96 protein-coding genes and 2 tRNA genes (2 of these 98 cut by a window edge) are annotated in these 115,343 nt (G+C 67.4%); 52 read left to right on the forward strand and 46 right to left on the reverse strand.

The features are described from left to right. Both G6032_RS04895 and G6032_RS04900 read left to right on the forward strand, forming a co-directional pair. Positions 1-604, forward strand: the 3' portion of a protein-coding gene (locus G6032_RS04895) for a DUF1365 domain-containing protein (RefSeq protein WP_165281017.1). The gene continues 185 nt to the left of window position 1, outside the view; the window shows 604 of its 789 coding nt (coding positions 186-789); the start codon falls outside the window, past its left edge; the stop codon is at positions 602-604. Then, positions 601-1,884, forward strand: coding sequence for a cyclopropane-fatty-acyl-phospholipid synthase family protein (locus tag G6032_RS04900; protein ID WP_165281018.1), 1,284 nt, complete (start codon positions 601-603; stop codon positions 1,882-1,884). The genes G6032_RS04895 and G6032_RS04900 overlap by 4 nt, the downstream gene beginning before the upstream one ends. Before the next feature lie 30 nt (positions 1,885-1,914). On the opposite strand, the gene G6032_RS04905 is transcribed toward G6032_RS04900, so the two are convergent. The 5 genes from G6032_RS04905 to G6032_RS04925 form a co-directional block, all read right to left on the reverse strand. Further along, entirely contained in the window at positions 1,915-6,573 is a 4,659-nt protein-coding gene (locus G6032_RS04905; protein WP_165281019.1) for a PAS domain S-box protein, read from the reverse strand. A 2-nt stretch (positions 6,574-6,575) separates the two neighbouring features. Continuing rightward, positions 6,576-7,442: a PhnD/SsuA/transferrin family substrate-binding protein gene (locus G6032_RS04910; protein ID WP_165281020.1), complete on the reverse strand. Its 867-nt coding sequence runs from the start codon at positions 7,440-7,442 to the stop codon at positions 6,576-6,578. Between the two features lie 70 nt (positions 7,443-7,512). Then, complete coding sequence (locus G6032_RS04915; protein ID WP_165281021.1) at positions 7,513-9,633, reverse strand: S9 family peptidase; 2,121 nt, start codon at positions 9,631-9,633, stop codon at positions 7,513-7,515. 38 nt (positions 9,634-9,671) lie between these two features. Next, the gene (locus G6032_RS04920; RefSeq protein WP_165281022.1) at positions 9,672-10,625 is read right to left on the reverse strand and encodes a universal stress protein; all 954 of its coding nucleotides are present in this window, start codon (positions 10,623-10,625) and stop codon (positions 9,672-9,674) included. Positions 10,626-10,631: 6 nt separating this feature from the next. Then, positions 10,632-11,405 (reverse strand): helix-turn-helix domain-containing protein, encoded by a 774-nt coding sequence (locus G6032_RS04925; RefSeq protein ID WP_165281023.1) that lies wholly within the window; start codon positions 11,403-11,405, stop codon positions 10,632-10,634. A 180-nt stretch (positions 11,406-11,585) separates the two neighbouring features. Between G6032_RS04925 and G6032_RS04930 the strand changes: the two genes are divergently transcribed. The 12 genes from G6032_RS04930 (at position 11,586) to fbaA (ending at position 22,418) form a co-directional block, all read left to right on the forward strand. Next, entirely contained in the window at positions 11,586-12,272 is a 687-nt protein-coding gene (locus G6032_RS04930; RefSeq protein WP_165281024.1) for an OmpW family outer membrane protein, read from the forward strand. Between the two features lie 179 nt (positions 12,273-12,451). Then, positions 12,452-13,870, forward strand: coding sequence for a cytochrome-c oxidase, cbb3-type subunit I (ccoN, locus tag G6032_RS04935; protein ID WP_165281025.1), 1,419 nt, complete (start codon positions 12,452-12,454; stop codon positions 13,868-13,870). Positions 13,871-13,882: 12 nt separating this feature from the next. Beyond that, positions 13,883-14,491 (forward strand): cytochrome-c oxidase, cbb3-type subunit II, encoded by a 609-nt coding sequence (gene ccoO, locus G6032_RS04940; protein ID WP_165281026.1) that lies wholly within the window; start codon positions 13,883-13,885, stop codon positions 14,489-14,491. Between the two features lie 2 nt (positions 14,492-14,493). After that, positions 14,494-14,676, forward strand: a complete 183-nt coding sequence (locus G6032_RS04945) for a cbb3-type cytochrome c oxidase subunit 3 (RefSeq protein ID WP_346763761.1) — start codon at positions 14,494-14,496, stop codon at positions 14,674-14,676. After that, the gene (ccoP, locus tag G6032_RS04950) at positions 14,673-15,566 is read left to right on the forward strand and encodes a cytochrome-c oxidase, cbb3-type subunit III (RefSeq protein ID WP_165281027.1); all 894 of its coding nucleotides are present in this window, start codon (positions 14,673-14,675) and stop codon (positions 15,564-15,566) included. The genes G6032_RS04945 and ccoP overlap by 4 nt, the downstream gene beginning before the upstream one ends. Positions 15,567-15,577: 11 nt before the next feature. Further along, complete coding sequence (locus tag G6032_RS04955; RefSeq protein WP_206211817.1) at positions 15,578-15,892, forward strand: hypothetical protein; 315 nt, start codon at positions 15,578-15,580, stop codon at positions 15,890-15,892. Beyond that, positions 15,889-17,313: a cytochrome c oxidase accessory protein CcoG gene (ccoG, locus tag G6032_RS04960; RefSeq protein WP_165281028.1), complete on the forward strand. Its 1,425-nt coding sequence runs from the start codon at positions 15,889-15,891 to the stop codon at positions 17,311-17,313. Before G6032_RS04955 ends, ccoG begins: the two co-directional genes overlap by 4 nt. Next, entirely contained in the window at positions 17,310-17,807 is a 498-nt protein-coding gene (locus G6032_RS04965) for a FixH family protein (protein WP_165281029.1), read from the forward strand. The genes ccoG and G6032_RS04965 overlap by 4 nt, the downstream gene beginning before the upstream one ends. A 6-nt stretch (positions 17,808-17,813) precedes the next feature. Then, the gene (locus tag G6032_RS04970) at positions 17,814-20,303 is read left to right on the forward strand and encodes a heavy metal translocating P-type ATPase (protein WP_165281030.1); all 2,490 of its coding nucleotides are present in this window, start codon (positions 17,814-17,816) and stop codon (positions 20,301-20,303) included. Further along, positions 20,300-20,503, forward strand: coding sequence for a cbb3-type cytochrome oxidase assembly protein CcoS (ccoS, locus tag G6032_RS04975; RefSeq protein ID WP_165281031.1), 204 nt, complete (start codon positions 20,300-20,302; stop codon positions 20,501-20,503). Before G6032_RS04970 ends, ccoS begins: the two co-directional genes overlap by 4 nt. Then, positions 20,500-21,279: a sulfite exporter TauE/SafE family protein gene (locus G6032_RS04980; protein ID WP_165281032.1), complete on the forward strand. Its 780-nt coding sequence runs from the start codon at positions 20,500-20,502 to the stop codon at positions 21,277-21,279. The genes ccoS and G6032_RS04980 overlap by 4 nt, the downstream gene beginning before the upstream one ends. Positions 21,280-21,311: 32 nt before the next feature. Next, a complete protein-coding gene (gene fbaA, locus G6032_RS04985; RefSeq protein ID WP_165281033.1) occupies positions 21,312-22,418 on the forward strand; it encodes a class II fructose-bisphosphate aldolase in 1,107 nt (368 codons plus the stop codon). A gap of 43 nt (positions 22,419-22,461) precedes the next feature. Here fbaA and G6032_RS04990 read toward each other — a convergent pair whose 3' ends face one another. Both G6032_RS04990 and G6032_RS04995 read right to left on the reverse strand, forming a co-directional pair. Next, a complete protein-coding gene (locus G6032_RS04990) occupies positions 22,462-22,935 on the reverse strand; it encodes an EexN family lipoprotein (protein WP_165281034.1) in 474 nt (157 codons plus the stop codon). 76 nt (positions 22,936-23,011) lie between these two features. Beyond that, positions 23,012-27,109: an AAA-like domain-containing protein gene (locus G6032_RS04995; protein WP_165281035.1), complete on the reverse strand. Its 4,098-nt coding sequence runs from the start codon at positions 27,107-27,109 to the stop codon at positions 23,012-23,014. Positions 27,110-27,190: 81 nt separating this feature from the next. On the opposite strand from G6032_RS04995, the gene G6032_RS05000 reads away from it, so the two are divergent. Both G6032_RS05000 and G6032_RS05005 read left to right on the forward strand, forming a co-directional pair. Next, positions 27,191-27,478, forward strand: coding sequence for a hypothetical protein (locus tag G6032_RS05000; RefSeq protein WP_165281036.1), 288 nt, complete (start codon positions 27,191-27,193; stop codon positions 27,476-27,478). Between the two features lie 3 nt (positions 27,479-27,481). Then, positions 27,482-29,563, forward strand: a complete 2,082-nt coding sequence (locus G6032_RS05005) for a TonB-dependent receptor (protein WP_165281037.1) — start codon at positions 27,482-27,484, stop codon at positions 29,561-29,563. Positions 29,564-29,624: 61 nt separating this feature from the next. Here G6032_RS05005 and G6032_RS05010 read toward each other — a convergent pair whose 3' ends face one another. Together G6032_RS05010 and G6032_RS05015 are read right to left on the reverse strand one after the other, a co-directional pair. Next, positions 29,625-29,804 carry a PLDc N-terminal domain-containing protein gene (locus G6032_RS05010; protein WP_165281234.1) on the reverse strand — a complete coding sequence of 60 codons (180 nt, stop codon included), beginning with the start codon at positions 29,802-29,804 and terminating at the stop codon, positions 29,625-29,627. Positions 29,805-29,826: 22 nt separating this feature from the next. Further along, entirely contained in the window at positions 29,827-30,258 is a 432-nt protein-coding gene (locus tag G6032_RS05015; protein ID WP_165281038.1) for a CBS domain-containing protein, read from the reverse strand. Between the two features lie 106 nt (positions 30,259-30,364). On the opposite strand from G6032_RS05015, the gene G6032_RS05020 reads away from it, so the two are divergent. The 5 genes from G6032_RS05020 to G6032_RS15900 all read left to right on the forward strand — a co-directional run bounded on the left by G6032_RS05020 (position 30,365) and on the right by G6032_RS15900 (position 37,818). After that, the gene (locus G6032_RS05020) at positions 30,365-32,491 is read left to right on the forward strand and encodes a S9 family peptidase (protein ID WP_206211819.1); all 2,127 of its coding nucleotides are present in this window, start codon (positions 30,365-30,367) and stop codon (positions 32,489-32,491) included. Between the two features lie 106 nt (positions 32,492-32,597). Beyond that, on the forward strand, positions 32,598-33,878 hold the full coding sequence (locus tag G6032_RS05025; RefSeq protein WP_165281236.1) for an MFS transporter: 1,281 nt from the start codon (positions 32,598-32,600) through the stop codon (positions 33,876-33,878). Positions 33,879-34,016: 138 nt separating this feature from the next. Further along, positions 34,017-35,318: an NADP-dependent isocitrate dehydrogenase gene (icd, locus tag G6032_RS05030; protein WP_165281039.1), complete on the forward strand. Its 1,302-nt coding sequence runs from the start codon at positions 34,017-34,019 to the stop codon at positions 35,316-35,318. A 24-nt stretch (positions 35,319-35,342) separates the two neighbouring features. Beyond that, entirely contained in the window at positions 35,343-37,070 is a 1,728-nt protein-coding gene (aceK, locus tag G6032_RS05035; protein WP_206211820.1) for a bifunctional isocitrate dehydrogenase kinase/phosphatase, read from the forward strand. Beyond that, positions 37,060-37,818 carry a DUF1461 domain-containing protein gene (locus tag G6032_RS15900; RefSeq protein ID WP_165281041.1) on the forward strand — a complete coding sequence of 253 codons (759 nt, stop codon included), beginning with the start codon at positions 37,060-37,062 and terminating at the stop codon, positions 37,816-37,818. The genes aceK and G6032_RS15900 overlap by 11 nt, the downstream gene beginning before the upstream one ends. Here the strand turns inward: G6032_RS15900 and G6032_RS05045 are convergent. From G6032_RS05045 to G6032_RS05085, 9 genes are all read right to left on the reverse strand, one after another. Continuing rightward, positions 37,815-39,200 carry a leucyl aminopeptidase family protein gene (locus G6032_RS05045; RefSeq protein WP_165281042.1) on the reverse strand — a complete coding sequence of 462 codons (1,386 nt, stop codon included), beginning with the start codon at positions 39,198-39,200 and terminating at the stop codon, positions 37,815-37,817. The genes G6032_RS15900 and G6032_RS05045 overlap by 4 nt on opposite strands. 87 nt (positions 39,201-39,287) lie before the next feature. Next, the gene (locus G6032_RS05050) at positions 39,288-39,947 is read right to left on the reverse strand and encodes an energy-coupling factor ABC transporter permease (protein ID WP_165281043.1); all 660 of its coding nucleotides are present in this window, start codon (positions 39,945-39,947) and stop codon (positions 39,288-39,290) included. A 142-nt stretch (positions 39,948-40,089) separates the two neighbouring features. After that, positions 40,090-40,830, reverse strand: a complete 741-nt coding sequence (locus tag G6032_RS05055; RefSeq protein WP_165281044.1) for an OmpA family protein — start codon at positions 40,828-40,830, stop codon at positions 40,090-40,092. A gap of 101 nt (positions 40,831-40,931) precedes the next feature. Then, on the reverse strand, positions 40,932-44,801 hold the full coding sequence (locus G6032_RS05060; RefSeq protein ID WP_165281045.1) for an efflux RND transporter permease subunit: 3,870 nt from the start codon (positions 44,799-44,801) through the stop codon (positions 40,932-40,934). Next, a complete protein-coding gene (locus tag G6032_RS05065) occupies positions 44,798-46,732 on the reverse strand; it encodes an efflux RND transporter periplasmic adaptor subunit (RefSeq protein WP_165281046.1) in 1,935 nt (644 codons plus the stop codon). The genes G6032_RS05060 and G6032_RS05065 overlap by 4 nt, the downstream gene beginning before the upstream one ends. Further along, positions 46,725-48,215, reverse strand: coding sequence for a TolC family protein (locus G6032_RS05070; RefSeq protein ID WP_165281047.1), 1,491 nt, complete (start codon positions 48,213-48,215; stop codon positions 46,725-46,727). Before G6032_RS05070 ends, G6032_RS05065 begins: the two co-directional genes overlap by 8 nt. 45 nt (positions 48,216-48,260) lie before the next feature. Further along, positions 48,261-48,647: a hypothetical protein gene (locus G6032_RS05075; RefSeq protein WP_165281048.1), complete on the reverse strand. Its 387-nt coding sequence runs from the start codon at positions 48,645-48,647 to the stop codon at positions 48,261-48,263. Positions 48,648-48,737: 90 nt separating this feature from the next. Continuing rightward, entirely contained in the window at positions 48,738-49,622 is an 885-nt protein-coding gene (htpX, locus tag G6032_RS05080) for a protease HtpX (RefSeq protein WP_165281049.1), read from the reverse strand. A gap of 101 nt (positions 49,623-49,723) precedes the next feature. Continuing rightward, positions 49,724-50,581, reverse strand: a complete 858-nt coding sequence (locus tag G6032_RS05085) for a 6-carboxytetrahydropterin synthase (protein WP_165281050.1) — start codon at positions 50,579-50,581, stop codon at positions 49,724-49,726. 114 nt (positions 50,582-50,695) lie between these two features. Here G6032_RS05085 and corA point away from each other — a divergent pair, with 114 nt between their 5' ends. The 5 genes from corA (at position 50,696) to G6032_RS05110 (ending at position 54,817) form a co-directional block, all read left to right on the forward strand. Then, complete coding sequence (gene corA, locus G6032_RS05090; RefSeq protein ID WP_165281051.1) at positions 50,696-51,781, forward strand: magnesium/cobalt transporter CorA; 1,086 nt, start codon at positions 50,696-50,698, stop codon at positions 51,779-51,781. Between the two features lie 3 nt (positions 51,782-51,784). Next, a complete protein-coding gene (locus tag G6032_RS05095) occupies positions 51,785-52,258 on the forward strand; it encodes an ATP-dependent zinc protease (protein ID WP_165281052.1) in 474 nt (157 codons plus the stop codon). Continuing rightward, on the forward strand, positions 52,258-53,163 hold the full coding sequence (gene rimK, locus G6032_RS05100; RefSeq protein WP_165281053.1) for a 30S ribosomal protein S6--L-glutamate ligase: 906 nt from the start codon (positions 52,258-52,260) through the stop codon (positions 53,161-53,163). Before G6032_RS05095 ends, rimK begins: the two co-directional genes overlap by 1 nt. 12 nt (positions 53,164-53,175) lie before the next feature. Beyond that, complete coding sequence (locus tag G6032_RS05105) at positions 53,176-54,213, forward strand: succinylglutamate desuccinylase/aspartoacylase family protein (RefSeq protein ID WP_165281054.1); 1,038 nt, start codon at positions 53,176-53,178, stop codon at positions 54,211-54,213. 70 nt (positions 54,214-54,283) lie between these two features. Further along, complete coding sequence (locus G6032_RS05110) at positions 54,284-54,817, forward strand: phosphatase PAP2 family protein (protein ID WP_165281055.1); 534 nt, start codon at positions 54,284-54,286, stop codon at positions 54,815-54,817. 7 nt (positions 54,818-54,824) lie between these two features. Here the strand turns inward: G6032_RS05110 and G6032_RS05115 are convergent, their stop codons facing one another. Genes G6032_RS05115 through G6032_RS05125 form a run of 3 tightly spaced genes read right to left on the reverse strand, consistent with a single transcriptional unit; the run spans position 54,825 to position 57,121 of the window. Continuing rightward, entirely contained in the window at positions 54,825-56,366 is a 1,542-nt protein-coding gene (locus G6032_RS05115) for a gamma-glutamyltransferase (RefSeq protein ID WP_165281056.1), read from the reverse strand. Positions 56,367-56,399: 33 nt separating this feature from the next. Beyond that, the gene (locus G6032_RS05120) at positions 56,400-56,867 is read right to left on the reverse strand and encodes a DUF4112 domain-containing protein (protein WP_165281057.1); all 468 of its coding nucleotides are present in this window, start codon (positions 56,865-56,867) and stop codon (positions 56,400-56,402) included. A gap of 14 nt (positions 56,868-56,881) precedes the next feature. Then, positions 56,882-57,121: a hypothetical protein gene (locus G6032_RS05125; protein WP_165281058.1), complete on the reverse strand. Its 240-nt coding sequence runs from the start codon at positions 57,119-57,121 to the stop codon at positions 56,882-56,884. Positions 57,122-57,297: 176 nt separating this feature from the next. On the opposite strand from G6032_RS05125, the gene G6032_RS05130 reads away from it, so the two are divergent. The 5 genes from G6032_RS05130 to G6032_RS05150 are packed head-to-tail and all read left to right on the forward strand — an operon-like array spanning position 57,298 to position 63,822. Beyond that, positions 57,298-59,862, forward strand: a complete 2,565-nt coding sequence (locus G6032_RS05130) for an MMPL family transporter (protein WP_165281059.1) — start codon at positions 57,298-57,300, stop codon at positions 59,860-59,862. A gap of 15 nt (positions 59,863-59,877) precedes the next feature. Beyond that, positions 59,878-60,684 carry an outer membrane lipoprotein-sorting protein gene (locus tag G6032_RS05135; protein WP_165281060.1) on the forward strand — a complete coding sequence of 269 codons (807 nt, stop codon included), beginning with the start codon at positions 59,878-59,880 and terminating at the stop codon, positions 60,682-60,684. Positions 60,685-60,689: 5 nt separating this feature from the next. After that, complete coding sequence (locus G6032_RS05140; RefSeq protein ID WP_165281061.1) at positions 60,690-62,012, forward strand: hypothetical protein; 1,323 nt, start codon at positions 60,690-60,692, stop codon at positions 62,010-62,012. A gap of 18 nt (positions 62,013-62,030) precedes the next feature. After that, entirely contained in the window at positions 62,031-62,267 is a 237-nt protein-coding gene (locus G6032_RS05145; RefSeq protein ID WP_165281062.1) for a DUF2892 domain-containing protein, read from the forward strand. Between the two features lie 25 nt (positions 62,268-62,292). Further along, entirely contained in the window at positions 62,293-63,822 is a 1,530-nt protein-coding gene (locus tag G6032_RS05150; protein WP_165281063.1) for a bifunctional aminoglycoside phosphotransferase/ATP-binding protein, read from the forward strand. Positions 63,823-63,832: 10 nt separating this feature from the next. Here G6032_RS05150 and G6032_RS05155 read toward each other — a convergent pair whose 3' ends face one another. Continuing rightward, positions 63,833-64,504 (reverse strand): hypothetical protein, encoded by a 672-nt coding sequence (locus tag G6032_RS05155; RefSeq protein WP_165281064.1) that lies wholly within the window; start codon positions 64,502-64,504, stop codon positions 63,833-63,835. 168 nt (positions 64,505-64,672) lie between these two features. Between G6032_RS05155 and G6032_RS05160 the strand changes: the two genes are divergently transcribed. The 3 genes from G6032_RS05160 to G6032_RS05170 are packed head-to-tail and all read left to right on the forward strand — an operon-like array spanning position 64,673 to position 69,404. Continuing rightward, complete coding sequence (locus tag G6032_RS05160; RefSeq protein ID WP_165281065.1) at positions 64,673-65,275, forward strand: TetR/AcrR family transcriptional regulator; 603 nt, start codon at positions 64,673-64,675, stop codon at positions 65,273-65,275. A gap of 11 nt (positions 65,276-65,286) precedes the next feature. Next, positions 65,287-66,381, forward strand: coding sequence for an efflux RND transporter periplasmic adaptor subunit (locus tag G6032_RS05165; protein ID WP_165281066.1), 1,095 nt, complete (start codon positions 65,287-65,289; stop codon positions 66,379-66,381). Between the two features lie 8 nt (positions 66,382-66,389). Continuing rightward, positions 66,390-69,404, forward strand: coding sequence for an efflux RND transporter permease subunit (locus tag G6032_RS05170; RefSeq protein ID WP_276610879.1), 3,015 nt, complete (start codon positions 66,390-66,392; stop codon positions 69,402-69,404). On the opposite strand, the gene G6032_RS05175 is transcribed toward G6032_RS05170, so the two are convergent. From G6032_RS05175 to G6032_RS05190, 4 genes are all read right to left on the reverse strand, one after another. Continuing rightward, positions 69,401-70,531 (reverse strand): HD domain-containing phosphohydrolase, encoded by a 1,131-nt coding sequence (locus G6032_RS05175; RefSeq protein ID WP_165281067.1) that lies wholly within the window; start codon positions 70,529-70,531, stop codon positions 69,401-69,403. The genes G6032_RS05170 and G6032_RS05175 overlap by 4 nt on opposite strands. Further along, positions 70,531-70,914 (reverse strand): response regulator, encoded by a 384-nt coding sequence (locus G6032_RS05180; protein ID WP_165281068.1) that lies wholly within the window; start codon positions 70,912-70,914, stop codon positions 70,531-70,533. Before G6032_RS05180 ends, G6032_RS05175 begins: the two co-directional genes overlap by 1 nt. A gap of 1 nt (position 70,915) precedes the next feature. Next, positions 70,916-74,599, reverse strand: a complete 3,684-nt coding sequence (locus G6032_RS05185; RefSeq protein WP_165281069.1) for a PAS domain S-box protein — start codon at positions 74,597-74,599, stop codon at positions 70,916-70,918. 207 nt (positions 74,600-74,806) lie between these two features. Beyond that, positions 74,807-74,883, reverse strand: a tRNA-Met gene (locus tag G6032_RS05190). A gap of 156 nt (positions 74,884-75,039) precedes the next feature. Here G6032_RS05190 and G6032_RS05195 point away from each other — a divergent pair. After that, the gene (locus tag G6032_RS05195; protein ID WP_165281070.1) at positions 75,040-75,474 is read left to right on the forward strand and encodes an Rrf2 family transcriptional regulator; all 435 of its coding nucleotides are present in this window, start codon (positions 75,040-75,042) and stop codon (positions 75,472-75,474) included. 36 nt (positions 75,475-75,510) lie between these two features. Here G6032_RS05195 and ychF read toward each other — a convergent pair whose 3' ends face one another. From ychF to G6032_RS05235, 8 genes are all read right to left on the reverse strand, one after another. After that, on the reverse strand, positions 75,511-76,602 hold the full coding sequence (ychF, locus tag G6032_RS05200; RefSeq protein WP_165281071.1) for a redox-regulated ATPase YchF: 1,092 nt from the start codon (positions 76,600-76,602) through the stop codon (positions 75,511-75,513). 3 nt (positions 76,603-76,605) lie between these two features. Continuing rightward, the gene (gene pth / locus G6032_RS05205; RefSeq protein ID WP_165281072.1) at positions 76,606-77,238 is read right to left on the reverse strand and encodes an aminoacyl-tRNA hydrolase; all 633 of its coding nucleotides are present in this window, start codon (positions 77,236-77,238) and stop codon (positions 76,606-76,608) included. A gap of 83 nt (positions 77,239-77,321) precedes the next feature. Beyond that, on the reverse strand, positions 77,322-77,966 hold the full coding sequence (locus G6032_RS05210; protein WP_165281073.1) for a 50S ribosomal protein L25/general stress protein Ctc: 645 nt from the start codon (positions 77,964-77,966) through the stop codon (positions 77,322-77,324). A 104-nt stretch (positions 77,967-78,070) separates the two neighbouring features. After that, positions 78,071-79,009 carry a ribose-phosphate diphosphokinase gene (locus tag G6032_RS05215; RefSeq protein ID WP_165281238.1) on the reverse strand — a complete coding sequence of 313 codons (939 nt, stop codon included), beginning with the start codon at positions 79,007-79,009 and terminating at the stop codon, positions 78,071-78,073. 83 nt (positions 79,010-79,092) lie between these two features. After that, positions 79,093-79,167: transfer RNA gene (locus G6032_RS05220), tRNA-Gln, on the reverse strand. 13 nt (positions 79,168-79,180) lie between these two features. Next, positions 79,181-80,041, reverse strand: a complete 861-nt coding sequence (gene ispE / locus G6032_RS05225; protein ID WP_165281074.1) for a 4-(cytidine 5'-diphospho)-2-C-methyl-D-erythritol kinase — start codon at positions 80,039-80,041, stop codon at positions 79,181-79,183. Continuing rightward, complete coding sequence (lolB, locus tag G6032_RS05230; RefSeq protein ID WP_276610859.1) at positions 80,038-80,694, reverse strand: lipoprotein insertase outer membrane protein LolB; 657 nt, start codon at positions 80,692-80,694, stop codon at positions 80,038-80,040. Before lolB ends, ispE begins: the two co-directional genes overlap by 4 nt. 2 nt (positions 80,695-80,696) lie before the next feature. Next, positions 80,697-82,373 (reverse strand): tetratricopeptide repeat protein, encoded by a 1,677-nt coding sequence (locus G6032_RS05235; protein WP_165281076.1) that lies wholly within the window; start codon positions 82,371-82,373, stop codon positions 80,697-80,699. 136 nt (positions 82,374-82,509) lie between these two features. Here G6032_RS05235 and hemA point away from each other — a divergent pair, with 136 nt between their 5' ends. The 3 genes from hemA to G6032_RS05250 are packed head-to-tail and all read left to right on the forward strand — an operon-like array spanning position 82,510 to position 85,872. Next, positions 82,510-83,766, forward strand: a complete 1,257-nt coding sequence (hemA, locus tag G6032_RS05240) for a glutamyl-tRNA reductase (protein WP_165281077.1) — start codon at positions 82,510-82,512, stop codon at positions 83,764-83,766. Further along, the gene (gene prfA, locus G6032_RS05245) at positions 83,767-84,855 is read left to right on the forward strand and encodes a peptide chain release factor 1 (protein WP_165281078.1); all 1,089 of its coding nucleotides are present in this window, start codon (positions 83,767-83,769) and stop codon (positions 84,853-84,855) included. It abuts the gene before it with no gap. Between the two features lie 12 nt (positions 84,856-84,867). Further along, positions 84,868-85,872: a cysteine synthase A gene (locus tag G6032_RS05250; RefSeq protein ID WP_165281079.1), complete on the forward strand. Its 1,005-nt coding sequence runs from the start codon at positions 84,868-84,870 to the stop codon at positions 85,870-85,872. A gap of 25 nt (positions 85,873-85,897) precedes the next feature. Here G6032_RS05250 and G6032_RS05255 read toward each other — a convergent pair whose 3' ends face one another. The 3 genes from G6032_RS05255 to G6032_RS05265 form a co-directional block, all read right to left on the reverse strand. After that, positions 85,898-86,290 carry a hypothetical protein gene (locus G6032_RS05255; RefSeq protein WP_165281080.1) on the reverse strand — a complete coding sequence of 131 codons (393 nt, stop codon included), beginning with the start codon at positions 86,288-86,290 and terminating at the stop codon, positions 85,898-85,900. A gap of 184 nt (positions 86,291-86,474) precedes the next feature. Next, positions 86,475-87,647, reverse strand: coding sequence for a PLP-dependent aspartate aminotransferase family protein (locus G6032_RS05260; RefSeq protein WP_165281081.1), 1,173 nt, complete (start codon positions 87,645-87,647; stop codon positions 86,475-86,477). Beyond that, positions 87,637-89,025 (reverse strand): cystathionine beta-synthase, encoded by a 1,389-nt coding sequence (locus tag G6032_RS05265; RefSeq protein ID WP_165281082.1) that lies wholly within the window; start codon positions 89,023-89,025, stop codon positions 87,637-87,639. Before G6032_RS05265 ends, G6032_RS05260 begins: the two co-directional genes overlap by 11 nt. A 92-nt stretch (positions 89,026-89,117) precedes the next feature. On the opposite strand from G6032_RS05265, the gene prmC reads away from it, so the two are divergent. The 3 genes from prmC to G6032_RS05280 are packed head-to-tail and all read left to right on the forward strand — an operon-like array spanning position 89,118 to position 92,828. Further along, positions 89,118-89,978: a peptide chain release factor N(5)-glutamine methyltransferase gene (prmC, locus tag G6032_RS05270; protein WP_165281083.1), complete on the forward strand. Its 861-nt coding sequence runs from the start codon at positions 89,118-89,120 to the stop codon at positions 89,976-89,978. 10 nt (positions 89,979-89,988) lie between these two features. Beyond that, entirely contained in the window at positions 89,989-90,738 is a 750-nt protein-coding gene (locus tag G6032_RS05275) for a HesA/MoeB/ThiF family protein (protein WP_165281084.1), read from the forward strand. Between the two features lie 53 nt (positions 90,739-90,791). Continuing rightward, the gene (locus G6032_RS05280; RefSeq protein WP_206211821.1) at positions 90,792-92,828 is read left to right on the forward strand and encodes a prolyl oligopeptidase family serine peptidase; all 2,037 of its coding nucleotides are present in this window, start codon (positions 90,792-90,794) and stop codon (positions 92,826-92,828) included. Between the two features lie 40 nt (positions 92,829-92,868). Here the strand turns inward: G6032_RS05280 and G6032_RS05285 are convergent, their stop codons facing one another. The 8 genes from G6032_RS05285 to gatC form a co-directional block, all read right to left on the reverse strand. Then, the gene (locus G6032_RS05285; RefSeq protein WP_165281086.1) at positions 92,869-94,119 is read right to left on the reverse strand and encodes an aminotransferase class I/II-fold pyridoxal phosphate-dependent enzyme; all 1,251 of its coding nucleotides are present in this window, start codon (positions 94,117-94,119) and stop codon (positions 92,869-92,871) included. A 60-nt stretch (positions 94,120-94,179) separates the two neighbouring features. After that, entirely contained in the window at positions 94,180-97,893 is a 3,714-nt protein-coding gene (metH, locus tag G6032_RS05290) for a methionine synthase (protein ID WP_165281087.1), read from the reverse strand. Further along, on the reverse strand, positions 97,886-98,758 hold the full coding sequence (metF, locus tag G6032_RS05295) for a methylenetetrahydrofolate reductase (RefSeq protein ID WP_240901997.1): 873 nt from the start codon (positions 98,756-98,758) through the stop codon (positions 97,886-97,888). The genes metH and metF overlap by 8 nt, the downstream gene beginning before the upstream one ends. 16 nt (positions 98,759-98,774) lie before the next feature. Then, positions 98,775-99,698: a metalloregulator ArsR/SmtB family transcription factor gene (locus G6032_RS05300; protein WP_165281088.1), complete on the reverse strand. Its 924-nt coding sequence runs from the start codon at positions 99,696-99,698 to the stop codon at positions 98,775-98,777. Between the two features lie 105 nt (positions 99,699-99,803). Further along, the gene (gene hslO, locus G6032_RS05305; RefSeq protein WP_165281089.1) at positions 99,804-100,724 is read right to left on the reverse strand and encodes an Hsp33 family molecular chaperone HslO; all 921 of its coding nucleotides are present in this window, start codon (positions 100,722-100,724) and stop codon (positions 99,804-99,806) included. Then, positions 100,724-102,157 carry an Asp-tRNA(Asn)/Glu-tRNA(Gln) amidotransferase subunit GatB gene (gene gatB, locus G6032_RS05310; protein ID WP_165281090.1) on the reverse strand — a complete coding sequence of 478 codons (1,434 nt, stop codon included), beginning with the start codon at positions 102,155-102,157 and terminating at the stop codon, positions 100,724-100,726. The genes hslO and gatB overlap by 1 nt, the downstream gene beginning before the upstream one ends. Before the next feature lie 9 nt (positions 102,158-102,166). Next, entirely contained in the window at positions 102,167-103,621 is a 1,455-nt protein-coding gene (gatA, locus tag G6032_RS05315) for an Asp-tRNA(Asn)/Glu-tRNA(Gln) amidotransferase subunit GatA (protein ID WP_165281091.1), read from the reverse strand. A 17-nt stretch (positions 103,622-103,638) separates the two neighbouring features. Next, complete coding sequence (gatC, locus tag G6032_RS05320; protein ID WP_165281092.1) at positions 103,639-103,926, reverse strand: Asp-tRNA(Asn)/Glu-tRNA(Gln) amidotransferase subunit GatC; 288 nt, start codon at positions 103,924-103,926, stop codon at positions 103,639-103,641. Between the two features lie 170 nt (positions 103,927-104,096). Between gatC and G6032_RS05325 the strand changes: the two genes are divergently transcribed. The 10 genes from G6032_RS05325 to lipB all read left to right on the forward strand — a co-directional run bounded on the left by G6032_RS05325 (position 104,097) and on the right by lipB (position 113,525). Then, positions 104,097-105,140 carry a rod shape-determining protein gene (locus G6032_RS05325; RefSeq protein WP_165281093.1) on the forward strand — a complete coding sequence of 348 codons (1,044 nt, stop codon included), beginning with the start codon at positions 104,097-104,099 and terminating at the stop codon, positions 105,138-105,140. A 61-nt stretch (positions 105,141-105,201) separates the two neighbouring features. After that, entirely contained in the window at positions 105,202-106,065 is an 864-nt protein-coding gene (mreC, locus tag G6032_RS05330) for a rod shape-determining protein MreC (protein ID WP_346763762.1), read from the forward strand. Beyond that, positions 106,062-106,553: a rod shape-determining protein MreD gene (mreD, locus tag G6032_RS05335; protein WP_165281094.1), complete on the forward strand. Its 492-nt coding sequence runs from the start codon at positions 106,062-106,064 to the stop codon at positions 106,551-106,553. The genes mreC and mreD overlap by 4 nt, the downstream gene beginning before the upstream one ends. Next, entirely contained in the window at positions 106,550-108,406 is a 1,857-nt protein-coding gene (mrdA, locus tag G6032_RS05340; protein WP_346763763.1) for a penicillin-binding protein 2, read from the forward strand. Before mreD ends, mrdA begins: the two co-directional genes overlap by 4 nt. 61 nt (positions 108,407-108,467) lie before the next feature. Further along, positions 108,468-109,541 carry a rod shape-determining protein RodA gene (gene rodA / locus G6032_RS05345; protein ID WP_165281242.1) on the forward strand — a complete coding sequence of 358 codons (1,074 nt, stop codon included), beginning with the start codon at positions 108,468-108,470 and terminating at the stop codon, positions 109,539-109,541. Further along, the gene (mltB, locus tag G6032_RS05350; RefSeq protein WP_165281095.1) at positions 109,538-110,560 is read left to right on the forward strand and encodes a lytic murein transglycosylase B; all 1,023 of its coding nucleotides are present in this window, start codon (positions 109,538-109,540) and stop codon (positions 110,558-110,560) included. The genes rodA and mltB overlap by 4 nt, the downstream gene beginning before the upstream one ends. Next, on the forward strand, positions 110,550-111,383 hold the full coding sequence (locus G6032_RS05355) for a septal ring lytic transglycosylase RlpA family protein (RefSeq protein ID WP_206211823.1): 834 nt from the start codon (positions 110,550-110,552) through the stop codon (positions 111,381-111,383). The genes mltB and G6032_RS05355 overlap by 11 nt, the downstream gene beginning before the upstream one ends. 89 nt (positions 111,384-111,472) lie before the next feature. Then, positions 111,473-112,630 (forward strand): D-alanyl-D-alanine carboxypeptidase family protein, encoded by a 1,158-nt coding sequence (locus G6032_RS05360; RefSeq protein ID WP_165281097.1) that lies wholly within the window; start codon positions 111,473-111,475, stop codon positions 112,628-112,630. Then, positions 112,627-112,887 (forward strand): DUF493 domain-containing protein, encoded by a 261-nt coding sequence (locus G6032_RS05365; RefSeq protein ID WP_165281098.1) that lies wholly within the window; start codon positions 112,627-112,629, stop codon positions 112,885-112,887. The genes G6032_RS05360 and G6032_RS05365 overlap by 4 nt, the downstream gene beginning before the upstream one ends. Then, positions 112,887-113,525 carry a lipoyl(octanoyl) transferase LipB gene (lipB, locus tag G6032_RS05370; protein WP_165281099.1) on the forward strand — a complete coding sequence of 213 codons (639 nt, stop codon included), beginning with the start codon at positions 112,887-112,889 and terminating at the stop codon, positions 113,523-113,525. The genes G6032_RS05365 and lipB overlap by 1 nt, the downstream gene beginning before the upstream one ends. Here lipB and murU read toward each other — a convergent pair. Beyond that, positions 113,492-114,157 (reverse strand): N-acetylmuramate alpha-1-phosphate uridylyltransferase MurU, encoded by a 666-nt coding sequence (gene murU / locus G6032_RS05375; RefSeq protein ID WP_165281100.1) that lies wholly within the window; start codon positions 114,155-114,157, stop codon positions 113,492-113,494. The two genes, lipB and murU, sit on opposite strands and share 34 nt — an antisense overlap. Positions 114,158-114,246: 89 nt before the next feature. Here murU and G6032_RS05380 point away from each other — a divergent pair, with 89 nt between their 5' ends. Then, positions 114,247-115,343 carry the 5' portion of an LPS-assembly protein LptD gene (locus tag G6032_RS05380; RefSeq protein WP_165281101.1) on the forward strand. It continues 1,078 nt past the right edge of the window, so 1,097 of the gene's 2,175 nt are visible here — the first part of the coding sequence; it begins with the start codon at positions 114,247-114,249; the stop codon falls past the right edge of the window.

The raw sequence follows: 115,343 nt of genomic DNA on the forward strand, positions 1-115,343 counted from the left end.
TGAGGACCATTTCGGCGACCCGGCGACATCCATGGCGCGGGCCGTGCGCGAACTCGTCGCCAGGCGCACGGGGCGCACACCGGCGGGTCCGATCCGCATGCTGGCGCACCTGCGCTATTTCGGGCACTGCTTCAACCCGGTCAGTTTCTTCTATTGCTATGACGAGAGCGGCACGCGCGTCGAGACGATCGTCGCCGAGGTCAGGAACACGCCCTGGGGCGAAACGCATTGCTACGTATTGCCGCGCAACGAGGCGCGCATGCGCGGTCCGCTGCAGGAATTCGAGCTGGAAAAGCAGTTTCACGTGTCGCCTTTCCTGCCGATGGAAACCCATTACCAGTGGCGTTTCTCCGAGCCTGGCGAGCGCCTGTCCGTACACCTGCGCAACGAGCAACAGGGCCGACACGCTTTCGACGCGACCCTGCGGCTGCGGCGCCGCGAGATCACGGGGCCCTCGCTCGCCGGCGCGTTGCTGCGCTTTCCCTTCATGACCTTGCGTGTCGTGACCTTGATTTACTGGCAGGCCCTGAAGCTGAAACTGAAGGGCGCCGCCTTTTATACGCATCCGGCCAAGCGTGATCCCGGCATGGAGAATCCAGGATGAGAGAAGACATCATTCCCGCCAATGAAGCACCCGTCGTGGAAGACACGCGCGTCCGTCCGACGCGCATGCAGCGCTTTGCACGCAGCCTGCTGCTGAAGAGGATGGCGCGCATCGAGCATGGCGTGCTCGAGATCCACGACGGGGAAGGCTCGCTGCGATTCGGCGGGGAGCCGGGACCCGAAGGCCTGCATGCACACATCGAGGTGCTGCACCCGCAATTCTGGGCGGACGCAGCATTCGGCGGTACCACCAGCGCCGGAGAGGCCTATATCCACGGCTTGTGGAAATGCGACGACCTGACGGCGCTCGTGCGCATGATGGTCGCCAACCGGCATGTCCTGGAAGACGTCGACGGCAGCGCCACGCGGCTGGCGGGGCTGGGTCGGCGCGTCGCCCACTGGCTGAACCGCAACAGTCGCCAGGGAAGCCGACGCAACATCTCCGCGCACTACGACCTGGGCAACGAATTCTTCGCCCTGTTCCTCGATCCGACCATGAACTATTCCTGCGGCATCTTCGAATCGCCAGAGGCCACGATGGAAGAGGCGTCGCTCGCCAAGATGGACGCGATCTGTCGCAAGCTCGAGCTCAAGCCCGGGGACCACCTGCTGGAAATCGGTACCGGCTGGGGCGGCCTCGCCCTCCACGCCGCGGGGCGCTACGGCTGCCGCGTGACCACGACCACGATCTCACGCGCGCAGCATGAACTGGCGGCCGAACGGATCCGCGCGGCCGGGCTCGAGGAGCGCGTGGAGCTGCTGCTCTGCGACTATCGTGACCTCGAGGGAAGCTACGACAAGCTCGTCTCGATCGAGATGATCGAGGCCGTCGGCCACGAATACCTGGACACCTACTTTCGCCGCTGTTCACGCCTGCTGAAGCCGGATGGCCTGATGCTCCTGCAGTCCATCACGATCCGCGACGAGCTGTACGCGCAGGCGCTGAAATCGGTCGACTTCATCCAGCGCTTCGTCTTTCCGGGCGGCTTCCTGCCTTCGGTGGCGGCGATGAGTGCCAGCCTCGCCCGCACCACCGACCTGCAGATGCTCCACCTGCAGGACATCGGCCTGCATTACGCCCGGACCCTCAACCGCTGGCGCGAGCGTTTCTTCGAAAACGTCGACGCGGTGCGCTCGCTGGGCTATCCGGACAGCTTCGTGCGGCTCTGGGAGTATTACCTCTGTTACTGTGAAGGGGCCTTCCTGGAGCGCAATATCGGCAACGTGCAGCTGCTGCTGGCCAAGCCGCGCAACCGGCGCGAATCGCTCGGGTACGCCTGACCGGGCAGCAACGCCTGTGCGGGCTGCGACTCAGTTCGGATAGGTCTGCAGCAGGGCGGCGACGCCCTCCTGCATGCGATCGATGGCGACATGCAGGACGGGCAACTGTTTCCTCGCCTCCTCCAGCCTGCCCTGGCCGTTGGCGTCCTTGAGGGCCTGGATGGCGAGCATGAACTGCATGTAATTCGCTTCCAGCGAATCGAAATCGGCCTGCCGGCGCTGCCTGCGATCGTGGTCCACGTTGTCCAGCCAGCGACGCAGTTTCCAGCCGTCCGCACGCGGCTCGGCGGGAAAACGTCCACCGGTGTTGAGAGATTCCTCGATGCGGCGAATCCATGCGCGCTGCTGGCTGATGCCGTGAATCACCGGCACGTCTTCGCGCCGGACGCGCCGCGCCTGGACCCAGCCCGGTGGCGGATGCCATGCGTCCAGCCACCGGGGAATGTCCTTGCCCGGCATGGGCCGGGCGATGCCGTAGCCCTGGGCGACGTTGCATCCCATCTGGATCAGCAACTCTCCAAGGGCCGGCGTCTCCACGCCTTCCGCCACGACCTCGCGACCGAAGGCCTTGGCGAGACCCAGCACCCCGTCGAGAATCGCGAGGTCGTCCGGGTTGTCCAGCAGGTCGCGGACGAAACTCTGGTCGATCTTCAGCGCCCGGGCCGGGAGGCGACGCAGGAACGTCAGCGATGAATAGCCCGTGCCGAAGTCGTCGAGCGCGAAACCGACGCCGATCTGGTCGCAGGCGTCGATCACCTCGGAGACGCGGCCGATATCCTCCAGTGCGCTGTCTTCGAGCACTTCGAGTTCCAGCCGGCCCGGCCGGACACCGGGGTGGGCGGCGAGAAAGTCCTGCAGGCGGCTGACGAATTCCGGGTGCTGCAGATGCAAGCCGCTGATATTGACGCTGACGGGGATGTCGAGGCCGACGGCCCGCCAGGTCTCGACCTGGCTGAGCGCCTCGTTGAGCACCCATTCTCCGATCTTGATCTCCAGGTCGTGGCCATGCACATCGGCGAACAGGACCACCGGCGGAATGTAGCCGCGCTCCGGGTGAAACCAGCGAATCAACGCCTCGACACTGCGCAGGTGGCCGGTCCTGAGATCGACCTGCGGCTGGTAGTGCAATTGGAACTCGTTCCTCTCCAGGGCCTGCTGAATGCGATCGAGCGACTCGTGCCGACCTCGAATGTCGCGATCCCTGGCGATATCGAAGACGTGGTAACGGTTCTTGCCCGCGATCTTCGCCTGGTACATCGCCTGGTCCGCCTGGCGCAGCAACTGGTCGGCGTCCACGCGCTCCGCCTGCGGATAGAAGGTCACGCCGATGCTGGCCGACACCTGGAGCACCCGGTTGTCCAGGAACACGGGCTGGCTCGCCGCCGTCAGCAGGCGGCCGATCATCTCGTCCGCCACGCCTTCGTCAGGCAGGTCGACGAAGACGGCCACGAACTCGTCGCCCCCGAGTCGCGAGATCGTGTCGCCCTCCCGGAGGTTGCGCTGCATGCGTTCGGCGACACAGGTCAACAGGCCGTCACCGACCTCGTGCCCGTTGAGATCGTTGATGTCCTTGAAACCGTCGAGATCGACGAAAGCCACGGCCAGTTTGCGATCGTGGCGTCGGGCCTGGGCCATGGCCTGGTCGAGACGATCGGAAAACAGGATCCGGTTGGGCAGGTTGGTCAATGCATCGTAATGCGCGATGTGCTCCAGCTTGCGCTGGTCTTCCTTCTGCAGGGTGATATCGGAGAACAGTCCGACATAGTTTCGCGGCAAGCCGTCTTCGTCCCAGATGACCGTGATGGTCAGCATCTCGACGTAGATCTCGCCGTTCTTGCGCCGATTCGACACTTCGCCCTGCCAGTAGCCGTCGTCCTGGAGGCTGCGCCACATTGCACTGTAGAAAGCCGCATCGTGACGACCCGAACTGAGAATGCTGGGGTTCTGGCCGATCACTTCCTCGCGGTCGTAGCCGGTGATGCGCGTGAACGCGTCGTTGACATCGACGATGTTGCCGTCCGGGTCGGTGATGGTGATGCCGTCCCGGGTATGCACGAAGACGCTGGCGGCGAGCTCCAGGCGCTGCTCGGTCCGCTTGCGTCGCGTGATGTCGTGGAAGATGACGATCCCGGCCATGATCTCGTCTTCGGGCCCGCGGATCGGCGCCGCGTTGACGCTCAGCCAGCGCTCGGTGCCGGTCTTGTCGCGCACGATGATTTCCTCGCCGACCGTCTGCTCGCCGGTGCGCAGCGCGCGCATCAGGGCCATGTCCCTGCCCGGGTAACGCATGCCGTCCGGACGAAGCACCTCGTAACCGGTCATGTGCTCCTTCCAGGCCGCATCGTCGAGGAACTGCTGCCGCTCGTCGCCGGCATGAAGTCCGAAGGCCGCGCGGTTCGCGAGCCGGATCGTACCGTCAGGGGCATCGGCGATCAGGATCCCGGAGGGCGAATTCGCCACGGCGGCCTCCATGAGCGCTTGTGACCTGAGCTTCTCCTCCTGGGCCGCCATGCGTTCCGTGATGTCGCGCAGCACAAACACGAAACTCGGTTTCCCGCCGTTCGCGGGCGGCTTCAGCGCGGCGCTGAGTTCGAAATAGCGCGATTCCGCCGCGGTCTCGATGGCGTATCGATGTCCGCCGGAGAATCCGGATTCCAGCGCCTCGGCCATGGCCCTGCGGGATTCCGCGGCGGCGGGCTGCGGCAACACGTCCTCGAGACTGTGACCGATGACCTGTTCCGGCGGCGGAAAGCAGGAGGTCGCTCCCGAGGCATGAAAATCGATGAAATACCCGTCGAGGTCGATGACGCAGAGCGTATCGGGAATCGCATCCAGGGTGGCGCTCAGCTGGCTGCGGGCTTCCTGCAACGCATCCATGGCCTGCTTCCGCTCGCTGATGTCGGCGAGGGTGCCGGAGATGCCCGAGGCTACCCGGTCCGGAGCAGGGACCCGCCGTGCCCTGAATTCCATCCAGCCCACATGCCCGGAGGAACGACGGTAGCGGAGTTCGACATGGCCGTAGTCCGAACGGCCGGCGACCAGGTCATGAAGAGTCGTCTCGAATCGGGGGCGGTCGGCGGGAAACACGAAGTCCGACAACGGGGCGCCGATGCAGTCGGTGACGGGGAAACCGGTGACGCGCACCCAGGCCTGGTTGAGGAAACTCAGCGTCCCGTCGGGGCCGGCCTGGAAGATGACGTCGCGTGCGTTCTCGACGACCGAGCGATAGCGCGCCTCGCTGGCGTCGAGCGCCTCGCGCACCCGCATTTCCTCGCTGATATCGGCAAAGGACGTCACGGAGCCGATAAAGCGCCCATCGAGAATGATGGGACGGCTGGTGAGCTGGGCGATGAACCGCGAACCGTCCGCCCTTTCTAACAGCTCGCGTCCCTGGTACTCCTCGCCGCGCTTCACGGCCATGAGGATCGGGCACTCGCTGTCCGGCGTGGCGTAGCCGTCGGCATGACGGTGGAACAACGGATGCGCGAACTTGCCCAGCAATCCGCGCACGCCATGGCCCAGGAGCTCTCCGGCCCGGCGGTTGGCATGCGTGATGTGACCCTGGGCATCCATGACATAGAGACCCTCGCCCATCGTATCGTTGATGGTCTGCAGGCGACGCCGCTCGAGCAGCTTGATGCTGTTCTCCCGCAACACCACATAGCCCGCGCCGGCCAGCAGCAGCAGCAGCAGCGTGGACATCGCCATGTTCAGCGTGAAGGTCCATTCGATGTCGGCGAGATCCGGCTCGGGCCCGTAGGACGCGACCTGCCCGATCTCGCGGCCGGATGCATCCTCGATCGGGGTCAGCACCGCCGAGAAATGCGCCGTGCCGAGGTGCGACACGGCCCGCCCGCGCTGCAGGAAATCATCGGCCTCGTGCAGCCTGGCGAGGTTCTCGATCACGTCATCGGCGAAGCGGGCCAGGGGTGGCCCTGCGTCCGGCAGCACCCGGCCCGGATCCTCCACGACGAAGCGTTCCGAGACCGGCCACGGGGCGTAAAGCATGAGCTGGTCGTCCAGCACCGCGCGCTCGACCACCGCGCGGCGCAACAACATCTGCAGTTCGCGCTCTGGCAGCAGGCGCGTCATCTCCTGTCGCAAGGCATCGAAGGACACGCCGAACTCGACACTCCCCAGGTGGCGGCCGGAAGCATCGACGACCGGGAATATATGGCGCAAGCCGGTCGCCGTGCGGCCGACTTCGAAACCGCTGACCGGCTCGAGCGAGCTGTTGGCCTGCCCGACCGCGGGCCGGACTTCGTCGAGCGCATCGTCGAAGCGGTCGGGCAGATGAAAGCGCAACAAGCTGCGACTGTCGGGAAGATGGAAATGCAACTCGCGCAGCCCGCGTCCCTGCAGGCGACTGTAGGTATCGTAGAGGTGACGGTAAAGCTGGATTCGCGCGCTGTCGCGCAGAGCGGGTTCCTGCGCCTGGCGCAACAAGTCCAGCGTGGTCGGCTCGAGCACGTATTCGTCGAAATAAGTCTGCACGCTGTCGCGGTACATCGACTGCGCCGCCGCCCATGCCAGCGCCTGGCTGGTGGAGGCCTGCGTCAGGAGATAGTCGGTGGCCTGGGCACGACGATGATTGAAATAGCCGAAGGTCACCAGCCACATGATCGCCAGTAACAGCAGGACGAATCCGATCAGGGAGGGCCGGTGGCGGTAGTTGCGCGTAAAACCCATGCTCAGTAACCAGGTCCGGCGGGAACACGGAATCCGGTTTCACGGATCATGCGCTCGATCGTCCCCAGGGATAGTTCGTCGACCGGAGCAAAACCGTGGCGACCGAGTTCCAGTCCGGACAGTATGTTTGCATCGGTGGCGAGCAAGCCCGCACGCAGTGTCTCGATCTGCTCGAGCGTCATGGTGCGCCCATTGGCGACGAGCACGAAACCCGGCAGGGGATCCGTCTCCGCGATGACACGGAGGCCCAGTTGGCTGTAGCGGTCGGCGATCTTCCGCTTGAGGCCGCCCAGGGCGTACTTGCCCCCCACCAGCGCCAGCGCCACCGCCTCGTGGCTGCCGAGATAGTCTGCGGACATCTCGTCGATGTCGGCGCCGCCCTGTTGCAACAACCAGCCGCTGGCCAGGTAGCCGCAGGTCGATATCGGCTGGGTGAGCGCGATCCGCGCGGGCGCCCGGGGCCCTTCGGACGACCCCGGCTCACCCGGCTCGGGCACGCTGTCGGTCGGTGAGGCGAGCGCGCAGGTGTACCGTGCCTCCCCGTCGCTCCCGAGAAGGGCGACCACGGCGACGGCATGGGGTGCCATGCGCTGCAACTCGTGCAACGGCAGCGGGCCAAGATGCAGCAAATCGATCTCGTCCGCCACGAAGGCGCGCAGGATCTCGTCGTAATCCGCAAGGTGCCGAACGGCCACCGGCCCGCCATGCAATCGCTGGAAGTGCGCCGCCAGCGCCTTGCTGTGCGCCACCGTGTTGCGCGGGTTTTCCATCGGCAGGGGCACGAAAACCAGCGACTCCGCCGGCATCGCGGCGGCGGGCGAGCACAAGAGCAGCGTCGCGATCCAGCCTTGGAACCTGTGCCCAACCATGAAAAAACCGCCCGAAAACTCCGTATCTGCCTGAGTTATCGGCAGATTGCGGGCGGAACTTGAGGATTAGCTAGCCTTCTCCCTCGAGCAGCCACCGCTGCAGCCAGGTGGCGATCTCCCCGTAGAAGTGCCGGCTGTTGTGGCCGTTCAGGATCCAGTGGTTCTCGTTCGGATAGACCAGCAGGCGGCTTTCCACCTGTTGGCGCTGCAACGCGGTCCAGTATTCGAGCACGTTATTGATCGGCACCCGGTAGTCGAGCTGCCCGATGGTCACCAGCACCGGCGTTGACCATTCGGCGGCGAAGCGGATCGGATTCTGCTCCTCCCACAGGGCAGGCACTTCCCATGGCGGCCCACCGATATTCATCTCGCGATGGTAGACCGCGTCGCTGGTGCCCCACTGGGTCATCAGGTTGACCAGGCCCGCATGACTGACCAGGCAGCGATACCGGTCGGTCGTGCCCTGCAGCCAGTTGGCAAGATGCCCTCCGTAACTGGCCCCGGCGGCACACTGCCGCTCGCCATCGATGAAAGCGAAGCGCTCGATAGCCACGTCCGCGGCCTGGTTGATCTCCTCGGCGGGTCCCCGCAACGGATCGCCCTGGATGGCCTGGGCGAAGGCCTCGCCGAAGCCCGTCGAACCCGTGTAGTTGGTCGCGAGCACCACGTAATCCGAGCCGGCCAGCAGGTGGTAGTTCCAGCGCAGGTGGAAATAGTCCCTGAACATCCCGTGCGGCCCCCCGTGGATAAGCACCAGCAGGGGGTAACGCCGCTCGGGGTCGAAGCCGGCCGGGCGCACCAGGAGGCTGTGGATGGGAGTGCCGCGCTCGCTGTCGAACCAGAAATGCTCCGGCGGCTGCAGGTCCAGCGGCGCCACATGCTCGGCGGTGAATGACGTCAGTGCCTCGTGCCCGCCGTGGCCCAAATCGATCCGGACGACTTCCCCCGGGCTCACCGAGCTTTCGAAGCGCGCCAGGAGCACCGGGCGTCGTCCGCGGCTGGAAATGGACAGGTCGCTGTAGATCCCCGCCTCCATGTCGAATGCCGGCCGCGCGCGCCCGTCCCGGACTTTCGCGCGGTAAAGCTGCACATGGCCGGCGTTTTCCGCAAGGATGAACACTTCCCGGCTGTTGGGCGCGACAGCGAAACGGAGCACCCGGCGCTTCTCCGGCATCTCGATCTCGCCGGCGACGGACGCGGTCGGCCAGTCGAGCCGCACCAGCCGCGCGGCGTTGAACACGCGATCGGTGCGCGGCGTGCGGGTGGCGTAAAGGCTGCGGCCGTCGGGACTGAAAGTCGGGGAACCCCAGTTGTCGCCTTCTGCGTCGATCGATCCGCCGGTCAGGCGGCGCGGCTCGCCGCCGGTTGCAGCGACGTGCCACAGGTCGGTGTGGGTGAAGGCGAACGCGGCACGGTGGCGATTGGTGCTCGCGACGAACACCAGCGACTCGCCGTCGGGCGTCCAGCGGGCGTCGAGCTCACTGCCGCCCGGAGTCGGCCGGCCGTCGTAACCGGGTAATGCGACCAGGTCACTGCCGGCGAGGAGATCCCGCGCCTCGCGCTCATCCAGCCCCTGCACCATCAGGCGTGGCTGGCGCTCGATGCGCCACCGATCCCAGTTGCGGATCGGGAAGCCGGTGTAGGTCAGGACCTCGTGCTTGCGGGCCTTCTCTTCCTCGCTGATGCGCTGGCTGTCCGCGTCGCTGCGACTGTCGGGGTGCACGTCGCTGACGAAGGCGATGCGCCGGCCATCGGGCGAGAAGACCGGCTGGCGCGCGCCGGTACTGATCGAAGTGATTCTCCGGGCTTCACCGCCCACCGCCAGGTCGAGCACGTAGACCTGGGGCGCCTCGTCACCTTCGCGCTGCGTGGTGAACGCGATGCGCTTGCTGTCGGGACTCCAGCTGGTACCGGACTCCCCGCCACGCGCGAAGGTCAGTTGCCGGGGCGACTCGCTGCCGTCGGTCGGCACCAGCCAGAGGTGGCTCGCCTGTTCGTCGCTGTCGTACGCAGGCCGGGTGACCGCCACGACGGCCCACCGGCCGTCGGGACTGACCTCGGGGGCGCCGACCCGCGGCATCAGCCACAGGTCCTCGTGCGTGATGGGCCGCTGCGGATCGGCGGCGACAGCCGGCGCGACGACGGCCAAAGCGCCGAGGAACAGGGCAAGCAGGCGAAACAGATTCAGCATCGGAAACTCCGTGAGCAGGGAAGCTGTGACGGGAAACGCTATTCGATGGGGCAGCGGAAGCCGGGGGGCTTGACGACCAGGAGATCGCAGGCGACGTGATCGAGCAGTCGCTCCGCCGTGCCGCCGATGAAGACCTGCTCGAGACGGCTGCGGGAAACCCCGCCCGTCACGAGGACATCGACGCCGAGCTCATCGACCAGGCGGGGCAGTTCCTTCTCCGGCCGACCCTCGACGATCCGCACGTGCGCCGCGGGGATGCCCCGTCCTTCCACGAGTCTCAGGATCGCGCCCCTGAGCTGCTGGACCAGGTTGCCGAAGTACTCTTCCGGTGGCGTGCCGAGCGCCTCGGGCATCAGTGCCAGGGCAGCCGTGGACTCGAGCGCGGCCATAGACAACACGCAATGCGCCACCCAGGTCTCTGCACCCATCGCCGCACCGAGTCGGTCGCTCAGTTCAAGAATGGCCTGGTCCAGCTCGGCATGCTGGTCGTCGCGATGACTCGGATCGACCGCGGCCAGCAGCGTCGGGCGAGCCGCCCATCGCCGCCCCTTGACGAGCAGCAACGGCGCCGGACAGGTGCGGATCAGTTGCCAGTCAGCGGCGCTCAGCGTGGCGCGCTTCAGCCACTCGTGGTGGTGCGTGCGCATCACGACAAGGCGCGCCTCGGTCGCCAGGGCATGGCGGGCGATGGCTTCGTCGCGCGGATTCGCGTAGATCGCCGTGGTGCGCACCTCCAGGCCCTTGTCCCGCCAGGGTGCCGCACAGGTCTCCAGCCATGCCCGCCGCGCCGCAACCCGGGCCGCCCGCGCCGCCTCGACGCGCTCGGTGACCCGGAAATGGCTGCCCTCCATGGCCTGGTCGAACTCGCAGGCGAACAGCTCGAGCGGGGCGTGCAGTGCCGCCGCCAGCGTAGCGGCCCGTTCGAGCGCGACGGCCCCATCATCACCGGGATCGACGGCAGCGAGCACGGGTGCGGCGGAGTCTCGGTTCATCGGCAATTACCTCAGGCGCGGGCTCCGTTGCTTGTCATCGCCATCCTCGAGATCGAAGGACGCCCCAAGCGCCTGCAAGGCCGCCATATCGAGGATCGTCACCTCCCGACGTCTCACGGCCACGATGCCATCGTCCTGGAAACGGGCAAACAGCCGGCTGACCGTCTCGGTCGCCAGGCGCAGGTGGCTCGCGATATCTCGCCGCGGCATCGGCAGGCTCAGGACGGCGGCCGACAGCCCACGACGGTGATATCGCCTCGACAGGCCCAGCAGGAATCCGGCCAGGCGCTCCTCCGCGCTGTGGTCGGTCGCCAGTTTCGCGCTGGCCGCGAGCTCGCGGCTCATGATGCGGAGCACCTGGGCCTGCAGACCCGGGACGTCGTGGATCAGCTGCTCGAGGCGCGCGAAAGGCAAAGCGCAGACCGAGGCCGTCTGCAGGGCCACTGCATTGCAGCGGTTGCGGCCTGAATGGATGCCGTCGAGGCCGGCCAGTTCGCCCGCGAGGTGGAATCCGAGCACATGCTCGCGGCCCTGGCTGTCGATCGTGTAGGTCTTGAGCGCACCTTTCTTGACGGCATACAGCGCATGGAAATCGTCGCCTTCGCGGAACAGGTGATCACCGGGGCGGATCGGCCCGCGGGTATGGACGATGGATTCGAGACGCTGCATGTCTTCGTTGTCCAGCCCCAGGGGCAGGCATAAGTCGCGAAGCGTGCAGCTGCGGCAACTCTGGCGGAGATGCGCGATGCTGATGATGTTCGAGTTCCCGTCCGCTGCCACCCCAACCCCAAAATATTAGCGTCTGTTCATTATAAACAAAGGGTTGCGCTACCAGCCTAGTGGAAACACTTATTTACCCTTCGGAAGACCGCAGTCCAGAATTGATCCAGATCAATTCCAGGCTGGCCAGCATGACTAGAATTCCATGTAAATTCAACAACAAAGCATGGGAGCTTCAAAATGCGTACGTTTGCTTCAACTCTCGCCCTCGCCGCCGCCCTCGGACTTGCCGCACCGGCCTATGCCCACGAGGCGGGCGACTGGCTGGTTCGCTTCGGCGGCAGCAATATCGACCCGAAGAGCGACAACGGCTCACTCGACCTGACAGCGGCCGGCCTCGAAGGCGTGGCCGTCCAGGATGTGAATGTCGACAGCCAGATCGGCGTGACCTTCAACATCACCTACATGTACACCGCCAACCTCGGCATCGAACTGCTCGCGGCGCTGCCCTACGAGCACGACATCGAAGTGGCGGGGCTGCCCGGCACGGCCGCGACGGTGACCCATCTGCCGCCCACGCTCAGCCTGCAGTACCACTTCATGCCCGATGCGGTGTTCCAGCCCTATGTCGGCGCCGGCCTGAACCTGACCTGGTTCCTGGACGACAGCAAGGAAGAAGGGCTCGTTGCAGCGGACGGACTGCTGGGGGCGACCACCGGCCTCGACGTGGACAGCACTTCGGTCGGCCTCGCCGCCCAGGTGGGCTTCGACTACATCGTCAACGACACCTGGTTCATCAACTTCGACGTGCGCTGGATCGACATCAGCACCGACGCGACCCTGACGGTCGACGGGGCCGACTTCAGCACGGCGAAAGTGGATATCGATCCGATCGTGTACGGCCTGCACATCGGCTATCGCTTCTGAACCCTGCGCGGGGTCGGATCCCCGCGGCCCGCGAAAAGTCCCGGGGCGAGACCGCCCCGGGCACCATGCAGAGAGCCGCGCGAGCGGCTCTCTGCATGTCGATGTCGCCTACAGATTCCCATATCCCCGGGCGCGCTTACCTGCCGCCCGTTTCATCCTCAGGCAGCCGGTAGAGGACTATGACGACAGCAAGCGCATATAACGACAAGGTCGTCCGCCAGTTCACAATCATGACCATCGTGTGGGGCGTGGTCGGAATGTTGGTGGGAGTGATCATCGCCGCCCAGCTCATGTGGCCGGCGCTCAACTTCGACGTGCCCTGGCTCAGCTACGGACGGCTCCGGCCGCTGCACACCAACGCGGTGATTTTCGCCTTCGGCGGCTCCGCACTGTTTGCCTGTTCCTACTACGTCGTGCAGCGCACCTGCCATGTGCGGCTGTTCGCCGACAAGCTGGCGGCCTTCACTTTCTGGGGCTGGCAGGTCGTCATCGTGCTGGCGGCCATCACCCTGCCGCTCGGCCTCACGCAGAGCAAGGAATATGCCGAGCTGATCTGGCCGATCGACATCCTGATCGCCGCGGTCTGGGTGTCCTATGCCGTCGTGTTCTTCGGCACCCTTGCGATCCGCAAGGTCAAGCACATCTACGTCGCCAACTGGTTCTTCGGCGCCTTTATCCTCACCGTGGCGGTGCTCCACATCGTCAACAGCCTGGCGCTGCCGACGAGCATGGTGCACTCCTACCCGATCTACTCCGGTGTCGTGGATGCCATGGTGCAGTGGTGGTATGGCCACAACGCCGTCGGCTTCTTTCTCACCGCCGGCTTCCTGGGAATGATGTACTACTTCGTGCCCAAGCAGGCCGGCCGCCCCATCTTTTCCTATCGACTGTCGGTCGTGCACTTCTGGGCGCTGATCTCGCTGTACATGTGGGCGGGGCCGCATCACCTCCATTACACGACCCTGCCCGACTGGGCACAGACGCTCGGCATGGTGTTCTCGCTGATGCTGCTGGCGCCCTCCTGGGGCGGGATGATCAACGGCATCATGACGCTCTCGGGCGCCTGGCATAAGCTGCGCACGGACCCGATCCTGAAGTTCCTCATCGTCTCGTTGTCGTTCTACGGCATGTCGACCTTCGAAGGACCGATGATGTCGATCAAGACGGTCAACGCCCTGTCGCACTACACCGACTGGACCATCGGCCATGTGCACTCCGGCGCGCTGGGCTGGGTGGCGATGATTTCCATCGGCTGCGTCTACATGCTGATCCCGCGGTTGTTCGGCAAGCAGGAGATGTACAGCGTCAAGGCCATCGACATTCATTTCTGGGTGTCCACGATCGGCGTGGTGCTGTACATCGCAGCCATGTGGATGGCCGGCGTGATGCAGGGCCTCATGTGGCGCGCGGTCAATGACGACGGCACGCTGACTTACACCTTCATCGAGAGCATCGCGCGCACCTATCCCTTCTACGGCGTGCGCCTGCTCGGCGGCCTGCTGTTCCTCAGCGGCATGCTGATCATGTGCTGGAACACGTGGCGCACGATCCGCGACGCGAAGATCGAAGATGTCCCGGTCTTGGCGCCGGCGCACTAGGGGGATGCTGGGATGAAACACGAACTCATCGAAAGAAAAGTCGGCCTGATGGCCGTGCTGGTGGTGCTGGTCATCAGCGTCGGCGGACTGGTCGAGATCGTCCCGCTGATCTTCGATTCGCAGGTGCGTGACCCGGCCGAGGGTGTAAGGCCGCATACGGCGATGGAACTCGCCGGGCGGGACGTGTACATCCGCGAGGGCTGCTATGGGTGCCACTCGCAGATGATCCGGCCGTTTCGGGCGGAAACCGAGCGCTACGGACACTATTCCCTCGCCGGAGAGTCGGTCTACGAGCGGCCGTTCCAGTTCGGCTCGAAGCGCACGGGGCCCGACCTCGCGCGCGTCGGCGGACTGTACAGCGACGAGTGGCACCGCCTGCATCTCAGGAACCCGCGCATGCTGGTTCCCGATTCGAACATGCCGGCCTACCCCTGGCTCGAGACGCGCGAACTCAACCCGCGCGCCGTCGAGAAGCGCATGCTCGCCCTGCGCCGGCTCGGGCATCCCTACTCCGACGAAGACATCGCCGCCGCGGCCAAGGCCGTCAGCGGCAAGACCGAGATGGATGCAATGATCGTCTACCTGCAAAGCCTGGGAACCAATCTCGGGCGGGGACGCTGATCGTGGGCGAAGGCACGTGGCACGTCGTCTGGACCGTGCTCATGATGACGGCCTTCATCGGCATCGTCGCCTGGGCCTGGAGCAGTCGCCGCCGCAAGGATTTTGAAGAAGCCGCAAGACTCCCGCTCGAAGAAGAAGAGCAACGCGGCCCCGAGAGCACTCCTGAGGACGAGGAATCGCGATGAGCAGTTTCTGGAGCGGATGGATCATTCTTTTGACCGTGGCCAACATCATCGGCGCCGTCTGGCTTTTGCGGGTGACGTCGAAAACCTCTCCCGGCGAAAAGGCCTCCGACACGACCGGCCACGTCTGGGACGGCGACCTCGAGGAATACAACAATCCCCTGCCCCGCTGGTGGCTGTGGTTGTTCTACCTGACGGTGGTGTTCTCCATCGTCTACCTGGTGCTTTACCCGGGCCTGGGCAACTTCCAGGGCGTCCTGGGATGGAGCCAGACGGGACAGTACCAGGAGGAAGTCGCGCGCATGGACGAACGGCAACAGCAGTTTTTCGCCCGCTTCGACGACATGTCGATCTCCGAAATGGCGGGCGATACGGAGGCGATGGCGGCGGCAGGAAACATCTTCGGCAACCGCTGCGCGCAGTGCCACGGCGCCGACGGCCGGGGCGCTCCCGGCTTCCCGAACCTCACGGACGACGCCTGGCTGTGGGGCGGCGACGAGAATGCGGTGCTCACGAGCATCAAGCAGGGGCGCAGCGGCGTCATGCCGCCGATGACGGACGCGGTGGGCGGCACCAGCGGTGTCAGCAACATGGTGGAATACGTCCGCAGCCTCTCGGGCCTTTCCCATGACGAAACCATGGCGGCGAAGGCGGCGCCGATGTGGGCCGTGTGCGGCGCCTGTCACGGCATGGACGGGACGGGGCAGACCGCGATGGGCGCCCCGGACCTGACTGACGAAAACTGGCTTTACAGCGCCGACCGCGCGACCATCGCGGAGTCCATCACCCAGGGGCGGCAGAACCACATGCCGGCGCAACTGCCGATCCTCGGCGAGCAGCAGTCCCGCGTGATGGCCGCGTATATCCTGCGGTTGTCCGGTCGGGCCGAATAACGAGGTACGACATGGCATCCGATTCCATCGGGCGGCCGCTCCACGGTGACGAAACACCCGGCCGCCCCTGGCGGCGCCGGCAACGCGACTTCGCCTACGTGGTGTGGTCCTCCTTCCTGATGGCCTGCGCAGCGTCCGCCGTGTTCTTCGCGATGGTGGACCCGGAAGTGCTTTCGGGCACCACGACGCCGGGCTGGGAGATCAGCCGCCAGGCCGGCTACGCCATCGGCTTCTTCGGCTTCTGGCTGCTGACCGCCGGTACCGCCGCCTTCGCGATCTGGCTCGTCCGCACGGAAACCCAGGCGGGCGGCGGGGAAGACGAATGAACGCCCAGGCGGAGGGCGGCAATAACCAGGCCGCCCCGGACTCTTTCTATGTCGCGCACAGCAAGATCTACCCACGGGAGGTCAAGGGGCGCTATGCCTCGCTGCGCAACCTCGCCGCATGGGTCCTGCTCGGCATCTATTACGTCCTGCCATGGATCCCATGGGACGACCGGCAGGCCGTGCTGTTCGACCTGCCGGCGCGCAAGTTCTACATCTTCGGCCTGACCTTCTGGCCGCAGGATTTCTTCCTCATGGCGTGGCTGCTCATCATCGCCGCGCTGACCCTGTTTTTCGTCACCGCCATCGCCGGCCGCCTGTGGTGCGGTTATGCCTGTCCGCAGACGGTGTGGACCGAGGCGTTCCTGTGGATGGAGCGCATCACGGAGGGAAATCACAGCCAGCGACGCAAGCTCGACCAGGGCCCATGGACCCGCGACAAGGTGCTGCGCAAGGGCGCAAAGCAGTTCCTCTGGATCGGCTTCGCTCTCTGGACGGGCTTCACCTTCGTCGCCTATTTCACGCCGGCCAGGGAACTGGGGCCCAAGCTCCTCAGTTTCTCGGCCGGCCCCTGGGAGACGTTCTGGGTCCTGTTCTACGGCTTCGCGACCTACGGCAATGCCGGGCTGCTGCGCGAGCAGGTCTGCAAGTACATGTGTCCTTATGCGCGCTTCCAGAGCGCCATGTTCGACAAGGACACGATGATTATTTCCTACGACGAGAAACGCGGGGAACCGCGCGGCCGCCGGAAGCGGTCGGTGGACCCGCGGGCCGCGGGCCTCGGTGACTGCATCGAGTGCAGCATGTGCGTGCAGGTCTGCCCGACGGGCATCGACATACGGGAAGGGCTGCAGATCGAGTGTATCGCCTGCGCGGCTTGCGTCGATGTGTGTAACGACGTCATGGACAAGATGGATTACCCGCGCGGCCTGATCCGCTACTCGACCCATCACGCGATGGAGGAACAGCAACCGGTGCGCGTCCTGCGACCGCGCGTGATGATCTACGGTGCGCTGCTGCTCGCCCTGTTGATCGGCTTCGGCGTGGCCGTGGCTAATCGGAGCACGCTGATCGTAGACGTGATCCGTGACCGCAACACCCTGTATCGCGAACTGCCCGGCGGGTTCATCGAGAATGTCTACACCGTCACTTTCGTCAACAAGACGGAGGCCGAGCGGCGCTATCAACTGTCCGCCAGCGGCCTCGAGGGGATCGAGCTTAGCCTCGATGCATCCCTGCCGCTGATCTCGGCGCCGGGCGAGGTGCGGCGCGTTCCGGTGCGGCTGCGGGTCCCTGCCGATGCGGTCCCGCCGGGTGGCGCGGAAGTGACCTTGTTCGTCGAGGCCGTCGGCGCCGTGCCGACCACCATCGAGCGCAACACGCCGTTCCTGGGCCCGGCCGATTCTCGCGGAGGCTCACGTTGAACGCCGCACCGCCTCCCGAGCCGTGGTACCGCCAGTTCTGGCCGTGGTTCCTCATCGCGTTGCCGGGTTCCGTCGTAATCGCCAGCCTGTTCACCTTCTGGCTGGCGATCAGCCACCCCAATCCTATGGTCGTGGATGATTACGCCCGCATCGCGCGCTCGACGGAACTGCGCATGGAGCGCGACCAGGCCGCTGCCGCGCTGGGGGTCACCGCCAGGATACGATTCATCGCGGGCGCGGACATCGTCGACGTGGTGCTCGAGCCGCCCGCCGTGTCGCCGGAATCGCTGCAGTTGCGCCTGTCCCACCCGCTCGTCGAGACACGCGACCAGGTCATCGATCTCGTTCGCATGCCGGGCGGATGGAGCGGCGAGGTGGCGCCGCCCGAGGGTCGCTGGTACCTGCAACTCTATCCCGGCGACGGCACGTGGCGCCTCTCGGGGGAGCTGCGGGACCAGGACGAGGTGGCCCTCGCGCCACCGCGGATTCCCTGAGCACCGGTGGCCGAGAGCACCTGCTTCCATTGCGGCGAGGCCCTCACCGGGACCGAACCCTGGTTCGTCAAGATCGAGGACGAGTCGCACCGCGTCTGCTGCCCCGGCTGCAAGGCGGTCGCCGAACTGATCGCCGAAACCGGCCTGGCGGATTTCTATCGATTCCGGACACTGCCGGCGAACCGGCCCAGGGGCGGCGTGGCGGCCGAGGCCCCGGAACTGCCATGGCGTCCCTTCGACCGGCCGGAGATGCTCGACGCCGTCAGTGCCCCGACCGAAGACGGCTTGCGCAGCTGCACCATGCTGGTCGAAGGGGTGCGCTGCGCCGCCTGCGGCTGGCTGATCGAGCGCAGCCTGGAGCAGATTCCGGGTGTGCGCGAGATCCGCGTCAATCCCGCGACCGCGCGCGCCCGCCTCGTCTGGGAGCCGGGCGTGTTGCCGCTGAGCGGCGCGCTGGGCGTGTTGTCCCGGCTCGGCTACCAGCCGCATCCCGGCAGCGCGGGCGCGGCGGACATGGCCTTGCGCGAGCGGCGTGGTGCCTTGCGCCGCCTCGGCGTCGCCGGCATCGGCATGATGCAGGTAATGATGTACGCCGTGGCGATGTACGTCGGCGCATTCCAGGACATGGACGCAGGGCTCGAGAACCTGTTCCGCTGGGTCAGCCTGCTGGTAGCCACGCCAGTGGCACTTTATTCCGGTCGGCCATTCTTCGCCGGCGCTTGGCGCGACATTCGCGCCGGCCAGCCCGGCATGGACGTGCCCGTGGCGCTGGCCGTCGGCGCCGCCTGGTGCGCGAGTGTCTTGCACACGGTATCCGGCCACGGCGAGGTGTATTTCGACTCCGTGACGATGTTCGTATTCTTTCTCTCCCTGGCGCGTTACCTCGAAATGAGCGCCCGCCACCGCGCGGGCGATACCCAGGAAGCGCTGGCACGACTGCTCCCCGAGGCGGCGCGGCGGCGCGGCGCCGACGGCGAATGGGAAACCGTGGCGCTGCGTGAACTGCGGCCCGGCGACCTCGTCTCCGTGCGACACGGCGAGACGTTGCCTGCGGATGGCCGGCTGTGCGCGGACGGGGCGCGTCTCGACGAATCCATGCTGACCGGCGAATCGCGTCCCCGACTGCGCCAGGCCGGCGACAGCGCGCTGGCGGGCAGCGTCAACCTGGGCGATCCCGTGGAGTTCCAGGTCGAACGCACCGGCGCGGACACGCTGGTTTCGGCTATCGGCCGACTGCTCGATCGGGCGCAGGCGGAGCGCACGCCGATCGCGGCGACGGCCGATCGTATCGCCCGCTGGTTCGTGGTGGGCGTGCTGAGTGCGGCCGCGCTGACCTGGTTCGTATGGAACGCCATCGATCCTTCGCGCGCCTTCGAAATTACCCTGGCGGTGCTCGTGGTGACATGTCCATGCGCACTCTCGATCGCGACGCCGGCCGCATTGACGGCCGCGACGGGCTACCTGGCGCGGCACGGCCTGCTCGTGACACGCGCCGGCGCCATCGAGCGACTCGCCCACGTGGAGCGGGTGATCTTCGACAAGACCGGCACGCTCACCCTGGGCCAACCGCGCATCACGGATGTCGAGACCCGGGGTGAACTGGACACCGACCGGGCCCTGGGGATCGCCGCGGCCCTGGAAGCGGAGTCGGAACATCCGATCGCCAGGGCTTTCGCCGTCGCACAGGCGCGTGGGGAGGCTACGGAGGTCCACGTGAGCCCGGGGCTGGGGATCGAGGGCCGCGTGGAAGGACGCCGCTGGCGGCTAGGGCGGCCCGACTGGGTGACTCGCCTCGCCGGTTCTTCCCTCTCAGAAGACCCCGATCCTTGCAGCGACAGGAACGATGCTAAGGAACAGACCGTGGTCTGGCTGGCCAGTGGAGACGGAGTGGCGGCCTGCTTCAGCCTGGCCGATCGCCTCCGCGCCGGGGCGCGCGCGGACGTGGCCGGACTGCTGGAACTCGGGATCGCCGCCGAGATCGCGAGCGGCGACCACGCCGACGCCGTGGCACCGATCGCCGCCGCGGTGGGGATCCGCCAGTGGCGCGCGGGGATGACGCCTGAGGACAAGCTGGGGCTGTTGCGCGAACGGCAGGGCGACGGCGACGGGGCCGTCGCGATGATCGGCGACGGTGTCAACGATGCGCCTGTGCTCGCGGGCGCCGACGTCTCCATCGCCATGGCCGGCGGCACTCCGCTGGCCCAGACCAGCGCCGACATGGTATTGCTCGGCGCCGCGCTCCACCCGCTCGGCGAAGGCATACATCATGCGCGTCGCACGCTGCGCATCGTGCGCCAGAATCTCGTCTGGGCGGCGGCCTACAACACGATCGCGCTGCCGCTCGCCGCGACGGGTTTCATCGCGCCGTGGATGGCCGCCATAGGCATGTCGGCCAGTTCCCTGCTGGTGGTACTCAATGCGCTGCGTCTCTCCCGCCCGCCGAAGCGCCCCGCCCTCGCCAGTCCGCCGGTGATCACGGAGAATGCGGGCGCATGAGCATCCTCTACCTCATGATTCCGATGGGCATCCTGATCGTGGTGGGGGCGCTGTGGGCGTTCTTCTGGGCGGTGGACAGCGGCCAGTTCGACGACCTCGAGAGCCCCAGCTGGCGAATCCTCCTGGATGACGACACCCAGCCGCCCGCGCCGCCCGGCCAGCCGGCCGACGCCGAGACACCGGAGGAGCGGCAGCCGTGAGCGGCCTCGAGACCAGCCTCCTCGCGGCGCTCGTCGCCGGTCTGGTGGGCAGCGTCCACTGTTTCGGCATGTGCGGCGGCATCGCGGGCGCGCTCGGCATGGCCGGTGGCGGGCGCGCGTCCCTCGCCGTGTCTTACAGCGCCGGCCGCATCGCCAGTTATGCGGTCGCGGGCGCCATGGCGGGCGCCATCGGCGCCGGCCTCGCCGGGGTGGCCGGACTCGGCCCGTGGCTGCGCCTCGTGATGGGCCTGCTGCTCGTGATTCTCGGGCTGCAGGTCGCCCTGAACCTCAAATTGCTCGCGCCGCTGGAAGCCGCAGGTGCCGGACTCTGGCGTCGCCTGGCCCCCCTGGCCCGGCGTTTCATTCCTCCGCGTCATGCGGGGCAGGGATTTGCGCTCGGCGCGCTGTGGGGCTGGCTGCCCTGCGGCCTCGTGTACGGCATGCTGGCGGCGGCCGCGGGCAGCGGCAGTGCGATCAACGGTGCAGCCTTCATGGCGGTCTTCGGGCTGGGCACGGCGCCTGCCATGATCGGGCTCACATGGGCCTCCGGTCGTGGCGGCACATGGCTTACCGCCGGACGGCGACGCGCATTGGGCTGGGTGCTGGTCGCGTTCGGGGCATGGACCGCGGCCACTCCGCTGATGCACATGACGGGCCACCAGGACCACGGCGATCACGGCAGCCCCCCGGCCGAACATTCCGGCCACGGGCACGACCACGGCCAGCATGAAGCCCGGCTGGAGCCCCCGGCAAAGTCCCCCCGAATAATCGGCTAGAATCTCGCCTCGTCCCGCAGGAGAACCGACCCATGTCCCGACCATCCACCAGCCCTTCCGCCTCCCGCCGCGTGTCCTCCGTCGCCTCGCCAGGCGTCGTCACCGGCGACGCCGTCATGGCGATTTTCCGCCTGGCTCAGGCCGAGGGCTTCGCCCTGCCCGCCGTCAATGTGGTGAATTCGAATTCGGTCAATGCCGTGCTGGAAGCAGCGCGCACGGCGAACTCGCCGGTCATCATCCAGTTCTCCAACGGCGGCGGCACTTTCTTTGCCGGGAAGTCCCTGCCCAACGACCAGCACCAGGCCGCCATTCTCGGCTCCATCGCCGGCGCACGCTACGTGCACGCCGTGGCCGCGGATTACGGCGTCCCCGTGATCCTGCATACCGACCACTGCGCGCGCAAACTGCTGCCCTGGATCGACGGGCTGCTGGACGCCGGCGAAAAGCATTTCGCGGAGACCGGGAAACCGCTCTATTCCTCCCATATGCTCGACCTTTCGGAGGAACCGCTGGAGGAGAACATCGGCACCTGCGCAGCCTACCTGGAGCGCATGGCGCCGCTGGGCATGACGCTGGAAATCGAGCTGGGCGTGACCGGCGGCGAGGAAGACGGCGTGGACAACACGGGGATCGACAACTCCGCGCTGTACACGCAGCCGGAAGAAGTCGAATACGCCTACCGCGTGCTGTCCGCCATCAGCCCGAACTTCACCGTGGCCGCCTCGTTCGGCAACGTCCATGGCGTCTACAAGCCGGGCAACGTGCTGCTGACGCCCGAGATCCTGAAGAACTCGCAGGCGCACGTCAGCGCGGTCCATGGCACGACTGACAAGCCGGTCAGCTTCGTCTTCCACGGCGGCTCCGGATCGGAGAAGGACAAGATCGCCGAGGCCATCTCCTACGGCGTCGTGAAGATGAATATCGACACCGACACGCAGTGGGCGACATGGGTGGGGGTGCGCGACTATTACGAGGCGAAGCGCGACTATCTCCAGGAGCAGATCGGCAATCCGGACGGGGAAGACAAGCCGAACAAGAAATACTACGACCCCCGCGTCTGGCTGCGCGAGGGCGAGAAGTCCATGGTGAACAGGCTGCACGAGGCTTTTGCGGACCTCAACTGCGTCGACCGCAACTGAGGCCCGATTGCAGGGGGTCCGCGCGGAACATCGCTCGGCAAGGTCAGCCTGGCGGGTCCTCCGCCGGCTGATCGTCGGGCTCGGGCGGCGCCACATCTGCGGGGGCCTGTGCATCCGTGGTCCCGCCCGCGCCGCCGTCCGCAGTCCCGACATCCGCCGGGCCTTCGCTCGACGTGGTCAGCGCTTCCAGCCGCGCAGCCTCTGCTTCTTCCTCCGCCCGGATGCGCAATTCACGTTCCTGTTCGAGCTGTTCCCGGTATTCGGCCCGCGCGCTCTCGAACGCCTGTTCGCGCGCCTCGCGCATGGTGCGTTCCTCGATGGCTGCGATGCGCTCTGCCGCCTGGCGCGCGTTCGAGCACTCCCGCGGATCCATTCCAGAGGGGTCTTCGTTGCAACGAGTCAGGGTGCCGTAGAGCACGGCCTCGTTCTCCAGGAAATCCACCACCGAAAGGGTCTTCTTTTCGGTACACCCGCCCAGCAACAGGGCGGTGCCCAGCACAAGCAACGCAGTTCTCATCTTCGGCCCTCGCGGTCGCCGCGAAATAATGATTCTAGCTTTCGCGCGTGACCCGGTGCCGCGTACCGCGTCACATTCATGGCGTGTCGCCGGACGATGGACCGGCGGCCGGCACAGCGGATGGTGATGCGATACCGGTACGCAGTTGGCCTTCCGCCGAGAAATACAGCTTCAGTTTCTGCTGCCACTGCGCCAGGTCCGGCTGCCATTCCTCGGGCGGCCGTTGGGCACGCTCCAGGTCGAACAGCATCATCTTGCCGCTGTCCGGTCCACCGACGAATACGATGCGGGAGCCGTCGGCCGCGCCGCTGCGCCATGCGGTGGGCGGCATGCTGGCAGACAGCAGTCGGCTCGTCGTGACCACCAGGCGGCCCTCGGCCGGCTCGAACCGATGGATCCAGGCATCCGTCTGTGCCAGCAACGCGGCGCCGTCGGGCGAATACTGCAGGTTTCGCACCGGCGTCGGGAGCGTCACGCTCGATACCCGTCCATCCGCGCCGAACCCCCAGGCACGAACCAGCCCCGCGGCCCCTGCCACCGCGATGCTCCGGCCGTCATGGCTGATCGCCAGCCGGGTGACCGGCTCGTCCACGGCATCGGACCAGAGCCGCTCGCCGCTCGCGACATCCCAGCTTTCCACATCGCCGGCGGGCGTCCCGGTGAAAGCCCTCAAGCCCGAAGGGTCGAAGGCGACCACGTTGACAGCACGTCCCGCACCCAGGGCCGCGCCGGGTTGACCGCTCTCTGCGTCCCAGCTGCGCGCGCCGAGTGCGCCCGCCGTCAACAGGCGGCGTCCGTCGGGACCCAGGTCGATGCTGTGCACCTCGCCGCTGCCATGCTGGAACAGAGCGCCGATCTGCGCCCCGCTGCCCGCATCCCATAGCAGCACGCTGCCGTCGGCGCCGACGCTGGCGATGCGATCGCCGTCCGGGGAAAACGCCATCGCGGTCACCGGGCCGCCATGACGCGCATCACCCCCGGTGACGATCGTCTGGCGCAGTTCCAGCGATGTCGGGTCGCGCGTTCGCAGCAGGACCCGGCCGTCCGGCAGCCCCGTACCCACGCGCAGACCCGATGCTGCCAGCGCCACGACGGGTGCCACGGGCGGTAACTCGGCCCCCGGAACCGCATCGCCCAGCGACCAGAGGCGCACGCTCCGCGACCCATGCCCGGTAAGCAGTTCGTCTTGTTCCGTGAACAGGCTCGCCTGCCACGGCGCCCGGTCCTTCGTGCCTTGGGCGGTAGCCCGCCCGGCATGGCTGCCCTGCGCGAGAAGCGGCTCGCCCGGCGCCCGCTCGGGAAGAGTCCAGACCTCGTAACCGCCAGCCGCCGCAGGCAGCGCTACGCGGCGCCCGCTGCGGTCGAAGCCAAACGGCGCCCGCGCGCCGCCGGGCCGCACGAGTACGAGTTCCGCCCGGGATGCGGCCAGGTCCCAGACGCGCCTCTCGCCCGCCTCGTCCACGCTCGCAAGATAACGGCCGGAAGGATCGAATCCCAGCGCGACAACAGGCGCGCCGGGCACGAGTTCGTCGAGCAGCATGCCGTCGGTGGCATGCCAGACGCGCACCACGTCACCGCGATCCGCGACTGCCAGCAACAGGGCGCCGGACGACACCGCGAGCGCGGAGACTTCCGCGGCGCCTCCCAGGCGGAATACCTCTCGGCCGGATTCGAGTTCGCGGATCGAGGCGCTGCGCTGGTCGGCCTCTGCTATCGCCAGGTAACGGCCGTCCGGTGACACCGCCGGCGCCGTGACGAAACCGCCCGGCGCCCGGTAGCCGAAGCGCTCGCTGCCATCGACCTCCAGCACGCGCAGGGCATCTCCCGCCGCCAGGCGCTCCACCAGCATCAAGGTCCGCTCGTCGGCGAAACCGACCCATCGCTCCGCGGCCGCCACGTCGAAACGTCCCAGCGATACCGACGCGTTGACATCCCATATGTGCAGTCGGCCGCTCGCCGCTACGTTGCGCGGTAATGCCGCCACCACCGAGCCGCGGGGAGCCAGCGCGGCCTGGACGGCGGAGGTCAGGCTCGGCGGCGGCAACAATAACGGGTTCTCCGGGAGATCCTCGGCACCGTGCCCCGGATCCGGCGACGCGCTCAGGCTCCAGCCGCGCAGGAAACCCGGCTCTCCACCCACGCGGTCGGTGATTTCGAGTTGCCAGGTGCCCAGCGTCGGCTCGCCGCGCAACGCACGCAACCCGGGCGCCTGCGCCTCGTCGATCAGCAGCACCCCGCCGGCCTCGGCAATCTCGCCCAGCGGCAGCGACGCGTTGCGTCCGGATGGCGCGACGAGCGAGGCCTGCAGGTCCTGCGGGCGCGGATGATCGAGGCGCAACTCGACCGAAAGCCCGGCAACCTGTCCCTCGGCTTCCAGGCTCACGCGGCGCCGCACGGTAACGAATTCTTCGGCGAGCAGCGGCAACGCCGCCGGTCCCGCGGGCAAACCGGTCGCCCGGTCCCAGCGCTCCACCATGTTCCCCGCAGACAGGGTCACGAGACTGCGTCCGTCCGCCGGCGCCACCGCCTCCACGACGCCGGCGGGACGAATCACGCTCTGGAGTTGCCGGTAGCCTCCCCCGGACAGTTCGATCGCGCGCCCGGCGTCAGCCGTCGGCCCGGCCACGTTGGCGCGCAGGCGATACAGGAGCGCCTCGTCACGCTCTTCGGCCGCCTCGGCGAGCGCGGCACGGCGTTCCCAGTAATCCACCAGGAGCGCATCGGCGCGGGCCTCGTAACCCGGCAAGGCACGCATACGCTCGTCGATCAGCACCATGTCCGGCCAGGCCGCCGCCTGGCGCCCCTGGCGAGTCAGCACGCGGGCGAGCAGTCGATCCGCGCGTTGCGCGAAGCCGGGAATCCTGCGCATCGCCGACCAGGCCTCCGTGGCCTCCTCCAGTTCGACCGAGGCGACGCGCAACGTCTGCTCGTAAGGCCGCGGCAGGACTTCGACATAAGCCCACACGCTGCCGAGAGCGAGCAGAACGAGCGCGGCCACCCGCCCGAACTTTCCCCATTCCGGCGGCAAGGCCTCGCGCGCCCAGCGATGGGAGAAAACTTCGGCGTAAATCCTGTTCCTGACCACCAGGCGACGTTCGTCGGTCACTTTGACCAGGCCACACACCCGCAGCAGTTCGTGTTTCGGATTGCCGGCCTCGTACTTGGGACGACGCTCCCTGCGGATGCGCTTGTACAGGCGTAGCGCAGGACGGGCCAGCTCGTGGGCCCGATCCAGGCTGTCCAGCACACGACTCGTGCTGGTCTCCCGGGTGATCGCGTTGCGCGTGAAGAACCGTGCCGCGACCAGCTTGTCCACAGCCGCGTCGGAACTGACCGGCACGGTGCTGCGCGCCACCGCCTGGCAGAGCTTCTGCGTCAGGTAAGGATGACCCGAGGTCCAGTAGAGGATCCGGTAGAGGGCGCGCTCGGCGTCACCCGCCGGCAGGCCGAGCCCGTCCGCCAGTGGCCGCGCCTCGTCGAAACGGAAGTCCGGCAGCTCGAGGCCCACCCCGATCTCGGCGGCCGCGAGGCCGGCCCGACGCGCCTTGCCGGCGGGCAGGGCCGCGCCGAGCAGGACGAACGACAGGCGATGATATTCCGGCTCGCCGGCTCGCGCGTCATGACAGCCCCGGACGATACCGAACAACTCGGTCGCATAGTCGAGCTGCTCGACGCTGTCGATTTCGTCGAGAAAGATGGTCACCGGCGCGCGGCTCGCCCCGAGCACGATCTCCCAGAAGAATTCGCCCAGGCGCTGGGCGGGCGACAGCGGCATGCGCTCCTGCCACCAGGCTTGCAGGTCGACGTTCAGGCGCAGGTCACGCAGCACCCGGTAGGCCAGGCCGTAATACCAGCGCCCCACGTCGGTGGAACCGTCGCGGCTGCCGAGCTGTGAAACATCGATGATGGCCGCCAGCTGCCCATCGGCGCGCAGGCGGCTCGCCGCACGCGCCACCAGGCTGCTCTTGCCCGAGAATCGTGGCGCGATGACATGGCAGTAGTCCCGCGCGGCCAGCCGCTCGAGCAGCTCGCGGTCGGTGGGCCGCGTGACGTAACAGGGGCGATCGGGCGCCACGGGCCCGCCCGCGACAAAAAAATCCTCCGCGCGGCGGCCACGGATCGCTCGTGCAGGCTCACGGGCCTCGCGCTTCGGGGTATCGCCGGATGACGTCATGGGATGCATTCTCCGCGAGGCGGGCCCGCGAAGCCAAGCTCGAGGCTGGCTTCCGCGTCCGTCGGCATCAATAATGGTGGCATGACAACCGCCAGAGTCCATGCCATGAACGACGCCTGCCACGAGCACAATCGCAGCCGACCCCTGCCGCAGGCGCCGAAAGCCTGGGGCGTGCGCCTGAGCCTGCCGGAAAACGACCCCATGCGCCCGATCCTCGGTGACGACTGGCACGAGTACCACTGGTTTGCCAGCGAAGCGGCCCGCGAGCAGAAAATCGACCAGCTGCGCCGACAGTTCACCTACTACCGGAAAGGCGACCAGCCCAGTTTCATCATCGAGCGGGTCGACCGCGAGACCGACGCTGACTGAACCATGCAGAAACGGCTTCACATGGGGCCCGGCGCCACGCGGGCCTTTGTCATGCTCGTCGCCGCCCTGCCCGGGATGCATGCCGCAGCTACGGAACTGGATCCCGTCACCGTCACGGCGACACGCTCCGCGGCTCCGATCGTGGCCACACCCGGAAACGCAGGGCTGATCGGCGCAGAGAGCATCGAGGCCGTCGCGCCCACCCATGCCTCGGAGCTGTTCTGGCGCGTGCCGGGCACCTGGATCACGCGCAACAGCGGCCAGGAAAGCCTCGTCGCGATCCGCTCGCCGGTGTTGTCGGGGCCGGGCGCCTGCGGTGCATTCCTGTTCCTGGAAGACGGCATCCCGTCTCGACCTGCCGGATTCTGCAACGTGAATCAACTCTTCGAACTCAACCTTGCCCAGGCACGGGCGGTCGAGGTGATTCGCGGCCCCGGGAGCTCGCTGTATGGTTCCAACGCACTGCACGGGATCGTCAACGTCCTGATGCCCGCTCCCGGAGACGGCCGCGATTACGTGTCCATCGACGGCGGACCCGCGGATTACGTGCGCGGGCGTTTCAGCGGCGGGCGCTGGGACGGCGCGCGTGGATTTCGTGTCACCGGCCAGCTCGCCCACGATGGCGGGTGGCGGGACGCGACGGGTTACGAGCAGGCCAAGGTCAATGGCATCTGGCGGGCTCGCGCAGGCGATACGGAGCGAGAGATCTCGCTGGCCGCCACGACCCTGGACCAGGAGACGGCCGGCTTCATCGAGGGATTTCGCGCGTATCGCGACGCCGCGGCACGCCAGAGCAACCCGAACCCAGAGGCCTTTCGCGAGGCCGACAGCCTCAGGATCGCCGGCGCCTGGCGGCGCGAGGACGGCGTGGCGCGACTCGAGATCCGGCCGTATCTGCGCGCCAGCGACATGCGTTTCCTGCAGCACTTCCTTCCCGGACAGCCGCTGGAGGAAAACGGCCAGGTGAGCGGAGGAGTCCAGGTCACTGCGCGCCGGGCCGCCGCGGGCGGCATGCTGCATTACGGCATCGATGCGGAGATCGTCACTGGCCGCCTCGAGCAGTCCCAGTCCGGCCCGACCACGGGGCTGCCGCCGCCTGTCGCCGCCCGGCGCCCGCCGGGCCAGCACTACGACTACGAGGTACGCGCGCACAGCCTGGCGCCCTGGCTGCACTGGGAGCGCCCGCTGGGAGATCGGTGGAGCCTCGGGCTGGGACTGCGGGGCGAAAGCCTCCGCTATGACTACGACAATCGCATGCTCGACGGCAACAGCCGTGACGACGGCAGCGAATGCCCCGGGGGCTGTCTCTACACGCGTCCGGCCGATCGTGACGACCGCTTCGACAACCTGGCGCCCAAGCTGACGCTCGGCTGGCGGCCGGCGGCGCGACAGCTGGCGTGGGTGGCGGCCCGGCGCGGCTTCCGTGCCCCCCAGGCGACCGAGCTGTACCGCCTGCAGAGCGGCCAGGTCGTGGCGGATCTCTCGAGCGAGACCATCGACAGCCTGGAGCTAGGCTGGCGTGGCTATGCGGGGACGCTGGCCTGGGAGCTGGCGGCTTACCGGATGGACAAGCGCAATTTCATCTTCCGCGACGGCGACGGCTTCAACGTCGCGGACGGACGCACCCGTCACGTCGGCATGGAAGTCTCGTTGCAGTGGCAGCTGAGCGCCCGGCTGCGGCTGGAGACGGACCTGAGCTTCGCGCGCCATACCTGGCGTTTCGATCGGGACGTCGGACGCGGCGAGATCATTGTCTCGGGCAATGACACCGATTCCGCGCCGCGCCGCTTCTCCAGCACGCGGCTCGGCTGGGAAGGACGGCGAGGCCTGCGTGCCGAGCTCGAGTGGATCTCCATGGGCCCCTACTGGCTGGATGCCGTGAACTCGGCGCGCTACGCGGGCCATGACCTGCTGCACCTGCGGCTCACGCAGCCCTTGCGCCAGGGCCTCTATGTCGCCCTGCGGCTGCACAACGTGGCGAATGCCGAATACGCGGAACGAGCCGACTTCGCCTTCGGGGAGTATCGCTATTTTCCCGGTCGCGACCGCAGCCTGTTCATCGAGCTCGGGTGGCGCGCGCATTGACCGCGCTGCCGATCGGGCACGGCATGTCTGGTGGTCCCGGGGCTGCGACCAGCCTCGAGATTCAGCCCTTCGGTCCGAACAGGAACCAGAGCAGCAGGCCGAGCACGGGGAGGAGCAGGATCACCACCACCCAGGCCACTTTCGCCCCGGTGGACGCGTTGCTCTGCACCGTCTTGACGATGGCGTAGACGTCGAGAATCAGAATGATGAGGCCCAGGAGGCCGGTGATTTCTACCATGATCGACTCCTTGCCGCGGCCGGGCTCAGCCGGTCACGTAGCGTTGCAACTCGTTGATGACCGCTTCCTGGTCCGCGATCACCATCTTGACGAGGTCGCCGATCGACACGAGCCCGACGACGCGCCCGTCCTCCACGACCGGCAGATGACGGAAATAGCCGCGCGTCATCATGCCGAGGCAGTGTTGCGCCGTCATGTCGCGGGTGGCCGTCATGACCTCGCGCGTCATGATTTCCTCGACACGCGTGTCGCGCGAGCGACGCCCCTGGAGAATGATCTTGCGGGCGTAATCCCGTTCCGACAGAATTCCCACGAGCTCTTCGCCCTCCATGACGAGCAGCGCGCCGATGCGCAGTTTCGCCATGAGCGTGATAGCCTCGAGCACGGTCTCGCCCGGGGCGACCGACCAGATCTCGTCGCTCTTCTTGTTCTTCAGGATCGTCCGGATGGTGTTCATCGCCTGTCCCCTCGCAAACCCTCCGGCCGACGGTACCTCAACATCTGACGCTGAGCAAAGCATAGTCGCCGTCAGCCCGTCCCGCCGCAGACCGGAGCGTCGCACCATGCCCGTGTCCCGACTCGCCAGTGCCGCGATTCTGGCCGCCGTGCTCGGCCTCGCCGCCTGCGCGCAGACCCGGGGCGTCATGCCGCCGGAGCCCGTGGCCGGGGAGCGGCCATTCACCGTGCTGTCACCGCAGGGCCAGCGCGACGATCCGTGGTACTGGTTGCGGGACGACACCCGCAGTGAACCCGATGTCATCGCCTACCTGGAGGCCGAAAACGCCTATTACGCGGCCTGGGAATCCGGTCGCAGGGAGACGGTGGACACGCTTTATGAAGAACTGGTCGGCCGCCTGAAACAGGACGATGCCACCGTGCCCGTGTTCGATCGCGGCTATTTTTATTACACCCGATTCGAGGAAGGCCAGGAACACCCGATCCACGCACGGCGCAAGGCCGGCGGGGAGGAGGAGATCCTGCTCGACGGCAACGCGATGGCGGCGGGCCATGACTACTTCGACATCGGCGACTACGCCGTCTCCGACGACAATCGCCTGCTCGCCTGGATGGAGGACACGGTCGGGCGGCGCCAGTACGTCGTCAAGGTAAGGGACCTGGAGACCGGCGAATTGCTGGTTGACGAGATCACCGGCGTCTCGAGCTTCGCCTGGGCCGCGGACAGCCGTCACCTGTTCTACGTCGAGAATCACCCTGTCACGCTGCTGTCCTATCGCGTGCGCCGCCATGAACTCGGGAGCACGGGCGCCGACCCGATCGTCTACGAGGAGCCCGACAACGAGTTCTACACCGGCATCGGTCGCAGCCGCTCGGGCGACTACGTCGCCATCTATCTGAATAGCACCGAAGCCACCGAGATGCGCATTCTCGAGGCCGATGATCCGCGTGGGGAGTTCAGGGTGTTCCTGCCGCGGGAGCGCGGGCACCTGTACAGTGCGGACCACGTGAGCGACCGCTGGATCGTCCGCAGCAACCGGGAGGCGCCCAACTACCGGCTGATGAGCGTGCCCGTGGGCGCGGAGAACGACTTCTCGCAGTGGACGGACATCATCCCTCACAGTGAGGACGTGTTCATCGAGGACCACCTGGTCTTCGACACCTTCATGGCCGTCGGCGAGCGCTCCGGGGGTTTGCAGCGCGTGCGGGTGCGCACCTGGTCCGGGGAGGAATTCTACGTCCCGGCCGACGAAGCCGCGGCGACGACCTGGGCCACCGGCAACGCGAATCCGCGCCTCGACACCACGACGCTGCGTTACGCCTACACCTCGATGACGACCCCCGTCTCGGTGTTCGATCTCGACATCACGACCGGCGAGCGGGAACTGCGCAAGCAACAACCCGTGCTCGGCACCTTCGACCCGGCCGACTACCGCAGCGAGCGCCTTTGGGCGCCGGCGCGCGACGGCGAGCTGATTCCCGTGTCTCTCGTCTACCACAAGAACACGCCGCTGGACGGCAGCGCGCCGCTCTACCAGTACGGCTACGGCGCCTATGGTTCGAGCCGCGACCCGGATTTCAGCGCGCACCGCCTGTCGCTCCTCGACCGGGGCTTCGTCTATGCGGTGGCACATATCCGTGGCGGCCAGGACATGGGCCGGCGCTGGTACGACGATGGGCGGCTGCTGAACAAGATGAACACCTTTACCGACTTCATCGACGTCACGCGCTTCCTCGTCGCAGAGGGCTACGCTGCGCCGGAGCGTGTCTACGCCATGGGCGGTTCGGCCGGCGGCCTGCTGGTCGGGGCGGTCGCCAACATGGCGCCGGAACTCTACGCAGGCATCGTGGCGCACGTGCCCTTCGTCGACGTCGTAACCACCATGCTCGACGAAACGATTCCGCTGACCACCAACGAGTTCGACGAGTGGGGCAATCCGCAGTTCGCGCCCTGGTACGAGACCATGCTGTCCTACAGTCCCTATGACAACGTCACGGCGCAGCAATACCCGCCCATGCTCGTCACGACCGGCCTGCACGACTCCCAGGTCCAGTACTGGGAACCCGCCAAGTGGGTCGCGAAGCTGCGCGCCACCCGCAGCAATGATGCGCTGTTGCTGTTTCGCACGACGATGACGGCAGGGCATGGCGGAAGCAGCGGCCGTTTCGAGTCCTTGCGCGAACTGGCGCAGGAATACGCGTTCGTGCTCTACCTCGACGGCCTCGAAAAATGAGGCCGGCGGGGCGAATCCAGGGCGACCGGCGCGCCGGAACCGGACCCGGCGCGTGAAAGTGATCCCTCGCACCCGGGCGTCACGTCGCGAGATTCTCGGCTGGGGAATGTTCGATTTCGCCAACCAGGCGTATACGCTGCTGATCATCACGGTGGTCTTCGGCGACCTGTTCACGCGGGTGATCGTCGGCAACGACGGCGATTATCGCCTGGGCAATTTCCTCTGGAGCGTGGCGCTCTCCACGAGTTACCTGCTCGTGGTCATATGCGCACCGATCGCCGGCGCCATCATGGACTACACCGCTTCGAAGAAGCGTTTCCTGTTCGCCAGTTACCTGCTCACGGTCGTCGCGACGGCCGCGCTGTACTTTGTCGCGCCCGGCTACGCCCTGCTCGGCGTGTTGCTGCTCATCGTCTCGAATTTCGGCTATTCCATCGGCGAGGCCTTCATCGCCAGTTTCCTGCCCGATCTCGGCCCGCCCGAGGACCTCGGCAAGATTTCCGGCTTCGGCTGGGCCCTCGGCTACATCGGCGGCATGGCGTCCGCGGTTTTCGTGCTCCTCGTGCTCGGCGAGGTCAGCGCCGAGAACTTCGAGCGGATCCGCTGGGTCGGGCCATGGGCCGCGGGGTTCTTCCTGGTCGCGGCCATCCCCACCTTCCTGTGGGTGAAGGAACGCGGCAAGCCCCGCAGGCGCCCCCCGGGAACCGGTTACTTCGCCATCGGCATCGCCCGCATCCGCTCCACCCTGGTCGATCTCGAGGGCCACAGGGATCTTGCCGTGCTCCTGCTCTCGACCTTCTTCGCCATGAGCGGCATCTACATCATCATCACCTACGCGTTCATTTACGGCGCGCAGGTGATCGGCTGGGAAAGCAGCGTGCGGACGCTCATGTTCGTGATCGTGCAGATCACCGCGGCGATCGGGGCGCTGGGTTTCGGCTTCATCCAGGATCATCTCGGCGGGAAGCGCACCTACCAGATCACGCTCCTCATGTGGATCGCCGCCATCGTGCTGATCTACCTGACGCCCGGCATTGCAACGTTTCTGAGCGCAGTGCTCGGGACACCCGTGCAGGCGCAATACGTGTTCCTCGTGGTGGGCATCATGGCGGGCCTCAGCCTCGGCTCCTGCCAGTCCGCGACCCGTACACTCGTCGGCCTGTTCTCGCCCTTGTCGCGCACCGCGGAATTCTTCGGCTTCTGGGGCCTGGCCCTCAAGCTCGCCGGCTTTTTCGGCCTTCTCGCCATCGGCCTGCTGCAGGCCCTTCTCGGGCTCCAGACGGCCGTGCTGTTCTGTGTACTCCTCGTCGCCGTGGCCCTGTTCGCCAGTCGCCGCATCGACGAAGCCCGCGGCCGATGGGTTGCGGAACACGCCCCGGCGGATTGAAGGGCGAAACAACTCCGGAAACCCCGGCCTGGCATGCCGCCGGCGGGGCCACATGGCGCGGCGAGCGCTCCAGCGAGTATCATCGAGGCTTCACGACGCGGCTCGCGGAAGGCCGCTCCCAGCGAAGGAGTTCCGAATATGTCAGTAGCGAACATCGTCGTTCCCGAGGGCGGCGCAAAGATCAGCATCGATAACGGCGTGCTGCGCGTCCCGGACAACCCGATCATCCCGTTCATCGAGGGCGACGGCACGGGCCCGGACATCTGGCGTGCCACGGTTCGCGTGCTCGACGCCGCAGTCGACAAGGCCTATGACGGCCAGAAGAAGATTCACTGGATGGAGATCTACGCGGGGCAGAAATCCAACGACCTGTTCAACTCCTGGCTGCCCGACGAAACCGTCCAGGCCTGCCGCGACTACCTGGTCTCCATCAAGGGCCCCCTCACCACGCCGATCGGCGGCGGCATCCGCAGCCTGAATGTGGCACTGCGGCAACTGCTGGACCTGTATGTCTGCCTGCGGCCCGTGCGCTGGTTCAAGGGCGTCCCTTCGCCGGTCAAGAAACCGCAGGACGTGGACATGGTCATCTTCCGCGAGAACACGGAGGACATCTACGCCGGCATCGAGTTCGAACAGGGCTCGGCCAAGGGCAAGCGTTTCCTCGACCTGCTGAGCGAGCATTTCCCGGACGAGTTCCGCAAGATCCGTTTCCCGGACACCACGGGCATCGGCATCAAGCCAGTGTCGCGCGAGGGGACCGAACGACTGGTGCGCGCGGCGATCGAATACGCGCTGGACAACGGCCGCAAGAGCGTGACCTTCGTCCACAAGGGCAACATCATGAAATTCACCGAGGGCGCGTTTCGCAAGTGGGGCTACGCGCTCGCGGAACGCGAGTTCGGTGATCGCACCTACACCTGGGACCAGTGGGAAAGAACCCGCGACGAGGAAGGGGAAGCCGCCGCCAATGCCGAGCAGAAAAAGGCGCTGGCCGACGGCAAGGTGCTGATCAAGGATGCGATCGCCGATATCACGCTGCAGCAGGTGCTGACGCGTCCCTCCGAATTCGACGTCATCGCGACCCTCAACCTGAACGGCGATTACCTCTCCGACGCGCTGGCGGCGCAGGTCGGGGGGATCGGCATCGCCCCGGGCGGCAACGTGAACTCGGTGACGGGACACGCGGTGTTCGAGGCCACCCACGGCACGGCGCCGAAATACGCGAACCTCGACAAGGTCAACCCGGGCAGCCTGATTCTCTCGGGAGAGATGATGCTGCGCCACCTCGGCTGGATCGAGGCAGCCGATCGCATCATCACGGCGATGGACAAGACCATCGGCGACAAGACGGTGACCTACGACTTCGCACGGTTGATGGAGGGCGCCAACGAGGTCAAGTGCAGCGAATTCGCCGATGCGCTGATCGGCAACCTCGACTGACGCCCGGCCGGGATGCCTGACCGGTTGGCTGATCCGGCCCTGGCACGCGAGTGCGCCAGGGCCATTTTCGACGCCTTCGGCGACTACAACGCCGAGTTCCGGGAGATCACCCGGCGGGCGCGACTGCGCTTCGAGAGCCGCGACTGGGCAGCGGGGCGTCGCGACGCCACCGAGCGCATCGATCTCTACGATCGCTATGTCGCCAGGACCACGGAAGCGCTCCGCGGCCGCCTCGCCGGCCACGCCAACAACCGCGCCCTGTGGGTCCAGATCAAGGCCTGTTTCGAGGACGAGATTCGCGATTTCATCGACCTGGAGTTCGAAAAGACCTTCTTCAGTTCGATCAGCCGACGCCTGTTCACCACGGTGGGCGTGGACCCCGAAGTCGAGTTCGTAGCCCTCGACCTGGACCCGCTGTCGAAGGTGCGCCCTCCCCAGGCGCTGAACGTCTACGAGCATACCGACACCGCGGCCGCGCTCGTGGAAGACGTCCTCGAGGACCACAGCTTCGAGTCACCGTGGGAAGACTTCAAGAACAGCGTGGATTTCGTGGTCGCGGAACTCGTCCGGGCGTGGGAGCCGCTCGGCGGCCTGGAACGCCTCACGCGCATCGAATTCATGCGGCCGATCTTCTACCAGAACACCCGCGCTTACGTCGTGGGCCGGGCGCTCGGCGTAGCGCAACCCCAGCCGGTCGTCATCGCGCTGAAAAACGGTCCGGACGGCATCAGCGTGGATGCCGTGCTCACATCCGTTCGCGACACCAGCATCCTGTTCGGCTTCACGCGCAGCTATTTCCACGCGGACCTGGAGACCGTGCATGACGCGGTCGTTTTCCTGCGCACGATCCTGCCGCGCAAGCCGCTGGCGGAACTGTTCACCGTGCTCGGCCGGGCACGCCAGGGCAAGACCGAGACCTATCGCACCTTCTTCCGCCACCTGCAGCATTCGCGTGACCAGTTCGTCGAAGCGCCGGGCGATCGCGGCATGGTCATGGCGGTTTTCACCCTGCCGTCCTTCGACGTGGTGTTCAAGGTGATTCGCGACCGCTTCGCCTACCCGAAGACCGTGGTCCGCAAGGACGTGCTGGACAAGTACTACCTCGTATTCCGGCATGACCGGGCCGGGCGGCTGGTGGACGCGCAGGAATTCAAGATGCTGCGCTTCCCGCGAACCCGCTTCGATCCGGCCTTGCTGGAACACTTGCTGGAATCGACCTCGCAGACCGTGTGCGTGGATGGCGACGACGTGGTCATCACGCACTGCTATGTCGAACGCCGCCTGCGGCCGCTGAACCTCTACCTCGCAGAAGCCTCGCCGCTGGCGGCCCGGCACGCGGTGCTCGATTACGGCCAGGCGATCCGCGACCTGGCCGCGACCAATATCTTCCCCGGCGACCTGCTGCTGAAGAACTTCGGCGTGACCCGCAACGGGCGGGTCATTTTCTATGACTACGACGAGCTGTGCCTGGTGACGGAATGCAACTTCCGGAAGCTGCCCAAGGCGCGCACCATGGAAGAGGAAATGCAGTCCGAGGCGTGGTTTTTCGTGGACGAGGACGATGTCTTTCCGGAGCAATTCGTCAGCTTCCTCGGTTTCGAGCCGCAACAGCTGGAGGTCTTCATGGAAAATCATGCGGACCTGCTGACGCCGGAATTCTGGCGGGAAATGAAACGGCGGCACGAGGCGGGCGAGGTGCTCGAGATCCTGCCGTACCGGCCCAGCCTTTCGGCCCAGGCCAGTGGCGGCTGACGGCGCGGTACGCGGCACAGGGCTGCATCTCTGGCTGCTGCTGCCGGCGGCGGCGCTCGGGGCCCTGTGGCTCGCCTGGCGGGTGCTGGCCGTGGGAGATTTTCTCTACCCGCTCTGGTACGACGTCATCGACGTGCACGGGCACATAGAACACTTCGGCCCGCAGAATCGCTACAAGGACGACTTCGAGACGACGACCCGGGCCGAGCGGGCGCGCCTCTTCGCCGAGATCGTCGATGCGATCCATGCCTCGGGCGCCGGACTGGCGGAACTGCGGTACCACGATCCCGACGGTCGACCCATCGATACCCTGCTGAGAACCCCTGAAATCGTTCACCTGGAGGACGTCGCCCGCCTCGTCGACCGGCTGGCGCCGGCGGGATGGCTCGCGCTCGCATGGCTGGTCATCCACCTCGGGCTGATCAGGACCCGCGGCTGGCGCGTGCCGCGGCTGCGGCGCCTGCTCGGCGCCAGCCTGCTCGCCGTCGGGGTGGGCGTCGCGCTGGTCTTCGCCATCGGGCCGCGCCGGGTTTTCTACCAGTTCCATGTGCTGGTCTTCCCGCCGGAAAACCCGTGGTTTTTCTATTACCAGGACTCGCTGATGTCCACGATGATGAAGGCCCCGTTCCTGTTCGGTGCGATCGCCATCGCCATCCTGGCGCTGGCGCTGGCCTGCTATGCGTTTTTCCTGTTCCTCGCAGCGCGGCTGGCGACCGACGCAGCGGCGGCCGCTCCACCGCGCGTCTAGGCCGGATAGCGACTCGCGAGCATCCCGAACGCCGCCCGCACGCCCTGGCTCATGCCGCCCTCGGGCCGTCCGGCGCGGTTGCGCGGATTCCAGGCGAAGGTGTCGACGTGGGCCCATGCACCCGCGCTGGAGACGAAACGCTGCAGGAACAGGCCGCCGTAGATGGCCCCGGCGAAGCCGTCGGTGGTCACGTTGTTCAGGTCCGCAATGCCGCCCGAGAGGTTAGCCGCATAAGGGGCCCAGAGCGGCATGTGCCAGAGCGGGTCGCCCGACGATGAACCGGCCTGGGCCCAGTCGCGCGCCAGCGCATCGTCGCTGGCGAACAAGGCCGGCAGGTCCGGTCCCAGTGCGACCCGCGCCGCGCCGGTGAGCGTGGCGAAATCCAGCAGCAGCTCCGGAGCCTCCTCGTCCGCGAGGGCCAGCGCATCGGCAAGCACGACCCGGCCCTCCGCATCGGTATTGCCGATTTCCACGCTCAGGCCCGCCCGTGTCGATACGACGTCGCCCGGGCGATAGGCATTGCCCGCGACGCTGTTCTCGACCGCAGGAACCAGCACGCGAAGCCGGATCGGCAACGCCGCGTCCATGATCATCTTGGCCAGGCCCAGCACGTGGGCGGCGCCGCCCATGTCTTTTTTCATGTTGCGCATGCCGCCAGGCTGCTTGAGATTGAGGCCGCCCGTGTCGAAACAGACCCCCTTGCCCACCAGCGTCACGCGTGGCCGGCCCGTATCGCCCCAGCGCAAGTCCAGCAGTCGCGGTGCGCGCACGCTGGCGCGGCCCACCGCGTGGATGGCGGGAAAATTCTCCACGAGCAGGGCGTCGCCGACGATCTCCCGGAACTCGGCGCCCGATGCGGCGGCCAGCGCTGCGGCCGCCTGCGACAGCTCCGCAGGACCCATGTCGGCGGCCGGCGTGTTGACCAGGTCGCGCACCAGGGCGTCCGCATCCACCGCCGAAATAACAGCCCGCGGATCGACGTCCCGCGGCCAGGCCAGCATGCGCGCCTGCACCGGGGGCGCCTTGGAACGGCGACTGAAGCCGTACTGGCCGATCCCCCAGGCGAGCGCGTGACGGGTGCCCTCCGCCGGATCAGGGTCGCCGGCGAGCACGTAGCTGCCCGGAGGAAGCTGTCCGGGTACGGAGGCGATCGCCCAGAAAGGCTCGTCGCCGCCCGCTCCGGCCACGACCGCCGCCACGCTGCCGTCGTTGCCGGGCAAGGCGAGCACGGCGCCTGGCTTGGGCTGCCAGGCGGTGCTGCGCACCCAGGCGCGATGCGCATCCGTCATTTTCCCGAGCAGGCCCTCGAGCCCGTCCGCGGCGACGAAATGAACCGGGCAAGCTCCCGCGGCACGGTCGGTATAGAACTGGGTGGCGGACATCGACGACCTCGGCTGCATGAGTACGGACGCGTCATTATGCCATCCGCGCGAGCCAGGCCCGCCGGCGGGCCGGTCGCCAGGCCCTGGCTAGGACCGGATATAGAAGCGCTCGTCGTACAGGCGGACCCAGTCGGGACGATAGACGATCAACATGCTCACGATCGCACCGTTGATGAAGCCCTCGGGAAAGATCACGAGCGGCAGGAAGGCCAGCAAGGAACCGTCGACGCCGCTGGGCGAGGCCTGGCCGGACCAGGCCAGGAGGGCCGTACTCAGCAGCCACGTCAGCAGGAGCGCCAGTCCCGAGGCGAAAAACGCGCAGACGAATATGAACACGAAGGGATTGCGCGGCAGGTGAAAGCGGGCGATCCAGGCCATCGCCGCCGCCACGGCGCCGGGGGCAGCGGCCGACAGCAGCCAGCCCGCCGGCGCGCTCGCCCAGGGCGTGTCGCCGAGGAGCACGAGCGCAAGCGAGGCCAGGGCGGCAGCCAGCATCGCCAGGCGCCAGCCGAGCAGCAGCACCGCAGCGGTGATCCCGAGCACATGGAGGCCGACACCGGGATCCACCGCGGCCCGCACGCTCCAGAGCAATGCCAGCGCGACGGCCGCGCCGGCCACCAGGTGCAGGCGATACGGTGCGCTCCGGACGACACCCAGCCCGGACAGGGCGGCCGGCAGCAGCAACCCGGCCAGCAGCCAGCAGAGCGAGACCAGCCCGGGCGAAAGGACTTCGGCGTCGAATTGCATGGGCGGCGACGATCTCCCGCAATGGACTTCCCCGGAGCTCACATTCTAGGCGGCTGCCGGGTACGACGCCGCGCCGAGAGCCCGCGAGACGGCGGCAGTACCGGGTCATTCCGGCACCGCCACCGTCACCGCCACACCATGCTCAGGGCCTGGACACCACGCGTCGCGCGGAATCGCTCTGCAGGCGTACGTCCACCCGGCGCTGCATGGCCCACTCGTCGGGATCGGCCTGGGCGGCGCCCTCGGCGAGCACGGCGCCATGCCCGGCGACCTGGATACGCTGCGGATCGACGCCCGCCGCGACGAGTCGCTCGCGCACCGCTTCAGCCCGTTGCATCGACAGCTTCGAGTTCAACGCCGCAGTGCCACGCGGATCCGCATAGCCGTCCAGCTGGATCGTGAGTTCCGGCACGGCGCCGACCAGTGTCGCCAGGGCCGCGAGGCTCTCTTCCAGGGTCTCGGGCGGCGCGGCGCTGTTGCTGCGGAAACCGATGCTGAACTCGAGTCCGTCCGTCAGCATGAGCGTCTCCGCGGCGCGCCCGGCCAAATCCCGCTGGCGTTCGAGGGCTTCGCCGAGCGTGGTCACGCGGGCCTGCAGGCCGTTGCGCTCGGTCTCGAGGTCACGCTGCTCGTCGCGCAGTTGTCCGGCCAGCGACTCCAGCGAATCGACGCGGGACCGGGCAAGCTGCTGGTCACTCGTGATGCCCCCCATGGCCATGCCGGCGATCAGTCCCGGGGGTCCGCCGATTACCGCGCCGAGAAGCCCCCCGGCGACGATCCCGATCGCATTGTGGCGGGCCTGGGTCGGCGAGCTCTCCGCGGCGAGGACGGGCGTCGCGGCCAACGACGTGATGACGGCGAGCGTAAGGATGCTGTTTTTCATGGCTGTTGCTCCGTTGACATGGCGAACGACATGTCCGCCTCAGGAGCCATTCCACCCGGTGCACGAGGCAGCCCGCGGGCAATCCGCGGGCGCCGTGCGGATCAATCGTGGCGAATCGTGGCAACCTCCCCGAGCCGGCGTTCCTCGAACCAGCAATACAGCACGGGGACCGTGAACATGGTCAACAACACGAAAGCCATGCCGCCGACACTGGGGATCGCCATCGGGATCATCAGGTCGGCGCCTCGGCCCGTCGACGTCAGCACGGGCAGCAGCGCGAGAATGGTCGTGGCGCTGGTCATCAGGCAGGGACGCACGCGACGCAGCCCGGCCTCTACCGTGGCCGCGCGAACCTCGGCCACCGAGGCCGCCTGCCGCCGTGCGAAATTCTGCTTGAGGTAGGTGGCCATGACGACACCGTCATCCACGGCGATGCCGAAAAGCGCGAGAAAGCCCACCCAGACGGCGACGCTCAGGTTGACCGGCTGCAGCTGGAACAGGTCACGCATATTGACGCCGAACAAGCTGAAGTCCGCGAACCAGCCCTGGCCATAGAGCCACAAAGTGATGAAGCCGCCGGCCCAGGCCACCGCGATGCCGGCGAACACGATCACGGACGTGGCCACCGAGCGAAACTGCAGGTACAAGATCATGAAGATCAGCGCCAGCGAGACCGGCACCACGACGCTGAGCGTGCGCATGGCGCGCAACTGGTGTTCGTAGTTTCCTGCGAAACGCCAGCTCACGCCCTGCGGCACGAGCAACTCGCCGCGCGCGACGGCGTCGTCGAGCGCTGCACGCACGGCATCGACCACGTCCACCTCGGCGCTTCCCGCGACGCCGCCGAACGTGACGTAAGCCGTCAGGAACGTGTCCTCGCTGCGGATCATCTGCGGGCCGCGGACGTAGCGGATGTCAGCCAGTTCGCCGAGCGGCACCTGGACCCCGCCGGCGCCCGCGACGAGAATGCTCTCCATGGCCGCAGGGTCGTCGCGCAATTCGCGGGGATAGCGCACCCGGACGGCATAGCGCTCGCGCCCCTCGATCGTGGTGGTGATCTGCTGCCCCCCGATGCCGGTCGCGATCACGGCCTGGACATCGGCGACATTCAGCCCGTAGCGGCCGATGGCGGCGCGATCGATCTCGATTTCCAGGTAGGGCTTGCCGATCACGCGATCGGCATTCACCGTGCCCGGGTTGACCTCCGGCACCTCTCTGACCCTGCGCTCGAGTTCCACCGCAACGCGGTCCAGCGTCTCGAGGTCCGGTGCCCGGAGCTTGATGCCCATGGCGGCGCGCATGCCCGTCTGCAGCATCACCAGGCGGGTCTCGATCGGCTGCAGCAACGGCGCCCCCGTCGTACCGGGAATTTCCGCCGCAGCGACGATTTCTTCCCAGATATCCTGCGGCGAACGGATATGCTCCCGCCACTGGCGGTAGGGCCGCCCCCGGGGGTCGGGGACCAGTTCTCCCGCCGCATCCCGCACGAACTCGCCACTGCGGCGATCGTAGCGGAACTCCAGGCGACGCCCCTGTGCGTCCGTGACGTATTCGCTGTGGTAATGGATCAGCGTCTCGATCATGGAAATCGGCGCCGGATCCAGCGCACTGTCGGCGCGACCGATTTTCCCCGTCACGCTCTTGACCTCGGGCACCGCGGCGATCGCCATGTCCTGGTGCTTGAGCACCGCCAGTGCCTCGCCCAGCGAAGCATGCGGCATGGTTGTCGGCATCCACAGGAAAGCGCCTTCGTCCAGCGGCGGCAGAAATTCGCGCCCGAGCCCGGGGAACGCGCGGCTGGCGAATCGCCATCCCCTGCTGTCGCGCACCGCGTCCTCGTCCAGGCCCACCTGCTGCGCGGCCGCCGGGATGAAGGCGAACACGCGATCGAAACCCAGCCAGGCATTTGCACCCAGCAGTACGAGCAGCAGCGGGAGGCACAGGAAGGCCGCCTTGTGATCGAGCAACGAGCCGAGTATGCGCGCGTAGAAGCGCTGGAAAAGGGCGAACAGGCCCAGCACGACGCCCAGCAGCAAGGCGATGAACAGGCCGTTGCGTAACAGGCCGCGCTCCGGGCCCAGCGGCTCCCAGACCACCGCCAGGACCCAACCCACCGCGATGATCGCCAGCACGTTGACGGCGGGTGACCCGATCCGCGCCCCGGTACGACGCAGCGGCTCCAGGCGCGCGGGCCATTGCCAGGAACGTGCGGGCGCCGGCCGCGACCTGCGTCGTGCCAGCAGCCAGTGCAACGCCGCCGGGATCACGGCAAGTGCGATCAGTGCGGAGGCCGCGAGCGCGAAGGTCTTGGTGAACGCAAGCGGGGTGAACATGCGGCCTTCGGCACCGCTCATGGTGAAAACCGGCAGGAAACTGATGATGGTCGTGCTGATAGCCGTCAGCACCGCGCCGCCCACCTCGCTCGTGGCGCGATAGACCGTCTCGAGGCGCGGCTCCTCCGGCGGCGCATCCGCCAGGTGCCGCAGGGTGTTCTCGGTCACGATGATACCGAGGTCCACGATCGTGCCGATGGCGATCGCGATGCCCGCCAGTGCCACGATGTTGCTATCGACGCCGAACAGCTTCATGAACAAGAAGGAACAAAGCACGGCGAGCGGCAACATGGCCCCCACCGCCAGCGCGCTGCGCAGGTGCCAGAGCAACACGAGCACGACGACCAGCGTCACCAGCACCTGTTGCAGCAGGGCGTCGTTCAGCGTGCCGAGGGTCTCGTGGATCAGTCCGGTGCGATCGTAAAAAGGGACGATCTGCAACTGGCTGGTGGTCACCCAGTCAGGCCAGGTTTCCCGATCGTTCGCGCGTAACCACTGCGTCCAGGCCTGGTGATCCAGGCCCGGCGCAGCCTCATCCGCAAAGGGGGTGATCCCGCGTGCCGCGGCGAAATCGCGCACCTCGGCGGGGCTGACGCGTGTCCAGTCGATCACCGCACGCACCGGCAGGCCGGGTGCGAGTTCGGCGATGCGCGTCTTGACGTTGTTGATGGCGTCGAGCGGGTTGAAGCCCTCGCGAACCACCACTACCCCGCCGACCGCCTCGGCGCCGGACTGGGTCAGCACGCCGCGCCGCTCCGCCGGACCGAGCGCCACGTGCGCCACGTCCGCCACCCGCACGGGAGTGTAATCCTCGCGCGTGGCGATGACGGCCGCCTCGATGTCGGCCACGTTCTCGACGAAACCGACACCCCGCAGCAGGTACTCGACGCTGTTGATCTCGATGTTGCCCGCCCCGACGTCCAGGTTGCTGGCCGCCACCGCGTCGTAGACCTGCTGCAGGGTCACGTCATAGGCGCGCAGCGCGTCCGGGTCGACGTCCACGTGGTATTCCTGGACGAAACCGCCGATCGACGCCACTTCGCTGATGCCCCGTGCCGCGAGGAGTCCGTAGCGCACATACCAGTCCTGCAGGCTGCGCAGTTCGTGGAGGTCCCAGCCGCCGACCGGCTCGCCGTCAGGCCCCCGGCCCTCCAGCGTGTACCAGAACACCTGGCCCAGCGCCGTCGCGTCCGGGCCGAGGGCGGGTTGCACGCCATCGGGCAGCCCGCCCGCCGGCAGGCTGTTGAGTTTCTCCAGGATGCGGGAGCGCGACCAGTAGAACTCGACGTCTTCCTCGAAAATCAGGAACACCGAGGAGAAGCCGAACATCGAGAGACTGCGGACTTCGCTGACACCGGGAATCCCGAGCAGCGCGACGCTGAGCGGATAGCTGACCTGGTCCTCGACGTCCTGCGGGGAGCGTCCCGGCCACTCCGTGTAGACGATCTGCTGGTTTTCGCCGAGGTTGGGGATGGCATCGACCGGCACGGGATCCCGAGGCCAGGCGCCGGTCTTCCAGTCGAACGGCGCCGTGGATATGCCGGCGCCGACGATCAGCGCCACGAGCAATACGGCGAAGAGCTTCTGCTCGAGAAAGAAGCGGACGACGGCGTCCAGCGGCGAGCGACGTTCGCTCATGGCCGTGGCTCCGCCTCGCGGTCACTGTCCACGAGCGTCTCGGCGATCCAGCCGCAGCGCAGCATCGAGGCGCCATGGTAAGGATTGGTGATGGTTTCCCCGTCCTGCAGCCAGTAGCCGTCGCGACCGTCCACCATCGGACAGATCGCCCGGTACACGGATGCCGTCCCGGACACGCCGAAAGCCTGCACCGCGGCGGTCAGCGCATTGCTGAATTCCTCGAAGTGTCGTCGCTGCAGGTCGAGACGGTCGGCGGCAGCCAGCTTGCCGATGCCCTCGTGCATCTGCTGCACCCACCGGTTCCAGTCCTGCCGGGCCGCCGTCCCCTCCAGTGAAGTTGCGTCGATCGCATGAATCACGCGGTCGACTGCCAGCGCGGCACGGGTCGCTGCCTGCGGATCGTCCGCGGCCAGCGCGCGCACGAGCTCGAACTGCGCATGCACCACCTCCCCCAGGGCGGCTTGGAACGCTTCAGGCGCCTCATGCGCCGCCGGCGCCTCGACCGGTTGCATGCCGTCGGCGGAATGATCCTGGCCGGCCTGAGGCTCAGCGGGGCCGTGGTGATGTTGCGGCGCCGCCCCCGCGGTCGGCTGCATCATGCTCGGCCGCCCGCGGATCTGCAGCTCGGAATCGATCTTGAAGGCGCCGTGGCTCACGACGAGCGCCCCCTCCTCCAGGCCCGACTCGACCACCGTCCATTCACCGGCCGACGGCCCGAGTACGACCTCGCGAGCTTCGAAAGTCGGCTGTTCGGTCTCGGGCAACTGCACATAGACGACGGCGCGACGACCCGTGCGCAACGGCGCCGAAGCCGGAATCACCAGCGGCGCCGAAACATCGCCGTTCGTTCGGGTCGCGACATCGCCCTGCACCAGCATGCCGGGCTTGAGTCGGCCCTCGGGGTTCTCCAGCACCACGCGCACCCGTGCCGTGCGGCTGCGGTCGTCGATCACGGGATCCACGAAATCGACGGTGCCGGAAAATTCGACGCCCGGCAGGCTGCGGGTGGTGAATGTCAACGTCTGCCCGGCGGACAGATGCTCCAGGTCGTCCTCGTAGACCTCGAACTGGGCCCACAGGCGCGACAGGTCGGCCATGCGATAGATCGGCTCCCCGGTCTCGACGTATTCTCCCGCGGTCGCCAGTCGCTCGATGACGATGCCGCTGACCGGTGCCGGGATCGTGATGTAGTCCTCCACGCTTCCCCGCTGTTCCATTGCCTCGATCTGCGCCGCGTCCAGGCCGAGCAGGCGCAGACGCTCGCGCGCCGCCTCGACAGTGAGGCCGGTCGTCTCGGCCACGATGCCGATGCCGTCTTCCTGCAACGCCTGCCACGCGCGCGACGCCTGCAACAGCTCCTCCTGGGCCGCGATCAGCTGCGGGCTGTAGAGCGTCACCAGCGCTTCGCCCTCACGCACCTGCGCGCCGGTGAAATCGAAGTGCAACCGCTCGAGCCGGCCCGGCGCCCATGCTGTTATCGTCCGCAGGCGGGTCTCGTCATAGTCGAGCTGCCCGTACAGGGACACGGGCACCTGCAGCTCGCGACGTTCGGCCGGCCAGACTTGCACCTGCATCAACGCGGCCGCGCGCGCCGTGACCCGGAGCCGAGGCGCGTCGCCGGCGGCCTCATCCTCGTCCGCATCCGTGGGCACCGGGATCAGCTGCATGCCGCAGATCGGGCACGGTTCATCCGGATCGGTGGAGCGCACCTGCGGATGCATCGAGCAGGTGTACACGGTCTCGGTGAAGACGGCAGCCGACCCATCGGCCCCGGCGTCACCCGCCTGCGACGCCGGCGCGTCTTGTCCGGCCGCGGGACCGCTGCCGTCACGGGACAGCAGGGCGCCGAGCAGCAGGCCCGCCAGCAAGCCGCCCACGACCAGGCCCGCCAACATCATGCCGCTCGTGCGGCCCATTGCTTGCTTATTCATCGACTGACTCCGTCTGCGGTGCCGCCAGGGCATCGAGATCTTCGAATGAAGCACCGACGAGGCTGCGTATGCCCGCAATGGCAAGGGCCCGGTCGGCGGCGGCACGTTCGTGCGCAAGGGAAAACTCGAGCACCACGCGGTGTGCTTCGATGAGATCGGAGAAACCGGCTTCTCCGGTGAGATAGGCGGCCTCCACCGAGGCGAGCGACTGGCGCGCCTTGGGCAGCAGGGTGCTGCCATAGAGTTGCATCCGGCGCGCGGTGTCGCGCTCGACGAACAGGGCCTGACGCAGCTCGGCCTCGAGGTCGAAGGTCTCGGCCTGCGCCCTGCGGGCGGCTGCGGTGGCCCGTGCCCGGGCTTCGCGCACCCCCGCCTCGATGCGCCCGCGGCGGATCGGCAGGCTGAAAGAAATCATCCCGGCCAGGGTATCGGCGCCGCCCCCGTCCATGCGAGCCATGCGCGCACTGGCATCCCGGCCGTACTCCAGGCCGAGGGTCACGTCCGGATAGTACTCGCGCCGTGCAAGGGCTTCCGCCCGGTTTTCCCGCGCTACCGCATGTTCCGCGGCGGCCAGGCCTGGATTGTAGGTCCTGGCAAGGGCCAGCCACTGTGCATCATCCAGCCCCGGAAGCTCAGGCACGGGCTGCGTCGAGGGCGCGCCGAAGTCACCCTGCAACGGTGCGTCTGCGGGCCGGCCGAGCAGCGCGTTCAACCGGGCTGCAGCCGGACCACGCAAATCCTCGAGCGAGCGCAACTGGTCGTCGATTCGCCCCAGCTCGACCTGCGCCCGGTTGACATCCGCCAAGGAGGCCTCACCGACGCGGTAGCGTGCCCGGGTCATGGACTCCAGGCTGAGGAGCAGCGCCCGGTTCTCCGTCGCGACGCCCGCGGCGGCATGCAACCATGCCAGCTCGAACCATGCGCCCGTCACCTGCTCTGCCAGCTGCAGGCGCTGTGCCTCGTATCGCCGTGCCGCGAGGCGGACGTCCTCGAGGGCGATATCGCCCTGCAGGCCGAGCTTGCCGAACCAGGGGAAGCGCTGCGAAATCGAATAGCGCTCGCCCATGTAGCTGGCGTCTCGCTCGACCTGGTCGAAAACCAGTCCGACGCCGAGCTGCGGGTCGGGCAGGCTGCGCGCCTGCGGAACACGCTCCGCAGCGGCGCGCCAGTCCTGGTAGGCAGCCGCCAGGGCCGGGCTATGGCGCAATGCATGCTCGACGTAGTCGGTGAGCACGGCCGTTTCCGGCAGGGAGTCGACGGTCTTCGCAACGCCATGGCGCGCACTGGGTCGCGCCGCGAGCACCGGGGGCGGCGTATCCAACGCAGCGGAGCCCATGGCCTGCACCCGGGCATCTTCGGGCAGTGCATAAGGCATCGTGCAGCCGGCCGCCCAAGACAGCAGCAAAGCCGCCGGCAATACGCGACGAGTGATGGAAACGAACTTGTGCAGTCGGCCCGACGGGGCCGCGAGGAAACGGGACATGAAAACACCTCCGTGAATCGAACAGGGCCGTTCGAAACGGAGGCGCTAGTTCAGGAAGACGGAGTTCCTGAGATGGATGCGGGGGCCGTGCGGATCAGGCGGGGCGCGGGCCTCGCGACCGGGCGGAACACTGCGCAGCGCCGGCAATGCCACGGCCTGCAACACCAGGGGCGGCGCCAGTACGAGCTCGACATCCACCTTCGGGGAAACCGGCGTACGGCCGTCGAAATCGTAACCGTCCACGTAGGTGCAGACGCCCGCCTCGCCGGGGTCATGACAGGGTGGCGGCTCCGGGCAATGCGGGCAGTCGCCGTCGAGGATCGCCTCGGCCGCCATCAGGCACGGTGCGATTGCCATGCTCGCCCATACCGAGACGAACAGGCTGGCGGCCAGTCCGGCTAGGCTGCGGCGATGTCGGCGAAGTGTCCTCATGACGTACTCGGACCCGGGGACCGATAGAGTAGTTCCTCGGCCGGCCGGATGACAAGCGCCGGCGTGGCCGCCGGATTGCCCGGCCTCCCCCTACCCGGCCATCCGGCGCAACGCCGCGATGCGCTCGTCGAGCGGCGGATGGGTCATGAACAGTCGCTTGAACCCGGACGCCCGATGCCCGGAGATCCCGTAGGCCGCCAGCTGGTCCGGCAAGGTCGCGTTGTGGCCCTGCTTCAGGCGCTCCAGGGCGGAAATCATGCGCTCCCGCCCGGCCAGGCGCGCCCCGCCGGCGTCCGCGCGAAATTCCCGCTGCCGGGAGAACCACATGACGATGATGCTCGCCAGGATGCCGAGGAAGATCTGCGCGACGATCGTCACGATCCAGAAACCGGGGCCATGCCCGCGCTCCGTGCGGAACACGAGTCGATCGACGAGATGACCGATGACGCGGGAGAAAAAGATCACGAAGGTGTTCACGACACCCTGGATCAACGTCAGGGTCACCATGTCCCCGTTCGCCACGTGACTGATCTCGTGGGCCAGGACCGCCTCGACCTCCTCCTTGCGCATGTTCCTCAGCAACCCGGTGCTCACCGCGACCAGCGAACTGTCACGCCGCGCGCCGGTAGCGAAGGCATTGGGTTGCTGTGCATCGAAAATCGCCACCTCGGGCATGCCGATACCCGCCTCACGGGCCTGGCGGCGCACGGTCTCGAGCAGCCAGCTTTCGACCGGGCTGGAGGGCTGCGTGATCACCTTGGCGCCGGTCATCCGCTTGGCGCTCCACTTGGAGATCGCGAGCGAGATGAAGGATCCGCCGAAGCCGAAGATCGCGGCGAACACCAGCAACTGACCGAGGTTCAGGTCGACGCCCTGTTCATCCAGGATGCCTTCGAAACCGATCAGGCTGAGGACGATGGACAGGACCACCAGCACCGCGATGTTGGTCGCGAGAAACAGTAACACGCGCTTCATCGAGAACTCTCCTTGCCGCCGAACAGGGGCGCTTCGCCTATCTTGGGGGCGAAGCCGCCCATTTCCAATAGCGGGGGCCGGCGCACCGGTTCGCGCCCCGGTCAGGTGAATCGATTTTCGGCCACGGCCCCCTTCTGGATGCCCTCGTAGGCGCGCACGCGGAACGCGGTGCCGGGTTCCAGGCGCGCCAGTTCCGCGGCGATATAGGCCGCAAGCTGCTCCACCGTGGTATCGCTGGGTACCAGTTCACAGCGCTCTCGCCAGATCTCGAGTTCGAACCGGCCCTGCCCGGCCCGGTAGGCGAAGCGACATGCGGGCCGATCGTCCAGCATGGTCTCCCCGACGAGGTCCTCGCGAGACGCGATGTAAATGTCGCGCCAGCGTTCGGCCCAGTAGCGCTCCCACTGGTCGTTGCGCAGGCCATCCGCCCGGATCTCGATGCGCGAGCGGTGGCCGTGCGCAATGCGCTGGCAGTCTCCGCCGTGACGCTTGAGGCCGTGGCTGTACTGGTAATAGGCGCCCGCGGCCGCTTCCTCGCGGAGCGCCACGCGCACGGTCCGGACCGTGGCCGGCATCACGGCGGCGACGCGTCGTTCCAGCGCTGCCTGCAGCAGCGGCATGGTGACCTCTTCCGCATCCAGGCGGCACACGGCGACCTCGGGCGAACACAGGCGCAGCCCCGCTGCGCGGACCTCGACCTGGGCTGCCGGGTCGCCAACCGGCGGCGACAGTTCGACCCAGTCGCTGGCCACCGGCACCACCAGCTTGTGGTCCGCGTACGTCTCCAGCGCATCCCGCGCCACCTGTTTCACGATGCCGAAATCCAGCACCATCGACTGCTCGTCGAGGGCCCCTTCCAGTTCGAGATCGACGATCCAGCTTTCGCCCACCAGGCCGCGCTCGCGATCGAGACGCGAGAAATCGAGCACCGTCAGTTGTTCGACGAACAGGCAGGCCATGCAAGCATGCTCCGGATTCGTGTGGCGGTAGCCGATTGTACTGCGACACGCGGCGCCGCTGCCCCTGCGCCCGCGACAGGCTATTATCCACAGGTGTTCGGCAAGAAGTCCGTGATGAGCAAGCGCCGCAAAAGAATCCCGCAGGGCAATCCGCCCGGCAGTCCGCCGGGGCACCCCATCGAGTCCGCAATGCCGGACGTGGCCGACACCACGGTGGCGTGGCACAGCTACAACGAGGCGACCATCCGCGAGCACCCCTCGATCGGCCTCGAGGAGGCCCTGCGCGGGCTGACCCCCGAAGTGATCGACTGGATACATTTTCCGGCTGCGCCCGACGTGACCGCGTTACGTTGGCTGCAGGAGCGGCTGGGGCTCGATCCGCTGGCGCTCGAGGACATCCACCACGGCCGGCAGAGAACCAAGCTGGAGCGCTACGAGGGACACAGCTTCATGGTCGTCTCGGTGCCCGTGCTGCACGACGGTGAACTGACCCTGGAACAGTTGAGCCTGCTCCTCGGACCGCACTGGGTGATCAGTTTCTGGAGCGGCGACCCCGGGCTGGTCGCCCCCATCCGGCATCGCCTGCACAACAGCGTCAGCGGCCGGCTGCGCAAGCGAGGCGCGGATTATCTTTTCTACTGCCTGTTGGACGCGGCCGTGGACTCGGCCTTTCCGGTCCTGGAGATCTTCAGCGAGCGCATCGAGAGCCTCGAGGACGAGTTGCTCGAGGATCCGCACGCGGCGACGATTCCCGAGATCCACGGCCTGCGGCGCAAGCTCGCCCTCATGCGGCGCATGGTGCTCCCCGGCGAGGAGGCGTTGGGCCAACTCCTGCGCGAGGACGACTCGCCGCTGGGCGCCGCGACCCGGCGCTACGTGCGCGATGTGCTGGACCACCACCTGCGGATCGGCGACACGATCGACACCCTTGCCGAGGCCACCCGGGGCCTGCATGAACTGCACCTGATGGGCGTCAGCCATCGCATGAACGAAGTCATGAAGCTGCTCACGATCATCGCCACGATTTTCATCCCCCTGACGTTCATCGCCGGGATCTACGGCATGAATTTCGATCCGGAGGCGAGCCCGTGGAACATGCCCGAACTGCGTGCCCGTTACGGCTATCCGCTGGTGATCCTGTTGTTCGTCGTCATCGGCGCGGGCATGGCGTGGATGTTTCGCCGCCGGGACTGGCTGTAAGCCATGGCGAGTACCCCGCTCAAGCCGGTGCTTGGCTGGCGCGAATGGGTCGGCCTGCCGGGCCTGGGCATCGAGCGCATCAAGGCGAAAGTGGACACCGGCGCACGCACGTCGGCACTGCACGCCTTCGAGGTCGTGCCCTTCGAGCGCGACGGCGGGCGCTGGGTGCGCTTCGGCGTTCACCCCGACCAGCGCGACCGGAGCACGGCGATCTTCTGCGAAGCGCCGGTACTCGATCGGCGCATCGTCTCGGATTCCGGCGGCCATCGCGAGCAGCGCTGGGTCATCGAGAGCGAGGTGCGCGTCGGGCCGTCATGCTGGCGCATCGAAATGACCCTGACGGACCGCGACCCGATGCGCTTTCGCATGCTGCTGGGTCGTACCGCACTGCGCGGGCGCTTTGTCGTGGACCCCGCCAGGTCTTATTGCCTGGGCCGCGCCCGCAAAGCGCGCGCCGCCCCCATGGAGAACGATTGATGCATATCGCCATCCTGTCGAGAAACCGACAGCTTTACTCGACCCGCCGCCTCATCGAAGCCGCCCAGCAACGCGAGCACGAAGTGACCGTCGTGGATCCGTTGAAGTGCGTCATGGACGTGACGTCGCACCGTCCTGCCGTCCACCACCGGGGCGACATCCTGCCGCGCTTCGACGCGGTCATTCCGCGCATCGGCGCCTCCGTGACCTTTTACGCCCTCGCGGTGCTGCGCCAGTTCGAGGTCATGGGCGTCTACCCGGTCAACGAATCCGTGGCCATCGGGCGGAGCCGGGACAAGCTGCGCTCGCTGCAGCTCTTGGCGCGGGCCGGCATCGGCTTGCCCGTCACCGCCTTCGCGCACTCGCCGGACGACACCAAGACCCTGGTGCGCCTCGTCGGCGGCGCGCCGCTGGTGCTCAAGCTGCTGCAAGGCACCCAGGGACGCGGCGTGGTGCTGGCCGAAACCACGAAGGCCGCGGAAAGCGTGATCGACGCGTTTCGTGAACTGGACGCCAATTTCCTCGTGCAGCAGTTCATCCGCGAGGCGGGCGGCGCGGACGTGCGCGCCTTCGTGGTCGGGGACCGGGTCGTCGCGGCGATGCTTCGCCAGGCGAAGGAAGGCGAGTTCCGCTCCAACCTGCATCGCGGCGGCTCAGCGTCGGTCGTGAAGCTGACCCCGCAGGAGCGTGCCACGGCGGTGCGGGCCGCCAAGACCGTGGGGCTGAATGTCGCCGGCGTCGATATCGTCCGCGGCAAGGAGGGCCCGCTGGTGCTCGAAGTGAACTCATCGCCGGGACTCGAAGGCATCGAGCGGGCCACGGGCAAGGACGTGGCGGCCATGGTGATCGATTTCATCGAGAAAAAGGCCCGCCCCCACGGCACCAAGACGCGCGGCAAGGGCTGAACGGAGGCTTCGATGGCCGGAGCGACCATCACGATCGGCGGCACCGTCATTGCCCCCGGGGAACGACGGGGACTTTCGCTGCCTGTCGGCATGCTGCACACGCATGTGCCGGTGGACATGCCGGTGTGGGTCATCAACGGACGACGGCCCGGTCCCCGGCTGTTCATCAGCGCGGCGATCCACGGCGACGAACTCAACGGGATCGAGATCATCCGCCGGATCCGCGCCCGTCCGCTGGCCGGGCTGCGCGGCACCCTCCTGCTGGTGCCGGTGGTGAACGTCTTCGGCCTCCTCCATCATGCGCGCTACCTGCCGGACCGGCGCGACCTGAACCGCAGCTTCCCCGGCTCGGAACGCGGCTCGCTCGCGGCGCGGCTCGCCCACCAGTTCATGACCGAGATCGTCGCCCGCTGCACCCACGGGATCGACCTGCATACGGGCGCGATTCACCGCAGCAACCTGCCACAGGTGCGCGCCCAGCTCGATGATCCGGAGACGCGGCGCCTCGCGCTGGCCTTCGGCGCGCCGGTGGTTCTCGACTCGCGGCTGCGCGACGGATCGCTGCGCGAGGCCGCCGCGGAAAGAGGTATTCCGACGCTGATCTACGAGGCGGGAGAAGCGTTACGCTTCGACGAGATGTCCATCCGCATCGGCGTAGCAGGGATCATCGAGGTGATGCGCAAGCTGGAGATGCTGCGTGCGAAACGCAAGCCGACGCGTCCCGTCAAGCCGGTGGTTGCCGACAGCAGCTACTGGGTGCGCGCGCCCGAAGGCGGGATCCTGCGCACGACGGTAAGACTGGGGCAAAGAGTATCGGCCGGGGAGACGCTCGGGCAGGTGTCGGACCCTTTCGGCGCCCACGACATCCCGGTGTCCGCCGTGCACGCAGGCATCGTGATCGGGTGCAACAGCCTGCCGCTGGTGAACGAAGGCGACGCCCTGATTCACGTGGCCCGCATGGAACGGCCCGGCGAGGCCTACGCCACCGTCGAGGCGATTTCCGAACCGTTCCGCGACCCGCCGGCCAATGGCGGCGTCATCACTTCGTAGCGCAGCGTTCATCCGCGTGTAGCGCAGCGCGACCACACTGCCCAGCCATCGAAGTCACCGGTGATGGCGCATGGCGGCAGCAGACTGGTTGGCCAGGCTCGAACTTGCGGAAGTCCGGTTCTGCCTGCGGGCCAATCGCTCCTGCGAATGGCCGCCGAATCTCATGCTGTTCTCGGCCGCCAGCCGCCTCGGTGACGGCATCTTCTGGTACGGCCTCATGGCGATCCTGCCGTTGCTCTACGGTACCGCCGGACTGGACACCAGCGTACGCATGGCCGTGGCCGGGCTGCTCGGCACGGCGGTCTACCGGCTGCTCAAGGATCGCCTCGCGCGGGAACGCCCCTACAATCTCCACCCGCGCATCCGCGCCGGGGCGCGCGCGCTGGATCGCTACAGCTTCCCTTCAGGCCACACGCTGCACGCGGTTTCGTTCACGCTCATCGTCGTGACGGCCCTGCCCGCCATGGCCTGGCTGCTCGTGCCGCTCGCAGTGCTGATCGCGATGTCGCGGGTGATCCTCGGCTTGCATTACCCGAGCGACGTCATTGCCGGCGCCCTGCTCGGCGCGCTGCTGGCACGACTGGTCCTGGCCGTCCTCGGCTGAATCCGGGTCAGCCTGCGTCTGCGCTGACGACCACCGCGCCACCCTGGCGCCGCGGATCCGCCGCCGCCACCAGGCTGCCGTCCGCATCGAGCAACACCGCGCCGGCCCCGCCGAAGAACATCGACAATTCGTCGAACCGCCTGCAGGGCATCGCCACCTCGTCGAGCGGCAGCCCCGGCTCGACGGCGGCCTGCCAGGTCTCGTCCACGCGTTCCACGTGCAGGCGCGGCGCGGCGAGTGCGTCCTCGAGCGAAACGCCGAGCCGCATGAAATTCAGGATCACCTGCAACAGGGCCGTGGTGATCCGCTCCGCCCCGGGACTGCCGAGCGACAGCATGGCTCCGCCGGGGCCGCGCGCCACGCAGGGCGACATGTTGGAAGCCATGCGCCGGCCGGGGGGCAAGGCGTGAAAACCCTGCGGGTTCAGTTCCATTTCCCCGAGACAATTGTTCAGCCAGATGCCCGTGCCCGGCACGAGCAGCCCGCAACCGTAGCCGGAGGACGCCGTGACGGCACACGCCAGCCCGCTGTCGTCGAGCGTCGAGACGTGGACCGTGGACGACGAACGACGCGCGCCCGGCATGCCGCCGGACGACGCCCAGGCCAGGAGTTCCTCCATGTAGCGATCGTCCCCGGCGGCGGGAGCGAAGTCGCGCAGTCGCTCGAACACGTCGCGCTGCGCCGCGGCCAGCGCAGCCACGGCAGCCGGCGTCCAATTGCGCTCGGGCAGGCCCGCCATGCGCGCCAACATCGCCGCCAGCGCCGCGCCGCCGATCGCAGGCGGCGGCGGCACGGCGATCGACCAGTCATCCACGTCGCAGCTGATCGGCGCGCACTCCACCGCACGGTAGGCACAGCGGTCCGCATGACCCATCAGCCCGCCGCCGGCATCGATGAACGCCGCGATCGCCGCGCCGATGCGCCCCGAATAAAAAACCTCCGGACCCTCGAGCGCCAGCGATTCGAGCGTGTCGGCAAGCCCGGGAACCCGGATCGTCGCGCCGGCCGGCAGAAGCTCTCCCCGGGCATCGTGAATGACGGCGGCGCTTTCGGCCTGGCGGCCGAAGATGGCTTCATGGCTGTACTCGAGCCAGGTGCGGGAGGCCCGCGACAAGGGGAAACCCTCCGCCACGCTGCGGGCCGCCGGCTCGATCAGCTGCGCCCACTCGAGCCGGCCCCAACCCGCAGACGCCCGGCCGAGCGCCGCTACGGCACCGCCGACGCCCACTGTGCCGTGCCCTACCAGGGTGTGCATGCCCCCGCCGTAGTCCAGCGTCACCGGAACACCCGCCGCGCCGAAACGTGCCGGGGGGCGATCCAGCCCGGGCATCGCAATCCCGCCGTCGATCACCACGGGGGGCTCGCCGGCGCGCCGCAAGGTGATATATGCCGCGGCATCCAGGCCGACGATCCCTACCTCGGTGCACAGCGCTGCGAGCGCCGCGGCCACCGCCGCGTCGACGGCGTTTCCACCGGTCCCGGCCACCGCCGTGCCCGCACGCACGGCGATGTCCGAGGGCCCGGCAATTCCGATCCCAGTCGCCGTCATTACCTGTCTCCCCGCCCCCGCCTGGCCGCCACCCTATCCCAACAGGCGCAGCAATGCCCAGATGCCGAAGGCGCAGGCCGCGACAGCAATGCTCACGAGCGCCGCCACCAGCAGCGCGAGCGCCGCCAGCAGGCGGACCTGGCGCGCCTCGACGGCGGCCGGTTGGCCGGCCCAGTCGGCGAGGAGCCGCGCATTGCGCTGATGCGCCTTGAACATGATGTCGAACACCGTGCCGAGGAGCGGCACGGCGCCCACGATGGCATCGATCGCCACGTTGCCCAGCATGCGTGCCACCACGGGGCCGGGCGCACCGGCGCGCACTGCTGTCCAGACGATGAATCCGCCGACGAGCGCGGCGATCGCGTCGCCCAGGCCGGGCAGCAGGCCGATGATGGGGTCGATCCCGACGCGGAGCCGCGTGCCGGGTATGCGGAATGCGGTGTCGAGCCACCCGGCGAGCCGCGTGGCCCGCGCGACCCGGGCCCGCTGTGCAACGTCCATGGCGTTCCCCCGGCCTACGCCGACAGATCGCCGGAGAGGTAGTCGAGGCAGGCGGACAGCGTCACGAGCTTCGCCCGCTCCGCCACCGGAATATCGATGCCCGTCTCGCGCGCCAGGATCGCGAAGAAACGGTCGCTGTCCAGGTCGAACTGCTCGGCCAGCGGCCGCTCCGGCTCGATCGGACGATCGCCCAGCCCACCGGCAGCGCGTTCGAGCGCACGCAATACCGCCGTCTCCAGGTCCCGCTCGTTCATCAGCCTGTCTCCTGCTTCACCCAGCTTGCCATGCATCAGTCTAGCTCGATTGATCCATGTCAAGGCGCACGCCGCCACGGGAGCCCACCTTCAGGAGAGGAAGCCGATTGCATATTAGAGATCTCTAATTTATTATCCATGCCAATGACTCGAGAACCGCAGACGGAGAACCGGAGTTGAAACAGGCATTGCTCGAATTTGCGCTGCGCCGCCCCCGGACGGTCTATGTGCTGGCCCTGTTGCTCGTAATCGTGCTCGGCGCGCAGATTCCGCGGATCGTCATCGACACGGATCCCGAGAACATGCTGCCCGCAGAGCAGGCTGACCGCGTCTTCCATAACGAGGTCAAGCGGGAAATGGGGCTGCACGACGCCATCGTGGTGGGCCTGGTCGAGGCGGAGGAAGCCGACGGCATCTACACCCCCGCCAACCTGGGCGCCTTGCATCGCGCCACGGAGAAAATCCTCGAGCTGGATGGCGTGGTGCCCCAGGACCTGATGTCACTGGCGGTGGCGGACAACGTCGAGCAGGAAGCCCGCGGCGCGCTTCGTTTCGAGTGGCTGATGCCCGAGCCGCCCCGGACGCGCGAAGCCGCCCTGGCGATCCGCAACGCTGTCGAGCGGCTGCCGCTGCTGGAGGACACGCTGGCCTCCGGCGACGGGCGCGCGGCGGCCATCTACGTGCCGATCGTGAACAAGGACGAGAGTCATCGGCTGGCGGAGGAGATTCACGCCATCACGACGGCGGCCTCGGCGGAATTCGACGCGACCGGCGACTGGCACATCACCGGCCTGCCCGTCGCCGAGGATACTTTCGGTTACGAGATGTTCGTGCAGATGGGGATCTCCGCCCCGCTGGCGGGCGTGGCGATATTTTTACTGCTGTGGTTCTTTTTCCGCAGCCTGCCATTGATCGTTGCGCCGATGATCGTGGCCATGGTGACCGTGATCGCGACCATGGGGCTGCTGATCGGCATGGGCTTCACGGTCCACATCATGAGCTCGATGATCCCGATCTTCCTTATGCCGATCGCCGTGGTGGATTCGGTCCATATCATGTCGGAGTTCGCCGATCGCTACCGCCCCGGCCGCAGCCAGGAAGACACGATGCGAGAGGTGGTGGGACACCTGTTCCGTCCCATGCTGTTCACCTCGGTGACTTCCAGCGTGGGTTTCGCCTCCCTCGCGCTGACGCCCATCCCGCCGGTCCAGGTGTTCGGCGCCTATGTCGCTTTCGGCATCATGCTGGCCTTCCTGTTGACCATCGTGTTCGTGCCGGCCTGGGTCTCGCGGATGAAGCCGTCCAGCCTCGCTCGAATGCAGGCGCTGCTGCACCGGGACGACGGCGACTCGCCCCTGGCCGCCGCACTGCGCCCGGTCGGCCGTTTCGCCCTGGCGCGCCATCGCGCACTCTTGCTGGCGTTCACGGTGTTGTTCGCCGCCAGCGTGGTCGGCATCACCCGGATCGAGATCAACGACAACCCGATTCGCTGGTTCAAGGAGGATCACCGGATCCGCATCGCGGACCAGGTGCTCAATCGGCATTTCGCCGGCACTTACGACGCATGGCTGGTGCTCGACCGGACACGGGACATCGATCGCGCCGCGCTCGACGAACAGGTGGCCGATATCCTCGATGCGGCCCCTGCCGCTACGCGTGACACCTGGCGCGATATCGCACCGCCGCCCGACGAGGCCATCGGCGCGGAGCAGCTCGACCGGCTGATGTCGGCGCTGGAGGATCGGCTGTTCGACGCCGAAGGAGAGGAACTCGACGCGCTCGACGCGCTGCTTCGTGAAGTCGAGGCGGTGGCCCGCGAGACGCGCTATTTCCAGCGACCGGAAGTGCTGCGCTGGATCCAGACCCTGCAGGAAGATGTCGAGCAGAGCGGCGTGGTCGGCAAGAGCAATGCCCTGCCCGATCTCGTCAAGACCGTGCACCGCGAGCTGCTCAGCGGCGAGGCAGAGGATTTCCGCATCCCCGACAGCAGCGCCGGCGTGGCGCAGGTCCTCCTGCAGTTCCAGTCCTCTCATCGGCCCCAGGATCTCTGGCACATGGTCACTCCCGCCTATGACCGGGCGGTCGTCTGGCTGCAGCTGAGCAGCGGCGACAACCAGGACATGACCCGCGTCATGCGGCACGTCGACTCCTTTCTCGAGGACAACCCGCCGCCGGAGGGCATGGCGGTCCGCTGGGCCGGCAAGACCTACCTGAACGTGGTCTGGCAGGACGCGATGGTCAAGGGCATGGTGGGCAGCCTGGCCGGCGCCTTCGTCGCCGTGCTCGCGATGATGATCATCCTGTTCCGTTCCGTCGGTTACGGGCTCCTGGCGATGCTGCCGCTGACATTCACGATCACTTTCATCTACGGCCTCATCGGCTGGATCGGGAAGGATTACGACATGCCGATCGCAGTGCTCTCGGCGCTGACGCTCGGCCTGTCCATCGATTTCGCCATTCATTTCATCGAGCGCTCACGCGAAGCGCTGGCCCGCAGCGGCGAATTGCGCAGCGCAATGGCCGAGGTATTCGAGGAGCCCGCACGCGCCATCAGCCGCAATGCCATCGTCATCGCGATCGGTTTCACGCCCCTGCTGCTGGCCCCGCTGGTGCCGTACATCACGGTCGGGATATTCCTCGCCAGCATCATGGCCGCATCCGCGCTCGTCACCCTGGTGCTACTCCCCGCCGTCATGCAGCCGTTTCTCGGCCGCACGGCGCGGACCAGCGAAGCCACATAAAGGAGACTGCAGAAAATGAACACCGGAAAATGGATCGTCACGCTGTTCGCCGGGATCGCACTGCCCCTCGGCGCCTCGAGCGAAGCGTTGACCGAGGTCGACGAGATCGTCGAGCGCGCCAATCTCGCCGCCTACTACTCTGGTGAGGATGGGCGCAGCGAGGCGCGCATGATGATCGAGGACAGCCAGGGCCGCCGCCAGCTGCGCCAGTTCACCGTGTTGCGACGGAACGAGGAACCCGGCGGGGACCAGGACTACATGGTGTTCTTCTCCCGGCCCTCGGACGTCCGCGGGACCGTCTTCCTGGTCGCCAAGCACATGGACCGGGATGACGATCGCTGGCTGTACCTACCCGGGCTGGACCTCGTGCGCCGCATCAGCGCCAGCGACAAGCGCACCAGCTTCGTCGGCTCGCATTTCTATTACGAGGATGTCTCCGGGAGGAACCCCGCGCTCGACGAGCACCGGCTCGTCGAGACCACCGACGCGCACTACGTGCTCGAAAGCACCCCCAGGGATCCGGCGGCCGTCGAGTTCGTGCGCTACGTCACGCGCGTGGACCGCGAGACCTTCCTGCCCATGAAGACCGAGTACTACGATGGGCAGGACCGTGTTTATCGCGTCATGGAAGTCGCCCAGGTGGAAGACGTGCAGGGCTACCCGACGGCCACCCGTTCGCTCATCAGCATGCCGCTCGAGGGCGGCAGCACGCTGATGGAGTTCCGCTCCATCGAGTACGACGTCGGGCTGCCGGAGGACATTTTCTCCGAGCGATACCTGCGCCAGCCCCCGACCCGGTGGCTGCAGCGGGACGGCGGGTAGCAGCGATGCGCTTTGCCCCGGCCGTGTTGTTCTGCAGCGGACTTTTGCTGTTCGTCGGCGGCGACGACCCAGCGCTCGCAAAGGACCCTGGCGCCGGTACCGCGGACGATCCCTTCACCGGCTTCGAGGAGGCGGACTGGGATGATCCGTGGGACGAGGAACCGCAGGGACTCGACTGGAGCGGCTTCATCGAGAGCGCGGCGGGCGCGCGCTGGAATGACGTGTCCAACCTCGACCGGCTCACGCTCGGCGAGTTTCGCGTACGCGCGGAGACACGCCATGTCGCGGAACACTACCGTATCGACTTCAAGGGCGAACTGCTCTGGGACCAGGTCGTGACGGACCTGGATGCCCAGGTTCGCGAACTGGCCGTGTCGTTCACCCCGGCCCGCTTCATGGACGTCAAGATCGGCCGCCAGGTGCTCACCTGGGGCACCGGCGACCTGTTGTTCCTCAACGATCTCTTTCCGAAGGATTTCGTCTCCTTCTTCGCCGGCCGCGACGAGGATTATCTCAAGTCCGCGGCGGACACCGCGCGCGTGAGCTTCTACACGGACGTGGTGAACCTGGACCTGGCCTGGACGCCGGACTTCGCGCCGGACGACTATCTCTACGGCGAGCGTTTTGTGTTCTGGAATCCGGCCCTGGGCGCGGCGGCCGCACCGGCGACACCCCGACGCGCGACCGCCCCCGGCGATGACGAATTCGCATTGCGGCTGTTCCGCACGGTGGGCCCCACCGAGTACGCGATCTACGGCTATGACGGTCGCTGGAAGCAGCCCCTGGGCGCGGATGCAGACGGCCGGCCGATATTCCCACGCCTGCGCAGCTGGGGGGCGAGCGTCCGCACACCGTGGCTTGGCGGGCTGTTCAACGCCGAGACCGCGTTCTACGACTCGCTCGATGACCCGCGTGGCGATGATCCGCGCATCCCGAATTCCGAGCTCCGCCTGCTGCTGGGCTACGAACAGGAACTGGTACGCAACCTGACCGGCGGGATCCAGCTTTACGCCGAACGCATTTCCGACCACGACCGTCTCATCGAGAACGCGCCCGTGCCGGCGCGCGCGCGCGAGGAGTGGCGCTCGGTGGCGACGCTCCGGTTGACCCATCGCGCGTGGCGAGACGCATTGACGAGTTCGCTGTTCATCTTCGTTTCGCCGAGCGACGAGGACTTCTACCTGCGGCCGTCGATCAACTGGCGACGGGACGACCACTGGTCGTTGAGCGGTGGCGTAAACCTCTTCGGTGGCCGCGAGGAACACACCTTTTTCGGGCAGCTGGAAGACAACAGCAATGGCTGGTTCCGGCTGCGGTATAACTACTGACGACGAAAGGAGAATACGATGACTGTCGAACGTGCGGTTACGGCTTTCGCGGGTTTCATGGTGCTGCTCAGCCTGGCGCTATGGTGGTTCGTCCATCCCGGATTCATCTGGCTGACGGTGTTCGTCGGTTTCAACCTGTTGCAATCATCGTTCACCGGCTTCTGCCCGGCCGCCATGGTGTTTCGCAAGATGGGACTCAAGACCGAAGCCGAGGCGGCGCAGACGAGCGGCCGGCATCTGGGCGCGGCCACCTGAACGCATGGGGCAATTCCCGCCGCAAATGATCGACGGCCTGTGCCGTCCGGAGGCGTATCCGCACCCGGTGGATGCGGTGGAGCGCGTCGAGACACATATCTCGTGGGTCTTTTTGGCGGGCGAATACGCCTACAAGTTCAAGAAGCCGCTGGATCTCGGCTTTCTCGACTTCCGGGAGCGCGGGCGGCGCGTGCATTACTGCAGGGAAGAACTGCGTCTCAATGGCCGGCTCGCACCGGATCTCTATCTCGAAGTCGTGGGCGCCCGATGCACGCAGGAGGGTTGCCGCATCGGCCCGCTCGAGGACGATGCCGAACCCGCGGTGCGCATGCGCCGCTTCCCCGCAGAGGCGCAGCTCGACCGCCTGCTCGAAGCCGGCCGGCTCGACGGCGCCGCCCTCGAGGCGTTCGCCGGCGCGCTGGCCGAATTCCAGCGATCTTTGCCATCGGCCAGCCGGAAAGACGGCTACGGCGATGCGGCATCCGTCGCGCGTCCCGCCCTGGCCAACTTCGAGGCCATCCCCGCCGATGCTCTCGGCGCGCGGGAGAAAGCATCGCTGGCCGAGCTGGAAAAGTGGACGAGAGCACGGGCCGCCGCCCTGGCTCCGCGCTTCGACGCCCGCCTCGACGCCGGCCTGGTGCGTGAAGGACACGGCGACCTGCACCTGTCCAACCTGGTGATGCTGGACGGCCGGATCGCCGCCTTCGACGGCATCGAGTTCGATCCGGCGCTGCGCTGGATCGACCTGCAGAGCGAAGTCGCCTTCCTCTTGATGGATCTCGAGGCGCGCGGGAGGCGCGACCTGGGCTGGCGGTTCTACAATGCCTGGCTGGCGGCTTTCGGCGACCATGACGGCATCGCGCTGTTACCGTGGTATCTCGTCTATCGCCACCTGGTGCGCGCGAAGATCGCCGCCATCCGGCTGGGTCAATCCGGCGTATCGGCGCGCGAAGCCGAGCAGGCGCAGCAGCGGGTGGCGCGCCATGTCCGCTTCGCCGCGGCCCATGCGGAGCCCGCCACGCCGCGCCTCGTACTGATGCACGGGGCTTCGGGCTCCGGGAAAAGCTATCTCGCGCGCCGCCTTGCGCCGCACCTGCCCGCCGTGTGGGTGCGATCCGACGTGGAACGCAAGCGTCTCCATGGCCTCGAGCCGACCGCGGAAGCGTCGGCGGATCTCGGCGCCGGCCTCTATGCGGCCGCGGCCTCCGCGCGCACCTACACGCGGCTGGCCGAGATCGCCCGCACAGCGCTGTCCGCCGGTTGCAGCGTGGTGGTCGATGCCGCTTTTCTCGAGAGCGAGCGACGCGAGTTCTTCCTGGAGCTGGGCCTGGAACAGGGTGCCCGTCCCGTGGTGCTGGCCTGCCAGGCACCGCCGGAGGTTTTGCGCCGGCGCGTGGCGACGCGGCATGGCGACCCTTCCGATGCGGGCCTCGAGGTTCTCGAGGCACAGCTCGCACGCCCGATCGCCATCGGTCCGCTCGAATCACGCTGTCGCATGAACGTGGACACCTCGGGCGACGTCGACCCGGTAGCGCTCGCGAAACGCCTGGAATGAATCCGCGCGTTCAGTCGACGCGCGTGACGATCCGGTAGTCGATGGCTCGCCAGGACAGCGCGGTCAGGCCGAAATAGCCTTTCATCAGCAGGGCGAAATTCCACGCGATCATGTTGTCGATCGGCAGCTCGGGAAAGAAGTTGGACGCGGGGATATTGGCGAGTCCCAGCGAAAGCATGAGCACGCCGAAAACGATCTTCGCCTGGATCACGCCCGGGCCGACGCGCGTCCTGGCGGCGGCGGGCAGGCGCTGCAGACGCGACGTCAACAGCAATTGCGCGAGCGCGGTAAAGGCGAAATACACCGTCACGCCGTACCGCCGCAGGAGGTCGTAAACGCGCCCGTCGGTGCCGAGAAACACGATATAGAGGATCATGAACAGCGCGCCGACCAGGCCCAGCGTGGTCATGACTTCGCGCGCGCGTCCGGTGTCTCCGAGGCCGGCCAGCCAGTCGCGCGCCAGCAGCCAGTAGGCCGCCATGATCGTCGCCGTCGGCAGCATGATGGCGCGAAAAATATGGATGGAAGGATCGCGCCGCGCCGCGCCGCTGATCGATGTGCAGCCTTCGAAGAAGGGGAAACAGGTCGGCACCTGGCCGCGCGACGACGACACGAGGTACACGATCACGACAGCGAGCGTGGGCAAGAGCCACGCGGCCAGGGCGATAGGGGCGGCGCGCATCAATGCAAAGGTCCTGTGACTGGTCTCGGGATGCATCCAGGGCTTCCGGGAGCCCGCTCAGGGCTGCAATTATAGAGCCACAGTCCCTTCCTGCAGGACTTCTCGCTGCCACCCGAGTAGCCCCGAGGCGTATTGACCGGTCGGCCAGTTAGTTCTAGAATCCGGGCCATGAACTCGCCGACCGGTACCCGGGACCCGGACCTCACCCGGGAGCGCATCCTCGACGCGGCCCATGGGCTGTTCGTCGAGAAAGGCTTCGCCGCGGTCAGCATGCGCGAGATCGCGGCGCGCTCCGGCGTCACCAAGAGCCTCATTCATCATCATTTCGGCAGCAAGGAAACGCTCTGGGAAACCGTCAAGGAGCAGGCGTTCGCAGCCTATGCCGCCGGACAGGAAGCCGAACTGCAATCGGCGGCGCCCGACGCCGACCTGTTGAAGAACGCCGTGACGCGCTATTTCGAGTTCCTGAAAGCCAACCCCGAGGTCGTGCGGCTGTTCGCCTGGACCCACCTCGACGAGGACCAGAGCTGCGGCCGGCTCGATGCCGAACTGGTGCGGCTCGGCGCCGAGCGGATCCGGCAGGCCCAGGAGCACGGCCTGCTCCGCCCGGACGTCAACCCGGCGCACGTCGTGACCACCTTCGTCAACGCGTGCACGCAATGGTTCGAGGCACGCGCCCACCATTCGCAATGGCCCGGCGTCGGCAGCGACGAAGACTACCTCGACGATTTCCTCAAGATCTTCATGGAGGGGCTGCTCCCCCGCTCCTGACAGGCCGCGACATGAACACCCTCGACGAATTATTCGCCCGCCGCTGGCGCCGCGCCGCGATCATCGCCTGTGCCACTGTGCTGCTGGCAGCCTGCAGCGTGGAATCCGCGCCACCCGACATGGCGGCGGCGACCACTCACCAGAGCCCGGTGCGCGTCACCGAAGTGCGTCTCTCGGGCGATACACGGGAGCTGCGCCTGCCAGGCACCGTGCGGGCGGCGCAGCGGGCCGAGCCGGCGTTTCTTCATCCCGGCCACCTCGCGGAGCGCTTCGTGACCCGCGGCGCCCGCGTCGAGGCCGGGCAACGGCTAGCCAGCCTGCAGAACCCCGCACTCGGCCCGGCGCTGGCGGCGGCCGAGGCCGGGGTACGCGAGCTGGACGAGCGTCTCGTGCAGCTGGGGGCCGACTATGAACGCGCCAAGTCGCTGCAGGCGCAGGGACTCGCCTCCGAGGAACTGCTCGACCGCACCCGCGCACAGCGCAATGCCACGCGGGAGGCGCGCGCGCAGGCGGTCGCGGCACTTGCCGAGGCTCGCGAGCAACTGGCCGAGGCCGTGCTGCGGGCACCCTTTGCCGCCACGGTGAGCGACCTGCTGGTGGAACCGGGGGATTTCGTCCATGCCGGCCAGCCCATACTGGTCCTGGCGGGTGACGCGGGACGCGAAGTCGAGATCCAGCTGCCGGAAGGCATGGCGGAAGACCTGCGCCCGGGCGACGGGGTACGCATCCGGGCCCTCGCATCGGGCCAGTGGTCGGAAGGACGGCTGCAGGAGATCGGCCGCGCACGCGCGGGGCGGCCGGCGCCGGCCGTCGTCGCACTGGAAGAAAACACCGCATGGGAGCCGGGCCTGTCGGTGTATGTCATGCTGCAACAGCCTGTCGAACCCGCCTTGCTCGTGCCGCTCGGCGCCATCATGGACCCCGGTGCGGGCGAGACGCGTGTGTTCCGCGTCATTGACGGGCGCGCCGTCCTGACTCCGGTGACCGCCGGCCGGCTGGTGGGCGGCCTGGCCGAGGTCAGCGGGGATCTCGCTCCGGGCGATCGCGTCGTCATCGCCGGGCAACAGCAACTGCTCGACGGCGAAGCCGTCCGGATTCTGCCCTGAACGCGATCCTGGCCAGCCTCGAACGACGGCGACTGGTCTTCGCCGCAGTCGCGCTGTTGTCCTTGCTCGGCCTCGTCGCCTGGCTGCACATGGACCGGCAGGAAGATCCTTTCTTTCCCTACCGTTACGGCCAGGTCCTGGTCAGCTGGCCGGGCGCCGACGCGGAGCAGATCGAGCGCCTCGTGCTCAATCCCCTGCAGGAGGAAATCGCCCAGGTCGACGAGGTCAACGAACTGCGCGGCGTCGCCCGGCTGGGCTTCGTGCAGGTGATCGTCGGCATGCAACAACAGGTCTACGACACCGATGCCGTCTGGGAGCAGATTCGCGTCGCCGTGGACCGGGCACAACGCAAGTTTCCCGACGGCGCGGGCCCCGCCGAGGTCCTCGATCGACAGATGGACACCGAGGGCATCGTCCTCGCCGTGACCGGATCGGATGACTTGCTCGAACTGCTCGAAGCGGCCCGCAAGTTGCGACGTGAACTGTTCCGGGTCCCCGACATCGCCCGCATCGAGGTCCTTGCCGATCCCGGCGAACAGCTCGTGCTCGGCATCGATCCGGCGGTATCCGCCGCATGGGGACTCGACGCCGCATCGCTCGGCGCCCAGCTCGCCGCGCGTAACGTGACCTTGCCGGGGGGCGCCCTCAGCCGGGATGGCCGCTCTTTCGTCATGCGTCCGCAGTCGCAGTTCCGCAACCTGGAGGAACTGGCCGACACGCCCGTGCAGCTGCCCTCGGGCGCCCTTCTGCCGCTGCGCGAGGTCGCCACCATCCGCCTCGAGCCGGCGGATCCGCCCACCGAGCGCATGTGGCTCAATGGCCGGCCGGCGGTCGGCCTGGGAATCGTCATCCCGGAGAACCGGCTCAACGCCGTGCGCTTTGGCGAGCGGGTGCGGGCGCTGATCGACGAAGTGCGCCCGGCCTACGCGCCTCTCGAGATCCGGGAGATGTTCTACCAGCCGCGCTGGGTCGAAGAGCGGCTCTCTGAACTGGCGCGCTCGCTGCTGCTCGGCGTCGCAGTGGTGGTACTGGTGTTGCTCGCTTTCATGGGTCCCCGGCTCGGCTTCACCGTGGCGGCGCTGCTGCCGATGGTCACCCTGTCGTCCATCGCGATCTACGCCATCGGTGGCGGTGTGCTGCACCAGATGGCCGTCGCGGGACTCGTGATCGCGCTCGGCATGCTCGTCGACAACGCGATCGTCATGGTGGAGAACCTCCAGTGGCACCTGGACCAGGGACGCAGCCGCAAGGAGGCAGCGGTGCTCTCGGTGCGGGAGCTCGCGGCGCCGCTGGCGGCGGCAACCGGCACCACGCTCGCCGCATTCACGCCGCTGTTGCTGGCGCAGGGCAACACCGCGGATTTCACGCGCGGCATTCCCATCGTGGTGATGCTCGCCCTGGTCGTCAGTTACGTCTATGCGGTGTTCGCTACGCCGGTCCTCGCCGCATCCACCCTCCGGCCGCGACCCGTCGGGGGACGCGAGCGCCTGCGCGAGTTCGGCGAAGGCGCGGGCCGCCTCGCGATTGCACGACCGTGGTCGGTGGTGATGGTCGCCACGGTGCTGGTGGTATTGAGCAGCCTGCTGGCCGGCTTCCTGCCGCGCGACTTCTTTCCCAGCACCGACCGCAACCAGCTGGTCGTGGACCTGCGTTTCTCCGAGGGCACCGAGCTCGAATACACCGCGTTACGCGCCAACGCCCTCGCCACGGACCTCGCGGCGCGGCCCAGCGTGACCGACGTTCATGTCTTCGCCGGCTCCAGTGGCCCGCGCTTCTACTACAACCTCGTGAAGATCCCGCGCTCGCCCCATTTGGCCCGCATCGTCGCCGTCTCCGAAAGCCGGCACGACCTGCCCGAATTGATGCATTGGGTGCGCGAGCGCGCCGGTGAAACCCTGCCCGATGCGCACGTCATGGCCAGCCGGCTCGGCCAGGGCCCGCCGGTCGATGCGCCGATCGAGATCCAGGTATTCGCCGAGCGACCGGACGAACTGGTCGCCACGGTCGAGGAAGTGATGCGCCTGCTGCGGGCCACGCCGGGCGCGATCGACGTGCACAATGATCTCGGCGCAGGGCTCGCGACAGTGGCCATGGAAATCGACGATGCGGCGGCCGCGCGACTCGGCCTCGCCCGCGCCGACGTGGCAGCCGCGCTCGCAGGCGCCACGCTCGGCAGCCAGTTCTCGACCTGGCGGGCGCAGCGTGAGCCGCTGCCGATGCTGATTCGTTCGCACCAGGGGCGCGGGTTCCCTTTCGAAGCGCTGGAGGGACTGCCCCTGGCCTTGCCGGACGGCGGCACCGTGCCGCTCGGCCAGGTCGTGCAGATGCGCCTCGAATGGCAGCCCGCGGTGATCCGCCAGTGGGATATGCAACGCATGGCCTCGGTGTTGTCGGAGACGGAAGAAGGCACCACCTACGGCGAGGTCATCGCCGCACTCGATCCGCAGCTGGAGAAGATGGCTCTGCCTCCGGGCGTCAGCCTGGTCTACGGCGGGGCGGCGGCCGAAGCCGGGGACGCCAATTCCGCGCTGTTTCAGACCCTGCCGATCGGCCTGTTGCTGTTGCTCGTCTTCCTGCTCTACCAGTTCAATTCCTTCCGCCTGCTGGGCATCGTGCTGGTCACCGTGCCGCTGGCGGTCGTCGGCGTCGTCCCGGGGTTGCTGCTGGCGCGCCAGCCGTTCAGCTTCACTGCGATCCTCGGCGTCGTCGCGCTGGTCGGGATCGTGGTCAACAATGCGATCGTGCTGATCGACCTCATGCGCCGGCTGGAGCGTGACGGGATGGAGACCGCCAGGGCGGTCGTCATCGCGGTCGGACGTCGTACGCGACCCATCCTGATGACGACCGCGACAACCGTGGCCGGCCTGCTGCCCCTGACGTTCACGCGTTCCACCCTCTGGCCGCCACTGGCCTGGGCGATCATTTCGGGGCTCGTGGCGTCCACGGTCCTGACGCTGGTGGTCATCCCGGCGCTCTACAGGCTCCTGATGCAGCCGCGCGAGGCGTCCGCAGCCACGCCCTAGTGTTCCGGCAGGCGATAGCCTTTTTCGCGGAACAGCCGCAGGCAGGCCGCGGCCACGCGCGGGTCGTAACGCGTCCCCAGCCCCGACTCGATCTCGACCAGCGCATTCTCGATCGTCCTGCGCGGCCGATAGGGCCGCGGGCTGGACATGGCCTCGACGACATCCGCGACGCCGATGATGCGTGCCTCTATGAGGATTTCCTCCCCGCGCAAACCGTCCGGGTAGCCGCTGCCGTCCCAGCGCTCATGATGCTGCAGCACGATATCGGCCAGCGGCCACGAGAAGCGGCTCTTGCGCAGGATCTCGTATCCTTGGCGGCTGTGCGTCTTCGCCACTTCCATTTCCATGGGCGTCAGGCGGGCCGGCTTGGCGAGGACTTCGGCGGGAACGGCGAGCTTGCCGACGTCATGCACCTGGGCCGCCATCGCGACGCGATCGCGCTGGACGTCATCGAGGTCGAGTTCCGCGGCGATGGCGCAAGCCAGGTCGCGCACGCGCCGTTCATGGCCCGCGGTGTAAGGATCGCGCATCTCGACGATGGTGCTGACCACGTCGATGGTGGCGAGCATGTTCGCCTCGAGGAACTCGAGATGGCGGGCTTCGCGTTGCTCGTGGGCCTTGCGCCGCAACAGTCCCCAGGCGCTTTCCGCCAGCAGCCGGACCCGATTCACGTCTTCGTCGGTGTATGCGCTGCGCTTGTTGCCGACGCCGACGACCATCACGGGCTGGCCATGCTCCAGCACGGGCACCGCCAGGTGCCGGATGAGCGGCGAATGGCCCTCGGGCAGACCGCGCAGGAAATCGGCCGCTTCCAGCTCGTTGTGTATGACCGGCTTGCCCTGCCGCACGCAGTCCGCCCAGATCCCGGCGCGATCCAGCGAGTAATGCGACTCGGACTCGATCGTGCACTGGGACAGGGTGCGTGCTGACCAGGATGCGAGCCGGATATCCACGCCCTTCTCGACGACGTGCAGATAAGACGTCTTGCTTTCGGTCACCTGCTCGGCCAGTTCCACCGTGCGCTGGCCGATGCCGTCCTCGTCGAGCGACGCCGCTTCCTCGTGCAACGCGAGCAGGGCGCTGATCAGGACGTAGCGGTCGGGCGCGGGGTCATTCTGGTCGAACATCAGGAATCCACCTTCACAGGCTCGAGCAAGGCTTCCACGACCGCCCGGAGCGTACCGGGGTCCACCGGCTTGGCGAGATACGCATTGCAGCCGACCGCCATCGCAAGCCGGCGTTCTTCCGGGAGCGCGCGAGCCGTCACGACCACGATGGGGATTTCACCACAGTCCGGCAAGCCGCGCAGGTGACGCAGCAGTTCGACCCCGTCCATGTCCGGCAGTCCCAGGTCGAGAACCACAAGGCACGGCCGTGCTTCGCGCATCGCGTCCAGGGCCATGCGGCCGTTGTGCGCCTCGCAGATCTCTGCGTCGAAATGGCTCAACAACCAGCGCATAAGGTAACGGTCGTCCGCCCTGTCTTCGACCAGGAGAATGACGGGACGCATGTCAGGAAGCCCTCGCAGCATCGAGTCTCACCGTGAAGATACTGCCGCGGCCCGGTTCGCTGTCAACCGAGATGCTGCCGCCCATGGCCTCCACGAGCCGCCGGGAGATCGCCAGGCCGAGGCCCGTACCCTCCCGTCCCGAGTCGGTGCGCTTGAGTTGTGAGAAGGGCACGAAAAGCCGTGCCTGCTCCTGGGCACTGATTCCGAACCCCGTGTCTTCCACCGCGATCTCGACGTGTTCGCCCACGCCCCGGCACTTGACCCGGACCCCTCCGGTATCCGTGTACTTCACGGCGTTGCTCAACAGGTTGAGCAACACCTGTTCCAGCCGACGCGGTTCGGCGAGCGCCACACAGGGTTCGATATCGGTCTCCATATAAAGTCCCCGCCCGGCGGCCTGGGGCCGCAGCGTATCAACGGCACGCAACACCAGGTCCCTGAGCGGTGCCGGCTCGCGAGGCAACATAGCATCCACGGCCTGCAGGCGGGAAATATCGAGGATGTCCTCGATGAGCGTAAGCAGGCGCTCGCCCGCATGACGCACGATGGCCAGTTGCTTGCCCTGCTCCTCGTTGACCGTTCCCGGGGCTCCTGACAACAGGAGGCTGCTGAACCCGATGATGGAATTGAGCGGGGTGCGCAATTCATGCGACATGTTGGCGAGAAACGCCGTCTTGATGCGGTCCGATTCCTCCGCACGGTCGCGCGCCGCGGATAGTTCCGCGGTGCGCTCGGCCACGCGCAACTCGAGTTCGTCACGCGCCCGGCGGACCGCCTCGGCGGCATCATGGCGTGAAGTGATGTCCTCCGCCACGCTCAGGATCGTCGGGGTCGAACCGGGAATCAGCGCCGTCGACAGGCTGATATAGACCGGCGACCCGTCGCGGCGGCGCCGCAGCAGTTCGACGCCCGCGAAGCGCTCGCCGGCCAGCACTTTTTCACGCACGGCAGCGAATTCCGCCTGCGCCTCGGCATCCTCGGGAACGATCGGCAGCAATCGGCCCCTGACTTCCTCCCGTCGCCAGCCGAATACGCGCTCGGCCGCGGGATTCCACAGTTCGCCGACACGGCCGTCGGGGTCGATATCGTAGACCGGGATGGGCGCCGCTTCGACGAGCGTCGACATGCGCTGCGCGACCTCGCGCGCGTGGCGCTCCGCCATTTGGCGTTTCGCGCGCTCCCGGAATCGCGCCAGCGCGACGGACAGGTCGCGCGCCATGTCGAGCAACAGGTCGAGCGTGTCGCCGGCGAAGAAGTCGGCCTCCCGGGCGAACACCATGAAGCGCCCCTCGGGCATCATGGGATCCCCGAGGGGCAGGCTGGCGAAGGCGCGCACGTCGTGGCGGAGACAGGCCAGCCGCGTGTTGGCGCTGATCGGCCCGGTCTCAACGTCGTTGATGACGACGGTGCCATCGGGCGAGGCGTCGCCGCTCAACACGGGAAAGATGCCGCTGCGGGCCTGCAGTTCGAGCAACTCGCCCGCAAGCTCCTGCGCTTTGGGGCCGGCCGCCGCGACCACCGTCGGCTCGCCGGCGCCGCTGTCGAAACGTGTCACGGCCGCCCGCGAGAACAGACCCCCGGAAACGACGATGGTACAGGCTGCCGCCAGCACCTCGTCGATCGCTTCTGCACGCGCGATAGCCCGGTTGGTTTCCGACAGGGTCCGGTACAACAGGCTGCGGCGCTGCACTTCGAGTTCGAGTTGCTTGCGCGGGCCGATATCCCCCACGACACCGATCAGGTACTCGACCTGGCCGCTTTCGGCCCGCACGGCGGAGACGGTCAGGTGCGCCCACAACGCCTCGCCGTTCTTGCGCCGATAGCGTTTCTCGATCGTGTAGTCGCCCCGCTCCCCGGCCAGCAACGCCTTGCCCAATTGCAGCTCGCGCGGCAGGTCCTCGGGGAAAGACAGCGACCAGACCTCCATTTCCTGCATTTCCTGGGGCGAATAGCCCAGCAGATCGGCAAAATGCTGGTTCACCATGATGAAGCGACCGTCGACGGAGACGTGCGCGATGCCCACGGCGCTGTGATCGAAGGTGTTGCGAAATCTCGCTTCGCTCGCCCGCAACTGCTGTTCCGCCATGCGCCGTTCGGAAATGTCCCGCACGATACTCTGGATGAACTTTTCGCCGTCCACCTCTAAAGTCCGCGCGCTGATCTCCACGGGAAACTCGCCACGCTCCGTGCTGTGCTGCCAGGTCTCGAAGCGGGAATCGCCGGACTCGAGCGCCTGGACCAGGCCGCGTTCGCCGGCGGCCCGGACCGCCGGCGGACACAGTTCGGGCAACGTACAGCCGATCAAAGAGTCGCGCGGCCGCCCGTAGGCGCTGACCGCGCGGTCGTTGCAGTTGACGATTCGCCCCGTCGCGTCGCTGAGCAGAACGATGTCGTTCGCGAATCGACTCAGGTAGGAGAAATGCTGGTCCAGCGCGTCGCGCTCACGCACGACGTTCGCGAGCAGGGCGCGACTGTGGGCCCGCTGCTCCCTGAACAACATGAGGATCAGCCAGCCGGCGATGGCGATGGCCCCGAGCACGGCGACCTGCGTGGCGGTGATCAACGCCGCGACCCCGGCCACGGCCTGGGTACGGTCCATCACGGCTGCGACGATCCATTCCGTGCCGGGGACGCGGGCCAGCGCCAGCATGGCGTGCTGCCCGTCGACGTACTCGCCGAGGTAGCCGCCGCGTACGCCGCGCCGGTGCTGGGGCGCGCCGTCGAGCGCGGGCGAGGCAGGAAAGACTACGGTGTCTTCGTCGAACCACGGGGTGCCGAAGCCGGGCAACAACTCGAGACGGCCGCCATCACCGAGCCGGGCCAGGGCGGCCGCCCCCGCCGCCTCGGGCGCCGGCCAGCGCGCCATGATCTCGTGGAGACTGTTGACGGTGTTGGTGGCATCCTGCAACAGCATGAGCAGGAAAAACTGTTGTGCGCCAGGGACGCCCGCATCGGCAGTGGCCGCGGTGAACGCCATGTGCAGCCCGGCGCCGTCCCCTTCGGTGTGGAAGAAGCCGCGGCTCTCGTCGCGCAGTCGCTTCACAGCCGCAGCGACAAGCGACTCGTCGATCCGGGCGCCCGCTGCCACGACAGGCACCCCGGCGGTATCCGCGAGAACCAGCCCGTGCTGGCGAAAGCCGAGTTCCAGCCCGTCGGTCCCGATCCGCTCGGTGAGCGCGCCCAACTCGACCTGCAGCTCGGCCAGGGCGGCCGGATCGCCGTCGCGCGCGGCCGGTGCGAGTGACGTCCAAGCACTATTCCGGGCGATGATCTCCACCATGCCCTGCTTGCGATCCAACCAGATCTCGACCTGTCCGGCCTTGAGGTTGGCGACCTGCCGGAGGGTCGCTTCGTGCCGCGCCTCGAGATTCCCGGTCGCCTCGCGCTGCACGAAATAGCCGACCGCGAGGATCGTCGCCGCCAGCGCAATGAATACGGCCAGCAGGAGCCAGCCATGGGTACGTGGTGCCGCGCCCTCCTCGGGAGCCCGCGGCGCCACCCTCAACAAGGCATACAGCAGGGAACTCGTGACCAGGATGAAGCCCAGGCCCTTGACGATGTTCATCCCGAGCATTTCTTCGGGCGTCGCCACGATGACCGGCAACAACCGGTCCGAGAACACGATCCAGACCCCGCCGAGCACCGCGTAGGATACGGCGATCGCCAGGGCGATGCGCTTCGGCACGGTGATGTTTCGTGGTCCCCGCGCGGGAGATCCGCCGCTGTTCACGGTTCTTGCTCGCCTTCCTTTCCGACAGATGAGTCGCCCGGCCCCTGAACGGCGCGGCCCCGGGTCATCCCGCCATTGTGCCGCCAAACGACCGCCTTGTGTGCAATCTATTGCCACGAGCGAGCTGCCTGGAATTTGGCGCGTGACGGACGGGACGGAGAATGGTGGCTACGGGTGGGCTCGAACCACCGACCTCAGCATTATGAGTGCCGCGCTCTGACCAACTGAGCTACGTAGCCGACGACTAGCGCCAAGGCGGCGCATGCAAGGGAGGGCCGGGAATTTTCCTCGCGCCCCGGGGGCCTGTCAAGGCGAATCCCGACTTGTGCACGCAATTATGCCATGTAAGATGCATCAATAGAGTTCCGCCGCTACCGGCGTGGGGATGCTCAAATATGCGACTGACGTATTTCACCGATTACGCTTTCCGGGTGCTCATCTATCTCGCCGTGCAACCTGGCCGGCGCTGCACCATCCGCGAGATCTCCGAAGCTTACGGCATCTCCCGGGCTCACCTCATGAAGGTGGTCAACCTGCTGACACGCGAGGGGCTCGTCATCGCGCAACGGGGCCCGCACGGCGGGCTCATGCTGGCGTTGCCACCGGAGGAACTGCGTCTCGGCGACGTGGTGCGCAAGACGGAGGACGATCTCGGCCTGGTGGAATGCTTCCGCCCCGAGAACCAGTGTCGGCTGACTCCGTCCTGTGCGTTGATCCCGGTTCTCGCACGGGCGCTGGACGCCTTCCTCGCAGAACTCGACAAGCACACACTCGCGGAGCTGGTGCGTGAACCCGTGTCGGTCATGAAACTGCTCGACCTGCGCAGCTAAGGGAGGAGCCATCGCGCGACCCAGCCGCCACCCGGCTCAGACGTTGAAGCGGAAGTGCATCACATCGCCGTCCTTGACGATGTATTCCTTGCCTTCCAGGCGCAGCTTGCCCGCTTCCTTCGCCCGCGCCTCGCCGCCGAGGCCGACGAAGTCGTCGTAGGCCGTGACCTCGGCGCGAATGAAGCCGCGCTGGAAGTCGGTGTGGATCTCGCCGGCCGCCTCGGGGGCGGTGGCGCCGACCGGAACGGTCCAGGCGCGCACCTCTTTAGGCCCGACGGTGAAAAAAGTCTGCAGCCCGAGCAAGTGATAACCGGCGCGGATCACGCGGTCGAGCCCCGGCTCGGCGAGCCCGAGCTCGACCAGGAACTCCTCCTTGTCAGCCTCGTCGAGCTGGGAAATTTCCGCCTCGATCGCGGCGCACACGGGAACCACCTGGGCGCCTTCCGCGGCCGCGATCGTTCGCACGGTATCGAGATGCGGGTTGTCGGCGAAGCCGTCCTCGGCCACGTTGGCGACGTACAGGGTCGGCTTGGCTGTGAGCAGGTGCAGGTCGCGGATGACGGCCTGCTGGGCGGCATCCAGTCCCATGGAACGCACCGGGTGGCCCGCATCGAGGTGATCGGCCACCCGCGCGAGCAGGTCGCGCCGTGCGAGGTCTTCCTTGCGCCCCGTCTTCGCAGCCTTCACGGCCCGCTCGAGGTTGCGGGTCACCGTATCGAAATCGGCGAGCGCCAGCTCGAGGTGTATGACCTCGATATCGCTGGCCGGATCGATGCGTCCCTCGACGTGCACGACGTCGGAGTCCTCGAAGCACCGCACCACGTGGCCGATGGCGTCCGTTTCCCGGATATTGGCAAGGAACTGGTTGCCGAGGCCCTCCCCCTTCGACGCACCCCGCACCAGGCCCGCGATATCGACGAACTCGATCGTCGTGGGGAGGACTTTCTGCGGCCTGGCGATTTCCGCCAGCGCCTGCAGCCGGGGATCGGGCACGGGCACCACGCCCACGTTCGGGTCGATCGTGCAGAAGGGATAGTTCTCCGCAGCGATCTTCGCGCGGGTGAGCGCGTTGAACAAGGTTGACTTGCCGACATTCGGCAGGCCGACGATCCCGATCCGGATTCCCATGTGTTACTCCGCGAGCCCTGGCTCGTCGTCTTTCGGTTTCTGCCGCGGGGAGGTCCCGCGACTGTGCAGCTTGTGCATCGCCGGCTGTTCGCCTCTGCCAAGCATCAGCGGAATGACATCCGCGGCCGCGACGACCGCGCCTTCGATCAGTTCGGCGTCCTCGCGCGAGGGTCGCTTGAGCACGTAGTCGATCACCTCGGCCCGGTTCCCCGGGTGGCCGATGCCGAGGCGCAGTCGCCAGAAACCTGCCCCGAGATGCGAAATGAGGCTGCGCAATCCGTTGTGTCCGCCGTGACCGCCACCCAGCTTCAGGCGGGCGTCGCCGGGCGCGAGATCGAGTTCATCATGGGCGACCAGGATCTGCTCGGCCGGGATCTTCAGATACGCGGACGCGGCCTGCACCGGGGTACCGCTGCGGTTCATGTAGCTCTGCGGCTTCAGCAGCAGGATATCCGCACCATCGATGCGCGCCGTCGCGATTTCCGCGCCGTACTTGCGCTCGTTGCGGAACGAGCCGCCATGACGCGCGGCCAGCAGGTCGGCGAACCAGAAGCCCGCGTTGTGCCGGGTATCGGCGTACTCGGCGCCCGGATTGCCCAGCCCCACGATCATGCGAACGAGCGATCGCTCTGTCATTTTTCAGCGCCTTGCTTTGGGACGGCGAAACGCAACGGGGCCGCCCATGGCGGACAGCCCCGTCGCGCAACCGAACGTCCGGCTCAGTCTTCCTTCGGTTCGGTGTCGATGCTCTCCTGGCCGCCCGCTTCGCCTTCTTCCTCCGGCTCGACCTCACGCCGCGGCCGGCTGATCATGACCACCGGCTGCTCCAGCATCTCGTCGCCGCCCACGAACGCCACGCCCTCGGGGAGCTTGACTTCCGAAAGCGGCACGATGCCGTCGAGCTCGAGCGTCGACACGTCGACCTCGATGTACTCCGGCAGGTGCTTCGGCAGGCAGCTGATGTCCAGTTCCGTCATGATGCGGGAAATCACGCCGCCCGCCTTCGCGCCCGGCGCCACGTCTTCGCCGAGGAAGTGGAACGGGACCGACACCCTGATTTCCTCGTCCTCGATGATCCGCTGCAGATCCACGTGTAACACCACGTTGCGGTACGGATGGCGCTGCACGTCCTTGATGATGCACGGCTGCGACTTGTTACCCACGGTCAAGGTGAGGATGCTGGAGAAAAAAGCCTCGTTCTCGAGGCTGTGCACCAGCTTGTCATGGTCAAGCGCGATCACGCGCGGGTCGCGGTGGCCGCCATACAGGATGGCGGGCACCTTGCCGGTCCGACGAAGGCGGCGGCTCGCACCCTTGCCCTGGTCAGGCCGGTCTTCGGCAAGAAGCTCGAATTTCTGGCTCATTGTTCATCTCCGTTAATGTCATGTTCCGGCATGGCGGGCCCGCGACCAGGCTTGCGCACATGCCGACCCGGCGCCCGGCATCCGGGCGCCGTTTTCCTGTCGGCTCAGTCTACGTAGAGCGAGCTGACGGATTCCTCGTCGCTGATCCGGCGCATGGTCTCGGCCAGCATTTCCGCCACGCTGAGCTGGCGGATCTTCGGGCTGGCGCGCGCGGCGTCGGACAGCGGGATGGTGTCGGTCACCACCAGCTCGTCCAGCAGCGAATCGTTGATTCTTTGCACAGCCGGTCCCGAAAGGACCGGGTGGGTAATGTAAGCGTAAACCTTCTCGGCGCCCTGCTCCTTGAGCGCCGCGACGCCCTGGCACATCGTGCCGGCCGTATCGATCATGTCATCCACCAGCACGCAGGTGCGCCCGCGCACGTCGCCGATGATGTGCATGACCTGCGCCTCGTTGGCCCTTGGCCGCCGCTTGTCGATGATGGCCAGGTCGGCGTCGTCGAGCCGCTTCGCCAGGGCCCGGGCGCGCACGACGCCACCGACGTCCGGCGACACGACGACCATGTTCTGGTAGCGCTGTTTCCACGCGTCATGCAGCAACACCGGCGAGGCATAGACATTGTCCACGGGGATGTCGAAGAAGCCCTGGATCTGGTCGGCATGCAGGTCAATGGTCAGCACACGGTCCACGCCGGCGTGGGTGATCATGTTGGCCACCAGCTTGGCCGAGATTGCCACCCGCTGCGCGCGCGGCCGCCGGTCCTGCCTGGCATAGCCGTAGTAAGGGATGACCGCGGTGATCCGCGCGGCGGATGCACGCCGCAGCGCATCGACCATGATCAAAAGCTCGAGCAGGTTGTCGTTCACCGGCGGACAGGTCGACTGCACGATGAACACGTCGCGGCCGCGCACGTTCTCGAGCACCTCCGCCGTCACTTCGCCGTCACTGAACCGGCCCGCCTGGAGCTTGCCCAGCGGAAAACCGAGGTGGCGCGCAATGCTTTCGGCCAGCTCCCGGTTGGCGTTACCGGAGAACACCGCCATCTGCCCTGCTTCGTGAGTCACGCCCGCTCCCCCTGGACCCCTGGTCCGTTGCCGATCTGCCGCCGCCCCGATGCCTGCGAAAATGGCTGGGGTGGGAGGATTCGAACCTCCGCATGACGGGATCAAAACCCGTTGCCTTACCACTTGGCTACACCCCAGCGGTCAACCTGGTCACGCGACTGGCGCCACCTGCCCGCCGGCCCGCGCCAGCAGGGGGCTCTCATCCAGCCCGCGAGCCACGAAACCCGTCCACTCCCGCGGCAGGTCCGCGAGCGCCTCCCGTGCGTCCGCCAGTGCGGCGAATTGCGCGAAGACGCAGCCCCCGGTTCCCGTCAGCCGCGCGCGCGCGCCGCTCCGCGCCCCGAGCCAGTCGAGGGCGGCGGCCACCGCAGGGTAGCGCCGCCTGACCACGGGCTCGCAATCATTGCGCCCGCCGGACGAAAGAAAGCCGTGAATTGTCGTTTCCGCCGAATCCCGTGTCAATTCGGGGTCGGCAAAGACCGCAGCCGTGGACACGAAACAGTCCGGACAGATCACGGCGAAGCAGGCCGGCGGCAGCGTCACGGGGATGAGTCGCTCACCGACCCCCTCCGCCCAGGCCGAGCGTCCATGGATGAACACGGGCACATCTGCGCCGAGTTCCAGGCCGAGGGCCGCGAGCCGCTCGACCGGCCAGCCCAGCCCCCAGAGATGGTTCAGCCCGACCAGCACCGTGGCGGCGTCGGAACTGCCGCCGCCGAGCCCGCCGCCGGCGGGAATGCGTTTGCGGATCCTGATCTCGGCCCCCTGGCGCGTACCGCATGCCGCCTGCAGCCGGCGGGCGGCCCGTACGGCGAGGTCGTCTTCCGGCGCCACGGCGGCGAGCCCCTCGGGCCGGCTGATCACCCCGTCGGAGGTCGTCTCGAGGAAGATATCGTCGCCGAAGTCGAGCAGCTGGAAGACGGTCTGCAGGTCGTGGTATCCGTCGGGACGGCGGCCTGTCACCTGCAGGAACAGGTTGAGCTTCGCCGGCGCGGGCCAGCAGCGACTCATCGGCGGGCGCGCGGCGAGGCGCCCGGGATCTCCCAGCGATCGGTCATGACGCGGATACGGACATCCCCACGTTCCATGTCGAGCCGGCGCGGCAACACCAGGCCCTCGGCTTCGCCGTAGCTGTCGTAATAAACGGCCCAGCCGGCCTGCTCGACGCTCTCCAGCAGGCCCACCTCGTCCGGCACCTCGGTGGCGGGCAGGCCGGGATCGGAGACGCCGAGAATCCAGTAGCGCATGCTGTGCACCGGCAGGCTCCAGCCGAAGCGGTCGTTCATTTCTTTCTCGGGATCAGTCAGCAGGAATTCATCGCCGGCCGTCGTCTTGACACGCAACTGCTCGGGATCGCCGTGGATCCGGAACCCACCGAAACCGAACGGCCCCCGGAAACGGAAATCCACGATGTCGTCGTTCTGTTCCCAGGACACCGTGCCGCTGTAGCCGCGCCGCCCGGTATTCAGCGCGAGCCGACCCTCCATCCGGAATTCCTCGATATCGCGCAATGTTTCCCGCCTTTCCAACCAGTCGATCCCCGGTGCCACCGGTCGCTCAACGGGTGCAGCACAGCCGCCGCCCAGAACGCCAATGAGAACGATTATAGAGAACCTCGATGCCCGTTCGGCAATGAGCCGCCGCAAGACCGTCGCGCAGGGCATGGTCAGGGGTCAAGCCGGCCCATCGTATCGAGCAGCACCGGGCTTCCCGGCCACTCGACGATGGCCTCGAGCCAGATGTCGCGCGCCTCGTCCACACGTCCCAGCGCCCAGAGGACCTCCCCGAGGTGCGCAGCGATCTCGGGATCTCGCTGCAGCCCCCAGGCGCGGGACAGGTAGGGCAACCCCTCGGCCGGACGCCCCAGCTTGAAGAGCACCCAGCCCATGCTGTCGAGAATCGCCGGGCTGTCGGGATCGAGGACGAAGGCGCGGCGGATCAGCTCGTAGGCCTCGGCATGTCGCTCGGTCATGTCGGCAAGCGTGTAGCCGTAGGCATTGAGCGCTGCCGGATCGTCCGGATACAGCGTGGCGATGTGCCCGAAGTCCTCCAGCGCCGCCGCAACATCGTCCCGTTCCACGTGCATCAATCCGCGCGCATAACGCAGGTCGATCGCGTCGGGATGCCGTTTGAGCAGCTCATCGTAGACGGCCAGGGCCTCCTCGGACTCGCCCATGCGGGCCAGCAGCTCGGCGCGGGCTGCTCCGAGTTCGACATCCGCACCCGGATTCTGGCGCGCAAAAATCTCCAGGTGATTCACGGCCAGCTCGGGCCGGCCCAGCCGGAACATCAGCAGCGCGAGCCGCACCTGGGCGGTGACCAGGTGTTCGCCACCATCGATGCGCGAATAAAGCCGCGCCGCCTCTTCGACCTCACCTTGCTGCTCGGCGATGCCTCCGAGGTAGAACAGGGCGTCGTTGGTGTAACGTCCCGTGACCAGGAGGCTGTGGAAAATCTCGCGCGCCACCTCGATCCGGCCCTCGAAATACTCGAGGTAACCGAGCGCCCTGAGAGCCTCGGAATCCCCGGGATCGCTCTCGAGCAGGCCCTCCAGCACGGCCCGGGCCTCGCCATTCCGCTCGCCGGCGATCAAGGTGACGGCCCGTTCCAGCGCCATCCGCCGTTCGCCTGCCTCGGGTCGCGCGTCCAGCCACTCGAGCGCCTCGTCGACGCGCCCCGCAGCGACGAGTGCGCGACCGTAGAGGATCGCCGCCTCGGTCCATTCGGGCGCCAGGTCGACGGCTCGCCGGGCTTCGGCAAGCGCGAGATCGACCTCGCCGGCGCGCAGTCCCAGGTAGGCCTGCGCGTAGGCGCCGCTCGGATCCTGCGGATAATCCGCCACCACCGGGGTCATCGCCGCGATTGCGGCTTGCCGATCGTCCGCGCCTGTCACCAGCGGCAACATCCCGAGGAAAGGCCGCGGATCGGCGGCTTCGCCCGCGGCGACACGCAGCACGCGCAGTTCCCGGGTCGCACCCTTCACATCACCGGCGGCAAGCCGGAAGCGGGCCAGGAAGCGCCTCGCATCGAGTTCGTCGGGCGCCAGCTCGGCCCAGCGCTCCGCGGCCTCGAGCCCCTCCGCCTCGGTGCCGAAACTGCTGATCACCCGGGTCGCCCGGGCTGCAACCGCCGGGTCGTCGCTCGCGCGCGCCGCCCGCAGGTACTCGGTGGCGGCCAGCGCGGGAAGTTCGCGCTGCAATGCGATCTCGGCCATGAACAGGTGGTAACTGGCCTCGCCGGGCTCGCCGAAGTCGGGCGCGGAGTCGGCCGGATCGCCGTGTTCGGGTCCGGGGGCCGCGCAGGCCCCCAGCAGCAGCAGGACAAAGAGTATAAAGGGCTTCATGATTCCGGCTTCGCTCGTGGAAAGCCACTATACCCCATGAAAACAAGGCCCCGTGAGCGACTGCCGCTTGTCACCACGTGCCCGGTTGCCGGACAATTGAGCAATTGTCTTGCCGGGCGGTCGCGCCAGTAACCTGATGTCCCTGAAAGTACTCGGTGTCAATCATCGCTCCGCCCCGGTCGAGATCCGGGAGAAGCTCGCCTTCAACCAGGACCGCCTGCCGGTGGCCCTCGGCGAACTCGTGCGGCTGCCGCAAGTCGACGAGATGCTCATTGTCTCCACCTGCAATCGCACCGAGTTCTACAGCCGCTGCGCGGACAAGGGCCTCGTCTCGCTGCGTGACTGGCTGAACGATCACCACAGCCTGGGGGATCGCGCCAACGGCTGCCTCTACCAGCTCGACAACCAGCTCGCTGTCAGCCACACCTTTACGGTCGCTTGCGGACTCGACTCGGCGGTCCTCGGCGAGCCGCAGATCCTCGGCCAGATGAAAGAGGCCTACCGCATCGCCACGGAAGTGGGCAGCGCCGGGCCCGTGCTGCACTCGCTGTTCCAGCAGGCGTTCTCGGTGGCCAAGCAGGTTCGAACGGACACCGAGATCGGCGCGAGCGCGGTGTCCGTCGCGTATGCGGCAGTCAATCTCGCGCGCCAGATCTTCGCGGATTTCGGCCAGCACTCGGCGTTGCTGGTAGGCGCGGGCGAAACCATCGAGCTGGTCGCGCAGCATCTCGCCGGGCGCGGCATCGGCAAGATCGTGATCGCCAACCGCAGCATCGCCCGGGCGCGGAATCTCGCGCAGGAACACAAGGGTTTCGCCATCGAGCTCGATGAAATACCGAACCACCTCGCGGCGGCAGACATGGTGATCTGCTCGACGGCCAGCCCGGACGCGCTGATCACCAAGCCGATGGTGCAGGCGGCGCTGAAGGCCCGGCGGCGCAAGCCGATGTTCATGGTCGACCTGGCCGTGCCGCGCGACGTGGAAGCGGCGGTCGGGGAACTGGACGATGTCTATCTCTACACGGTGGACGACCTGCAGGGCGTGGTGGACGACAACCTCAAGGCGCGGGAAGAAGCCGCGGCGCAGGCCCGGCGCATCATCGACGTGGAGGTCATCCGCTTCGCGCAGACCCTCAAGACGCGTGATGCGGCGCCGACCATCCGCTCGGTGAGAACCCGGGCGGAGGCGATTCGCAGCGCCGTGGATGAGCAGGCCCGGCGCATGCTGGAAGCCGGCCGCACGCCCGAAGAGGTGATGAATTTCCTTTCCCACACCCTGACCAACAAGCTGCTCCACCTGCCGAGCGTAGGCATGCGCCGGGCCGGCGAGGAAGGCGACCAGGAACTCCTGACCGCGGCGCGCCGGCTGTTCGGCCTCGAAGCCGAGGACTGATTGAAAGATTCCATTGTCACCAAGCTGGCGAACCTGGTGGAACGCCACGAGGAGGTCAGCGCACTGCTCTCCGATCCGGCGATCATCGGTGATCAGCAGCAGTTCCGTGAACTGTCGCGGGAGTACGCCAGGCTCGAGCCGTTGGTGCGGGATTACCAGGCCTGGACGCAGGCCCGCCGGGACCTGGCCGCCGCCGAGGACATGGCCGCGGACAAGGACCCCGACCTGCGCGCGCTGGCGGCCGAAGAGCGCGAGGGCGTCATGCTGCGCATCGAGCAGCTCGAGGACGTGCTCAAGAGCCACCTCGTGCCGCACGACCCGATGGACGAGGCGAACATCTTCCTCGAAATCCGTGCCGGCACGGGTGGTGACGAGGCCGCCATTTTCGCCGGCGACCTGTTCCGCATGTACTGCCGCTACGCGGAACGCGTGGGATGGAGCATCGAGATCCTGTCGGCCAGCGAGGGGGAGCACGGCGGCTACAAGGAAATCATCTCGCGCGTGAGCGGCCAGCGGGTCTACTCGCGCCTCAAGTTCGAATCCGGCACGCACCGGGTGCAGCGGGTCCCCGAGACCGAGTCGCAGGGCCGCATACATACCTCGGCCTGCACGGTCGCCGTGCTCCCCGAACCCGAGGAGATGGAAGCGATCGAGATCAACCCTGCCGACCTTCGCGTGGACACTTACCGCGCGTCGGGGGCCGGCGGGCAGCACGTCAACAAGACGGATTCCGCCGTGCGCCTGACGCATCTCCCCACCGGGATCGTCGTGGAATGCCAGGACGAGCGCTCCCAGCACAAGAACCGCGCCCGCGCCATGGCGCTGCTGAGCGCGAGGCTGGTCGATGCGGAACGTTCCCGGCGGGCCGCGGCGCAGGCGCAGAACCGCCGCCTGCAGGTCGGCTCCGGCGATCGTTCGGAGCGCATCCGGACCTACAATTTTCCCCAGGGCCGGATCACCGACCACCGCATCAATCTCACGCTTTACCGCCTTGAAGACACCCTCGCCGGCGACCTCGACGCCTTGCTCGAGCCGCTGGCCAGCGAGTACCAGGCGGACCAGCTCGCTGCACTCTCAGAGCAGGCCTGAAGGAACCACCGCATGCAAGCAGTCAACAGCGTCATCGAGGCGATCGGCAACACGCCCCTGATCCGGCTGCGCGGCCCGTCGGATGAGACCGGTTGCGAGATCCTCGGCAAGGCCGAGTTCATGAACCCCGGCGGTTCGGTGAAAGACCGCGCTGCGCTCGGTATCGTGCGCGACGCCGAAGCCCGGGGCAGCCTCAGGCCCGGCGGCGTGATCGTGGAAGGCACGGCAGGCAATACCGGCATCGGCCTGGCGATGGTCGGCAATGCGCTCGGCTATCGCACCGTGATCGTGATGCCGGAAACCCAGAGCCAGGAGAAGATCGACACCCTCAAGGCCTACGGCGCGGAAGTGCGCCTCGTGCCGGCCGTGCCATACAAGAACCCGGAGAACTACGTGCACGTCTCGGGACGGATCGCCACGGCATTGCGGGAGAGCGAGCCGAACGGCGCCCTGTGGGCCAACCAGTTCGACAACACGGCGAACTACGCATTCCATCTCGCCACCACCGGACCCGAGATATGGACCCAGACGGGGGGGCGGATCGACGGCTTCATCTGCGCCGTCGGCACCGGGGGCACGCTTGCGGGTGTCGGGCGGGCTCTCAAGGCCCGCAACGAAGGCGTACGTATCGGTCTCTCGGACCCCACCGGTTCGGCCCTGTACGCGCATTTCACGCGTGGCGAACTCAAGGCCGAAGGCAACTCCATCACCGAGGGCATCGGCAACGGCCGGATCACGAAGAACATCGCCGAGGCGGTCGTGGATCACGCCTTCCAGGTACCGGACTCGGAGTCCATCCCGCTCGTGTTCCGCCTGTTGCAGGAGGAAGGGCTTTTGCTCGGCGGCTCCAGCGGCGTGAACGTCGCCGGCGCGATGCGCCTGGCGCGCGAACTCGGGCCCGGCCACACCATCGTGACCATCCTGTGCGATTCCGGCCTGCGTTACCGCCAGCGGCTGTTCAACCCGGCCTTTCTCGCATCGAAAGGACTGCCGGTGCCGGCGTTCCTCGAAACCTGAGGAATCGCCGGCCGCCGGTCATGGCTCAGCTCGCCTTGTCGAGCAGGCTCCGGGCGCTGTCGGGGAGACGCACCTTCAACCAGTCGAAATTCAGCTTCGTCGGGTTGTCGATGTACTTCTGCGGCTCGTCCACAACCGACTGCAGGTAGTCTTTCGAGACCTTCCACTCGGTGTCGTGCTCGGACTTGCCTCGCGCGTACAGCTCGATCTTGCCGTCGAGGTAACGCACCGTGAAGTAGTCGAAAGGCTTGTCCGGGTCCTCGGCGTAGATCTCGACACCCGCCTTGTGGCCGTTGAGCGTCTTGTCCGCCGCCGAGATCAGCGTGCCGATCACCTTGCTGTCGCGGTTCTTCTCCAGCGCCTCGTTCGTGACGTCCAGGGTGCCCTTGAAGAGGTCGTAGATGTTCTTGTCGGCCATTGCTTGCCTCCTTGCCGGCGATGCGGCGTGTGGATCGTTAAGTCTCACCAGGAGAGGTGCAATCCGCGTGCCATGCGCCGCAGACCGTCGATGCTGGCGCCGGCGCCCCCCAATGCGACCTGCCGAGGAAAAAACTTCCTTTGCAGAGGAAGTTTCTGCTGTGAGAACCGGTGGTCGGCGGGGGTCAGGCGCCGGCGGCGGCGAGCGCCTGCTCGAGATCCGCCAGCAGGTCGTCGGACTCCTCGATGCCGACAGACAAGCGGATCAGGGTGTCGCTGATGCCGAGCCGCCCGCGCGTCTCCGCCGGCACGGAGGCGTGCGTCATGATCGCCGGGTGGTTGACCAGGCTCTCCACGCCACCGAGGCTCTCGGCGAGCGTGAACAGCCGGCAGTTCTCGAGGAATGTCCGAGCGGCCGGCAGCCCCCCCGAGATATCGAAACTGACGATCCCCCCGCCCCCGGCCATCTGTCGCCGCGCGAGCGCCTGTTGCGGATGGGATTCCAGCCATGGGTAGAGGACCCGCGTCACGCCACGACGACCCTCGAGCCAGCGGGCCACGGCCAGGCCGTTCTCGTTGTGCCGCGCCATGCGCAACTCGAGCGTCTTTACGCCGCGCAATGCCAGGAAGCTGTCGAACGGCCCGGCCACCGCGCCGATCGAGTTCTGCAGGAAGCCGAGCTGTTCAGCGAGCGCCTCATCGCGCACCACCACGACACCACCGACGACGTCTGAATGGCCGTTGAGGTACTTGGTCGCGGAATGCATGACGATGTCGGCGCCGAGCGTCAACGGCCGCTGGCCCCAGGGGCTGGCAAAGGTGTTGTCCACCACCACGATGGCGCCATGCGCACGGGCGCGTGCGGCGACAGCCTCGATATCGACCAGCTTGAGCATCGGGTTGGTGGGTGTCTCGATCCACACCATGCGCGTGTCCTCGCGCAACGCCTCTTCGAGAGCGTCCGGCGCGGAGAGATCCGCATAGCTCACCCGCAGGCCGGCGCTGCGCGCCCTGACGCGGTTGAACAGGCGACCCGTGCCGCCGTAGAGATCGTCCATGGCCACCACGTGACTGCCCGCGTCCAGCAACTCGAGCAGCGTGGCGATCGCCGCCATGCCCGAGGCGAAAGCGAAACCGTGAGTGCCGTCCTCGAGATCGGCGATGCACCGCTCCCACGCCATCCGGGTCGGATTCTGCGTGCGGGAGTACTCGTAGCCCTGGTGCACACCGGGACTCGACTGCGCATATGTCGAGGTGGCGTAGATGGGCTGCATGACGGCGCCCGTCGAGGGGTCCACCGACTGGCCGGCGTGGATCGCGCGTGTGCCGAAGGCGTCCCGGCCTGTCTTACTGGTCATTGGGTTCCCTCTGGTGCAGCCGGCGCAGGTAATTCAATACGTCCGAGCGGGTGATAAGGCCGAGAAAGCGCGTGCCATCCTCCTCGGTGACCGCGGCGTAGGAGTCGCCGTGCAGCAAGGCCACGAGATTGTCGAGCGACGTCGACTTGTCCACTTTCAGAAAACGTGTCCGCATGGCGAAACTGACCGGCTTCGACATCAGCGCGGGATGGCCGAAAGCGACGCGAATGATGTCGTCCTCGGTGATCACGCCGACCAGCTGGTCTGCGTCCATGACCGGCAACTGAGAGAAACCGGCGTTCCGCAGACGATTGTGCGCAGTGGTGATCACGTCGTCGGCGCTCACCGTGATGGTGGCGCGATGCTCATGCGGCCGGCCGATGAGATCGCGCAGATCGCCGAATTCCTCGCGCTGGATGAAGCCCTGGTCTTCCATCCAGAAATCGTTGTACAGCTTCGACAGGTACTTGTTGCCGGTATCGCAGGCGAACGCGACGACCCGCTTGGGCGTGGTCTGCTCGCGACAATAGCGCAGCGCGGCCGCCAGCAGCGTGCCGGACGACGAGCCGGCGAGAATGCCCTCGCTGCGCAGCAATTCCCGCGCCATGGAAAACGATTCGGCGTCGCCGATCGTATAGGCGGCCCGCACCATCGAAAGGTCGGCGATGTCCGGAATGAAGTCTTCGCCGATTCCTTCCACCAGCCAGCTGCCGCCCTTCCCCATGGTCCCGCTGCGGATGTACTCCGCGAGAATCGAACCCTCCGGGTCGGCCAGCACGAATTCCAGCTCCGGCGCCACGTCGCGGAAAAACCGGGTCATGCCGGAAATCGTCCCGCTGGAACCGACACCGACGACGATGGCATCGACGTCCTGCTCCATCTGCTCCCATATTTCCGGTCCGGTCGTCTGTTCGTGGGCGGCCGGGTTGTCGGGATTGCCGAACTGGTTGACGTAGTAGCCGCCGCGTTCCTCCGCGATGCGCTGCGCGAGATCCTGGTAATACTCGGGGTGGCCCTTGCCGACATCGGAACGCGTCAGGACGATCTCGGCGCCCATCGCCCGCAGGTTGAAGATCTTTTCCTGGCTCATCTTGTCGGGCAGCACGAGCACCAGCCGGTAGCCCTTCTGCGATGCCGCCAGCGCCAGGCCGATGCCCGTGTTGCCGGCCGTCGCTTCCACCAGGAGGTCGCCCGGGCGGATGTCGCCGCGCCTCTCGGCTTCGGCAATCATCGAGATCCCGATGCGGTCCTTGATGGAGCCGCCGGGATTCATGAGCTCGAGCTTGAGGAACAGACGGCAGGGGCCCGTATCGATCCGGGTGACCTCGAGCATCGGCGTCGCGCCGACCATCTCGAGCACGTTCTGGTAGATCCTCATCGTTCCTCCACGCCCGTCTTTGGGGGGCGCGGTATCGCGCGCCCGGCAGGCTGCGCGTATTCTACACCCCAGACTCCAGGACCAGACCGGGCATGGCCGACGAAGATTTCAACCACTCCATCAAGCAATACCTCGACGACGGCACCGCCATCCTGCGTGGCGTCAGCGAGAGCCCGCGGCTCGAAGCCGAATTGCTCATGGGCCTGGTATTCCGCAAGCCGCGCAGTTTTCTGCTGACCTGGCCGGAGCGCCTGCTGAGCGAAGCCGAGGCGCAGCACTACGAGACTTTGCTGCGGCGACGCTTTTCCGGGGAACCGATCGCCTACATGACGGGGCTCAGGGAATTCTGGTCGATGCCGCTGAAGGTGACGCCGGAAGTCCTGATCCCGCGTCCCGAAACCGAGCTCCTCGTCGAGAAAGCCCTGTTGCGCCTGCCAAGCGACGAGGAAGTCCGCGTGCTCGATCTCGGCGCCGGCTCGGGGGCGGCCTCACTGGCCATCGCCCGCGAGCGCCCGCGCGCCACGGTCGTCGGAATCGATATTTCCGAGGCCGCGCTCAACGTGGCGCGCCTGAATGCAAAACTGCAGAAGCTGGACAATGTCGAGTTCCGCGAGAGCGACTGGTTCGATGCGGTGCGCGGCGAGAAATTCCATGTCGTCATCGGCAACCCGCCCTACGTGGCCGAGGACGACCCGCACCTTGCGCGGGGCGACGCCCGCTTCGAGCCGCGCCTCGCGCTCGACGCCGGGCCGGCAGGGATGGACTGCCTGCGGGCCATCGTGGACCGCGCGCACAACTACATCGTCCGCCAGGGCTGGCTGTTGCTGGAACATGGCGGCAGCCAGCACCTGCCCCTGCGCCGGCTCCTCGAGGCCCAGCACTACCATGACATCACCGTCCACAAGGACCTCGCGGGACACGACCGGGTGACCGAATGCCGTTTCGTCGAGTGAGGGTGAGGGCTTGAGCACGGATCGTTATGCAAGGCACCTCGCGCTCGCCGGTTTCGGCCCCGCCGAGCAGGCCCGCCTCAGGGCGGCGACCGCGCTGGTGATCGGCGCCGGCGGGCTCGGTTCGCCGGTGTTGCTCTACCTCGCCGCCGCCGGCATCGGCCGCCTCGTGGTGAGCGACTTCGACACGGTGGACGTGACCAACCTGCAGCGCCAGGTGCTGTTCAACGCCGCGGACGTCGGGCGGCCCAAGGCCGAGGCCGCCGCAGCGCACCTGCGGGAACTCAACCCGGAAACGGCGGTCTCTGTGGTGGACCGCCGGCTGCTCGGCGACGAACTCCTGGCGGCGGTGGCGGCGGCGGACGTGGTGCTGGACTGTTGCGACAACTTCGGCACGCGCTTCGCCTTGAATCTCGCCTGCGTGCAGGCGCGCAAGCCGCTGGTGTCGGGCGCGGCGATTCGATTCGAGGGCCAGCTGGCGGTGTTCCGTCTCGACCGGCCCGGCGAGGCTTGTTACCGCTGCCTGTGGCAGGAAGAAGCTGAGGAACTCGAAAGCTGCCGCGGCAACGGCGTGCTCGGGCCTGTCCCCGGCGTGATCGGCAGCCTGATGGCCGTCGAGGCGCTCAAAATCGCGAGCGGCTGCGCGCCGTCCGCGGACGGCAAGCTGGTCTTGTACGACGCCATCGGGAACGACTGGCGCCAGTTGAAACTGGAACGCGATCCCGCGTGTGCGGCCTGTGGAACGGACGCATCGGAACAATGACGAGAACAATACTCCTGGCGCTGGCGGGCGCACTGATCATCTCGGGAAATGTTATGGCTGCAGACGACCCCTTCCTGTGGCTCGAGGACGTGGAGGGCGAAAAAGCGCTTGACTGGGCCCGGGCGCAGAACGAACGCGCGCTGGCGCGCCTCGAGGCGCATCCGGATTTCGCGGCGATTCACGCCCGCAACCTGGAGATCCTGACGTCGGACGAGCGCATCGCCATGCCCGCGCTGCGCGGCGGCCAGGTCTACAATTTCTGGCGCGATGCCGAGCACGTGCGCGGCCTGTGGCGCCGCACCTCGCTGGAAAACTATCGCGCGGACCCGCCGGAGTGGCAGGTGCTGCTCGACCTGGACCGGCTCGCAGAGGCCGAGGACCGGAACTGGGTCTGGGCGGGATCGAGCTGCCGTTATCCGGATTACGATCGCTGCCTGGTGGGCCTTTCGGTCGGCGGCGCCGATGCGGCAGTGCGCAGGGAGTTCGACCTGGACAGGGGCGAGTTCGTGGCGGACGGCTTCTACCTGCCGGAGTCGAAGAGCAGCATCGGCTGGCGCGACCGGGATTCGGTATTCCTCGGCCCGGTCTTCGACGACACGCAGGTGACGGACTCCGGTTATCCGCGTCTCGTGCAGATCTGGGAGCGCGGCACGCCGAAAGAGGATGCGCGGACCATTTTCACCGGCGAGCGCGCCGACGTCGGCAGCTTCGGCGGACGTTACTGGGACGGTGACCGACACTACGACATCGTCATCCGGGTTCCCGACACCTTCTCGCGCATCTACCATCTCCTGGTCGAGGGTGAAACCCGGCAGCTGAATATCCCGCGCGATGCTAACATCGCCGCGATTCAGGACGGCCAGTTGTTGCTGGAGCTGAAATCCGACTGGCAGCTGGGTGAGCGGACCTTCCCCCAGGGCGCGCTCGTCGCGGGACCGGTGGAGGGTTTCCTGGCGGAGCGCCCCGAGGTGTCCCTGATGTTCGCGCCGGACGCGCGTTCGTCCATCACGGCGGTGAGCAAGACCGAAAACGTCGTGCTGGTGTCGGTGCTGGAGAACGTGGTCGGCAAGCTGCTGCGCTTCGTTCATGACGACGCGGGCTGGCACCGCGAGGAGATCGAGGTGCCAGCGCTCGGCACGGTCAGCCTGGTCGCCACCGACGACCGCTCGGACGTGTTCTTCTACACCTATGCCGGCTTTCTCACGCCGACCTCGCTTTACCAGGCCGACGCCGCCACGGGCGCGAGCGCGCCGCTCCGCAACGAGCCGGCATGGTTCGATCCGGCCGGCATGAGTGTCCGGCAGCACGAAGCGATCTCCGCGGACGGCGAGCGCATTCCCTATTTCGTCGTCACGCCGCCCGGCTTCGAGGCCGACGGCAAGAATCCGACCATGATCTTCGCTTACGGCGGATTCGAGGTGCCGTACCTGCCCGGCTACTCGCCTGTCACGGGCTCGGCCTGGCTGGAACGCGGCGGCGTGTACGTGCTGGCGAACATCCGCGGCGGCGGAGAGTTCGGGCCACGCTGGCACCAGGCGGCGCTGAAAGAAAACCGCCAGCGGGCCTTCGACGACCTGATCGCCGTGGCCGAGGACCTGATCGAGCGCAAGATCACCTCGCCGGAGCATCTCGGCATCCGCGGCGGCAGCAACGGCGGCCTGCTGGTGGGCGCCGTCATGGTGCAGCGCCCGGAACTCTTCAACGCGGTAGTGTCCCAGGTGCCGCTGCTAGACATGCGGCGCTACCATCGGCTGCTGGCCGGCGCGAGCTGGATGGCCGAGTACGGGGATCCCGATGATCCGGAGCAGTGGGCCTACATCAGCCGCTATTCGCCCTACCAGAACGTCTCAGCGGACGCCGACTACCCGGTGGCCTTCTTCGCCACGTCGACGCGCGACGACCGGGTGCACCCGGCGCATGCCCGGAAGATGGTCGCGAAGATGCTCGACCAGGGACACGAGGTGCTCTACTACGAGAACATCGAAGGCGGCCATGGCGGCGCAGCCAACCTGGAGCAGAGCGCCTATCTCAACGCGCTGATCTTCGCGTATCTCTTCGAACGGCTGGCGCCGGCGGAGGCGGCTGACTAGCCGTCCACAACCCGCCCCCGGGGCGTCCGGGGTGGGGGGTCTAGGCCCGCTCCGCCACGGCCCAGTCGTGCAACAGGTCATCGATCCGGCTGAAGACCTCGCCGATGACGGCCGGCTCGGGCAGCGTGGTGATGCGGAAATGATTGTTGTACGCGGTGTTGAAGCTCACGCCGGGCGCGACCAGCACATGCTTGTGCTCGAGCAGTTCGTAGGCGAAGCGCTCGTCATCGAAATCCGGCAATGCTTCCGTGCTCACGCGCGGAAAAGCGTACATGGCGCCGTCGGGCGTCACCAGGTCGATGAACCTGCTGCCCGCCGCACCGTCGATCACCGCCTGGCGTGACTCGTAGAGCCGTCCGCCCGGCGTGACCAGGTCGCGAATGCTCTGGTAGCCGCCGATGGCGGTCTGCACCGCCCATTGTCCCGGCACGTTGGCGCACAGTCGCAACGCGGAGAGCAACTCGACCGACTCGAGGTAGCGGTCCGCCGTGTCGCGGCTGCCCGAGAACACCACCCAGCCGACCCGGTAGCCGCAGGCGCGATAGACCTTCGACAGGCCGGAAAACGTGCCGCAGAGCGTGTCCTGGACGAGCGTGGCCATCGGGACGTGCTCGGCGTCGTCATAAGTCATGGAGTCGTAGATCTCGTCGCTGAACACCACCAGGCGGTGGCGCTCGGCAAGGCGCGCCAGCGACTCGAGCAGTTCCCGCGGGTACACGCGCCCCGTCGGATTGTTCGGATTGATCACCACGAGCGCCCGGGTTCGGGGCGTGATGAGGCGTTCGATCTCTTCCGGGTCCGGCAGGAAGCCGTTCTCGGGGCGGCAGGGATAATGGACCGCGCGTGCGCCGTTGAGCACGGTCGCCGCGGTCCAGAGCGGGTAGTCCGGGCTCGGGATAAGCACCTCGTCGCCGTCGTTGACGAGCGCCCGCAAAGTCAGGTCGATCAGCTCACTGACCCCGTTGCCGATGAACACGTCCTCGGCCGTGACGCCCGCCACGCCCCGGCTCTGCTGCTGCATCACGACTGCTTCACGCGCCGGGAAAATGCCCTTCTGGTGGCAGTAGGGCTCGCTGGCCTGCAGGTTCTCGATCATCGCCAGGCGCATGGTCTCCGGCGTGCGGAAACCGTAGAGGCCCGGGTTGCCTATGTTCAGGGCAATGATTTCGTAACCCATGCGCTCGAGTTCCAGCGCGCGCCTTGCGAGGCGGCCCCGGATCTCGTACTTGACGCCGGTCAGCGCGCGGCTCGGCGCGACGATCTCGGGGCTGGAGTCTGGTGATGCGTTCATGTTGCGGAGCATTAAATCATGCGCCGCGAAAAATGGGCAGACCGGGGCGCTTCCCCGGGATCAGGCCGCCGAACGGGTGTAGCCGAGATTCGGCCCGAGCCAGCGTTCGGCCTCCTCCACGGACCAGCCCTTGCGAGCTGCGTAATCCTCCACCTGGTCGCGATCGATCCGCCCGACCTGGAAATAGCGTGCCCCCGGGTGCGAGAAATACCAGCCGCTCACTGCGGCCGCCGGCATCATCGCGTAATGCTCCGTCAGACGGATTCCGGTGCGCGCCTCGGCGTCCAGCACCTGCCAGAGCACGTCTTTTTCCGTGTGATCCGGGCAGGCCGGGTAGCCCGGCGCCGGCCTGATGCCGCGATAGTCCTCGGCGATCAATGCGTCGTTGCCCAGCTGCTCGTCCGGCGCGTAAGCCCAGATTTCGCGCCGCACATGCTCGTGGAGCCGTTCCGCGAAAGCCTCCGCCAGCCGGTCGGCCAGGGCCTTCAGCAAGATCGAACGGTAATCGTCGTGCTCGGCCTCGAAGGCGGCGACCCGGGAATCGATGCCATGCCCGGTCGTCACGGCAAAGGCCCCGATCCAGTCCGCCACGCCCCGCTCCGCCGGCGCCACGAAATCGGCGAGGCACAGGTTGGGCTGGCCCTCCGCCTTGCGCTTCTGCTCGCGCAACTGGTGGGCCGTCGCCAGCGTCGTCGCACGGTCCTCTCCCGTGTAGATGCGGACGTCGTCTCCCACCGCCGCGGCGGGAAATATACCGGCGACGCCGCGCGCCTGCAGCCACTGGTCGCGAACGATGTCGTCCAGCATGCGGCGCGCATCATCGTAGAGCGAGCGGGCGACCTCACCGCGCTGCGGGTCGTCGAGAATCGCCGGGAAGCGCCCGGAGAACTCCCAGGCGTTGAAGAACGGCATCCAGTCGATATAGGGAACCAGCGCCTCCAGCGGGTAGTCGTCGAATACCCGGATCCCGGACTGCGCCGGGGCCGGCGGCTGGTACTGGTCCCAGCCCCCCGCGAAACGATTTTCCCGCGCGTCCGCCAGGCTGAGCTGGGGCCCCCTGGTCCGCGGCCGATTGTGCTGCGCGCGGCGCTTGGCGTGCTCGCTCTCGATGTCGGCGACGAACGCGGGACGGTTCTCGGCGCTGATCAGTTTCTGCACGACGCCTACAGCCCGGGAAGCGTCCTTGACGTAGATGACGGCGCCTTCGTAGGCAGGGTCGATCTTCACGGAGGTGTGCGCCGGCGAGGTGGTCGCGCCGCCGATGAGCAGCGGCTGCTTGAAGCCCAGGCGCTGCATCTCGGCGGCGACGTGGATCATTTCGTCGAGCGACGGCGTGATCAGGCCGGACAGCCCGATGATGTCGGCGTTTTCGCGCCGGGCCGCCTCGAGAATCCGGTCGCAGGGCGTCATGACGCCGAGGTCCACGACCTCGAAACCGTTGCACTGGAGCACGACCCCGACGATGTTCTTGCCGATGTCATGCACGTCGCCCTTCACCGTGGCCATGATGATCCGCGCCCGCGGCTGGCGATCCGCCTCCTTTTCCATTTCCAGGTAGGGCACGAGGTGCGCGACGGCCTTTTTCATCACGCGCGCCGACTTGACCACCTGGGGCAGGAACATCTTGCCCTCGCCGAACAGGTCGCCGACCACGTTCATGCCGGACATCAACGGCCCCTCGATGACGTCGAGCGGGCGACCCAGTTCGATGCGCGCCGCCTCGGTGTCGGCGACGATGTGCTCGTCGAGTCCCTTGACCAGCGCATGCTCGAGCCGCTTGAGCACGGGCCAGTCGCGCCATGCGAGGTCATCCGAAGCGCGCTTGGCGCCGGGCCCGCCGCGGAACTCGTCGGCGAGCACGAGGAGGCGTTCCGTGGCGTCGTCGCGCCGCGCCAGGATCACGTCCTCGACGGCCTCGCGCAGCGGGCCGGGAATGTCCTCGTAGATCGCAAGCTGGCCCGCATTGACGATGCCCATGCTCATGCCGGCACGAATCGCGTGGTAGAGGAACACCGAGTGCATCGCTTCCCGCACCCGGTCGTTGCCGCGAAACGCGAACGACACGTTGGACACGCCGCCGCTCACCAGCGCACCGAGCTCCGTGCGAATCAGGCGAGTCGCCTCGATGAAATCCACCGCGTAGCGATCGTGCGCCTCGATGCCGGTGGCCACCGCGAAGATGTTGGGATCGAAAATGATGTCTTCCGCCGGCAACCCCGCCACCTCGGTGAGCAGCCGCCAGGAACGCCGGCAGATCTCGAGACGGCGCTCGAGGGTCTCGGCCTGGCCGTCCTCGTCGAAGGCCATGACGATCACCGCCGCGCCGTGCCGTCGTATCTCGCGCGCCTGGCGCAGGAACTCGTCCTCGCCCTCCTTCAGGCTGATCGAGTTGACGACGGATTTGCCCTGCAGGCACTTCAGCCCCGCCTCGATCACCGACCACTTGGACGAGTCGATCATGATCGGCACGCGTGCGATGTCCGGCTCGGTCGCCACGAGGTCCAGGAAGGTCTGCATCGCCTTCTCGGAATCGAGCATGCCCTCGTCCATGTTCACGTCGACGATCTGCGCGCCGCTGTCCACCTGTTGCCGCGCCACGTCCAGTGCGCCGGCGTAATCGTCGGCCTCGATGAGCTTGCGAAAGCGCGCCGATCCCGTGACGTTGGTCCGCTCGCCGACATTCACGAACAGGGAATCCGCATCGATGTTGAGCGGCTCGAGCCCGCTGAGGCGGCAGGCCCGCGGGCGTTCGGGCACGACCCGCGCAGGCTTGCCGCGAATCGCCCCGGCCAGCGCGGCGATGTGCTCGGGCCGGGTGCCGCAACAGCCGCCGATGACATTGACGAAGCCGCTCTCGGCGAACTCGCCGACCAGCCCGGCCATCGTCTCGGCATCCTGGTCGTAGCCGCCGAAAGCATTCGGCAGGCCGGCGTTCGGATGCACGCTGACGAAGGTGTCGGCGAGGCGCGACAGTTCCTCGATGTGCGGCCTGAGCTGCTCCGCACCGAGCGCGCAGTTGAAGCCCACCACCAGCGGCCGCGCGTGGCGCACCGAGTTCCAGAAAGCCTCGACCGTCTGCCCGGACAGGGTGCGTCCGGAGGCGTCCGTGATAGTGCCCGACACCATGACAGGCAGGCGGAAGCCCTCCTCCTCGAACAACACGGCCAGCGCGTAAAGGGCGGCGCGCGCGTTGAGCGTATCGAAGACGGTTTCCACCATCAGCAGGTCGGCGCCGCCATCGGCCAGGGCCAGCGCCGCCTCGCGGTAACTGCTCACCAGTTCGTCGAAGCGCACGTTGCGCTTGCCCGGATCGCTGACGTCGGGGGAGATGGAGGCCGTGCGATTGGTCGGCCCGAGCACGCCCGCGACGAAGCGGGGCCGGCCGTCGGCCGCCGCCGCCTCGTCCGCGCAGCGCCGCGCGATCGCAGCCGCGGCGAAATTCATTTCCGCCACGAAATCCTGCAAGCCATAGTCGGATTGCGCGATCGAGGTGGCGCTGAAGGTGTTGGTCTCGAGAATATCCGCGCCGGCCTCGAGATACGCCTGGTGCACGCTGGCGACGACGTCCGGCCGCGTGATGCTGAGCACGTCGTAGTTGCCCTTCAGGTCCGCGTGGTCCGGGAAGCGGTCGCCGCGGAAATCGGCCTCGACGAGGCCCTTTTCCTGCATCATCGTGCCGGTGGCGCCGTCGAGCAGCAGGATGCGGCGGGACAGCAGCTCCGCGAGCTCGGCGCTGCGATCGGGCTGGCGGTTCGGTCGATTCGCCTCAGGCATACGCCACCTGCGGGGCCGGGCTGTGCAGCAGGCAGTGACAGATCGCGTAAACCAGCTCGGCGCGATTCAGGGTGTAGAAATGGAAATCGACGACGCCGTGCCGGCGCAGCGTCTCGACCATGTCGATGGCCACGCTCGCCGCGATCATCGCCCGCGTGTCGGGATCCTCCTCCAGGCCGGCGAAACGCTCCTGCAACCACGGCGGGATGCTGGCGCCGCAGGCTGCCGCGAACTTCGTGATCTGCGGAAAACGCGTGATCGGCAGGATGCCCGGGACGATCGGCACCGTGATTCCCGTGGCCGCCGCGGCATCGCGGAAGCGCAGGAAGGCCGCCGGATCGAAGAAAAACTGCGTGATGGCGCGCGTGGCGCCGGCATCGATCTTGCGCTTCAGGTTGTCGAGATCGGCCGCCGGGCTGGGAGCTTCCGGATGCGTCTCCGGATAGGCCGCGACGGAGATCTCGAAATCGCCGATCGTGCGCAGGCCGGCCACCAGGTCCGCGGCGTAGGCGAAACCTTCCGGATGCGGCACGTAGGTCTCGCTGCCCTTGGGCGGATCGCCGCGCAAGGCCACGATGTGGCGAATGCCCGCATCCCAGTACCGGCGTGCGACCTCGAGAACCTCGTCGCGGCTTGCCCCGACACAGGTCAGGTGGGGTGCGCTGACGAGCCCGGTATCGGCGTGAATGCGGGTGACGATGTCATGGGTTCGCTCCCGGGTCGAACCGTCGGCCCCGTAGGTCACCGAAACGAACTTCGGTGCGAGCGGCGCGAGGCGCTCGACCGTCTGCCAGAGCCGTGCCTCGAGCTTGGCGTCACGAGGAGGAAAGAACTCGAACGAGAGGTTGATGGGCGGGCGATTCAAGGCGAAAACTCCTGGGTCAGGCAGCCACTGCGCAGCGGGAGCCGGGGCGGCGGGCGACGGAAACGATGAGGGGCCACGGGCGGGCCGCGAGCTGTTCGGCGACTTCCGGCTGCAAGCCGGCGTCTGCGCACCAGGACGCGAGCCCGGAGCGGGTGATCGACAGGGTCCCGGGCGCAGCGGCGGCTTCCTCGCCTGCGTCCGCACCCGTCAGGAACTCCACCAGCAGGAGCCGGCCGCCGGGCCGCAATACCCTGGCGGCTTCGCGCAACACGTCGGCCGGCTGATCGGCCTGGTAGAGCACCTGGTCGATCGTGACCGTGTCGAAGCTCTGGTCGGCGAAACGCAACTGGTACATGTTGCCCTGGCGCACCGACAGATGGTCGAGCCCGGCGGCATGCAGGTTGCTGCGCGCGAGCACGATCATCTCGCGGGAGATATCGATGCCCACGGCCAGGTCGGCGGAGACCCCCAGCAACCGCAGCATGCGGCCCGTGCCCGTGCCGATGTCGAGCAGTTCGCCGAGGGCCTCGCCGGCCATCAGGTCGGTGATACGTGCATCGACGCCGGCCGGAGTCGGCACCGCATCGCCCGGCGCACTGCGCCTGACCTGCGCGGCACGGCGGGCGAAGATCCGCTCCAGCCGCTCACGATCGAGACGCAACACCGGGTCATCAACGGGCAACAGGCGTACGAGGTTGCGCGCAAGTTGTGCGCCGGGCCCACCGAGCGGCAGGCGGTAATACACCCAGTTCTGCTCGCGGAAGCGATCAAGCAGGCCCGCGGCACACAGCACCTTCAAATGGCGCGACACCCGCGGCTGGCTCTGTCCGACCACCTCCGTGACTTCCGTGACCGTGAGCTCGCCGCGCGCGCACAGCGCCATCAGCCGCAGTCGGCTCGGATCCGCGATCGCCTTGAAGGCCTCGAGAATGCGATTCATGAAGAGATCCGGCTCAATGGGGTCGGGGCAGGGAATGCAATTGCGCGGATATAAACATATCTTTATATCGGTGTAAATCGTCCCCGCCTGTGACGGCCGGAAACCCTAGTGGAGGCGATCGGACCCGGGCGGCGACGCCACGTCCACTGCCAGCAACTGCTCCATGTCGACGGCGTCGAGCGCATAGGCCTTGTTGCAGAACTCGCAACGCACCTCGATCTGGCCCTCGGCCGACAGCAGGTCGGCGAGCTCCGCGCGGCCGAGGAGGCGCAGCGCCGACTCGACGCGTTCGCGCGTGCAACTGCAGCGGAAACGCACGGGGCGCGGGTCTGCGAGGCGCACTTTCTCCTCATGGAACAACCGTCGCAGCAGCTCCGTCGAGCCGACGGAGAGCAATTCCTCCGGGCTCAGCGTGTCGGCCAGCAATGCAGCGCGCCGCCAGGCTTCCGGGCCTGCGGCATCCGGGCCCTGCGGCTCCGCGGCGTGGTCGCCATCGTCAGCGCCGTCGCCGGGCATCTGTTGCAGCAGCATGCCTGCCGCCACATCCCCGTCGGCGGCCAGCCACAGCCGCGTCGGGAGCTGCTCGGACTGCGCGAAATAGGCCTCGATGCAGGCCGCCAGGGTGCCGGTGTCGGCCAGGACGATCCCCTGGTAACGCTCGCGCCGCTTGCGCCGCTCGATGGTGATCGCCAGGCGACCGCCGCCCGTCAGTTCGGCCAGCGTGCCGCGGGGATCGTCGCCGCGCCATTTCGCCAGGCCGCGGACGGTGAGGTCGCTGGCACACTGGGCCACCAGCAGGTTGAGCGCTCCCTCGCCCTGGATCTGGAGTGTCAACAGGCCATCGAACTTCAGGGTGGACGCGAGCAGCGCCGATGCCGCCATCGCTTCTCCGAGCACGGCACGCACCGCCGGCGGATAGTCCTGCCGCGTCAGCAGCGCGCGCCAGCTCTCCTCGAGACGCACGATTTCGCCGCGTACGGGGGCATCCTCGAACATGAAGCGCCGCAGCGCATCGCCATCGTCCATCAGCCCGCCAGCAACCGTTTCAACAGCTCGTTGACCAGCGCAGGATTGGCCTTGCCGCCGGTGGCCTTCATCACCTGGCCGACGAAGAATCCGAACAACTTGTCCTTGCCCGAACGGTACTGCTCGAGTTGCTGCGGGTTCGCCGCGATCACTTCCATGACCACGGCCTCGACCGAAGCGGAGTCCGTGATCTGGCGCAGGCCGCGCGCCTCGATCACGGCATCGGCGTCGCCCTCGCCCGCCCACATGGCCTCGAAGACTTCCTTGGCGATCTTGCCGGAGATGGTTTCATCCTCGATACGCCGCAGCAGTCCGAGCAACGCCTCCGGATCGAGCGGGCTCGCGGTGATCTCGAGTCCCGCCTTGTTGAGCGCGCCGGCCAGTTCGCCCATCACCCAGTTCGCGGCCAGCTTCTTGTCCGCGAGGCCCGCCGCCACCGTCTCGAAATAGTCCGCCGCCGTCCGACTGACGCTCAGCACGCCCGCGTCATACGCCGATAAGCCATACTCGGCGATGAAGCGTTCGCGCTTGCGCCACGGCAGCTCGGGCAGCCCTGCACGCACTTCCTCCACGAGTTCGGGACCGATCTCCAGCGGCAACAGGTCCGGATCCGGGAAGTAGCGGTAATCGTTCGCCTCTTCCTTGCTGCGCATCGGGCGTGTCTCGTCGCGCTCCGGGTCGTAGAGGCGGGTCTCCTGGACCACCCGCCCGCCGGATTCCAGGATGTCGACCTGGCGCTCGACTTCGAACAGGATCGCGCGCTCCACGAAGCGGAAGGAGTTCAGGTTCTTGATTTCCGCCCGCGTGCCGAACTCGTGGCGCCCGACGGGACGCACGGAGATGTTCGCATCACAGCGGAACGAGCCTTCCTGCATGTTGCCGTCGCAGATGCCGAGATAGCGCACCAGCTGGTGGATCGCCTTCATGTAGGCCACGGCTTCCCTGGCGGAGCGCATGTCCGGTTCCGAGACGATCTCCAGCAACGGCGTGCCGGCGCGGTTCAGGTCGATCCCCGACTGGCCCTGGAAGTCCTCGTGCAGCGACTTGCCGGCGTCCTCCTCGAGGTGCGCGCGGGTGATGCCGATCGTCTTGCGCGCACCGTCTTCCAGTTCCAGCTCGATCCGCCCGCCATGCACCACCGGCAGCTCGTACTGGCTGATCTGGTAACCCTTCGGCAGGTCGGGGTAAAAATAATTCTTGCGCGCGAACACGGACCTGGGGGCGATGGTGCAGTCGGTGGCGAGACCGAAGGCGACGGCCATGCGCACGACGCCCTCGTTGAGCACCGGCAGCACCCCCGGGTAACCGAGGTCCACGAGGCAGGCCTGCGAGTTCGGCTCAGCGCCGTAAGCGGTCGTGGCGCCGGAGAAAATCTTGCTCCGGGTGGCCAGTTGGGCGTGAATTTCCAGCCCGATGACGGTTTCCCATTCCATGCGAGATCCTCAGGCGAAGGCGCCGCCCGGCGCCCTCGCGTGCCAGTCGGTTTCCTGCTGAAAGCGGTGTGCGACGTTCAGGATGCGTCCCTCGTCGAAGGCGCGGCCGACGATCTGCAGGCCGACGGGCAGGCCGTCCACGAAGCCGCAGGGCGCGGACAGGCCGGGCAATCCCGCCAGGTTGACGCCGATCGTGTAGATGTCGTTGAGGTACATCGTCACGGGATCGTCCACCTTGGCGCCGAGCTCGAAAGCCGGCGTGGGCGAGGTCGGCCCGACGATCACGTCGACCGATTCGAAAGCCTGGCGGAAGTCCGCGGCGATCAGCTGCCTGACCCGCTGGGCCTTCAGGTAATACGCGTCGTAATAACCCGCCGACAGCACGTAGGTGCCGGTCATGATGCGGCGCTTGACCTCCGCGCCGAACCCTTCGCCCCGGCTGCGCTTGTAGAGATCCTCGAGATCGCGCGGCGCGTCCGCGCGGTAACCGAAGCGGATGCCGTCGAAGCGCGACAGGTTGGACGAGCATTCGGCCGGCGCGACCACGTAATAGGTCGGCACGGAGAGGCCGATATTCGGCAGGCTGATCCGGCGCACTTTCGCGCCGAGCCCTTCCAGTACCTTCAGCGAAGCCTCGATGGCCGCCGCATTGGCCGGATCGAGACCCTCGTCCATGAACTCCTCGACCAGGCCGATGGTGAGGCCCTCGAGCGATTCGCCGAGTCCCGCCGCATAGTCCGGTACGGGCGCATCTACCGACGTGGAGTCGCGCGGATCGTGGCCGGACATGGCGGTCAGCAGCAGCGCGGCATCCTCGGCCGTCTGCGTGAGTACCCCCGCCTGGTCGAGACTGGAGGCGAAAGCGATCATGCCGTAGCGCGACACCCGGCCGTAGGTCGGCTTGATGCCGGTGATCCCCGCCAGCGCCGCCGGCTGGCGGATGGAGCCGCCGGTGTCGGTCCCGGTCGCGGCCGGCACCAGCCGGGCGGCCACGGCGGCGGCGGAACCCCCAGAGGAGCCGCCGGGCACGCGCTGCGTGTCCCACGGGTTGCGCACCGGCCCGTAGTAGCTCGTCTCGTTCGACGAGCCCATGGCGAACTCGTCCATGTTGGTCTTGCCCAGCATGACCGTGCCCGCGTCGCGCAGCCGCTCGACCACGGTGGCGTCGTAGGGCGAGATGAAATTATCGAGCATCCGCGAACCGCAACTGGTCTTGACCCCGGCCGTGCAGAAGATGTCCTTGTGCGCGATCGGCACGCCGGTCAGCCCGGCCGCGCCCCCGGCCAGGCGGGCATCCGCGTCGCGCGCGGCGGCCAGGGCGGCCTCGCCGGTCACCGTGATGAAGGCGTTCAGCTCGCCGTCGAGCCGCCCGATGCGCTCCAGCAGGTGGCGCACCAGCTCCTCGCTGCTGAATTCCCGGTCACGCAGGGCGCGCGCGATCCCGGCCAGTGTCATGCCGTGCATGGGTCTGTGCTCCGTGCTTACTCGAGGACTCGCGGCACCAGGTAGAGACCTGATTCCACCGCCCCGGCGTTCTGCTGGTAAAGTTCGCGCTGGTCCGGCTCGCTGACGACGTCCGGGCGCAGCGGCTGGGTCATGTTCAGGGGGTGCGCCATCGGGGTCACGCCCTCGGTCGCGGCCTCGTCCAGGTGCTGGACGAAATCGATGATCCGCGACAGGTTGTCCACGTAAACGGGGATCTCGTCGGCGGAGATCTCCAGTCTCGCGAGGTGTGCGATTGACTCGACCTCGTGCCGGCTAAGCTTCATGCAGGTCTCCGGGAGCTTGGCTAAAAGGCGCTTTCGACAAGCGTTAGATGATAACCTCGCGCTTGCCCGAAGTCGCCCCCGTTGCTAGATTTACGAGCTTGTCCGCCGTTTTCATCCGGTGCCCGCCGCGCCGCCCAGCAGCCTCTCTCCTGATTATCTCCCGGTAACGTATGTTCAAGAATATTCGGGGTTATTTCTCCAACGACCTGTCCATCGACCTGGGCACGGCCAACACCCTCATCTACGTGCGGGGCCGCGGCATCGTGCTGAACGAGCCCTCGGTGGTCGCGATCCGCGAGGAAACCGCCCGCGGCGGCCGCACCGTGCAGGCCGTCGGCGCCGAGGCGAAGAGCATGCTGGGGCGCACGCCCGGCAACATCACCGCCATCCGCCCCCTGAAGGACGGCGTGATCGCCGACTTCACCGTGACGGAGAAGATGCTCCAGCACTTCATCAAGAAGGCGCATGGCAGCCGCTACTTCCGCCCCAGCCCGCGAGTGCTGGTCTGCGTGCCCTATGGTTCGACACAGGTCGAGCGTCGCGCGATCCGTGAATCCGCGGAGGGCGCCGGCGCACGCAAGGTCTATCTCGTCGAGGAACCGATGGCGGCCGCGATCGGCGCCGGCATGCCGGTCGGCGAGGCGCGCGGCTCGATGGTCCTCGACATCGGCGGCGGCACCTCCGAGGTCGCGGTGATCTCCCTCAACGGCATCGTCTACGCCGCCTCGGTGCGCATCGGCGGCGACCGCTTCGACGAGGCGATCATGAGCTACGTGCGGCGCAATTACGGCATCCTCATCGGCGAGGCCACCGCGGAGCGCATCAAGCACGAGATCGGCGCGGCCTACCCGGGCCAGGAAGTGCGCGAGATCTCGGTGCGCGGCCGCAACCTGTCGGAAGGCGTGCCACGCAGCTTCACGCTGAATTCGAACGAAATCCTCGAGGCCCTGCAGGAACCGCTGCAGGGCATCGTCGGGGCGGTGAAGGCCGCCCTGGAGCAGACGCCCCCCGAGCTGGGCGCGGACGTCGCGGACCGGGGCATCGTGCTGACCGGCGGCGGCGCCCTGTTGCGCGACCTCGACAAGCTGCTCATGGAAGAGACCGGCCTGCCGGTGATCATCGCCGAGGACCCCCTGACCTGCGTGGCGCTCGGCGGGGGCAAAGTACTCGAACTTCTCGACCAGCACGGCCCGGGCCTGTTCGGAATAGAGTGAGGGGCTGGCCTCCGTGTCGGCCCGGGGTACACAATAGGCGGCGGTTAAACATAACGCTGCCGTGAACCCGATCAACCAGGCCGAAAACAAACCGTTGTTCGACCGCGGCCCTTCGCTGGGCACGCGCATGGTGCTGCTCGCGTTCCTGTCGGTGTGCCTGATCTACCTCGATTACCAGCAGGGACACCTGCAGACGGTGCGACGCGCGCTCTCCGTCGCGGTCTATCCCATTCGGGTGCTGGTCGATATGCCGTCTGCCACGTTCGGCTGGGCGAGGGAACGGCTCGCAGAGCGCGACAGGCTGGTGACCGAGAACCGGGAACTGCGGCTCGAAAGCCTCCGTCAGCAGGCCCGCCTGCAGCAACTCATCGCGCTCGAAGTGGAGAACGCGCGGCTCAGGTCGCTGATGGAATCGCCGGCCCGGCTGGCCAACCGGGTGCAGGTCGCCGAGATCCTCGCCGTGGACCTGGATCCCTACCGGCACCGGATCGCGCTGAATCGCGGCGAACAGGCCGGCGTGTACGAAGGTCAGGCGCTGCTCGACGCAGACGGCATCGTCGGGCAGGTCATTCGCGTCAACCCGCTTGGCGCCGAGGCGATTCTCATCAGCGATCCCAGCCACGCCACTCCCGTCGAACTCAGCCGGAACGGCCTGCGCACCGTCGCGCTCGGTGTGGGCGACGTGACGCGCATGGACCTGCCGTTCCTGCCCAACAGCGCCGACATCCAGGTCGGCGACCTGTTGACCTCCTCGGGACTCGGCGACGCTTTCCCCGCGGGTTACCCGGTGGCACGCGTGACGCGCGTCGAGCGCCGCCCGGGAGAGCCGTTCGCGCACGTCGAGGCCGAGCCGACCGCAGCCCTGAACAGGACTCGCCAGGTCCTGCTCGTCTGGAAAGGCGGCGAACAGGTGGCCTTGCCGTGAGCGCTGCCGCAAGGCCGAGCGGCTGGCCCGTGATCCTGTCGCTGCTGGTGGCGTTGTCGCTCGAGGTCACCCCCTTGCCTGCGGACCTCGCGGCCTGGCGGCCGCCGTGGCTCGCATTGACCGCCATCTACTGGGCGCTGGCCTATCCGCGCCGCTACGGGCTTGCACTGGCCTGGTTCGCCGGGGTGGTGCTCGACGTGCTGAAAGGCGGCGTCCTCGGCCAGCATGCACTCGCCATGACCCTGGCCACCTGGCTGACGCTGCGCTTTCACCTGCGCCTGCGCGTGTTTCCGATCTGGCAACAGACCGTCGCGATCGGCGCGGTGGTCGCCTGCCACCAGTTCATCGTGTTCTGGGTGGACGGCGTCGCCGGCGCCGCCGAGCTCAACTGGCAGCGGGCGGCGCCGACGCTTGCGGCCGTGATCGCCTGGCCCGTGGTCGTTGCGCTGCTCGACGGGCTGCGACTGCGACTGCGGATGCTGGCGTGAGCATCAACCGGCTCAAGGACCACTGGCACGAACAACACATGTTCTTCGGCCGGCTGGTCGCTGCCGCACTGATCACCGTGCTGCTGAGCGGCCTGCTCATGTATCGCCTGGTCGACCTCCAGGTCGTGAATTTCGAGCATTTCAGCCGCCTCTCGCACGGCAACCGCGTCAGGATCGAACCCGTGCCTCCGGTGCGGGGCCTGTTGCTGGACCGCGAAGGCCGCCTGCTCGCCGAGAACCGGCCGGTCTACCAGCTGGAACTGGTGCCGGAGCAGGTATCCGACATCGACGGCACCCTCGACGAACTCGTATCCCTCGGCCTGCTCGACGCCGAGGACCTGCCGCGCATTCGCAACCAGCTGCGCAGCCAGCGGCGTTTCGAGCCGACCGTGCTGCGGCAGCGGCTCGACGAGCAGGAGGCCGCTCTCTTCGCGGTGAAGCGGCCGCAATTCCCCGGGGTGGACATTCGCGCACGCCTTGCACGGCAATACCCGCTCGGCGAGATCGGTGCGCACGCCATCGGTTACGTCGGCGCCGTGAGCGAAGCCGACCTGCAACGCCTGGACACGGCCAACTACGCAGGCACGGCACAGACCGGGCGGACCGGCGCAGAACGGGCCTGGGAGCACCTGCTCCACGGCACCACGGGCTATCGACAGGTGCTCGTCAACGCCCAGGGCCGCACGTTGCAGGAACTGGAACGCAATGACGCAGTGCCCGGACACAACGTCTACCTGACCATCGACATGGAGCTGCAGGCCGTGGCGCGGGAAGCGCTCGCGGGGCGCCGCGGTTCGATCGTGGCGCTCGATCCGCGCAATGGCGAGGTACTCGCACTGGTCAGCACCCCCGCCTTCGACCCGAACCTGTTCAGCACCGGCATCTCGGGCGCGCAATACAACGCCTTGCAGAACAGCCCGGACCAGCCCCTCTTCAACCGCGCCTTGAGGGGGCAATACCCGCCCGGCTCGACCATCAAGCCGCTGCTCGCCCTGGCCGGCCTGCACTACGGCGTGATGGATGCGGCGGACTCGATCTTCTGCCCCGGCTGGTTCAGCCTCCCGAATCATTCCCATCGTTATCGCGACTGGAAACGGACCGGCCACGGCACGGTCGACCTGGAGGAATCGGTCGCGCAATCCTGCGACGTCTACTACTACCAGCTGGCAATGACACTGGGCATCGAGCGGATGCACGAGTTCCTCGAATGGTTCGGGCTCGGCGAACGGACCGGGATCGATATTCCCGGCGAGCAGCCGGGGCTGCTGCCCTCGCGCGAATGGAAGCGCACGGCATTCCGCGAGCGCCAGGACCAGGTCTGGTTCCCCGGCGAAACCGTGATCACGGGCATCGGCCAGGGCTACATGCTCGCCACCCCGCTCCAACTGGCGCAGAGCGCGGCCATTCTCGGTAATCGCGGGCGCGGGTTCCGGCCCACGCTGCTCGCTGCAGTAGAGAACCCGGCGAGCGGGGAACGCGTCGCAGTGACGCCTGAGCCGCTGCCGCCGCTGCGCCTGCAGCCGGACCACGTCGAGGAAGCCGTGGACTCGATGATCGCGGTCGTCCACGGTCCGCGCGGCACGGCACGCGCTACCTGGATCGACTCGAGCTGGACAGTGGCGGGGAAGACCGGCACGGCCCAAGTGGTCGGCATCGCGCAAGGCGAGGAGTACGACGAGGAAGCGACGGCCGAACGCGAACGTCCGCACGCGTTGTTCGTCGCGTTCGCGCCCGCCGAGAATCCGCGGATCGCCATCGGCGTGCTCGTGGAGAACGGTTCCAGCGGCAGCACCACAGCAGCGCCGATCGCCCGGGTGGTCATGGACCACTGGCTGCAACGGGAGGCCGACTGACATGGCCGTGTCGCAATCCGTATTCGGGGAACGTCACGCCATCGGCCTGGGCCGGCGCATCATGCTCGGGCTGCGGCTCGACGGTCCGCTGCTCGCCGGCCTGCTGTTGATCGCCGCTTTCGGCCTGGTCGTGTTGTGGAGCGCCGGAGGGCAGGACCCGGGGCTCATGGTGCGCCAGCTCATCCGCCTCGGCGTGGCGTTCGCCGTCATGCTCGCCGTGGCACAGGTGCCGCCGAAGATGCTGCGCATGTGGTCGCCATGGTTGTTCACCGTCGGCCTGCTGCTGCTGGCGGCCGTACTGATCGCGGGCGACCTGGGCAAGGGCGCGCAACGCTGGCTCGATCTTGGTTTCATACGTTTCCAGCCCTCGGAGATCATGAAGCTGGCCGTGCCCATGATGGCCGCCTGGTATCTCCACGACCGGCCCCTGCCGCCGCGCTTCCGGGAGCTCCTCATCGTGCTGCTGCTCGTCGCCCTGCCGGCCGTGCTGATCGCACGACAGCCGGACCTCGGCACGGCCCTGATGGTCGGCAGTGCCGGCATGCTGGTGGTCCTGCTGGGCGGCCTGCGCCTGCGCCTGATCATCCTGCTGGGGGTCACCGCGGCCGCGCTCGCCCCCGTGTTGTGGCACTTCATGCACGATTACCAGCGCCGCCGCGTGCTGACTTTCTTCAATCCGGAGACCGACCCTCTCGGCGCCGGCTACCACATCATCCAGTCCAAGATCGCCATCGGTTCCGGCGGTCTGTTCGGCAAGGGCTGGGGCAACGGCTCGCAGGCGCAGCTGGAATTCCTGCCCGAGCGCTCGACGGATTTCATCTTTGCCGTGCTGGGCGAGGAATTCGGTTTCCTGGGCCTCGCGCTGCTGATCGCCCTGTACCTCTTCGTCGTCGGCCGCGGCATGGTGATCGCCCTGCAGGCCCAGGACACCTATACGCGCCTGCTGGCGGGCAGCATCAGCCTGACGTTCTTCGTCTACGTGTTCGTCAACACCGGGATGGTCACTGGCCTCCTGCCGGTGGTCGGGGTGCCGCTCCCGCTGGTCAGTTACGGTGGAACCTCGATGGTGACCCTGATGGCGGGTTTCGGTATGCTCATGGCCATCAACGGTCACCGAAACCTGCTCGCCAGATGAAGCCCTGCATCCTTTTCGTTTGCTGCGCTGTGCTGGTCGCCGGGTTGGCGGCGCCGCAGCCGGTCGTCGCGTCGCTGCCGCTCGATCCGGACCGCGAAGACGTGCGCGCCTTCGTCGCGGCAGCCGAGCGGGAACACGGGCTGGATCCGGAGACCGTGCGCGCGGTGCTCGGACTGGCCCGCATCCAGCCGCCGATCATCGACGCCATCAGCCGGCCGGCGGAGCGCGTGCGCCCCTGGCACGAATACCGCGGCATCTTCATGACCGAGGAGCGGATCGCGGCGGGGACCGAATTCTGGCAGACGCATCGGGAACGGCTCGACCGGATCGCAGCCGAGACCGGCGTCCCGCCCGAGATGATCGTCGGCATCATCGGGGTGGAAACTTTTTACGGGCGCATCCTCGGGCGTTACCGCGTGCTCGACGCACTGGCGACCCTGGCCTTCGAATATCCGCCGCGCAGCGCCTTCTTCTCGCGCGAACTCGCGCAGTTCCTGTTGCTGGTCGATGAGCAGGGACTGGAGATCGAGACACCGGTGGGCTCCTATGCCGGCGCGATGGGACTGCCGCAATTCATCCCCTCCAGCTATCGAGCCTATGCGGTCGATGGCGATGGCGACGGGCGAATCGACCTGTGGAACAGCAGCGACGACATCCTGGCCAGCGTCGCGGGCTATTTCAGTGACCATGGCTGGCGACGGGGTGAACCCGTGGTGGTCCCCGCGGTCGCGGGCGAACGCGATCCGGCGGATCTCGCGGCCCAGGCTTTGAAGCCGGGCACCACGGTCGGCGCATTGCGGGCGGCCGGCGTCTCGCTTGACGGGCCTGCTCCGAGCGATCCGTCAGCAGCGGCCGGCCTGTTCGTCCTCGAGCACGAGGAGGGCCCACGCTACTGGGCCGGCTTCCACAACTTCTATGTCATCACGCGCTACAACCGCAGCCTGATGTATGCGCTTGCGGTCCACCAGCTCGGCGAGGCCATCCGGGCGCGCGTCGAAGGGGATGCGAATGCGGGCTGAGGGCGGCCTCCGGAAGGCCGCCACGGCCGGCACCATCGCGGCGCTGTTGCTGCTCGGCGGTTGCTTCGCGCCGCGCGATCCCGGTTTCGGCCTCGGTGACGGCCCGCCTGCCCGCCCGCTGGATGCTGCCGGGATTCCGGATGCCGTCCCGCGCGCGGAGCCGCGCAGCAAAAGCGGCAACCCGCCCTTCTACGAGGTCAGGGGGCGGCGCTACTACGTCATGAACGATGCCGCCGGTTACCGCGAGAGCGGCATCGCGAGCTGGTACGGGACGAAGTTCCACGGCCGGCGTACCTCGAGCGGTGAGCCCTACGACATGTACGCGATGACGGCGGCGCACAAGACCCTGCCCTTGCCCAGCTACGTGCGGGTAACGCATCGGGGGAACGGACGCAGCGTCGTGGTGCGGGTCAACGACCGCGGGCCCTTCATCGGCGACCGGGTGATCGACTTGTCCTACGCCGCGGCCGTGCGCCTCGGCATGCACAACGAGGGCACCGCAGCCGTGGACGTGGAAATCATCACGCCTCGCCAGGCGCTGGCCACGTCCGACCACACGCAGGTTGCGGGTGGTGCAGGGTCGTCCCCGGAGCCCAGCTGGTTACAGGTCGGCGCGTTCTCCAGCGAGGAGAACGCCGCACGCCTGCAGGCCCGGCTGGTGGAAAGCGGTATCGACGGCGTCGTGCTGTCGCCGCAGGAGCATCCGCGGCAACGCGTTTACCGGGTCCGGATCGGGCCTTTGACCGCGATCGACGAAATCGAACGCACCCTCGAACGGGTGCGGGGCCTGGGAATCCGGGACGCGCACCTCTCGACGGACTGAGCCCGCCTACACGCTCCGCGACCGAGCGTGTAACATTCCTGACTGGTTCCACCCCTCACAACGACGGCCATGCGCCGCCCCCGGGAGTCATGCGCTCAATATCCGTTCTCTGTCTCGTGCTGGTCCTGTTCTCCCCGCCGCTTGCCGCGATCGCCCAGCAACCGGCGTCCCTGCTGCCCCCCGTTCCGGCAGCACCGGCGGTGGCCGCCCGCGGCTATATCCTGCTGGACTTCAATTCCGGCGAAGTGCTGGCGGAAAAAGATGCCGACGCGAGCATGGATCCGGCCAGCATCACCAAGCTGATGACCGCCTACGTGGTGTTCAGCGAGCTCAGCAAGGGCCAGATGCGCCTCGACGACCTGGTCACCGTGAGCGAGCGCGCCTGGCGCACCGGCGGTTCACGAACCTTTATCGAGGTCGGCTCGCGCGTCAGTGTCGAGGACCTGCTGCGCGGCATGATCATCCAGTCCGGCAACGACGCCTCCGTGGCCCTCGCGGAGCATACGGCCGGCTCCGAGGCGGCGTTCGCCGAACTGATGAACGAGTATGCGCGGCGCCTCGGGATGGTGAACAGCAACTTCCTCAACGCCAACGGCCTCCCTGCAGAGGGCCACTACAGTTCGGCACGCGACATCGCCCTGCTGGCCAGCGCGATCATTCGCGAGTTCCCGGAGTTCTACCAGTTCTATTCCGAGCGCGAGTTCACTTTCAACAACATCACGCAGCGCAACAGGAACCAGATGCTGTGGCGCGACCCCAGCGTGGACGGCATGAAGACCGGCATGACGGATGCCGCGGGTTACTGCCTGGTGGCGTCGGCAGAGCGCGAAGGCATGCGCCTGATCTCCGTGCTGCTCGGCACCAGCAGCGCCAAGGCCCGGGCCGATGCCACGCAGAGCCTGATGAACTGGGGTTTCCGCTTCTACGAAAGCCACCGGCTTTATGCGGCAGGCGAAGCCGTGACCAGCGCGCGGATCTGGAAAGGCGAGCAGGACACCCTCGACCTCGGCCTGACCGAGGATCTCTGGGTGACCGTGCCGCGGGGCCGCTACGATGCCATGCAGGCCTCGCTCGAACTGCAGTCGCCCCTGGTCGCCCCGCTGGCGCCGGAGGATGCGGTCGGCCGGATCAAGGTCAGCCTGGAGGACGAGCCGCTCGCGGAGCGGCCACTGCATCCCCTGGGCAGATCGACGGAGGGGGGGCTCGCGCGGCGTGCGCTGCACTCCGTCCTGCTGTGGTTCGAATGAGCGAGACCCTGCTCGAATTTCCATGTGATTTTCCGCTCAAGGTCATGGGCCGGAAAGATCCGGGGTTCCGCGAACTCGTGGTCGCCATGGTCGAGGCGCATGCCGGCCCCGTGCCGGAGAATCATGTGCGGCTGCGCGACAGTCGCGACGGTAATTTCGTCGCGTTGACCGTGATCGTCCACGCCCGGACCCAGGCGCAGCTCGATGCGATCTATACCGACCTGTCGGCGCATGATCGAGTGCTGATGGTGCTTTGATGACTTTTCCCGTGGTGCATCGGCTCGGCCGCGTCGACTACGAGCCCACCTGGCGCCGTATGCAATCGTTTGCCCAGACGCGCGGTCCCGAGCAGCCCGACGAGCTGTGGTTCCTGGAACACCCGCCGGTTTTCACCCTGGGGCTCAACGGCCGGCGCGAGCACTTGCTGGCGCCCGGGGACATCCCCGTCGTGCAGGTCGATCGAGGCGGCCAGGTCACTTACCACGGGCCCGGCCAGCTGGTCGTCTACCCCTTGCTCGACCTGGGACGCGCGGGGCTGGGCGCCCGGGCCCTGGTCTGCGTCCTGGAACGGGCGGTGATCCGTTGCGTGGCAGGCTACGGCATCGACGCTCAAGGCGATCGCAAGGCGCCCGGGGTCTACGTCGATGGCTGCAAGCTCGCCAGCATCGGGCTGCGCATCCGGCGCAACTGCAGTTACCACGGGCTGGCGCTGAACGTCGCCATGGACCTGCAGCCGTTCAACCGCATCAACCCCTGCGGCTACGAGGGGCTGCAGGTCACCCAACTGGCCGCCCTGGGCGTGGACCGGGATATCGATTCGGTAGCCGACGACCTCGAGGCCGCCCTGCTGGACGAACTGGCTCAGGCTGCCCCCAGCCTCGCGCGCAGCGCGTAGAGCCGGTCCGGCGTACCGACGTCAGTCCAGAATCCATCGTGCAACACTCCGCTGAGCCTGCCCTCGCCCGCCGCTTTTCGCAGCAACGGGGCGAGGGGAAACCGCCCCGGAGTACAGCCGTCGAACAGCTCCGGCGCAAGAACGGCCAAGCCACTGTAGGTGTAGCGCGAATCGGCATCCGGCAGTACCCGGCCATCTTCCAGACCGAAGTCCCCATCCGGATTGTGCGGCGGATTCGGCACGAGCACGAGGTGGCCCAGCATGTCGCGCGGCAGCGCGAGCCCCGCGAGCGCCAGGTCGCACCAGGTGTCGCCGTTGACCAGCAGGAAGGGGCCGGGACCGAGCAGCGGGAGGGCCTGGAAGATGCCGCCGCCGGTATCGAGCGCCGGCCAAGGCTCAGGGGAATACGCGATGCTGACGCCCCACTCCCGTCCGTCTCCGAGGGTCGCGCGAAGCTGTTCACCGAGCCAGGCGCAGTTCATGACGACCTCGCGGTAGCCGGCCGCCGCCAACGCCACGAGATGATGCGCCACCAGCGGTCGTCCGCCGACCGGAAGGAGGGGTTTCGGCATCTGGTCCGTGAGCGGACGCATCCGTTCGCCCCGACCTGCCGCCAGCACCATGGCTTTCACAGGGATCTCCTCGCCGGATCCGCGCCGGGTGGCGATTGATGACTCGCGTCGAAGTATGCCATGTTAGCGTCCGGTCGCCGGGGCGCTTGATGTATCGACTGCTGGTCCTTTCATTTTTCCTCAGCTTCCCGTGGGCGGGCGCTGCCGCGCAAGAGGGATCCATCTGTCCCCTGCCCGAGACGATCGACCTGGGCCCGATCGACGACAGCGGCCGGCTCGAGGTATCCGCCAACCGGGCCGAGGTCGAGGCGGAAGGAAACGCCGAGTTTTCCGGCGGTGTCGTGCTGCAACGCGGGGCCCAGCGCCTCGAGACCGAAAGCGCCACCTGGGATCGCGCCGCGGGGCGCGTGGTGGCCGTCAAGGGGGCGCGCTACCTGCAGCCCGGCTTCGAAGTCGAAGCCGACTCCCTGGAGTTCCTCCCGGCCGAGGGCATGGCCATCCTGAGCGGCAATCGATACCGGATTCCCTCGCAACCCGCGAGCGGCGGCGCCGAACGGATCCGGGCCGACCAGGACGGCCGGATCGAAATGGACGGGGTGACCTACACCACGTGTCCCGGCGACGACCCGGACTGGTGGCTGCGCATCGACCATCTCGATCTCGATATCGACGATGAGACCGGCGTCGCGGAGCACGTGACGCTGCGCCTGTTCGATACGCCGGTCATCTATTGGCCCTACCTCTCGTTTCCGCTGTCCGACCGGCGCAAATCGGGGTTCCTGGTGCCGGAATTCGGCCAGTCGACCCGCAGCGGTTTCGAGTTTGCCGCGCCCTACTATTTCAACCTGGCGCCCAATTATGATTACCTGCTTACCCCCGCGCTGTTGTCCAGGCGGGGCCTGCAGTTGCAGAACGAGTTCCGCTACCTGACCGAGCAGAGCCGCGGCAGCGTCCAATTCGACTACCTCTACCGGGACAGTGCGCTGGCCACCAACGACGCCCGCGCCTGGGTGAATGTCGGGCACGTCACCCGCTTCGACAACGGCTGGCGCTTCACCGCGGCCCTCGAGGATGTCTCCGACACGGATTATTTCCAGGACCTCGGGCGCGGCACCCAGGTCACCAGCCGGACCCACCTCGAGCGCCTGCTGCAGGCGGACTATATCGGTGACACCTGGCGCATCGTGGCGCGCATGCAGAACTTCCGCACGCTCGACCTCGGGATTCCGGACGACGAGCGCCCCTA

Source organism: Wenzhouxiangella sp. XN24 (assembly GCF_011064545.1).
In the GTDB taxonomy this organism is placed as follows: Bacteria; Pseudomonadota; Gammaproteobacteria; order Steroidobacterales; family XN24; genus XN24.

Bases quoted from the DNA above. Each gene is read 5' to 3' on its own strand.
- G6032_RS04910 (WP_165281020.1), bottom strand. From the start codon at position 7,442: ATGGTTGGGCACAGGTTCCAAGGCTGGATCGCGACGCTGCTCTTGTGC.
- G6032_RS05280 (WP_206211821.1), top strand. From the start codon at position 90,792: ATGGCTGCAGACGACCCCTTCCTGTGGCTCGAGGACGTGGAGGGCGAA.
- ccoS (WP_165281031.1), top strand. From the start codon at position 20,300: ATGAGCATCCTCTACCTCATGATTCCGATGGGCATCCTGATCGTGGTG.
- hemA (WP_165281077.1), top strand. From the start codon at position 82,510: ATGTCCCTGAAAGTACTCGGTGTCAATCATCGCTCCGCCCCGGTCGAG.
- G6032_RS05055 (WP_165281044.1), bottom strand. From the start codon at position 40,830: ATGAAAAACAGCATCCTTACGCTCGCCGTCATCACGTCGTTGGCCGCG.
- rodA (WP_165281242.1), top strand. From the start codon at position 108,468: ATGCTCGGGCTGCGGCTCGACGGTCCGCTGCTCGCCGGCCTGCTGTTG.
- ccoN (WP_165281025.1), top strand. From the start codon at position 12,452: ATGACGACAGCAAGCGCATATAACGACAAGGTCGTCCGCCAGTTCACA.
- G6032_RS05075 (WP_165281048.1), bottom strand. From the start codon at position 48,647: ATGAGGACACTTCGCCGACATCGCCGCAGCCTAGCCGGACTGGCCGCC.
- G6032_RS05045 (WP_165281042.1), bottom strand. From the start codon at position 39,200: ATGTCCGCCACCCAGTTCTATACCGACCGTGCCGCGGGAGCTTGCCCG.
- G6032_RS05105 (WP_165281054.1), top strand. From the start codon at position 53,176: ATGGCCGGAGCGACCATCACGATCGGCGGCACCGTCATTGCCCCCGGG.
- corA (WP_165281051.1), top strand. From the start codon at position 50,696: ATGAGCAAGCGCCGCAAAAGAATCCCGCAGGGCAATCCGCCCGGCAGT.
- G6032_RS05135 (WP_165281060.1), top strand. From the start codon at position 59,878: ATGAACACCGGAAAATGGATCGTCACGCTGTTCGCCGGGATCGCACTG.
- G6032_RS05210 (WP_165281073.1), bottom strand. From the start codon at position 77,966: ATGAGCCAGAAATTCGAGCTTCTTGCCGAAGACCGGCCTGACCAGGGC.
- lipB (WP_165281099.1), top strand. From the start codon at position 112,887: ATGACTTTTCCCGTGGTGCATCGGCTCGGCCGCGTCGACTACGAGCCC.
- G6032_RS05110 (WP_165281055.1), top strand. From the start codon at position 54,284: ATGGCGGCAGCAGACTGGTTGGCCAGGCTCGAACTTGCGGAAGTCCGG.
- G6032_RS05360 (WP_165281097.1), top strand. From the start codon at position 111,473: ATGCGCTCAATATCCGTTCTCTGTCTCGTGCTGGTCCTGTTCTCCCCG.
- G6032_RS04955 (WP_206211817.1), top strand. From the start codon at position 15,578: ATGGCATCCGATTCCATCGGGCGGCCGCTCCACGGTGACGAAACACCC.
- G6032_RS05300 (WP_165281088.1), bottom strand. From the start codon at position 99,698: ATGAATCGCATTCTCGAGGCCTTCAAGGCGATCGCGGATCCGAGCCGA.
- prmC (WP_165281083.1), top strand. From the start codon at position 89,118: ATGGCCGACGAAGATTTCAACCACTCCATCAAGCAATACCTCGACGAC.
- rimK (WP_165281053.1), top strand. From the start codon at position 52,258: ATGCATATCGCCATCCTGTCGAGAAACCGACAGCTTTACTCGACCCGC.
- G6032_RS05015 (WP_165281038.1), bottom strand. From the start codon at position 30,258: ATGAACACCATCCGGACGATCCTGAAGAACAAGAAGAGCGACGAGATC.
- G6032_RS05020 (WP_206211819.1), top strand. From the start codon at position 30,365: ATGCCCGTGTCCCGACTCGCCAGTGCCGCGATTCTGGCCGCCGTGCTC.
- gatB (WP_165281090.1), bottom strand. From the start codon at position 102,157: ATGGAATGGGAAACCGTCATCGGGCTGGAAATTCACGCCCAACTGGCC.
- G6032_RS04990 (WP_165281034.1), bottom strand. From the start codon at position 22,935: ATGAGAACTGCGTTGCTTGTGCTGGGCACCGCCCTGTTGCTGGGCGGG.
- htpX (WP_165281049.1), bottom strand. From the start codon at position 49,622: ATGAAGCGCGTGTTACTGTTTCTCGCGACCAACATCGCGGTGCTGGTG.
- G6032_RS05070 (WP_165281047.1), bottom strand. From the start codon at position 48,215: ATGTCCCGTTTCCTCGCGGCCCCGTCGGGCCGACTGCACAAGTTCGTT.
- G6032_RS05160 (WP_165281065.1), top strand. From the start codon at position 64,673: ATGAACTCGCCGACCGGTACCCGGGACCCGGACCTCACCCGGGAGCGC.
- G6032_RS05145 (WP_165281062.1), top strand. From the start codon at position 62,031: ATGACTGTCGAACGTGCGGTTACGGCTTTCGCGGGTTTCATGGTGCTG.
- ccoG (WP_165281028.1), top strand. From the start codon at position 15,889: ATGAACGCCCAGGCGGAGGGCGGCAATAACCAGGCCGCCCCGGACTCT.
- gatC (WP_165281092.1), bottom strand. From the start codon at position 103,926: ATGAAGCTTAGCCGGCACGAGGTCGAGTCAATCGCACACCTCGCGAGA.
- G6032_RS05150 (WP_165281063.1), top strand. From the start codon at position 62,293: ATGATCGACGGCCTGTGCCGTCCGGAGGCGTATCCGCACCCGGTGGAT.
- ychF (WP_165281071.1), bottom strand. From the start codon at position 76,602: ATGGGAATCCGGATCGGGATCGTCGGCCTGCCGAATGTCGGCAAGTCA.
- G6032_RS04900 (WP_165281018.1), top strand. From the start codon at position 601: ATGAGAGAAGACATCATTCCCGCCAATGAAGCACCCGTCGTGGAAGAC.
- metH (WP_165281087.1), bottom strand. From the start codon at position 97,893: ATGCCTGAGGCGAATCGACCGAACCGCCAGCCCGATCGCAGCGCCGAG.
- G6032_RS05255 (WP_165281080.1), bottom strand. From the start codon at position 86,290: ATGGCCGACAAGAACATCTACGACCTCTTCAAGGGCACCCTGGACGTC.
- hslO (WP_165281089.1), bottom strand. From the start codon at position 100,724: ATGGACGATGGCGATGCGCTGCGGCGCTTCATGTTCGAGGATGCCCCC.
- G6032_RS05005 (WP_165281037.1), top strand. From the start codon at position 27,482: ATGCAGAAACGGCTTCACATGGGGCCCGGCGCCACGCGGGCCTTTGTC.
- G6032_RS05355 (WP_206211823.1), top strand. From the start codon at position 110,550: ATGCGGGCTGAGGGCGGCCTCCGGAAGGCCGCCACGGCCGGCACCATC.
- G6032_RS05325 (WP_165281093.1), top strand. From the start codon at position 104,097: ATGTTCAAGAATATTCGGGGTTATTTCTCCAACGACCTGTCCATCGAC.
- G6032_RS05365 (WP_165281098.1), top strand. From the start codon at position 112,627: ATGAGCGAGACCCTGCTCGAATTTCCATGTGATTTTCCGCTCAAGGTC.
- G6032_RS05165 (WP_165281066.1), top strand. From the start codon at position 65,287: ATGAACACCCTCGACGAATTATTCGCCCGCCGCTGGCGCCGCGCCGCG.
- G6032_RS05050 (WP_165281043.1), bottom strand. From the start codon at position 39,947: ATGCAATTCGACGCCGAAGTCCTTTCGCCCGGGCTGGTCTCGCTCTGC.
- G6032_RS05175 (WP_165281067.1), bottom strand. From the start codon at position 70,531: ATGTTCGACCAGAATGACCCCGCGCCCGACCGCTACGTCCTGATCAGC.
- G6032_RS04905 (WP_165281019.1), bottom strand. From the start codon at position 6,573: ATGGGTTTTACGCGCAACTACCGCCACCGGCCCTCCCTGATCGGATTC.
- icd (WP_165281039.1), top strand. From the start codon at position 34,017: ATGTCAGTAGCGAACATCGTCGTTCCCGAGGGCGGCGCAAAGATCAGC.
- G6032_RS05115 (WP_165281056.1), bottom strand. From the start codon at position 56,366: ATGACGGCGACTGGGATCGGAATTGCCGGGCCCTCGGACATCGCCGTG.
- G6032_RS05180 (WP_165281068.1), bottom strand. From the start codon at position 70,914: ATGCGTCCCGTCATTCTCCTGGTCGAAGACAGGGCGGACGACCGTTAC.
- ccoO (WP_165281026.1), top strand. From the start codon at position 13,883: ATGAAACACGAACTCATCGAAAGAAAAGTCGGCCTGATGGCCGTGCTG.
- ccoP (WP_165281027.1), top strand. From the start codon at position 14,673: ATGAGCAGTTTCTGGAGCGGATGGATCATTCTTTTGACCGTGGCCAAC.
- G6032_RS05260 (WP_165281081.1), bottom strand. From the start codon at position 87,647: ATGACCAGTAAGACAGGCCGGGACGCCTTCGGCACACGCGCGATCCAC.
- G6032_RS05215 (WP_165281238.1), bottom strand. From the start codon at position 79,009: ATGGCGGTGTTCTCCGGTAACGCCAACCGGGAGCTGGCCGAAAGCATT.
- G6032_RS05285 (WP_165281086.1), bottom strand. From the start codon at position 94,119: ATGAACGCATCACCAGACTCCAGCCCCGAGATCGTCGCGCCGAGCCGC.
- pth (WP_165281072.1), bottom strand. From the start codon at position 77,238: ATGACAGAGCGATCGCTCGTTCGCATGATCGTGGGGCTGGGCAATCCG.
- G6032_RS05065 (WP_165281046.1), bottom strand. From the start codon at position 46,732: ATGAATAAGCAAGCAATGGGCCGCACGAGCGGCATGATGTTGGCGGGC.
- G6032_RS05095 (WP_165281052.1), top strand. From the start codon at position 51,785: ATGGCGAGTACCCCGCTCAAGCCGGTGCTTGGCTGGCGCGAATGGGTC.
- fbaA (WP_165281033.1), top strand. From the start codon at position 21,312: ATGTCCCGACCATCCACCAGCCCTTCCGCCTCCCGCCGCGTGTCCTCC.
- mltB (WP_165281095.1), top strand. From the start codon at position 109,538: ATGAAGCCCTGCATCCTTTTCGTTTGCTGCGCTGTGCTGGTCGCCGGG.
- lolB (WP_276610859.1), bottom strand. From the start codon at position 80,694: ATGCCCTGCGCGACGGTCTTGCGGCGGCTCATTGCCGAACGGGCATCG.
- G6032_RS05000 (WP_165281036.1), top strand. From the start codon at position 27,191: ATGACAACCGCCAGAGTCCATGCCATGAACGACGCCTGCCACGAGCAC.
- G6032_RS05125 (WP_165281058.1), bottom strand. From the start codon at position 57,121: ATGAACGAGCGGGACCTGGAGACGGCGGTATTGCGTGCGCTCGAACGC.
- G6032_RS05085 (WP_165281050.1), bottom strand. From the start codon at position 50,581: ATGGCCTGCCTGTTCGTCGAACAACTGACGGTGCTCGATTTCTCGCGT.
- G6032_RS05060 (WP_165281045.1), bottom strand. From the start codon at position 44,801: ATGAGCGAACGTCGCTCGCCGCTGGACGCCGTCGTCCGCTTCTTTCTC.
- G6032_RS04995 (WP_165281035.1), bottom strand. From the start codon at position 27,109: ATGACGTCATCCGGCGATACCCCGAAGCGCGAGGCCCGTGAGCCTGCA.
- G6032_RS05195 (WP_165281070.1), top strand. From the start codon at position 75,040: ATGCGACTGACGTATTTCACCGATTACGCTTTCCGGGTGCTCATCTAT.
- G6032_RS05140 (WP_165281061.1), top strand. From the start codon at position 60,690: ATGCGCTTTGCCCCGGCCGTGTTGTTCTGCAGCGGACTTTTGCTGTTC.
- G6032_RS05155 (WP_165281064.1), bottom strand. From the start codon at position 64,504: ATGCGCGCCGCCCCTATCGCCCTGGCCGCGTGGCTCTTGCCCACGCTC.
- G6032_RS05250 (WP_165281079.1), top strand. From the start codon at position 84,868: ATGCAAGCAGTCAACAGCGTCATCGAGGCGATCGGCAACACGCCCCTG.
- G6032_RS04920 (WP_165281022.1), bottom strand. From the start codon at position 10,625: ATGAACCGAGACTCCGCCGCACCCGTGCTCGCTGCCGTCGATCCCGGT.
- G6032_RS05265 (WP_165281082.1), bottom strand. From the start codon at position 89,025: ATGAGGATCTACCAGAACGTGCTCGAGATGGTCGGCGCGACGCCGATG.
- G6032_RS05120 (WP_165281057.1), bottom strand. From the start codon at position 56,867: ATGGACGTTGCACAGCGGGCCCGGGTCGCGCGGGCCACGCGGCTCGCC.
- G6032_RS04930 (WP_165281024.1), top strand. From the start codon at position 11,586: ATGCGTACGTTTGCTTCAACTCTCGCCCTCGCCGCCGCCCTCGGACTT.
- ispE (WP_165281074.1), bottom strand. From the start codon at position 80,041: ATGAGTCGCTGCTGGCCCGCGCCGGCGAAGCTCAACCTGTTCCTGCAG.
- G6032_RS05025 (WP_165281236.1), top strand. From the start codon at position 32,598: ATGTTCGATTTCGCCAACCAGGCGTATACGCTGCTGATCATCACGGTG.
- gatA (WP_165281091.1), bottom strand. From the start codon at position 103,621: ATGCACGGCATGACACTGGCCGGGATCGCGCGCGCCCTGCGTGACCGG.
- G6032_RS05235 (WP_165281076.1), bottom strand. From the start codon at position 82,373: ATGAAGCCCTTTATACTCTTTGTCCTGCTGCTGCTGGGGGCCTGCGCG.
- G6032_RS04915 (WP_165281021.1), bottom strand. From the start codon at position 9,633: ATGCTGAATCTGTTTCGCCTGCTTGCCCTGTTCCTCGGCGCTTTGGCC.